The 81,306-nt window shown below is 72.3% G+C and carries 65 protein-coding genes and 1 riboswitch; of the genes, 42 read left to right on the top strand and 23 right to left on the bottom strand.

The features are described 5' to 3' along the window. Window positions 1-124 precede the first annotated feature (124 nt). Entirely contained in the window at window positions 125-691 is a 567-nt protein-coding gene (locus ABTX60_RS36700) for a hypothetical protein (protein ID WP_352101328.1), read from the bottom strand. 110 nt (window positions 692-801) lie between these two features. On the opposite strand from ABTX60_RS36700, the gene tsaB reads away from it, so the two are divergent. The 4 genes from tsaB to ABTX60_RS36680 are packed head-to-tail and all read left to right on the top strand — an operon-like array spanning window position 802 to window position 3,293. Beyond that, window positions 802-1,455 (top strand): tRNA (adenosine(37)-N6)-threonylcarbamoyltransferase complex dimerization subunit type 1 TsaB, encoded by a 654-nt coding sequence (gene tsaB, locus ABTX60_RS36695; RefSeq protein ID WP_352101327.1) that lies wholly within the window; start codon window positions 802-804, stop codon window positions 1,453-1,455. Beyond that, a complete protein-coding gene (gene rimI, locus ABTX60_RS36690) occupies window positions 1,452-1,958 on the top strand; it encodes a ribosomal protein S18-alanine N-acetyltransferase (RefSeq protein ID WP_352101326.1) in 507 nt (168 codons plus the stop codon). The genes tsaB and rimI overlap by 4 nt, the downstream gene beginning before the upstream one ends. Continuing rightward, complete coding sequence (gene tsaD / locus ABTX60_RS36685; RefSeq protein ID WP_352101325.1) at window positions 1,951-3,039, top strand: tRNA (adenosine(37)-N6)-threonylcarbamoyltransferase complex transferase subunit TsaD; 1,089 nt, start codon at window positions 1,951-1,953, stop codon at window positions 3,037-3,039. Before rimI ends, tsaD begins: the two co-directional genes overlap by 8 nt. Beyond that, entirely contained in the window at window positions 3,036-3,293 is a 258-nt protein-coding gene (locus tag ABTX60_RS36680; RefSeq protein WP_352101324.1) for a hypothetical protein, read from the top strand. The genes tsaD and ABTX60_RS36680 overlap by 4 nt, the downstream gene beginning before the upstream one ends. Window positions 3,294-3,302: 9 nt before the next feature. On the opposite strand, the gene ABTX60_RS36675 is transcribed toward ABTX60_RS36680, so the two are convergent. Further along, window positions 3,303-5,627: a beta-xylosidase/alpha-l-arabinosidase gene (locus ABTX60_RS36675; RefSeq protein ID WP_352101323.1), complete on the bottom strand. Its 2,325-nt coding sequence runs from the start codon at window positions 5,625-5,627 to the stop codon at window positions 3,303-3,305. 136 nt (window positions 5,628-5,763) lie between these two features. Between ABTX60_RS36675 and ABTX60_RS36670 the strand changes: the two genes are divergently transcribed. The 3 genes from ABTX60_RS36670 (at window position 5,764) to ABTX60_RS36660 (ending at window position 8,514) form a co-directional block, all read left to right on the top strand. Next, window positions 5,764-6,828, top strand: coding sequence for a LacI family DNA-binding transcriptional regulator (locus ABTX60_RS36670; protein WP_352101322.1), 1,065 nt, complete (start codon window positions 5,764-5,766; stop codon window positions 6,826-6,828). Window positions 6,829-6,979: 151 nt separating this feature from the next. Continuing rightward, window positions 6,980-8,029: an LCP family protein gene (locus tag ABTX60_RS36665; RefSeq protein WP_352101321.1), complete on the top strand. Its 1,050-nt coding sequence runs from the start codon at window positions 6,980-6,982 to the stop codon at window positions 8,027-8,029. A 128-nt stretch (window positions 8,030-8,157) separates the two neighbouring features. Then, a complete protein-coding gene (locus ABTX60_RS36660) occupies window positions 8,158-8,514 on the top strand; it encodes a YciI family protein (protein ID WP_033311567.1) in 357 nt (118 codons plus the stop codon). Here ABTX60_RS36660 and ABTX60_RS36655 read toward each other — a convergent pair. Beyond that, the gene (locus ABTX60_RS36655) at window positions 8,480-8,974 is read right to left on the bottom strand and encodes a hypothetical protein (protein WP_352101320.1); all 495 of its coding nucleotides are present in this window, start codon (window positions 8,972-8,974) and stop codon (window positions 8,480-8,482) included. The genes ABTX60_RS36660 and ABTX60_RS36655 overlap by 35 nt on opposite strands. On the opposite strand from ABTX60_RS36655, the gene ABTX60_RS36650 reads away from it, so the two are divergent. Then, entirely contained in the window at window positions 8,973-10,178 is a 1,206-nt protein-coding gene (locus ABTX60_RS36650; RefSeq protein ID WP_352101319.1) for an RNA polymerase sigma factor, read from the top strand. The genes ABTX60_RS36655 and ABTX60_RS36650 overlap by 2 nt on opposite strands. A gap of 134 nt (window positions 10,179-10,312) precedes the next feature. Here ABTX60_RS36650 and ABTX60_RS36645 read toward each other — a convergent pair whose 3' ends face one another. Then, window positions 10,313-11,482 carry a THUMP-like domain-containing protein gene (locus tag ABTX60_RS36645; RefSeq protein WP_352101318.1) on the bottom strand — a complete coding sequence of 390 codons (1,170 nt, stop codon included), beginning with the start codon at window positions 11,480-11,482 and terminating at the stop codon, window positions 10,313-10,315. Between the two features lie 235 nt (window positions 11,483-11,717). On the opposite strand from ABTX60_RS36645, the gene ABTX60_RS36640 reads away from it, so the two are divergent. From ABTX60_RS36640 to ABTX60_RS36620, 5 genes are all read left to right on the top strand, one after another. Then, a complete protein-coding gene (locus ABTX60_RS36640; RefSeq protein ID WP_352101317.1) occupies window positions 11,718-12,590 on the top strand; it encodes a polysaccharide deacetylase family protein in 873 nt (290 codons plus the stop codon). After that, entirely contained in the window at window positions 12,587-13,336 is a 750-nt protein-coding gene (locus ABTX60_RS36635; RefSeq protein WP_352101316.1) for a polysaccharide deacetylase family protein, read from the top strand. The genes ABTX60_RS36640 and ABTX60_RS36635 overlap by 4 nt, the downstream gene beginning before the upstream one ends. Window positions 13,337-13,505: 169 nt before the next feature. Next, entirely contained in the window at window positions 13,506-13,814 is a 309-nt protein-coding gene (groES, locus tag ABTX60_RS36630; protein ID WP_003974211.1) for a co-chaperone GroES, read from the top strand. Window positions 13,815-13,930: 116 nt separating this feature from the next. Continuing rightward, entirely contained in the window at window positions 13,931-15,556 is a 1,626-nt protein-coding gene (groL, locus tag ABTX60_RS36625; RefSeq protein WP_352101315.1) for a chaperonin GroEL, read from the top strand. Between the two features lie 187 nt (window positions 15,557-15,743). Then, window positions 15,744-16,796 (top strand): hypothetical protein, encoded by a 1,053-nt coding sequence (locus ABTX60_RS36620; protein WP_352101314.1) that lies wholly within the window; start codon window positions 15,744-15,746, stop codon window positions 16,794-16,796. Between the two features lie 86 nt (window positions 16,797-16,882). Here ABTX60_RS36620 and ABTX60_RS36615 read toward each other — a convergent pair whose 3' ends face one another. The 3 genes from ABTX60_RS36615 to ABTX60_RS36605 all read right to left on the bottom strand — a co-directional run bounded on the left by ABTX60_RS36615 (window position 16,883) and on the right by ABTX60_RS36605 (window position 19,212). After that, window positions 16,883-17,590: an ester cyclase gene (locus ABTX60_RS36615; protein WP_352101313.1), complete on the bottom strand. Its 708-nt coding sequence runs from the start codon at window positions 17,588-17,590 to the stop codon at window positions 16,883-16,885. An 85-nt stretch (window positions 17,591-17,675) separates the two neighbouring features. Beyond that, window positions 17,676-18,449, bottom strand: coding sequence for an SDR family NAD(P)-dependent oxidoreductase (locus tag ABTX60_RS36610; RefSeq protein ID WP_352101312.1), 774 nt, complete (start codon window positions 18,447-18,449; stop codon window positions 17,676-17,678). A 94-nt stretch (window positions 18,450-18,543) separates the two neighbouring features. Then, on the bottom strand, window positions 18,544-19,212 hold the full coding sequence (locus ABTX60_RS36605; RefSeq protein ID WP_352101311.1) for an MOSC domain-containing protein: 669 nt from the start codon (window positions 19,210-19,212) through the stop codon (window positions 18,544-18,546). Between the two features lie 80 nt (window positions 19,213-19,292). Between ABTX60_RS36605 and ABTX60_RS36600 the strand changes: the two genes are divergently transcribed. Beyond that, the gene (locus ABTX60_RS36600; protein WP_352101310.1) at window positions 19,293-20,192 is read left to right on the top strand and encodes a LysR family transcriptional regulator; all 900 of its coding nucleotides are present in this window, start codon (window positions 19,293-19,295) and stop codon (window positions 20,190-20,192) included. Window positions 20,193-20,253: 61 nt separating this feature from the next. On the opposite strand, the gene ABTX60_RS36595 is transcribed toward ABTX60_RS36600, so the two are convergent. Then, entirely contained in the window at window positions 20,254-20,583 is a 330-nt protein-coding gene (locus ABTX60_RS36595; protein ID WP_351626887.1) for a WhiB family transcriptional regulator, read from the bottom strand. A 380-nt stretch (window positions 20,584-20,963) separates the two neighbouring features. On the opposite strand from ABTX60_RS36595, the gene ABTX60_RS36590 reads away from it, so the two are divergent. From ABTX60_RS36590 to ABTX60_RS36575, 4 genes are all read left to right on the top strand, one after another. After that, on the top strand, window positions 20,964-21,575 hold the full coding sequence (locus ABTX60_RS36590) for a response regulator transcription factor (protein ID WP_003948568.1): 612 nt from the start codon (window positions 20,964-20,966) through the stop codon (window positions 21,573-21,575). A 469-nt stretch (window positions 21,576-22,044) separates the two neighbouring features. After that, complete coding sequence (locus ABTX60_RS36585; protein WP_352101309.1) at window positions 22,045-22,632, top strand: sigma-70 family RNA polymerase sigma factor; 588 nt, start codon at window positions 22,045-22,047, stop codon at window positions 22,630-22,632. 153 nt (window positions 22,633-22,785) lie between these two features. Beyond that, a complete protein-coding gene (gene guaB / locus ABTX60_RS36580; RefSeq protein WP_352101308.1) occupies window positions 22,786-24,291 on the top strand; it encodes an IMP dehydrogenase in 1,506 nt (501 codons plus the stop codon). A gap of 105 nt (window positions 24,292-24,396) precedes the next feature. Next, window positions 24,397-25,521: a GuaB3 family IMP dehydrogenase-related protein gene (locus ABTX60_RS36575; RefSeq protein WP_033311552.1), complete on the top strand. Its 1,125-nt coding sequence runs from the start codon at window positions 24,397-24,399 to the stop codon at window positions 25,519-25,521. 524 nt (window positions 25,522-26,045) lie between these two features. Here ABTX60_RS36575 and ABTX60_RS36570 read toward each other — a convergent pair. Continuing rightward, a complete protein-coding gene (locus ABTX60_RS36570; protein ID WP_352101307.1) occupies window positions 26,046-27,254 on the bottom strand; it encodes a nucleotide sugar dehydrogenase in 1,209 nt (402 codons plus the stop codon). Window positions 27,255-27,523: 269 nt separating this feature from the next. On the opposite strand from ABTX60_RS36570, the gene ABTX60_RS36565 reads away from it, so the two are divergent. After that, the gene (locus tag ABTX60_RS36565) at window positions 27,524-29,230 is read left to right on the top strand and encodes a glycerol-3-phosphate dehydrogenase/oxidase (RefSeq protein ID WP_352101306.1); all 1,707 of its coding nucleotides are present in this window, start codon (window positions 27,524-27,526) and stop codon (window positions 29,228-29,230) included. A gap of 190 nt (window positions 29,231-29,420) precedes the next feature. On the opposite strand, the gene ABTX60_RS36560 is transcribed toward ABTX60_RS36565, so the two are convergent. After that, a complete protein-coding gene (locus tag ABTX60_RS36560; protein WP_352101305.1) occupies window positions 29,421-30,464 on the bottom strand; it encodes a serine hydrolase domain-containing protein in 1,044 nt (347 codons plus the stop codon). A 171-nt stretch (window positions 30,465-30,635) separates the two neighbouring features. Here ABTX60_RS36560 and ABTX60_RS36555 point away from each other — a divergent pair, with 171 nt between their 5' ends. From ABTX60_RS36555 to ABTX60_RS36525, 7 genes are all read left to right on the top strand, one after another. After that, on the top strand, window positions 30,636-32,702 hold the full coding sequence (locus tag ABTX60_RS36555; RefSeq protein WP_352101304.1) for a serine/threonine-protein kinase: 2,067 nt from the start codon (window positions 30,636-30,638) through the stop codon (window positions 32,700-32,702). Window positions 32,703-32,855: 153 nt separating this feature from the next. Continuing rightward, window positions 32,856-35,330, top strand: coding sequence for a serine/threonine kinase C-terminal domain-containing protein (locus tag ABTX60_RS36550; protein WP_352101303.1), 2,475 nt, complete (start codon window positions 32,856-32,858; stop codon window positions 35,328-35,330). Between the two features lie 167 nt (window positions 35,331-35,497). Beyond that, window positions 35,498-37,222, top strand: coding sequence for a serine/threonine-protein kinase (locus ABTX60_RS36545; RefSeq protein WP_352101302.1), 1,725 nt, complete (start codon window positions 35,498-35,500; stop codon window positions 37,220-37,222). A gap of 69 nt (window positions 37,223-37,291) precedes the next feature. Next, the gene (locus ABTX60_RS36540; protein WP_352101301.1) at window positions 37,292-38,464 is read left to right on the top strand and encodes a serine/threonine-protein kinase; all 1,173 of its coding nucleotides are present in this window, start codon (window positions 37,292-37,294) and stop codon (window positions 38,462-38,464) included. 184 nt (window positions 38,465-38,648) lie between these two features. Continuing rightward, window positions 38,649-40,415, top strand: coding sequence for a serine/threonine-protein kinase (locus tag ABTX60_RS36535; RefSeq protein ID WP_352101300.1), 1,767 nt, complete (start codon window positions 38,649-38,651; stop codon window positions 40,413-40,415). Window positions 40,416-40,551: 136 nt separating this feature from the next. Then, complete coding sequence (locus ABTX60_RS36530) at window positions 40,552-42,189, top strand: succinic semialdehyde dehydrogenase (RefSeq protein WP_352101299.1); 1,638 nt, start codon at window positions 40,552-40,554, stop codon at window positions 42,187-42,189. Window positions 42,190-42,286: 97 nt separating this feature from the next. Beyond that, a complete protein-coding gene (locus ABTX60_RS36525; RefSeq protein WP_352101298.1) occupies window positions 42,287-44,086 on the top strand; it encodes a GMC family oxidoreductase N-terminal domain-containing protein in 1,800 nt (599 codons plus the stop codon). A gap of 172 nt (window positions 44,087-44,258) precedes the next feature. On the opposite strand, the gene ABTX60_RS36520 is transcribed toward ABTX60_RS36525, so the two are convergent. Further along, window positions 44,259-45,245 carry an LAETG motif-containing sortase-dependent surface protein gene (locus tag ABTX60_RS36520; protein ID WP_352101297.1) on the bottom strand — a complete coding sequence of 329 codons (987 nt, stop codon included), beginning with the start codon at window positions 45,243-45,245 and terminating at the stop codon, window positions 44,259-44,261. A 214-nt stretch (window positions 45,246-45,459) separates the two neighbouring features. Between ABTX60_RS36520 and ABTX60_RS36515 the strand changes: the two genes are divergently transcribed. After that, on the top strand, window positions 45,460-46,590 hold the full coding sequence (locus ABTX60_RS36515; protein ID WP_352101296.1) for a hypothetical protein: 1,131 nt from the start codon (window positions 45,460-45,462) through the stop codon (window positions 46,588-46,590). 545 nt (window positions 46,591-47,135) lie between these two features. Here the strand turns inward: ABTX60_RS36515 and ABTX60_RS36510 are convergent. Beyond that, entirely contained in the window at window positions 47,136-47,432 is a 297-nt protein-coding gene (locus tag ABTX60_RS36510; RefSeq protein ID WP_352101295.1) for a chorismate mutase, read from the bottom strand. A 328-nt stretch (window positions 47,433-47,760) separates the two neighbouring features. Here ABTX60_RS36510 and guaA point away from each other — a divergent pair, with 328 nt between their 5' ends. After that, entirely contained in the window at window positions 47,761-49,341 is a 1,581-nt protein-coding gene (guaA, locus tag ABTX60_RS36505) for a glutamine-hydrolyzing GMP synthase (protein ID WP_352101294.1), read from the top strand. A gap of 10 nt (window positions 49,342-49,351) precedes the next feature. Here guaA and ABTX60_RS36500 read toward each other — a convergent pair whose 3' ends face one another. Next, entirely contained in the window at window positions 49,352-49,825 is a 474-nt protein-coding gene (locus tag ABTX60_RS36500; RefSeq protein WP_352101293.1) for a pyridoxamine 5'-phosphate oxidase family protein, read from the bottom strand. A 189-nt stretch (window positions 49,826-50,014) separates the two neighbouring features. Here ABTX60_RS36500 and ABTX60_RS36495 point away from each other — a divergent pair, with 189 nt between their 5' ends. Next, on the top strand, window positions 50,015-50,809 hold the full coding sequence (locus ABTX60_RS36495) for a class II aldolase/adducin family protein (protein ID WP_352101292.1): 795 nt from the start codon (window positions 50,015-50,017) through the stop codon (window positions 50,807-50,809). A gap of 68 nt (window positions 50,810-50,877) precedes the next feature. Here ABTX60_RS36495 and ABTX60_RS36490 read toward each other — a convergent pair whose 3' ends face one another. After that, window positions 50,878-51,606, bottom strand: coding sequence for a hypothetical protein (locus tag ABTX60_RS36490; protein ID WP_352101291.1), 729 nt, complete (start codon window positions 51,604-51,606; stop codon window positions 50,878-50,880). Between the two features lie 294 nt (window positions 51,607-51,900). Between ABTX60_RS36490 and ABTX60_RS36485 the strand changes: the two genes are divergently transcribed. Both ABTX60_RS36485 and ABTX60_RS36480 read left to right on the top strand, forming a co-directional pair. After that, window positions 51,901-53,253 (top strand): hypothetical protein, encoded by a 1,353-nt coding sequence (locus ABTX60_RS36485; protein ID WP_352101290.1) that lies wholly within the window; start codon window positions 51,901-51,903, stop codon window positions 53,251-53,253. Window positions 53,254-53,390: 137 nt separating this feature from the next. Then, window positions 53,391-53,918 carry a DoxX family membrane protein gene (locus ABTX60_RS36480; protein ID WP_352101289.1) on the top strand — a complete coding sequence of 176 codons (528 nt, stop codon included), beginning with the start codon at window positions 53,391-53,393 and terminating at the stop codon, window positions 53,916-53,918. A 14-nt stretch (window positions 53,919-53,932) separates the two neighbouring features. Here ABTX60_RS36480 and ABTX60_RS36475 read toward each other — a convergent pair whose 3' ends face one another. Beyond that, window positions 53,933-54,157: a hypothetical protein gene (locus tag ABTX60_RS36475; RefSeq protein WP_352101288.1), complete on the bottom strand. Its 225-nt coding sequence runs from the start codon at window positions 54,155-54,157 to the stop codon at window positions 53,933-53,935. After that, complete coding sequence (locus ABTX60_RS36470; RefSeq protein ID WP_352101287.1) at window positions 54,144-55,574, bottom strand: PspC domain-containing protein; 1,431 nt, start codon at window positions 55,572-55,574, stop codon at window positions 54,144-54,146. Before ABTX60_RS36470 ends, ABTX60_RS36475 begins: the two co-directional genes overlap by 14 nt. 177 nt (window positions 55,575-55,751) lie before the next feature. On the opposite strand from ABTX60_RS36470, the gene ABTX60_RS36465 reads away from it, so the two are divergent. Together ABTX60_RS36465 and ABTX60_RS36460 are read left to right on the top strand one after the other, a co-directional pair. Next, the gene (locus tag ABTX60_RS36465) at window positions 55,752-57,044 is read left to right on the top strand and encodes an ATP-binding protein (protein WP_352101286.1); all 1,293 of its coding nucleotides are present in this window, start codon (window positions 55,752-55,754) and stop codon (window positions 57,042-57,044) included. Beyond that, the gene (locus ABTX60_RS36460) at window positions 57,041-57,781 is read left to right on the top strand and encodes a LuxR C-terminal-related transcriptional regulator (RefSeq protein ID WP_352101285.1); all 741 of its coding nucleotides are present in this window, start codon (window positions 57,041-57,043) and stop codon (window positions 57,779-57,781) included. Before ABTX60_RS36465 ends, ABTX60_RS36460 begins: the two co-directional genes overlap by 4 nt. Window positions 57,782-57,833: 52 nt before the next feature. Here ABTX60_RS36460 and ABTX60_RS36455 read toward each other — a convergent pair whose 3' ends face one another. Further along, entirely contained in the window at window positions 57,834-58,892 is a 1,059-nt protein-coding gene (locus tag ABTX60_RS36455) for a C40 family peptidase (RefSeq protein WP_352101284.1), read from the bottom strand. 421 nt (window positions 58,893-59,313) lie between these two features. Between ABTX60_RS36455 and ABTX60_RS36450 the strand changes: the two genes are divergently transcribed. After that, complete coding sequence (locus tag ABTX60_RS36450) at window positions 59,314-59,667, top strand: hypothetical protein (RefSeq protein ID WP_352101283.1); 354 nt, start codon at window positions 59,314-59,316, stop codon at window positions 59,665-59,667. Here the strand turns inward: ABTX60_RS36450 and ABTX60_RS36445 are convergent. Beyond that, on the bottom strand, window positions 59,645-60,586 hold the full coding sequence (locus ABTX60_RS36445; protein WP_352101282.1) for an SLAC1 family transporter: 942 nt from the start codon (window positions 60,584-60,586) through the stop codon (window positions 59,645-59,647). The two genes, ABTX60_RS36450 and ABTX60_RS36445, sit on opposite strands and share 23 nt — an antisense overlap. A gap of 121 nt (window positions 60,587-60,707) precedes the next feature. Continuing rightward, on the bottom strand, window positions 60,708-61,895 hold the full coding sequence (locus ABTX60_RS36440; RefSeq protein ID WP_352101281.1) for a C40 family peptidase: 1,188 nt from the start codon (window positions 61,893-61,895) through the stop codon (window positions 60,708-60,710). A gap of 8 nt (window positions 61,896-61,903) precedes the next feature. Further along, a riboswitch (cyclic di-AMP (ydaO/yuaA leader) is annotated at window positions 61,904-62,075 on the bottom strand. 314 nt (window positions 62,076-62,389) lie between these two features. On the opposite strand from ABTX60_RS36440, the gene pcrA reads away from it, so the two are divergent. After that, window positions 62,390-64,867 carry a DNA helicase PcrA gene (pcrA, locus tag ABTX60_RS36435; RefSeq protein WP_352101280.1) on the top strand — a complete coding sequence of 826 codons (2,478 nt, stop codon included), beginning with the start codon at window positions 62,390-62,392 and terminating at the stop codon, window positions 64,865-64,867. 75 nt (window positions 64,868-64,942) lie between these two features. On the opposite strand, the gene ABTX60_RS36430 is transcribed toward pcrA, so the two are convergent. Beyond that, window positions 64,943-66,595, bottom strand: a complete 1,653-nt coding sequence (locus ABTX60_RS36430; RefSeq protein ID WP_352101278.1) for a M23 family metallopeptidase — start codon at window positions 66,593-66,595, stop codon at window positions 64,943-64,945. Window positions 66,596-66,700: 105 nt separating this feature from the next. After that, window positions 66,701-67,564: an esterase/lipase family protein gene (locus ABTX60_RS36425; RefSeq protein WP_352101277.1), complete on the bottom strand. Its 864-nt coding sequence runs from the start codon at window positions 67,562-67,564 to the stop codon at window positions 66,701-66,703. 521 nt (window positions 67,565-68,085) lie between these two features. Between ABTX60_RS36425 and icmB the strand changes: the two genes are divergently transcribed. Continuing rightward, window positions 68,086-68,502, top strand: a complete 417-nt coding sequence (icmB, locus tag ABTX60_RS36420) for a coenzyme B12-dependent isobutyryl CoA mutase small subunit (protein WP_033311505.1) — start codon at window positions 68,086-68,088, stop codon at window positions 68,500-68,502. A 218-nt stretch (window positions 68,503-68,720) separates the two neighbouring features. Here icmB and ABTX60_RS36415 read toward each other — a convergent pair whose 3' ends face one another. Both ABTX60_RS36415 and ABTX60_RS36410 read right to left on the bottom strand, forming a co-directional pair. Next, window positions 68,721-70,436 (bottom strand): DUF5691 domain-containing protein, encoded by a 1,716-nt coding sequence (locus tag ABTX60_RS36415; RefSeq protein ID WP_352101276.1) that lies wholly within the window; start codon window positions 70,434-70,436, stop codon window positions 68,721-68,723. Window positions 70,437-70,589: 153 nt separating this feature from the next. Further along, window positions 70,590-71,945, bottom strand: coding sequence for an SWIM zinc finger family protein (locus ABTX60_RS36410; RefSeq protein WP_352101275.1), 1,356 nt, complete (start codon window positions 71,943-71,945; stop codon window positions 70,590-70,592). A gap of 145 nt (window positions 71,946-72,090) precedes the next feature. Between ABTX60_RS36410 and ABTX60_RS36405 the strand changes: the two genes are divergently transcribed. The 6 genes from ABTX60_RS36405 to sucD all read left to right on the top strand — a co-directional run bounded on the left by ABTX60_RS36405 (window position 72,091) and on the right by sucD (window position 81,141). Continuing rightward, window positions 72,091-73,221 (top strand): ATP-binding protein, encoded by a 1,131-nt coding sequence (locus tag ABTX60_RS36405; RefSeq protein WP_352101274.1) that lies wholly within the window; start codon window positions 72,091-72,093, stop codon window positions 73,219-73,221. Between the two features lie 160 nt (window positions 73,222-73,381). Then, window positions 73,382-75,802 carry a DUF5682 family protein gene (locus tag ABTX60_RS36400; protein ID WP_352101273.1) on the top strand — a complete coding sequence of 807 codons (2,421 nt, stop codon included), beginning with the start codon at window positions 73,382-73,384 and terminating at the stop codon, window positions 75,800-75,802. A 136-nt stretch (window positions 75,803-75,938) separates the two neighbouring features. After that, complete coding sequence (locus ABTX60_RS36395; protein ID WP_352101272.1) at window positions 75,939-77,105, top strand: VWA domain-containing protein; 1,167 nt, start codon at window positions 75,939-75,941, stop codon at window positions 77,103-77,105. Window positions 77,106-77,304: 199 nt separating this feature from the next. Continuing rightward, window positions 77,305-78,489 (top strand): hypothetical protein, encoded by a 1,185-nt coding sequence (locus ABTX60_RS36390; RefSeq protein ID WP_352101271.1) that lies wholly within the window; start codon window positions 77,305-77,307, stop codon window positions 78,487-78,489. Between the two features lie 567 nt (window positions 78,490-79,056). Continuing rightward, window positions 79,057-80,235: an ADP-forming succinate--CoA ligase subunit beta gene (gene sucC, locus ABTX60_RS36385; RefSeq protein WP_352101270.1), complete on the top strand. Its 1,179-nt coding sequence runs from the start codon at window positions 79,057-79,059 to the stop codon at window positions 80,233-80,235. A 21-nt stretch (window positions 80,236-80,256) separates the two neighbouring features. Further along, window positions 80,257-81,141 (top strand): succinate--CoA ligase subunit alpha, encoded by an 885-nt coding sequence (gene sucD / locus ABTX60_RS36380; protein ID WP_031132986.1) that lies wholly within the window; start codon window positions 80,257-80,259, stop codon window positions 81,139-81,141. Window positions 81,142-81,306 lie beyond the last annotated feature (165 nt).

Raw genomic sequence — 81,306 nt, 5'->3', positions numbered from 1 at the left:
TGCGGTGAAGTCCTAGACACCTCCACCACACCGGAGGTCTTCGCCATGATCAAGCCCGGCCGGCGTTAACAACGCTCGTGATCAATACACCTAGGAGCTCTGGACCCGGCCTTGCGGCAGGGCCCTAGCGGACGACTACGACCGTGCGGCCGATCGTCGCGAACGTCCACATCGCGTCGCCGTCCACGCGGGACTCGCGGATGCCGCCCGTGCGGACCTTCGGGCCGGGGGCGGGGGACGGGGTGGCCGACTCGTTCACGGCCGCGCTGAAGCCGATGACCACGCCGTCCACACTGGCGAAGCGCACCACGTGCTCGACGGGGACGCCGTCGGATCCGGTGACCGAGTTGGAGCGGGACGTCACCGAGTAGCTGCCCGGAGCCGGGTCCACCGCGCTCGGGTCGACCTTGAACGTACGGCTGATCGCCTCGTCCCCCGCGACCAGCCACACCCGGTCGCCCCGCAGCGAGTACACGACCCGGGCGCCCTTCCCGGAGTCGCCGGGCAGTGCGGTGGGGTCCTTCTTGACCTGGGGCGCCTTCGACGTACCGGCCGCCGGAGCGGCACCCGTCTTCGCCGCCCTGCCCAGACCGGGCGGGACCGTCTCGGCGGCCTGGTGGGCCAGGTAGCCGACCGTCGCGAGGGCCGCGGCGGTGAGCCCGGCCACGATTCCCGAGCTGCTAGCTGCCACCGTCCACCTCACGTCCTGCGTCCCTGTCGTGACGGTAGGTGACGGTAGCAGCAGGTGACGACCCGACAGGTGCGACCGTGCCGGGCCCCGGGGAGCCGTAGGCTGTTTGCGTGCTCTTGCTCGCTCTGGATACCGCCACGCCCGCTGTCACCGTCGCGCTGCACGACGGACGCGATGTCATCGCCTCGTCGAGTCAGGTGGACGCGCGGCGCCACGGGGAACTGCTGCTGCCGGCGATCGACCGGGTGTTCGCCGAGGCCGGTCTGCGGCTCGACGCCGTCACCGGCATCGTCGCCGGAAACGGTCCGGGACCGTACACCGGGCTGCGCGTCGGCCTGATGACCGCCGACACCTTCGGGCTCGCGCTCGGCGTCCCCGTGTACGGAGTGTGCACGCTGGACGGTCTCGCCTACGCCGCCGACCTGCCGGGCCCGTTCGTCGTCGCCACCGACGCCCGCCGCAAGGAGGTGTACTGGGCCCGTTACGCCGACTCCCGCACCCGGGTGACCGACCCGGCCGTGGACCGGCCCGCCGACATCGCCGAACAGGTCGCGGGGCTGCCCGCGGTCGGTGCCGGCGCGCTGCTGTACCCGGAGACCTTCCCCAAGGCGCACGAGCCGGAGCACGTCTCCGCCGCCGCCCTCGCCCGGCTGGCCGCCGAGAAGCTGGCGGCCGGAGAGGAACTCCCCGCGCCCCGGCCGCTGTACCTGCGCCGCCCCGACGCCCAGGTCCCCAAGAACTACAAGGTGGTCACCCCCAAGTGACCGAACCCGTGACGTGCACGCTGCGCGAGATGCGCTGGTGGGACATCGACCCCGTGCTGGAACTGGAACGGAACCTGTTCCCCGAGGACGCCTGGTCCCGGGGCATGTTCTGGTCCGAGCTCGCCCATGCGCGCGGACCCGAGGCCAACCGGCGGTACGTGGTCGCCGAGTCCGGCTCCGGGATCGTCGGGTACGCCGGTCTCGTCGCCACCGGCGAGCAGGCCGACGTCCAGACCATCGCCGTCTCCCGCGACCTGTGGGGCACCGGCCTCGGCGGACGGCTGCTGGCCGAACTGCTGCGGGCGGCCACCACCTTCGAGTGCGCCGAGGTGCTGCTGGAGTGCCGGGTCGACAACGTCCGCGCACAGAAGCTCTACGAGCGCTTCGGCTTCGAGCCCATCGGTTTCCGGCGCGGCTACTACCAGCCCGGGAACGTGGACGCCCTGGTGATGCGCCTGACCTCCCCCGAGAACTCCGTACAAGGAACCGAGATCAATGGCTGACGAACCCCTCGTACTGGGAATCGAGACCTCCTGCGACGAGACCGGCGTCGGCATCGTCCGGGGCACCACCCTGCTGGCCGACGCCGTCGCCTCCAGCGTCGACGAGCACGCCCGCTTCGGCGGTGTCGTCCCGGAGGTCGCGAGCCGCGCCCACCTGGAGGCCATGGTCCCCACCATCGACCGCGCCCTGAAGGAGGCGGGCGTCACCGCCCGCGACCTCGACGGCATCGCCGTCACCGCCGGTCCCGGTCTCGCCGGTGCCCTCCTGGTGGGCGTCTCCGCGGCGAAGGCCTACGCCTACGCGCTCGGCAAGCCCCTCTACGGCGTGAACCACCTCGCCTCGCACATCTGCGTGGACCAGCTGGAGCACGGCGCGCTGCCCGAGCCGACCATGGCCCTGCTGGTCTCCGGCGGCCACTCCTCGCTGCTGCTGTCCTCGGACATCACCTCCGACGTCCGCCCGATGGGCGCCACCATCGACGACGCGGCCGGCGAGGCCTTCGACAAGATCGCCCGCGTTCTGAACCTCGGCTTCCCGGGCGGCCCGGTCATCGACCGGTACGCGAAGGAGGGCGACCCGGCCGCGATCGCCTTCCCGCGCGGTCTGACCGGCCCGCGCGACCCGGTCTACGACTTCTCCTTCTCGGGGCTGAAGACCGCCGTGGCGCGCTGGATCGAGGCCAAGCGGGCGGCGGGGGAGGAGGTGCCGGTGCGGGACGTCGCGGCCTCCTTCCAGGAGGCGGTCGTGGACGTGCTGACCCGCAAGGCCGTCCGGGCCTGCAAGGACGAGGGCGTCGACCACCTGATGATCGGTGGCGGTGTGGCCGCCAACTCCCGGCTGCGCGTCCTCGCCCAGGAGCGCTGCGAGGCCGCCGGGATCCGGCTGCGCGTGCCGCGGCCCAAGCTGTGCACGGACAACGGCGCGATGGTCGCCGCCCTCGGCGCCGAGATGGTCGCCCGGGGCCGGTCGGCGTCGAGCTGGGACCTGTCGGCCGACTCCTCGCTGCCGGTGACGGAGCCTCATGTCCCGGGCGACCACGACCATGTGCACGAGGTCGGCAAGGAGAACCTGTACCCGTGACGGTCGCCTTGATGTGGGAGGCCCGCGCGTCCGAGGGGCGGGGCGAGGACCTGCTGGCCTGGGCGCGCGCCCAGGAGCTTCCACGTGCGCCCCTGCGCCGGGAGACCTTCCGGGCGCCCCAGGACCGGGTCCTCGTCCTCACCTGGTGGGACGAGCCTTTCGACGCCGAGCTGCCCGAACTGGCCGAGCCGGGCGATGAGCTGATCAGCCGGGCGGTGCATCGCTGGCGGTTCGAGTCGGTGGCGGTCGGCTGACCGGGCCGGTCAGCCGAGGGCCGGCAACACCTCCGTCTCGCAGCGCAGCCGCCGCTCCGTACCGAGCGCCCGCACCGGGCCCGTGAGGGTGAGGTGCGCGGTGTGCCGTACGTCCGCGCTGGAGGCGGCCAGCCGCAGTTCCAGGGCGCCCGGTTCGACGACCCGGCGGCCGGAGCGGTCCGTGAAGGACGACAGGTCCGCGTGGAAGCGGAACGTCACCCGGGCCGCCTCGCCCGGGGCCAGTTCCACCCGCCGGTAGCCGATCAGCCGTACGTCGGGGCGGGTCACCGAGGCCACCGGGTCGTGCAGGTACAGCTGTACGACCTCGGCGCCCGCGCGCTCGCCCGTGTTGCGGACGGTCACCGACACGTCGTACGCCCCGTCCGTGCCGAGCTCCGCCGGCTCCGCGCCGCCCGTGCAGTCCTCCCAGGCGAACGCCGTGTACGAGCGGCCGTGGCCGAAGGCGTACAGCGGGGTCGGGTCGAGGTTGCTGACCTCGCCCGCGAGACCCAGCGGCGGCTGGAGATAGGTCCAGGGCTGCCCGCCCGGGAGCCGCGGGACGCTGACGGGCAGGCGGCCCGAGGGGCTCACCCGGCCCGACAGGACGCCCGCGACCGCCGGGCCGCCCTCCTCCCCCGGGAAGAACGCCTGGACGACCGCCCCGAGGCGGCCGTGCCAGCGGCCCAGGGCGTAGGGGCGGCCGGTCAGCAGCACCAGCACCACGGGCACGCCGGTGGCGACCAGCGCGTCCAGCAGTTCGCCCTGGGTGCCCGGCAGGCCGAGGTCCGTGGCGTCGCAGCCCTCGCCGGAGGTGCCGCGGCCGAACAGGCCCGCCCGGTCACCGAGGACCGCCACGCACACGTCCGCCTCGGCGGTGCGGGCGATGGCCTCCTCGAAGCCCCCGGTGTCCGGGTCCGTCACGTCGCAGCCCTGCGCGAACGTCACCTTGGCGTCGGGGAGTTCGGAGCGCAGGGCGTCCAGGACGGTCGGGATGTCGATGCCGGCCGGCACCTCGGGGTGGTGGGTGAGGACGTGGGACGGGAAGGAGTAACAGCCCAGCATGGCCAGGGCGTCGGCCGCCCGGGGGCCGACGACCGCGATGCGGGTGCCGGGGGTCAGCGGGAGCAGGCCGTCGGGGTTGTCGAGCAGGACCACCGACTCCTCCGCCAGGCGGCGGGCGAGGATGCGGTTGCCCGTCGAGTCGAGGTTGATCGCGGTGGCGGGCTCCGGGGCCCAGTCCTCGTCCAGCAGGCCCAGTTCGCATTTCTGGAGCAGGACGCGACGGGCCGCCCGGTCCACGAGTTCCTCGGGGACCGCGCCCGACCGGACCGCCTCCAGCAGCGGCCGGCCGTAGCACTTGACGGTCGGCAGTTCGACGTCGATGCCCGCCGTGAGCGCCACGTGGGCCGCCCCGGCCGGGGTCGCGGCGACGCGGTGCAGGGTCTGGAGGAAGCCGATGCCGAAGTAGTCGGCGACGACCGTGCCGGTGAAGCCCCACTCCTCGCGCAGGAGATGGGTCAGCAGCCCGGGGTCCGCGGAGGCCGGGACTCCGTCCGTCTCGGTGTAGGCGGCCATCACCGAGCGGGCGCCGCCCTCGCGCAGGGCCATCTCGAAGGGCGGCAGGGTGACGTCGGCGAACTCGCGCACGCCCGCCCGTACCGGCGCGAGGTTGCGGGCACCGGCCGAGGAGGCGTACCCGGCGAAGTGCTTGAGTGTGGCGACGACCCCCGCCGCCTCCAGGCCCCGCACATAGGCCGCGCCGACCGTGCCGACCAGGTACGGGTCCTCGCCGATCGTCTCCTCCACACGGCCCCAGCGCGGATCGCGTACGACGTCCAGCACGGGCGCCAGGCCCTGGTGGACGCCGGCCGAGCGCAGGTCGTCGCCGATGCGCCGGGCCATCTCCTCGACCAGCGGCGGGTCCCAGGTCGCGCCCCAGGCCAGCGGGACCGGGTAGGCCGTGGCCTGCCAGGCGGTGAAGCCGGCCAGACACTCCTCGTGCGCGATCGCCGGGATGCCGAAGCGCCCCGCCTCGCTGATACGGCGCTGGGCGCGGGCCAGAGCCTGCGCGCCCAGCGCCGGGTCGACGGGGGCGGTGCCGAAGGAGCGTGTGAGCTGGCCCAGACCGTGGCTGATGAGCTCGTCCCACTCCTCGTCGGAGGACTCGACGGTCATGTCGTGCTGGTGCGGAGCGACCCCGTCGCCGTCCGTCGCGGCGCCCACCCACACGCCGTACAACTGGGCGGTCTTCTCCTCCAGGGTCATCCGGGGGAGCAGGTCGTCGACGCGGGCGGCGGCGGGCAGCGCGGGATCACGCCAGGGCGCGGTGGTCATGAAGCTCCTGTCGGGGGACGGACGGCCCTCTCACGAACGTTTTCACGAATGTTTCGTTATGAACTTCGAATGTTCCGGGAACCTATGGCGGTGCGAGGACTTCGTCAAGGGGGCCGACAGGGTTACGATCGCCGCCATGACATCCCCGGAGCCCGTTGAAAGCCGGACGCAGAACCGGACGCAGGGGCGAACCGCGCAGACCGCGACGCTCGCCGAGATCGCCCGTGAGGCCGGCGTGTCGGCGCCGACTGTTTCGAAGGTCCTGAACGGCCGCGCCGACGTTGCCCCGGCCACCCGGGCCCGCGTCGAGGACCTGCTGCGCGTCCACGGCTACCGGCGACGCCGTGCCGAGGCGACGCGTTCGCCCTTGATCGACCTGGTCTTCCACGAGCTGGAGAGCGCCTGGGCGATGGAGGTCATCCGGGGTGTGGAGAACGTGGCCCGGGACGCCGGCCTCAGTGTGGTGCTGTCCGAGAGCGCGGGACGGCTCACTCCCGGGCGGACCTGGGCCGACCAGGTCGCCGCACGCCGGCCGCACGGCGTGATCCTGGTCCTGTCCGGGCTCGACGAGTCGCAGCGGGCGCTGCTGACCAGCCGGTCGATCCCGTTCGTGGTGATGGACCCGGCCGGTGACCCCGGCGCCGACGTGCCGTCGATCGGCGCGACCAACTGGCAGGGCGGTCTCGCGGCCACCCGGCATCTGGTCGAGCTGGGGCACCGCAGGATCGGCGCGATCAGCGGACCCTCGCAGATGATGTGCAGCCGGGCCCGGATCGACGGCTACCGGGCCGCGCTGGAGACGGCCGGGCTGCCGGTGGATCCCGCCCTGATCGCGAGCGGCGACTTCCACCACGAGGCCGGCTACCGGCTCGGCCTGGAGCTGCTGCGCCGCCCGGACCGGCCGACCGCGGTCTTCGCCGGGAACGACCTGCAGGCGCTCGGGCTGTACGAGGCCGCGCGTGAGCTGGGGCTGCGCATCCCCGAGGACCTGAGTGTGGTCGGGTTCGACGATCTGCCCGTGGCGCCCTTGGTCGGGCCGCCGCTGACGACCGTACGGCAGCCCCTGACCGAGATGGCCGAGGCGGCGGCCAAGCTGCTCCTCGATCTCGGGCGCGACGAGGGGAGTCTGGCGGCGACTCGCGTCGAGCTGGCGACGAGCCTGGTGGTGCGCAGCAGTACCGCGGGGCCGGCGGAGCGGTAGGCGCTGTTCAGGGGGCGTGTTTCGGACACCTCCGCCGGAGCCGAAGTCAATCGGCTGCACCGTCGAAAGTTTCGGCGGGCTCACGTCCTGAAATCTGAGAATTTCCGAAGAAAGGCCGCCCTGAGCTCCCTGCCCGTAATAATTCGGACTTATGTTCCTGCTCGTGACGGGACATCAGGGGGACCAGGACACAGAAGCGGGCCGGCGGTCGAGAGCGTTGAGGATCGCCGGCCTCACCTTGGCGGGGACGCTGGTCCTGGGCGCCGGAGCGGCCGGATGGGCTTACTGGCATCTCAGCGACAACATCACCGGCGTCGACATCGACAGCGCGCTGGGCGACAACCGGCCGCCGAAGCCGGTGACCACACCGTCGCCCTCGGCCCCGGCCGCGCCGAGCGAGGCCCTCAACATCCTGGTCCTGGGCTCGGACTCGCGCAGCGGCAAGGAGAACCGCAGGCTCGGCGGCGGCGACAGCTCGGGCGCCCGTTCCGACACGGCGATGGTCGTCCACCTCGACGCCGGGCGGTCCAGCGCGACGGTGGTGAGCATCCCGCGCGACACCCTGGTCACCCGCCCGTCCTGCCCACGCCCCTCCGGGGGCTCGACGGGAGTCGCCCACCACTCCATGTTCAACAGCGCGTACGAGGTGGGCGGTCCGGTCTGTGCGGTGAAGACGGTCGAGGCGATGACGCACGTCCGCATGGACCACTACCTCGAGATCGACTTCTCCGGCTTCGCCCGGCTGGTCGACGCGCTCGGCGGCGTCACGGTCACCACGGACGAGGACATCGCCGACGAGGACAGCCATCTGCGGCTGAAGGCGGGCACCCATCACCTGGACGGCACCCAGGCCCTCGCGTTCGCCCGCACCCGGCACGGCATCGGCGACGGCAGCGACCTGGGCCGCATCGGCCTCCAGCAGAAGCTGGTGAAGGCCCTGCTGGAGCAGATCGCCTCCCAGGACCTGCTCACCGACCCGGCCAAGCTGTACCGCGTCGCCGACACGGTCACCGCCGGCCTCACCACCGACACCGGCCTGGACTCCCTCGCCGAACTGACCCGCCTCGGGCAGAGCCTGCAAGGCCTCTCGGCGAGCGGCGTACGGACGGTGATGATGCCCGTGGTGCAGGCGCCGTCGGATCCCAACCGGGTGGTGGCCGAGGAACCCGAGGCGGAGAAGCTGTGGGAGTCGCTGCGCTGACCTGCGGAAACGCGTCGCGGAAAAAATCTTCGAAGAATTCCGGCGAGCGTGTCGATCCGGCGGGCCCCCGATCGACGCAGGGGTGAGAGCGGGGAAGGGCCCCGTTCCGCAGACCCCGAGGAGTCACGATGCCGCGCTTTCTCACCCTGATCCGCATCGACGAGAAGAACGCCCCCGCGGAGGGCCCGAGCCCCGAGCTCATGGAGCGGATGGGCAAGCTGCTGGAGGAGATCACCAAGGCCGGGGTCATGCTCGACACGGCCGGACTCACGCCGACCTCGGACGGCAGCCGGGTGACCTGGGAGGGCGGACAGCTGTCCGTCACGGACGGGCCGTTCACCGAGTCCAAGGAGGTCATCGGCGGCTACTCGATCAGCCAGTGCAAGGACAAGGCCGAGGCGATCGAGTGGACCAAGCGGTTCCTGTCCCTGCACGAGGACTACTGGACGATCACCGCCGAGGTCCGGCAGATCGCCGAGGACTGACCGGCCCTCGCGCGGGTTCCGCTTGGCCGGGCGGCACCACGGGTGTCTGATGGTGGGCTGTGACCCCGCAGCCCACCCCGGCCCCGGAGCCGCCTCCGGCCTCGCAGTCCGCCCCGAATTCGGAGCCGCCTCCGGCCTCGCGGCCCGCCCCGGATTCGGAGCCGAGCCCGGCCTCGGGCTCCGCCCCGGCTCCGGCACGGGCCAGGGCCTCGCGGCCTGCCTCGGCTTCGGAGCCGAGCCCGGCCTCGGGCTCCGCCCTGGCCCCGGGCCCGGCCAGGGCCCCGCGGCCCGCCCCGGCCTCGGGCTCCGCCCTGGCCCCGGGCCCGGCCAGGGCCTCGCAGCCCACCCCGGATTCGGAGCCGACCCCGACCCCGACCCCGACCCCGGCCTCGGACGCGTCCCAGCCTCCCGCGCCCCGGCCCGACCGCATCGCCGAGGCCATCGAGACCGTCTTCCGCATGGAGTCGCCCCGGATCATCGCCGGCGTCACCCGGGTCGTCCGGGACGTCGGCATCGCCGAGGAACTGGCGCAGGACGCGCTGGTCGCGGCGTTGGAGCAGTGGCCGCGGGAGGGGGTGCCCGGCAACCCGGGCGCCTGGCTCATGACCACCGCCCGCCGCCGCGCCGTCGACCTGGTCCGGCGCCGGGAGAACTACGCCCGCAAGCTGGCGGAGATCGGCCGGGACCTGTCGGCCGTCCCGCCCCCGGAGGAACCCGCAGATCCCGACGACATCGACGACGACCTGCTGCGCCTGGTCTTCACCGCCTGCCACCCGGTCCTTTCCACCGAGGCCCGCACCGCCCTCACCCTGCGCCTGCTCGGCGGACTGACCACGGCCGAGATCGCCCGCGCCTTCCTGGTCCCGGAGCCGACGATCGCGCAGCGCGTCGTCCGCGCCAAACGCACCCTCGCGACGCGGAACATCGCCTTCGAGGTGCCCCACGGCGCCGACCGCGAGGCCCGCCTCGGCTCGGTCCTCGACGTCATCTACCTGATCTTCAACGAGGGATACGCCGCCACGGCCGGCGACGACTGGCTGCGCCCGTCCCTGTGCGAGGACGCCCTGCGCCTGGCCCGGGTGCTCTCGGCCCTGATGCCGAAGGAGCCCGAAGTGCACGGCCTCACCGCGCTCCTGGAGCTCCAGGCCTCCCGTACGGCGGCCCGCACGGGCCCCTCCGGCGAGCCGGTCCTCCTGAAGGACCAGAAGCGCTCCCGCTGGAACCGCATGCTCATCGCCCGCGGCATCGCCGCGCTGGGCCGGGCCGAGGCCACCTCATCCGGCGCCCCGGGCCCGTACACCCTGCAAGCGGCCATCGCCGCCTGCCACGCCCACGCGTACACCTACGAGGAGACGGACTGGTCCCGCATCGCCACCCTCTACCGCCTGCTGGCCGCCCGCTCCCCGTCCCCGGTCGTGGAGCTGAACCGCGCGGTGGCCGTCTCGATGTCCGAGGGGCCGGGCCCGGCCCTCGCCCTCGTCGACGCTCTGGCCGGCGACCCGGCCCTGCGGGGCTACCACCTGCTGCCCAGCGTCCGCGGCGACCTCCTCGCCCGCCTCGGCCGCACGCAGGAGGCCCGGGCGGAGTTCGAACGGGCGGCGTCCCTGACCCGGAACGAACGGGAGCGGGAGCTGCTGCTGAGGCGGGCGGCGGAGCAGCCCTGACGGCTGCGCCCGGCTGGGGAGGTCCCACGAGCGTCGGGCCGTCCACGGCTGTAGCCGGTGGGTCCCGCGAGCATCGAACGGTTCTACGACTCGCCCAGGTGGGTCCCGACGAGCGTGGGGGGCACCTCTGACCGCTATGCCCGCACCGGGTGCCCGATGAGCATCGCCGGTGCCCCCGCGACCCTGGTCAGGAACACCGTCGCCGCGTGCGGGCCCTGCGGCTTGACCTTCCTGCGTAGCTCCTCCGGCTCGACCGCCGAGCCCCGCTTCTTCACGGTCAGCGTGCCGACCTGCCGCTCCCGCAGGAGGGCCTTCAGCTTCTTGACGTTGAAGGGCAGGTGGTCGGTGATCTCGTAGGCCGTGGCGTACGGGGTCGGGCGATGGGCGTCGGCCGTGACGTACGCGATGGTCGCGTCGAGCAGGCCGCCGTCGACCTGGTCGGCCACCTCGGCGACCAGGTGGGCGCGGATGACGGCGCCGTCGGGCTCGTAGAGGTAGCGGCCGGGCGGGCGGACGTCCGGGTCGGGCAGGCCGCGCGAGAGCAGGGTGCGGGGGCCCGGCAGGAGGGTCGCCCGGACCGCCCCCGGCTCGGTGCCGAACCACAGCACCGCCTCCTTGACGTCCCCGCCGTCGGAGATCCACTCGGCCTCGGCGTCCTCGGGGACCGCCTCGTGCGGGATGCCGGGGGCGATCTTCAGAGCGGCGCCGCGCGGGGCCCGGCGGGCGGCGCCGACCGCCCAGGACAGGGGCGGTGAGTAGGCCTCGGGGTCGAAGATCCGGCCGCGTCCGCCGCGCCGGGCGGGGTCCACGAACACGGCGTCGAAACCGGCCGTGTCCACCTCCGTCACGTCCGCCTCGCGCACCTCGACGAGACCGGCCAGGTCCAGCGCGGCGGCGTTGGCCCGGGCCGCGGCGGCGGTCTGCGGATCCCGGTCCACGGCCAGGACCCGGATTCCGGCGCGGGCCAGCGCGATCGCGTCCCCGCCGATGCCGCAGCACAGGTCGGCGACCGAGGCGATGCCCGACTCGGCCATGCGCCGGGCCCGGTAGGCCGCCACGCTCGCCCGGGTCGACTGCTCGACGCCGTTCGGCGTGAAGAACATCCGGCCCGCGTCCTCGGCCCCGAACTTCGCCACCGCCCGCTGCCGCAGCCGCGCCTGGCCCAGCGCCGCCGACACCAGCTCGGCGGGGTGCTCGCGGCGCAGCCGCGTCGCGACGGCCAGCTCCTGGGCCGGATCGGTGTCCCGCACCTCGTCGAGGAGAGCGCGGCCTTCGGGGGTGAGGAGGAGGGCGAGGTCGTTCACCGGATCATTGTCGGCCACGGGGGCAGGGGCCGGACCGGCGGTGGCCGGTCCGGTGCGAGCGACGGCTGAGCCCGACCACGCGTGGCGTGCGGCCGGTGTGGGCCAGTCGGTGGATGACGGGACGCCGCCGAGGTGTCGGCCCCGGGGCGGCGGCAGGGGGCTGCGAGGATCCGGCATCATGCGAGCAGTCGTACAAAATGATAAAAGTCGGGCGCCGGGACGGGCGTCCGCCGGTGTGCGGATCGTCCTGGCCGTGCTCGTCCTCGCCGCCATCGCCTCCGGCTGCGCGCAGGACGGCGGCGACCAGGTCACCCCGGCCGGCGGCCAGCAGCCGCTCGACGCGCCCCCGGCCCGCGCGCTCGACGCCTACGCCGCCAAGCTGCGCGCCGCGCACGCCGCCCGGGTAGCCGCCGCGCACCGCTGGGGTCTGCGCAAGGCCCCGTCGGCCGCCCCGCCCGCCCCCGCGAAGAAGCCCGAAGTCAGGACCCGCAAGGGCTTCGAGGTGGACGGCCACCGGGACCTCCCGCCCGTCTTCACCAGGATCCCCACCCGGGACAAGGTCGTGTTCCTGACCATCGACGACGGCGCCGAGAAGGACCCGGCGTTCCTGCGGATGATGAGCGAACTGGACGTCCCGTACAGCGCCTTCCTCAGCGGCTACCTGGTCAGGAACGACACCCGCTACTTCCGGAAGATGCAGTCCCGGGGCGTGGTCCTGCACAACCACACCCTCAACCACCCCAACCTGCGGGGCATGTCCTACCGGAAGCAGAAGCGCGAGATCTGCGGCATGCAGCGCTACATGGAGAGGCGGTTCGGCAAACGCCCCACCCTCTTCCGCCCGCCCTACGGCAGCTACGACCGTGCGACCCTGCGGGCCGCCAGGACCTGCGGCATCACGTACGTGCCCCTGTGGAACGAGGAGGTCTTCGCCGACCACTGGGAGTACCGCGACGGGGGCCGGAAGCTCCATCCGGGCGACATCGTCCTCACGCACTTCCGGGGTCGTGACCAGTGGAAGGGCACCATGGCCGACATGATCCGCCGCTTCCTGAACAAGGTCACGGCTCAGGGGTACGCGGTCGGGCGGCTGGAGGACTATCTGTGAGGCGCCAGGCGGCCGTACTGCTGTGCGCGGTCCTGCTGGCCGGCTGTTCCGGGGCGGCGGTCGAGCGGCCGGGCATCGCCGACGGCCGGGCCCGGGGCCCGGCGCGCGGGGTGAACGACACGCGGCGGCCGCCGCCCGTCGTGGACCACGTCACCACCCGCGAACCCGTCGTCTTCCTCACCTACGACGACGGCGCCGAACGCGACCCCCGCTTCGTCGGCCTCGTCCGCGAACGGCGGCTCCCGGTCAGCATGTTCCTCACGGACAGCGTCGTGGGACCCGGCTACGGCCACTTCGCCCGGCTGCGCGCCGTCGGCGCGTCCATCCAGAACCACACCCTCGACCACCCCGCCCTGCGCGGTCTGCCCTACGCCGGCCAGCGCGCCGAGATCTGCGGCCAGCAGCACAAACTCCGCTCCCGCTTCGGCGTCGTCCCGCGCCTCTTCCGCCCGCCCTACGGCACCTACGACGCCACGACCCTGCGCGCCGCCGCCGACTGCGGCATCACCGCGGTCGTCCTGTGGCGCGCGTCCCTGAACGCCGACGGCGAACTGGCGTACACCCGCGGCGAGCCGGGCCTGCGGGCCGGCGACATCATCTCGGTGCCGTCGGACGGGACGGAGCCGAGGACCCTGGCCGAACGGACGGTGCGGCTGCTGCGCGAGATCGAGAAGAGGGGGCTGCGGGTGGGGCGGCTCGAGGACCACCTGGAGGGCGCATCCGCCCGACGCGCCGCACGCAATTAGCAGTCCGCTTGACCGAGTGCTAATCGCAGTCATAGTCTCGGCTCTGGCACTCCCCCTAGGAGAGTGCCAACACAGCGACGGGCAGGTCCGGCACCCGCGACGACGGATCCACCTGGTCGCCACCTCAGACAGTTAACCCCGTGAGATCTCCGAAGGGGGAGGTCGGATCGTGACGACCACCAGCTCCAAGGTTGCCATCAAGCCGCTCGAGGACCGCATCGTGGTCCAGCCGCTCGACGCCGAGCAGACCACCGCCTCTGGCCTGGTCATCCCGGACACCGCCAAGGAGAAGCCCCAGGAGGGCGTCGTCCTGGCCGTGGGCCCGGGCCGCTTCGAGGACGGCAACCGTCTTCCGCTCGACGTCTCCGTCGGCGACGTCGTGCTCTACAGCAAGTACGGCGGCACCGAGGTGAAGTACAACGGCGAGGAGTACCTCGTCCTCTCGGCCCGCGACGTGCTCGCGATCGTCGAGAAGTAATTCACCCCAAGCACATTGCTTTGAACTGCGCCCCTGGCCCCCGCGATCGCTAAGAAGCCGGGCGCCCGGGGCGCAGTGCCGTATATCCCAGATTCCGGAAGAGGGCTCACGCTCCCATGGCGAAGATCCTGAAGTTCGACGAGGACGCCCGTCGCGCCCTCGAGCGCGGCGTCAACAAGCTTGCCGACACGGTCAAGGTGACGATCGGCCCCAAGGGCCGCAACGTCGTCATCGACAAGAAGTTCGGCGCTCCCACCATCACCAACGACGGTGTGACCATCGCCCGTGAGGTCGAGGTCGAGGACCCGTACGAGAACCTCGGTGCCCAGCTGGTCAAGGAGGTGGCGACCAAGACCAACGACATCGCGGGTGACGGTACGACCACCGCGACCGTGCTCGCCCAGGCGCTCGTGCGCGAGGGCCTGAAGAACGTCGCCGCCGGTGCCTCCCCGGCCGCCCTGAAGAAGGGCATCGACGCCGCCGTCGCCGCCGTTTCCGAGGACCTGCTCGCCACGGCCCGCCCGATCGACGAGAAGTCCGACATCGCCGCCGTCGCCGCGCTGTCCGCCCAGGACCAGCAGGTCGGCGAGCTCATCGCCGAGGCGATGGACAAGGTCGGCAAGGACGGTGTCATCACCGTCGAGGAGTCCAACACCTTCGGCCTGGAGCTGGACTTCACCGAGGGCATGGCCTTCGACAAGGGCTACCTGTCGCCGTACTTCGTGACGGACCAGGAGCGCATGGAAGCCGTCCTGGACGACCCGTACATCCTCATCACGCAGGGCAAGATCTCCGCCATCGCGGACCTCCTGCCGCTGCTGGAGAAGGTCATCCAGTCCAACGCCTCCAAGCCGCTGCTGATCATCGCCGAGGACGTCGAGGGCGAGGCCCTCTCCACCCTCGTCGTGAACAAGATCCGCGGCACGTTCAACGCCGTCGCCGTGAAGGCCCCCGGCTTCGGCGACCGCCGCAAGGCGATGCTGCAGGACCTGGCCGTCCTCACCGGCGCCACGGTCGTCTCCGAGGAGGTCGGCCTCAAGCTCGACCAGGTCGGTCTCGACGTCCTCGGCTCCGCCCGCCGCATCACCGTCACCAAGGACGACACCACGGTCGTCGACGGCGCCGGCAACAAGGACGACGTGCAGGGCCGCGTCGCCCAGATCAAGGCCGAGATCGAGTCCACCGACTCCGACTGGGACCGCGAGAAGCTCCAGGAGCGCCTCGCGAAGCTGGCCGGCGGCGTGTGCGTCATCCGCGTGGGTGCCGCCACCGAGGTCGAGCTCAAGGAGCGCAAGCACCGTCTGGAGGACGCCATCTCCGCGACCCGCGCCGCGGTCGAGGAGGGCATCGTCTCCGGTGGCGGCTCCGCGCTCGTCCACGCCGTGAAGGTCCTGGAGGGCAACCTCGGCAAGACCGGCGACGAGGCCACGGGTGTCGCGGTCGTCCGCAAGGCCGCCGTCGAGCCGCTGCGCTGGATCGCCGAGAACGCCGGCCTCGAGGGCTACGTCATCACCTCCAAGGTCGCCGAGCTCGACAAGGGCCAGGGCTTCAACGCCGCCACCGGCGAGTACGGCGACCTGGTCAAGGCCGGCGTCATCGACCCGGTCAAGGTCACCCGCTCCGCCCTGGAGAACGCCGCCTCCATCGCTTCCCTCCTCCTCACGACTGAGACCCTGGTCGTCGAGAAGAAGGAAGAGGAGGAGCCGGCCGCCGCGGGCCACGGCCACGGCCACGCCCACTGAGGCATGACGGCTGAGGGCTGACGACGTCGGCCCGCCCGAGCCCGAGCGAAGGCCCGGCACCCCGGAAACGGGGCGCCGGGCCTTCGCCGTTCCGGTTCCGCTGTGCCTTCGCCGTTCCGGCCCGCCGGTGATGGAACCGGCGAGACCGGCGCCGGCCTCCTACACACCGGAGCCGAAGGGGGATGCGATGAGCCAGGCGCTCTACGAGGAACGGTCCCGGAATCCGCTGGCGCGCACGGCGGAACTCACCGGGGACCGGCTGCGCAGAGGTGGCCGGACCACACCGCTGGAGGAGCTGAACCTCGCCGCCATGGCCGAGGCGTATCTGCGGGGACGCTGGCTCGGCGGCGGCGGAACCGAACGCCCCCTGGAGTCGCTGGCGCAGGGCCCGGGCGTCGTCCCGGTCACCCGGGTGACCGGCACGACAGCGCCCCTGAAGGTGCGCCGCACCGCCGACTTCGCCCACGCGCTGGGGGGACTGGCCGTGCGCAGGTGCGGCGGGCCGGACCAGGTGGCCGCACTCGCCGAGCGGGCCCGGGCGGAGGGCGTGCCCCTGTGGATCGCCCGCCGGTACGCGCCCGGTCCCGCCGGGCCGGTCGCCGTCGCAGTGGACCGGCGCCTGGTCCGCGTGGACGTCTGGGGCCCGCATGCTCCCGCCGTACGGCTCCGGGCACCGTACGGCTATCGCCCCGACGCCGCCGACCGGGCGTGCGGCCTGGTCATGTCCGTCGGGGACGTCACCGCACGGCTCGAACTGCGCAAGAAGATGCGCAAGTCCAAGAGCAGCGTGGAGATCCGGCTGCCCGACCGGCACTGGACACTGCGCCGCGAGAACGCCGAGAGCTCGTGGCTGCTGCGTGACGACCGGCGCGTCGCGCAGCTGACCCGCCCCTCACGGTGGCCCGGCCCTCCGCCCGGCACGGTGCTGCTGCCGCTTGCCGACGTGCACCACGAGGGCCCCGACCCCCTGGACGCCGTCATGGCCCACGCGGTCGCCGTGTCCTTCGGCCTGGGCGACACGACGGGCCTGGCCCGGTTCCGTGCCGTGAGGTCCCGCCGCGAGACGGACGACGAACTCTGGGAGCGCCCCTGGTTCAGCAACCTCGGCAGGGACCGCGACGACAACGAACCCGGCGGTGGCGACGGCTGGGGCAGCGACGGTGGGGACGGCGGCGACGGGGGAGGGGGCGGCAGCGACGGCGGTGGCGGGGACGGAGGAGGCGGTGGCGGAGGCGACTAGCCGCGCCCGGCGGCTCCGGCAAGCCGCGCTCTTGACGGCGTTCCGGCCCGCTCGAGCGGGCCGGAACGCCGTGATGCGCCGGGAAGTCAGAGCTCCGCGGGATCCAGCACGCCGAGCTGCTGCATCAGCCCCAGCCGGTCGTACTGCCACCAGCCCTCGGCGATCTTCCCGTCCGGAGTGCAGCGGTGGACGGTCGTCCCCGTCATCGTGACCTCCTGACCGGTCGGTGGGATCCCGAGGAACTCCCCCGTGTGCCTCCCGTGGAAGGTCCACCGGGTGCACACCCGGTCGCCCTGCGCCATCTGGTCCTCGAGGGTGAACGAGAAGTCGAACCCGCCCCGCCACACCTCCACCTCGCGCCGGAGCGCGTCCAGCCCGATGACGTCCTGCACATTGGAAGGATCGTGGTCGTGGTAGTCCTCGATGAACACGTCGTTGAACGGCGGCGCGTCCCCCTGGCCCGGCGCGAGCTCGAAGAACCTGCGCGCGGTCGCCGCGTACAGCTGCTCGTCCCGCACCACGTCCAGGTCCGTGAAGGTCGGCGTCTCCTCGCACAGGGCCACCATGTCCTGGAAGATCCGGTCGGTCTCCGGCAGCCCGGAGTTGCGCATCGCCTCCTCGTACGACGGGAACTCCACGATCTCCACGATGTGCGAGGCATCGGCCCGATCCTTCGCCACCACACTGTGCGAAGCGGTCCGCTTCCCCTTGGTCTGCTCGACCCACCGGTCCATCAGCCGGTTCATCTCGTCGAGCCGGCTGGTCCTGCATTCGATGAGCTGTACGAAGGTCATGGCCTCGCCTCCGGCCCCCCTGGGTCCGGCTGAACAGCTTCATTGTCCCAACAGGAGCTGCCCGTCGCCTCTCGGCCCAAGCCTCCTACTGCGGCCCGTACTTCCGCCCCGTCCTGGAGGAGACGGCCCCCAGCATCCCCCGCGGCACCAGCTTCGCCGCGCCCATCAGCGCCTTGTAGCGCGGGTCCGGGATGGACAGCGTCCTGCCGCGCGCCAGATCGTGCAGCGCGGCCGCGACCAGCTTGTCCGCGTCGAGCCACATCCAGCCCGGGATGTTGTCGGTGCCCATCCCGGCCCGCTCGTGGAACTCGGTGCGCACGAACCCCGGGCACAGCGCCATCAGCCGTACGCCGCTGCCGGCCAGGTCGCGTGCCGCGCCCTGCGTGAACTGCACGACCCAGGCCTTGGAGGCGCCGTAGGTGCCCCGGGGGACGAAGGCGGCCACCGACGCGACGTTCACGACGCCGCCGCGGCCGCGCTCGCGCATCGCCGCGGTCGCCGCCGACGTCAGCCGGAGCACCGCCTCGCAGTGCACCTTCAGCATCCGCAGCTCGTCCTCCATGGAGACGTCCAGATAGCGGCCCTTGTTGCCGAAGCCGGCGTTGTTGATCAGCAGGTCGACGGGGTTCTTGCGGTCGCCGAGGCGCCCGGCCACCGCCTCGATGCCCTTGTCCTCGGCCAGGTCGGCCGTCAGCACCTCCGCCTCGATGCCGTGCCGGTCGTGCAGCTCGGTCGCCTGTTCCCGAAGCCGCTTGGTGTCGCGGGCCACCAGCACCAGGTTGTGCCCGTCCGCCGCCAGTCGCCGCGCGAACGCGGCCCCGATGCCTGCCGTCGATCCCGTAATCAGAGCCGTTGTCATGGCAGAAGGTTAGTGACCCGGACTGAGTGCATCCGCTTCCCCTGGGGGCCGTCCGTGGTGAAGGGTCGGTGGAGACGGGTGTGGTGAGCGGCCGTCAGGCCCCGTACTTCTCCTGATATTCACGGGCCGTCCGCAGCACCTCCGGGTGCAGGGCCTCGCCGGCGGCCACCAGTCGCGGCAGCAGCGTCCGCTCGGTCGTCACCGCCCGGAACTGCAGGGCCACGGTCACGTCGTGTCCCGGCCGGTGCACGATCTCGACGGCATCGCCCGCGCGGAGCTCCCCGGGCTCGATCACCCGCAGATACGCCCCCGGCGCCCCCCGCTGCGTGAACCGCTTCACCCAGCCCTTCTCATCCAGATGGCCCTGGAACGTACGGCACGGGATCCGCCCGGAGGTGACCTCCAGCACCACCTCGGAGCCGATGCGCCAGCGCTCGCCGATCAGGGCACCGGACACGTCCAGGCCGCGGGTGGTGAGGTTCTCGCCGAACGCGCCGTCGGGCAGCGTCCGGCCCAGCTCGCGCTCCCACGCGTCCATGTCCTCGCGGGCCATGGCGTACACCGCCTGGTCGTCACCGCCGTGGTGCTCCAGCTTGCACACCGCGTCCCCGGCCAGCCCGCTCCCGCCGACGCCCTTGGGCCCGGGCGCGGACACCCGCACCGGCCCGTCCACCGGCCGCTTGTCGATCCCGGTCACGCCCTCCGGGTTGTCCGTGTACGGCACGGCCTCGGCACGGCCCAGATTCACTGACAGAAGCTCCATGCCCGAACGGTAGGCGACCGTTACCCAAAGCGTCGACGCATTATCGGCCTCGGCGTCAAAGGGTGACTTATCCTCGAAGGGTGATCGAAGCACGTCATCTCCGCGTCCTGCGCGCCGTCGCGACCACCGGCTCCTTCTCCGCCGCGGGCCGCGAGCTGGGCTGCACCCAGCCCGCCGTCAGCCAGCAGATGAAGGCCCTGGAAACCTCCGTCGGCACACCGCTGCTGATCCGCACCGGACGGGAGATGCGCCTGACCCAGGCCGGTGAGGCCCTGGTGCGGCACGCCGCCGGGATCCTCTCCGGGCTCACGGCGGCGGAGGAGGAGGTCGCCGCCATCGCCGGGCTGCGCGCCGGACGGGTCCGGCTCGTCTCCTTCCCCAGTGGCAGCTCCACCCTCGTTCCCACGGCCCTCGCCGCACTGCGCGAGGCGCACCCCGGCACCCGCGTCTTCCTGGAGGAGGCCGAGCCGCCCGCGTCCGTCGGCCTGCTGCGCGAGGGTGACTGCGACGTGGCGCTCGCCTTCCGCTACGAAGGGGCCGCCGGCGCGGAGGAGTGGGACGACCTCGTCGTACGACCGTTGCTGTCGGACCGGCTCGTCGCGCTCGTGCCGGAGCGCCACCGGCTCGCGGGGGCGCAGTCCGTCGCGATCGGGGAGCTCGCCGAGGAGCCGTGGATCGCTGGCTGCCCGCGTTGCCGCGGACAGTTGGTGGAGGTGTGCGCGGCGGCCGGCTTCATCCCGCGCATCGACTTCGCGACCGACGACTACCCGGCGGTCGCCGGCCTCGTCGGGGCCGGCCTGGGCGTGGCCGTCCTTCCCCAGCTGGCCGTCGAGTCGGTCCGGCCCCGGGGGGTGCGCGCCGTGCGGCTGGAACCGGCGGTGCGGCGGGAGATCGTCGCGCTCACCCTGCCCGACCTCGCACAGGTTCCGGCCGTGGCGGCGACACTCGACCAGCTGGCCCGGGCCGCCCGCCGCCCGTAGCGGCCCACCTGCGTCAAAAACCAACGGCACGCATGCGCGTGCCCTGTGCAGAAACGTTCCTTCAGTTGTTCGAGGCGGTGTGCCCGCCCGGTGCCGACGCCGACACCAGCCGGTTGCGCGCCCGCCCCATCAGCTCTTCGCGCTCGTCCTCGGTCAGCCCGCCCCACACGCCGTACGGCTCACGCACCGCCAGGGCGTGAGCAGCGCACTCCGCGCGTACCGGGCACCTCATGCAGACCTCTTTGGCCGAGTTCTCACGAGCGCTCCTCGCCGCACCGCGCTCACCCTCCGGATGGAAGAAGAGCGAGCTGTCCACCCCGCGACAGGCAGCCAGCAGCTGCCAGTCCCACAGGTCCGCGTTCGGTCCGGGAAGGCGGGAGAAATCTGCCATTACGTGACCCCTTGTAGCCGTTCTGGGCGGATCCGGTGTCTATGACCGTACAACTGCGATCTAAGGAGATGAAAATATGACTCATTGCGAATCTAGCTCCAGACACTGGCAAAGCGGAAGAAATGGGTCTGAATGGGGCATGGCTTGTGATGAAAGTTCGAGGGTCTGCGGTGCATATCTGCACCGTGTCCGTCCCCTCACGTAGAGTGCCGAAGAGGGCGGCCGCCCCCGTAACTCTTTCGAGTGACCGTCGTTGAGAGTGCGAGGCGGTTGAAGGAACAAGTGCTCGGGCGTGCGTCCGAGACGGTCGACCGCACAGGTGACGATTTCGTACCAGCCTGGAGGCTCAAGGTGACGTGCATCAGCTGCGGAGGGCGGTCATGACTTCCGTCCTCGTCTGCGACGACTCCCCGCTTGCCCGAGAGGCGCTCCGTCGTGCGGTGGCGACCGTGCCCGGTGTAGAGCGCGTGACGACGGCGGCCAACGGTGAGGAGGTCCTCCGCCGCTGGGGGGCCGACCGCTCGGACCTGATTCTGATGGACGTACGCATGCCCGGACTGGGCGGCGTCGAGACGGTCCGACGGCTGCTGTCCGCCGACCCCGGTGCGCGCATCATCATGCTCACCGTCGCCGAGGACCTGGACGGCGTGGCCCTCGCGGTCGCCGCCGGTGCCCGCGGCTACCTGCACAAGGACGCCTCCCGCGCTGAACTGCGCGCGACGGTGACCCAGGCCCTGGCCGACCCGACCTGGCGGCTCGCCCCGCGACGGCTGCGCTCGGCCGAGATGGGCGCGGCGCCCACGCTCACCGCGCGTGAGATCCAGGTCCTCGAAGGCATGAGCCACGGCCGCTCGAACGCCGAGATCGGCCGCGAGCTCTTCCTCTCCGAGGACACCGTCAAGACGCACGCCCGGCGCCTGTTCAAGAAGCTCGGCGCCTCGGACCGGGCCCACGCCGTTGCGCTCGGCTTCCGGTGGGGTCTGGTGCGCTAGGGCCTGTCCTTCGGATCGGGCCGGCTTCGACGCCGCGCGGCCTCCGGCCGTGGCTGGGGAGCGGGGGCACGTGGATGCCCCCGCGCGAGCCGCACACGCGTGGACCGGACCCGGCGGCCGACGACAGCGCCGGCGGGGGCCTTCCCCTGCCCGGGCGAGGTCGAGAGCCCGGCAGGGCGCAGGCGAGGGTCCGCGTCCCCACAATGATCCGAACGGCAGGCCCCAGCGATCGTGGTGAGAGCACGGAACGCCAGGTGGGCGCGGGTGGGCCGGGTGCCCGCAGGGTGCCCGCTGCTCGTTTCGCCGCGGATGCCGCATCCTTGAGGGTGTGGAGTTCCTCGGGGACGAGTCGGTCGAGCGGAAGGGGAGGGCGCAGGGGATGAGTGCCGGCGCACCTGCTCATAACGCTTCGGTGCACAACAACGGGCGCGGTGCCGCGGACCCGGCGGCCGCAAGGCACCATGGACCGATGCGCGACGACGAGGCGGCCCCTGCCCAGGGCCCGATCGGGGCGCTCGTCCACCGCGCCGTCGACGGGGACGAGCAGGCGACGCACGACCTGCTCGCCCATGTCCACCCCCTGGCCCTGCGCTACTGCCGCACCCGTCTGTCCCGTCTCCCCGGCGACGCCCGGCACTTCGTGGAGGATCTCGCGCAGGAGGTCTGCGTGGCGGTGCTCCTCGCGCTGCCCCGCTACCGGGACACCGGCCGCCCCTTCGAGGCGTTCGTCTTCGCCATCGCCGCCCACAAGGTCGCCGACCTGCAGCGCGCGGCGATGCGCCACCCCGGCTCGACGGCCGTCCCCTCCGACGAGATGCCCGAGCGCCCGGACGACTCCCTGGGCCCGGAGGAGCGCGCCCTGCTCAGCAGCGACGCGGAATGGGCCAAGAAACTCCTGGCCAACCTCCCCGAGAACCAGCGGGAACTGCTGCTGCTGCGCATCGCGGTGGGGCTCACGGCCGAGGAGACCGGCCAGATGTTGGGAATGTCACCCGGCGCGGTCCGGGTCGCTCAGCACAGGGCGCTCAGCCGGCTGCGTGCGCTGGCCGAGCAGTAGTCCCGCAGGAACAGACCCTCAGTTGAACAGGCGGTGCGCCGCTTCCGTACGAACATACGAAGCCCGGAGCCGACCGGAACCGTGGAATGAGACAGCCGCGCTTCCCGTTAGCATGGACATCCGCACCGATCAAGGCCATTTGGGGAAGGTGTCATGACTGCCAACGTCGACGGAGTGCCCGGAAAATTCGCGACACTCGGGCTGACCTACGACGACGTGCTGCTGCTGCCGGGTGCATCCGAGGTGCTCCCCAACGCGGTCGACACCTCGTCCCGCATCTCCCGCAACGTCCGGGTGAACATCCCGCTGCTCTCCGCGGCGATGGACAAGGTGACCGAGTCGCGCATGGCGATCGCGATGGCCCGCCAGGGCGGCGTCGGCGTGCTGCACCGCAACCTCTCCGTCGAGGACCAGGTCAACCAGGTCGATCTGGTCAAGCGGTCCGAGTCCGGCATGGTCACCGACCCGATCACGGTCCACCCCGACGCCACGCTGGCCGAGGCCGACGCCCTGTGCGCCAAGTTCCGCATCAGCGGCGTCCCGGTCACCGACGGCAACAAGAAGCTGCTCGGCATCGTCACCAACCGCGACATGGCCTTCGAGTCGGACCGCACGCGCCAGGTGCGCGAGGTCATGACCCCGATGCCGCTGGTCACCGGGAAAGTCGGCATCTCCGGTGCGGACGCCATGGAGCTGCTGCGCCGCCACAAGATCGAGAAGCTGCCGCTGGTCGACGACGCGGGTGTCCTCAAGGGCCTGATCACGGTCAAGGACTTCGTCAAGGCCGAGCAGTACCCCAACGCGGCGAAGGACGCCGAGGGCCGGCTGCTCGTCGGTGCGGCCGTGGGTGCCAGCCCCGAGGCCCTGGAGCGTGCCCAGGCGCTCGCCGGTGCCGGTGTGGACTTCCTGGTCGTCGACACCTCGCACGGCCACAACAGCAACGCCCTCAGCTGGATGGCGAAGATCAAGTCGAGCGTCGGCGTCGACGTGATCGGCGGCAACGTCGCCACGCGTGACGGCGCGCAGGCGCTGATCGACGCCGGTGTCGACGGCATCAAGGTGGGCGTGGGCCCCGGCTCGATCTGCACCACCCGCGTGGTCGCCGGCATCGGCGTCCCGCAGGTCACCGCCATCTACGAGGCGTCCCTCGCGGCCCGTCCGGCCGGCATCCCGCTGATCGGTGACGGTGGTCTGCAGTACTCCGGCGACATCGGCAAGGCGCTGGCCGCGGGCGCCGACACGGTGATGCTGGGCAGCCTCCTCGCCGGTTGTGAGGAGTCCCCGGGCGAGCTGCAGTTCATCAACGGCAAGCAGTTCAAGTCGTACCGCGGCATGGGCTCGCTCGGCGCGATGCAGTCCCGCGGCCAGGCCAGGTCGTACTCCAAGGACCGCTACTTCCAGGCCGAGGTCGGCTCCGACGACAAGCTCGTGCCCGAGGGCATCGAGGGCCAGGTGCCCTACCGCGGCCCGCTGGCCAACGTGCTGCACCAGCTCGTCGGCGGTCTGCGCCAGACGATGGGCTACGTGGGCGCCGCCTCCATCGAGGAGATGGAGACCAAGGGCCGCTTCGTCCGGATCACCTCCGCGGGCCTCAAGGAGAGCCACCCGCACGACATCCAGATGACGGTCGAGGCACCGAACTACAGCCGCAGCAAGTAGCGGCCCGGCCTTCCGAGGGCGGCCCCGGGGCATCCGGGGCCGCCCTCGTCGTGCCCGTCGGCGATACTGGAAGACGCTGCAACGCATCAGGGAAAGGCCACAGACGTGACTGAGATCGAGATCGGGCGCGGCAAGCGCGGCCGCCGGGCGTACGCCTTCGACGACATCGCCGTCGTCCCCAGCCGCCGTACGCGGGACCCGAAGGAGGTCTCGATCGCCTGGCAGATCGACGCCTACCGGTTCGAGCTGCCCTTCCTGGCCGCCCCCATGGACTCGGTCGTCTCCCCGGCCACGGCGATCCGCATCGGCGAGCTCGGCGGCCTCGGCGTGCTGAACCTCGAAGGCCTGTGGACGCGCTACGAGGACCCGCAGCCGCTGCTCGACGAGATCACCGGTCTCGACGCGGAGACCGCGACGCGCCGTCTGCAGGAGATCTACGCGGCTCCCATCAAGGAGGAGCTGATCGGGCAGCGCATCAAGGAGGTGCGCGACTCCGGCGTCGTCACCGCCGCCGCGCTCTCCCCGCAGCGCACCGCCCAGTTCTCCAAGGCGGTCGTGGACGCGGGCGTGGACATCTTCGTCATCCGCGGCACGACGGTCTCGGCGGAGCACGTCTCCGGCGCTCACGAGCCGCTGAACCTGAAGCAGTTCATCTACGAGCTGGACGTCCCGGTGATCGTCGGCGGCTGCGCCACGTACACGGCGGCCCTGCACCTGATGCGCACCGGCGCGGCCGGTGTGCTGGTCGGCTTCGGCGGCGGCGCCGCGCACACCACGCGCAACGTGCTCGGCATCCAGGTCCCCATGGCGACGGCGGTCGCCGACGTGGCCGCGGCGCGCCGCGACTACATGGACGAGTCGGGCGGCCGGTACGTGCACGTGATCGCGGACGGCGGTGTCGGCTGGTCCGGCGACCTGCCCAAGGCGATCGCCTGCGGCGCGGACTCGGTGATGATGGGCTCCCCGCTGGCCCGTGCGACCGACGGCCCGGGCAAGGGCCACCACTGGGGCATGGAGGCCGTGAACGAGGAGTTGCCGCGCGGCAAGAAGGTCGCCCTCGGCACGGTCGGCACCCTGGAGGAGATCCTCACGGGCCCGTCCCACACCCCCGACGGCTCCATGAACCTCTTCGGCGCCCTGCGCCGCGCCATGTCCACGACCGGCTACAGCGAGCTCAAGGAGTTCCAGCGCGTCGAGGTGACGGTGGCGGACTCGCAGCACCGGCGGTAGTCCGTCCTGGCTGAAAAGGGCCTGGTCACTCGGGGGAGTGGCCGGGCCTTTTGCATGCCCAAGTGGCTGTGACGGGGCGCGTGTTGGCGGTGGGGGCGCATGTGCCTTCGGGCCGTTTCGACCCGTAGAGGGGGGTTTCGAGGGGCTAGTGTCCGTGATCGGCGCCCAGGTTCTTCTGGGTGCCCCCTTCCAAGGACACGGTCCGGACCCCGCCCTCGGGGCCCGGCTCGAATTCCGACGTGCCGCCTACCGGGTCAATGGGCGGCGTCGTGGAAGGGGGCGCCCATGGGACGTCACCGCAAGCCCACCCGCTGGGACCGACTCCGTCTTCGGACGGTGCAGTGCCGGATTTTCGGATGGTGAGCGGCCGCCCCCACGAAGACTAGGGGCGGACACTCCGTGATCCATCCAGGAGCCTGCCGCAGTGACCGCTGCGGTGGGCTCCGCCTGTGTCCGTAAGGTACCCGCGCCGCGTGCCTCATGCCACCAGTTGCCTGGGCTCACGCACCCCGCGCGCCCCCCCTTCACAACCGATGCGCCGCCCCCATCGGCGCCGCCCCCCGCGTGTCCAGCAGCAGCTGGGCCTTCACCGACAAGCCCTGGAGGTCGTACGTGCGGTGCTGCTGGAGGAGGATGGTCAGGTCCGCGTCGGCTGCTGCCTCGTAGAGGGAGTCCGCACGTGGGATCGGATGGTCGTGGACGCTCCAGGCCGGGACGTACGGGTCGTGGTAGCTGACCGTCGCGCCCAGTTCCCTCAGGCGCAGGACGATCTCCCGGGCCGGGGTGCCCTGGAGGTCGGCGAGGTCGGGCTTGTAGGTGACGCCGAGGAGGAGCACGCGCGCCCCCCGGGCCGACTTGCCGTGTTCGTTGAGGAGCGTGGCGGCGCGCTGGACGACGTACCCGGGCATGCGGTCGTTGACCTGCCGGGCCAGTTCCACCATGCGCAGTCCGCGGCCGCCGGGGGCGGTCAGGTCCTGGGGGACCGAGTGGCCGCCGACGCCGGGGCCCGGGCGGAACGCCTGGAAGCCGAACGGCTTGGTCTCCGCGCAGCGGACGACGTCCCAGAGGTCGACGCCCAGGTCGTTGCAGAGGACGGCCATCTCGTTCACGAGGGCGATGTTCACGTGCCGGTAGTTCGTCTCCAGCAGCTGCACCGTCTCCGCCTCGCGCAGTCCGCGCGCGCGTACGACCCTGTCCGTCAGCCGCCCGTAGAACGCCGCGGCCGACTCGGTGCAGGCCGGGGTGAGGCCGCCGATGACCTTGGGGGTGGTGGCCGGCGTGACGTCACGGTTGCCGGGGTCGACGCGGCTGGGGGAGTACGCGAGGTGGAAGTCGCGGCCCGCGCGCAGACCGGAGCCCTCTTCGAGGAGCGGACGCAGGATTTTCTCCGTCGTCCCGGGGTACACCGGTGACTCCAGGATCACCGTGGTGTGCGGGCGCAGGCGGCCGGCCAGGGTGCGGGCGGCCGCTTCCAGCTGGCTCAGGTCCATCCCGCCGTCCGCTCCGGGCGGGGTCGGCGCGCAGATGACCGCGGTGCGCACCCGGCCGAGCTCGACCGGGTCGGTGGTCGGCCGGAAGCCCCCCGAGAGCATCCGGCGCAGTTCGGCGGGGCTGAGTGAGCCCGCCTCGGGTCCGGTCCGGTAGCCGATGGTGGAAATGCCGGCGGCGACGGCGGCCTGGGCCAGGGGCAGGCCGTACGTGCCGAGTCCGATGACGGCGAGATCTGCGGGCATGGCGGCCGTCCTTCCCGATAGCCGAAGTGGGACAGGTGCGCAAGCCCTGTGGACAGGACGGGCGAGCGCAATGTCAGACTAGGAGTAAATATGACCGATATGCGGGATTGTCCGGCCGAGTTTCGGTGAGTGTTCCGTGAGCGTTGTCCACAGGCTCCGGGCCCGTGGTGGCTGAAGTCGGGCAACCCGGTCAGAATCTGGGCAGGGGGATACGGACGGGGCCGCATCCGACGGGTGCGGCCGGCGCGACCGATGAGCGGGAGGCAGCGGTGAGGACAGCGACACTCGGACCGGCGCAGCGAGCCGAGTCACTCGCATCTATGGCCGAGCGCGAGTTGGACGTGCTGGTCGTCGGTGCAGGCGTGGTGGGTGCGGGCACCGCACTCGACGCGGTGACCCGGGGCCTGTCCACAGGTCTGGTCGAGGCGCGTGACTGGGCTTCCGGCACCTCCAGCCGGTCCAGCAAGCTCATCCATGGCGGCCTGCGCTATCTGGAGATGCTCGACTTCGCGCTCGTCCGCGAGGCCCTGAAGGAACGCGGCCTGCTGCTGGAGCGGCTCGCTCCGCACCTGGTGAAGCCCGTGCCGTTCCTGTACCCCTTGCAGCACAAGGGCTGGGAGCGGCTCTACGCCGGTTCGGGCGTCGCCATGTACGACGCCATGTCCATGGCCCGGGGGCACGGCCGGGGCCTGCCGATGCACCGCCACCTGACGCGCTCTCACGCCCTGCGCGTGGCCCCCTGTTTGAAGAAGGACGCGCTGGTCGGTGCGCTGCAGTACTACGACGCCCAGATGGACGACGCCCGGTACGTGACGAACCTGGTGCGTACGGCCGTGGCCTACGGCGCGAAGGCCGCGAACCGCGCGCGGGTGACGAGCTTCCTGCGCGAGGGCGAGCGGGTCGTCGGCGCGAAGGTGCAGGACGTCGAAGGGGGCGGCGAGTACGAGATCCGGGCCAAGCAGGTCGTCAACGCCACCGGCGTGTGGACGGACGACACCCAGGCGATGGTCGGGGAGCGGGGCCAGTTCCACGTCCGGGCGTCCAAGGGCATCCACCTGGTCGTGCCGCGCGACCGGATCCACTCCACGACCGGGCTGATCCTGCGCACGGAGAAGTCCGTGCTGTTCGTGATCCCCTGGGGCCGGCACTGGATCGTCGGCACCACGGACACCGAATGGGACCTCGACAAGGCCCACCCGGCCGCGTCCAGCGCGGACATCGACTACCTGCTGGAGCATGTGAACTCGGTGCTGGCGGTGCCGCTCACCAGGGACGACGTCCAGGGCGTGTACGCGGGGCTGCGGCCGCTGCTCGCGGGTGAGTCGGACGCCACCAGCAAGCTGTCGCGCGAGCACACCGTGGCGCATCCGGTGCCGGGGCTGGTCGTCGTGGCGGGTGGCAAGTACACGACGTACCGGGTCATGGCGAAGGACGCGGTGGACGCGGCGGTGCACGGGCTCGACATGCGCGTTGCCGACTGCGTCACGGAGGACGTGCCGCTTCTGGGCGCCGAGGGTTACAGGGCGCTGTGGAACGCGCGGGCCCGGATCGCCGCCCGGACCGGACTGCACGTGGTGCGGGTCGAGCACCTGCTGAACCGCTACGGGACGATGACCGAGGAGCTCCTCCAGCTCATCGCCGAGGACCCGTCGCTGGGCGAGCCCCTGGCCGCGGCCGACGACTATCTGCGCGCCGAGATCGTGTACGCGGCCTCCCACGAGGGGGCGCGGCATCTGGACGACGTGCTGACCCGGCGGACGCGCATCTCGATCGAGACCTTCGACCGGGGCGCCCGCAGCGCACGTGACGCCGCCGAGCTGATGGCACCCGTGCTCGGCTGGGACAAGGGCCAGATCGAGCGCGAGGTCGAGCACTACCAGAAGCGGGTGGAGGCCGAGCGGGAGTCGCAGCGCCAGCCGGACGACCTCACGGCGGACGCGGCGCGGTTGGGGGCGCCGGACATCGTGCCGTTGTGATGCCGCGGGTGTCGCCGGGTTGTGCCGGGTGCGGCCCGGCCGGTCGGGGGGAGAGGTGGGCTTGTGCCGGGTGAGGCCCTGTCTGCCAAAACCCCGCTGGGCCGGCCGGGTCGGCCAGGTCCGCCAAGCCTGACGGACGTCACCCGAACGAGTGTCGGGAATCGGGATCTTCGTTCGGAACCCGGTCGTTCTACGAGGTGCGGGGGCAGAACTCGGCCGCGAGCACCGCGGGTTCGAGGCCGGGGTCGGCAATCGCGTCCGTGTTCACGCGGAAGGTGAGGACACGCCGGCCGTCGACGGTGGCCGCTGTGCGCACGTAGCTGCCGGATATGTGCCCGTTGTGTCCCCACACCGTCGTGCCGCACGGAAGCTTCTCGGGGAAGAGCCCCATGCCGTACGCGCCGTGTGCGGCACGGGTGTCGAGCATCTCGCGCATCCGGTCCGGGGGCAGCAGCCGGCCACCGAGCAGGGCTCCGTAGAAGCGGTCGAGGTCGGCGAGCGTGGTCACCAACTCGCCCGCGGCTCCGGCCGCCCGGGGGTCGAGTTCGGTGACGTCGGTTCCGTCCGCGGCGTAGGCGCGGCCGTGCGGTGAGGGCAGCGAAGAGCGGGATCCGGGGAAGGAGGTGCCCGTCAGACGCAGGGGAGTGAGGATGCGGCGCTCGGCCTCGGTGGCGTACGAGTGGCCGGTGACCTGCTGGATGACCAGGCCGAGCAGGACGTAGTTGGTGTTCGAGTAGGAGAAGCGGCCGCGTTCGGCCGGAGAGTGGGTGAGAGCCAGGTTCAGGGCCTGACGAGGTGTGACGGGCGCGGTCCCGTCGGTGTCCTTGGTGAAGTCACGCAGGCCGCTGGTGTGGGTGAGCAGGGAGCGCAGGGTCAGCGCGCGGCCGTCGTTGCCGGCTCCCCGCACCAGGCCGGGCAGGTGCTGCTCCACGGTGTCGGACAGTGACAACCGGTGCTCGGCCGCCAGTTGCAGCACGACCGTCGCGATGAACGTCTTCGTGACGCTTCCGGCGCGGAAGTGGTCCGACCGGGCGATTCCCGAACCGGCGGCGGCATAGCGGGCGGTGGTGCCCTCCTGGGCCAGCAGGGCCGCGGCCGGGGCCCTGCCCTGGGTCACCAGCAGGGGCAGCACCGCGTCCGTGGGCGGCATCGAGAGGGCCGACGAGTCGGCCGGGGGCAGACCGAACAGGGCGGCGGCCACCGGCAGGGCCAGCAATGTCCGAATGGGCGGCATACGGGCTCCTCCCTGGTCAGAGCCCATCATGCAAGGCGGCGGGGGGCCTGCCGCACCCGGGTTGCCGGGGGGTGGGGCCGCCGGTGTCCGCCAGGGGGCCCCTGGGCGCCGGGCACTTGTCGGGTGAGAGACAATGGAGGCTCTGTCAGGGCGGGTTGTATGAGGGGACGCATGTCGGAGGCGGAGCGGGCGGGCACATCTCGTCAGGACACTCGTCAGGACAACAAGGAGCGTCTCCTCGCGGGGCGCTACCGGCTGGGCAAGGTGCTCGGCCGCGGCGGCATGGGCACGGTGTGGCGTGCCGAGGACGAGACGCTCGGGCGGACGGTCGCCGTCAAGGAGCTGCGGTTCCCGTCGAACATCGACCAGGAGGAGAAGCGGCGGCTGATCACGCGGACGCTGCGCGAGGCCAAGGCGATCGCGCGGATCCGCAACAACAGCGCCGTGACGGTCTTCGACGTGGTCCAGGAGGACGACCGGCCCTGGATCGTCATGGAACTCGTCGAGGGCAAGTCGCTCGCCGAGGTCATCCGGGAGGACGGCCTCCTCGAGCCGAAGCGAGCCGCGGAGGTCGGACTGGCCGTCCTCGACGTGCTGCGGTCCGCCCACCGCGAGGGCATCCTGCACCGCGACGTGAAGCCGTCGAACGTGCTGATCGCGGAGGACGGCCGGGTCGTGCTCACCGACTTCGGCATCGCCCAGGTCGAGGGCGACCCCTCCATCACCTCGACCGGCATGCTGGTCGGCGCACCCTCCTACATCTCCCCGGAGCGGGCGCGCGGGCACAAGCCGGGCCCGGCGGCCGACCTGTGGTCGCTCGGCGGGCTGCTGTACGCGGCGGTGGAGGGCGCGCCGCCGTACGACAAGGGGTCGGCCATAGCGACTCTCACGGCCGTGATGACCGAGCCGCTGGAGGAGCCGAAGAACGCCGGTCCGCTGAAGGACGTCATCCACGGACTGCTCACCAAGGATCCCGCGCAGCGGCTCGACGACGCGGGCGCCCGGGCGATGCTGAACTCGGTGCTGCACGCGCCCGTGGCGGCCGAGCCGGAGCCGATGGACGCGACGAAGGTCGTGCCGCTGCCCGCGCAGCCGGACCGGTCCTCGCGCAAGGGGAGTTCGGCGGGGTCGGCGGGCAAGCGCGGCGAGGAGGCCGGGGAGCGGCTGCGCGGAGCACTGCGTTCCGTGCGCAAGGCCGCGGCGGGATCCGCAGCCGCGGGAGCAGCGGCGGCTTCCGCCAAGTCGGCTTCGGCCGAATCCGGTGCCGACGAGGCCGCTGCCGCGAAGGCGGCGGGTACGGCCTCCTCCGCGTCGGACAGCGGCGCGGGGCGGGCCGGGGCCGCGGGTGCGCCCGTGGCGCAGTCGGGCTCGGGCGCGGGCGCCGGTGAGCGGAGTGCGCCGGAGTCGAAGACGGCCTCCGGAGGGCGGAGTTCGGGATGGCCCGTGGTGCCGCCGCCGGACCTGCCGCCGAGGCCGGTGCCCCGGGCGCCGCTCACCGACGTGGTGCCGCGGCGGACCTTGTTGATCATCGCGGTGGTCGTGGTGCTTGCCGTGATCGGCACCGTGCTCACCATCGTGTTCAGCGGGGACGACGAGGGCTCGAAGGGGGCCTCCGGCAAGGGCGGCGGCAAGACCGTCGCCACGGCGGCGTCGAGCAGCGCGGACACCAAGGGCGACGAGAGCGACGGCACGGGCACGGACGGCACGGAGGCCGAGGAGGCGCCGTCCGGAGCCGCTTCGAACAGCAAGCCGGACGGCCAGGCGAGCGGCTCGTCGGACGAGCACGGCCCCGGCGGTAAGGGCACCGCAGCGGAGTCGACTCACCAGGGAGACCAGGGGTACTCGATCGGTCTGCCGAAGGGCTGGAAGTACCAGTCGACGGGCGCGGCGGGCGACCGCTTCACCGGGCCCGGCGGGCAGAAGCTGCTCATCGCCTGGACGTCCACGCCCAAGGGCGACCCGGTGGCGGACTGGAAGAACCAGGAACGCTACATGGTGCGCGCGCAGTACAAGAAGATCCGCATAGAGAAGGTGGACTACCGCGGCTGGAACACGGCCGACTGGGAGTTCACCTACACCGACGGAGGTACCAAGTACCGGACGATCGACCGGGGTTTCGTGGTCGACGACCGGCAGGGGTACGCGCTGATGTACACGGCGAAGGCGTCCGACTGGGACGGCGCGCTGCGCAAGGAGACGTGGCGGACCCTGACGAAGACCTTCGAACCCAAGTCCTGAGCATGAGGCTCCCGGGGTTTGGGGAGTGAGATCTGGCATCCCCGCATTGCGGGTTGCCTGCGGCACGTATCGTAAATATTTGCGGACCGTGCGCAGTCGGAGCGGACCGTGGGGCGAACGGATGTGACCGACCGGGCTGCCGGGGGAGGCAACGTGGACGACTACGCGGGTCGGGTGCTGGCCGACCGCTACCGCCTGCCGCTGCCGCCGTCCGATGAGTACGAACTCACCGAGACCCGGGCCTTCGACACCTACAGCGGACAGGAAGTCCTGGTCCGGCAGGTCCCGTTGCCCGAGGTGGTCGAGGCCGAGGTGCTCGACGCGGAGGGGCTGCCCGACGGTTTCACGGCCAGGGACGGCGGCGCGCGGCGGTCCGGGGCGCGCGGTGGCACCCGGCGGCCCGCGGACCCGGTGGTGCGGCGCGCGGTGGAGGCGGCGCAGGCCGCCGCGGCCATTCCCGACCATCCCCGGCTCGACCAGGTCTTCGACGTCTTCGCCGAAGGCGGCTCGCTCTGGATCGTCAGTGAACTGGTGGCCGCGCGCCCGCTGGCGGCGCTGCTCGCCGAGAAGCCGCTGACGCCCTACCGGGCGGCCGAGGTGGCCTCCGACGTGCTGATGGCCCTTCGGGTGCTGCATGCGCACGGCTGGGTGCACCGGAACATCACCGCGCGGACGGTGCTCGTCTGCGACGACGGCCGGGTGATGCTGACCGGGCTGGCGGTGGGCGCTGCCGAGGAGGCCCTGTGCGGGTACGACCCGGTTCCGGAACCGGCCTTCGAGGAGACCGGGCCGGGGCCGGGGCAGGAGGGCGGCGGTGCCGGACCGGTTCACGCAGTCGGTGGCACGAGTGATCCCGAGGCAGCGCGGCGCGCTGCCATAGAGGCCCGGGAGGCCAGAGGGCTGCCCTCGGCAGGGGGTGACGCCGCGGGCGGTGGCCGGGTGGTGCCCGCGCGCGGGCCGGTGGCGGGCAGCGGGGATCCGCGGGCGGCGCGTGCCGGGGCGATCGCGGCCTACCGGGCGGGTGCCCGGGCCGCCGCACGGGTGCAGGAGGTTCAGCAGGGCGGGCGGGCGGCGCTGCCCGGGGCCCGGACCGCCCCGGACGGCGACGCCGCGCCGCACGGCAACGGATCGTCACCGTCGCCGTACATCCCCGGCCAGGGCACGGCCCCCGGAGCCGTACCGCCGGGGCCGATCGCCGACCCCTACGGTGTGGGCGGCGGTCCGCGGACGACCGCATGGCACGGCGCGGCGCCCCGTGGCGCGCCGGAGCCGAGGAGCGGGGAGCAGGCGGCGCTCCCGCCGGCCCCCGACACCGCCGCCCAGGGCGAGTCCACCCGGTGGGACGACCTGGTCGCCGACACGCCCGCCGCCCGGCGCGGCCCGGCCACGGCGCTGGCGGCCGAACGGGCGCGGCAGGCGCGGATGGCCGTGGTCGGGCCGGTGACCGAGCGCTGGGCACCGGAGCAGGCCGGACCCGTCCACGAGAACTGGCAGTTGGCGGCGCCGATCGGCCCCGCGACCGACCTGTGGGCGCTCGGCGCGCTGCTCTTCCGGGCCGTACAAGGGCACGCGCCGTACCCGGAGGAGTCGACGGCCGAGCTGGTGCAGATGGTGTGCGCGGAGCCGCCCGCCTACGCCGAGGAGTGCGGGCCACTGCGGCCGGTCGTGGAGTCGCTGCTGCGCCAGGATCCCACCGAGCGCCTCGACTTCGAGGAGGTGCGGGGCTGGCTGCGCTCGCTGGTGCGCTCGGCGCCCGAGCCGGAGGCCGGGATGCACGTCGTCGCGGCGCCGCCCGTGGACGCCGGCCGGCTGCCCGTCGTACGGCGGCGTGGTGAGCTGGTGCGGCGGCGGAAGGCGGGGCTGCCCGCGCACCACGGGCGGCACAAGCGGGCCAGGAAGGAGTCGGGTTCGCCGCGTCGCCTCGGCCGCACCCTGCTCCTGCTGGTCCTGCTCGCCATGGCCGTGGCGATCGCCTACGCCATGCTCTTCATGCCCAAGTCGGACACCGGGGGCACGGACGGCACGGACCGTACCGGTGCCGCCGGTGAGGTGAGCCGGGCGCCCGAGCCGGACGCCAGCAGCGAGCCGCGGCCCGAGCAGACCTCGCCCGAGCCGGACAAGAGCCCCTCGTCGTCGGCCGGCACCACCGAGACGCAGACCACCGGGCCCGACGCCGGCGACGGATTCACCCTGCGCAAGGACCCGGCGGGCTTCCAGGTCGCCGTCGCCAAGGGCTGGGACCGCGCCGCGCGGGCCGGCAGCGGCCAGGTCGTCTACTCCAAGGGCGATTTCGACCTCATCGTCGTACCGGGCCGGGACAGCGCGTCGGAGCACGGCCGTGATCCGATGGCCTACCAGCGGGAGAGGGAGCCGGAGTTGCAGCCGTACCGCGACTCCAGCTGGGCCACCTCCACCGGGCTGAAGACGATCGAGGTGGGCGGACGGACCATGGCCGAGGGGCAGTTCACCTGGACCGGCGGCGACGGGGGCGAGCTGTACGTCCGCAACCTCGCGATGCTGGTCGAGGGGCGCTACCACGTCGTCCAGGTGCGCGGCCCGGAGTCGGACCGGGACGAGGTGACCCGGCTCTACGAGCAGGCGGCGGCGACGTACAAGGCGACGAAGTGAGCGGCCGGCGCGCCGCCTGTACGCCGCAGTTCACGCTCTGGTTGCCTCCTGTCCCGGCAGGCGACAACCGTCACAGTGCGGTCACCGTGGTACCCCGCTTGTTCCCTGGGTGAGGGCGGGTCCTTACGCTGACCCTGTCAAGACCATTGCGGGGCAACGTGAATCAGATGCAGGGCCTGCTCGTCGCGGGCCGCTACCGGCTGGCCGAATCCATCGGCAGTGGTGGCATGGGCCGGGTCTGGCGTGCTCATGACGAGGTGCTGCACCGGTCGGTCGCCATCAAGGAGTTGACCGCCGCCCTGTACGTCTCCGAGAGCGAGCAGGCGATCCTGCTGGCGCGCACCCGGGCGGAGGCCAGGGCAGCCGCGCGGATCAACCACTCCGCGGTCGTCACGGTGCACGACGTGCTGGAGCACGACGGCCGCCCCTGGATCGTGATGGAGCTGGTCGAGGGCCGCTCCCTGGCCGACGCGGTCAAGGAGGAGGGGCGCGTCGAGCCGCGCGAGGCGGCGCGCATCGGCCTGTGGGTGCTGCGCGCCCTGCGCGCCGCGCACACCGCGGGCGTCCTGCACCGCGACATCAAGCCGGGCAACGTCCTGCTCGGCAGCGACCGGCGCGTGCTGCTCACGGACTTCGGCATCGCCCAGATCGAGGGCGACACGACCATCACACGCACCGGAGAGGTCGTGGGCTCGGTCGACTACCTGGCGCCCGAGCGGGTGCGCGGCCAGGACCCCGGCCCCTCCTCCGACCTCTGGGCACTCGGCGCGACGCTCTACACGGCCGTGGAGGGCCGGTCGCCCTTCCGCCGCACCACACCGCTGACCACCATGCAGGCCGTGGTCGAGGAGGAGGCCGCCGAGCTCCGGCACGCCGGTCCGCTCGCCCCGGTCATCACCGCCCTGCTGCGCAAGGACCCGGCCAACCGGCCCGACGTGCCCGAGGCCGAGCACATGCTCGCCGAGGCGGCGGAGGGCCGGCGGCCGAACGGGGCGCAGGCGTACGTGCCGACGCAGTACGCGGGGACGACGCCGTACCGGGACCACCACAGCCGGACGGGCACGGGGACGGCCACCGGCGGCACGGCCACCGGTACGCCGGGCACCGGCCCGATCGGCACCGGCTCGGGATCGCACACCGGGACGCCGCTCCCGCCCCTGGCCGGCAACCCGTCCGCCGGGACGTCCACGGCCGGTACTGCGCCCTACGGCCCCACCGTGGTGGGCCCGACGGCGCCAGGGCCGCAGCCGGCCGGCTCGGGCAGGCGCCGCCGGCTGCGCACCCTCGCCCTGGTGGTCGCGCTCGCGGCCATCATCGGCGGAGGCACGGCCGTGGTGCTCCAGCAGTGGAACGGAGCGTCGCAGGACGGCGGAACCGGCTCGACGACGTCCACGAGCACGCAGGCGGCCGGCGGATCGGTTCCGGACAGCTGGACCCGCTACGAGGATCCCGTGGGGTTCAGCCTCTACCTGCCCAAGGGCTGGAAGCGAAAGCCCTTCGGCCCGCAGGGCGAGCTCAGGCAGATCGACTACTCGCCGGACGGCGGCCGGCACTTCGTCCGCATCGCCATCGACACGTCACCGGACTTCGCCGACGCCAGGTCCCACCAGGAGGACCTCGAACAGCAGGTCCGGAGGCTGGTCGACTACAAGCGCGTGACCATGGAGGACAACACCTACCGGGACCGCAAGGGCTCGCTGTGGGAGTACACCTGGACCGCGCTGGCCAAGGACCCGCCCTACGTCGCCGGGCCGCGCCACGCCATCGAGGAGACGTATTTCTCCCGGGACGGCGTCGAGTACGCGATCTACATGTCCTCGCCGGAAGAGGACTGGGCGAGGACGAGCAAGCAGTTCAAGTGGGTACTGCAGGGGTGGCAACAGCCCCGGTAGGCACACCGCCGTGCCGGGCGGCGACCGGATTTCGCGGGCCTCGTCGCCGTCTGCGGGATGATGGGGCGCATGGGGACCGAGGGAGCCGACTTCCGTGTGGTCGCGGGGCGCTATCGCCTGGAGGCAAGGCTCGGTCGTGGTGGCATGGCAGTGGTCTGGCGGGCGACCGACCAGCTCCTCGGCCGAAGCGTGGCCGTCAAGGAGCTCCCCTACGACGAGACGCTCTCCGCGGCGCAGGCGCGCCGGCAGCGTGACCGCTCGCTGCGCGAGGCCCGGGCCGTCGCCCAGCTGAGCCACCCGCACATCATCGTCGTCCATGATGTCGTCGAGGACGGTGAACGGCCCTACATCGTCATGGAGTTGATCGAGGGCGGTTCGCTCGCCGACCGGCTCGCCCACCAGGGCCCGCTCGACGCCGCCGAAGCGGCCCGCATCGGCATCGCCCTGCTCGGCGCGCTGGGCGCCGCGCACGCGGCCGGGGTGCTGCACCGCGACCTCAAGCCCGACAACGTCCTGCTGGAGACCGGCACCGACCGCGTCGTCCTCACCGACTTCGGCATCGCCCAGGTCGCGGGCACCCCCACGCTCACCGAGAACGGAGCCTTCGTCGGCTCGCCCGAGTACACCGCGCCCGAGCGGATGTCCGGGCTCAGGACCGGGCCCGAGTCCGACCTGTGGTCGCTGGGCGCGCTGCTGTGCGCGGCCCTCAGCGGGGAGTCGCCGTTCCACCGCGACTCGCTGGGCGGCATCCTGCACGCGGTCGTCGTGGGCGACATCCAGCCGCCCGCCCAGGCCGGACCGCTCCTGCCCGTCGTGCGCGGTCTGCTGGAGCGCGATCCGGACCGGCGGCTGGACGCGGCCCGGGCGGAGCGGATGCTCCGGGCCTTCCGTGACACGGGCCGTATGCCGCCGATGCCGCCGCCCGGGTACGCGCCGACGGTGGGGGCCGCACCGCGGAAGCGACCGCAGGATCCGGCCGTCCGGCGACCGCCCGGGCCGCCGGCGCATCCGCGAGGTCCGCACCGGCCGGAGGAACCCTTCCTCCGGCAGCCCGCGCGACGCGTCCTCATCGCGGCGCTGCTGGTCGCGGCGATGGCGGGAGCCGGGGTGTCCGCGGCGGCACTGCTCAGGGACGGGAGCGACGGGGACGTCGGCCCCACGCCGACGAGTACCGCACCGGCCACGCCGAAGACCCCGGCGACCCGGCAGGCCACCCCGAGCACATCCGCTCACACCCCCTGACCGCCGGAGCCCCTACCACCCCATAGGCGGAGAAGCACCCCACCCCGAGGCACCGGCCGGGGACGCGGGATGGCGAGCGCGGCGATCGCGGACCCGGCCACGGCCGGACCTGATCCCGCTGGTCCAACGCCCCCGGAAACGACCCGCGTCGACAAGAAAGCGTCCCGCGGGGTACTGATGGGGCATGAGCAACGACGGGGGCGGGACGGACGACGCCCGGGGCCGGACGGTCGGCGGGCGGTACCGGCTGATCGAGCGCATCGGCTCCGGTGGCACGGGCACCGTCTGGCGGGCCCTCGACGAACTCGCCGAGCGTGAAGTCGCCGTACGACAACCCCGGTTGCCGGGCCGCCCGGAGGACGAGAGCCACCGGCGGGCAGCCCACCGGCTCCACCGCGAGGCCCGGGCCGCCGCCCGTGTCGACCATCCCGCCGCCGTCACCATCCACGACGTGGTCGTCGAGCCGGAGCGGCGGGACGAACGCCCGGGCCCCGTCGGCCCCGACCAGCTCGACGCGGCCGAGGCGCTCGACGGACTGCCGTGGATCGTCATGGAGCTGGTCCGCGGCGAGTCCCTGCGTGAGAGGCTCCGACGCGGCCCGGTCGACGTGCCCGAAGCCGCCCGGATCGGCCTCGCCGTCCTCGGGGCCCTGCGCGCCGCGCACTCCGTCGGCATCGTGCACCGGGACGTGAAGCCCGCCAACGTGCTGCTCGGTTCGGACCGGCGGGTCGTCGTCACCGACTTCGGCATCGGCCACGGGCAGAGCGAGGATCCCCGTACGGGGAATGGGGAGTTCGCCGGCTCGCCGGAGTTCGTCGCGCCCGAGCGGATGTCGGACCGTATGGCGGGGCCGGCCTCCGACCTGTGGTCCCTGGGAGCCGTGCTGTACGCGGCCGTGGAGGGCTCGTCCCCGTTCCTGCGGAGCACGCCGGAGGAAACGCTCGCCGCGGTCCTCGCCGCCGAACCGCCCGAACCGACACGGTCCGGGCCGCTCGGGCCGCTGATCGCCCGGCTGCTGGTGCCGGATCCCGAACGGCGGCCGGACGCGGAAGAGGTCGCGAAGGAACTGGAGGCGGTGGCCGGACCGGCACGGACCGGGACTCCCCGGGCGGCCGAACCCACAGGCCACCCCGCCGACCGGACCGCACGACAGCCCGCCCCGGCGCTTGCCGCCCCACCGACCCCGGTGCCTATCGCAGGTTCCGGCGCCCTCACTCCGGCGCCCGTCGCGGATTCGGGCCCGGTGCCCGCAGGGGTGGGTGTGGGTGCGGACGAGGCCGCGGGCACCGGGCCGGACGCCGCGCGGCAGCACGACTCCATACCCCTCGCGCAGCGGCACCCCCACCCCCCGGCGCATCAAGACCCACTGCCCCCCAAGCGCCAGAGCCTCCTGCGCCCCGGCCCCCTCGCCCTGCTCTCCGCGTTGCTCGCCGGTGGCGCGGGAGCCGTCACCCAACTCGCCGACACCAGCAGCGCGGAGAGTGCCGGACAGGCCGCCGAGGTGACCGATGCCTGGACCCCGCATGCCGAGCCGGACATGGCGGCCGTCCTCCACCTCCCCGGCCACTACCGCCCCCTCGGCAGGACCGGCAGCACGGCCGACCAGCCCCGCACGGCTCTCTACGGCGACACGCGGACCGGCACGATCCAGGTCCGCCTGCTCGCCTGGGACAAGGCCCCGGCCACACCGATGGAGCAGGCCAGAACGCACGGCCCCGGGGGAGAAACCCGGTACGCCCGCACCAGCGTCCAGGGCCACGAAGCCGCCCTCGCCGACACCGCCTACCGTCGGGACGAGGCCTCCAGGCGGGTCATGCGGATGGTCGTCCGCACCGACGACGACCGCATGTACGAGCTGCGCGTCGACATGCCCAGGGGCACACCGGAGGAGAAGGAGGGCGCCTCGGTGTTCGAGGGGGCCCGCGAGCGGCTCGGGATCGTAAAAGGCTGAATAAACCCGTCGGTCACCGCACAACGTCCTGATCAGCGCGTTTGTTGCCAGCAGACGCTGGCATCGTGTGTGCACTCGGTGAAGCCGTATTACCGACGGGTACCCAAAGCCCCCGCCGCCGCATACCCTGCGCCTCATGACGGACGCGCAGGCCGCCGAGAAGACGGCAGAGACCGGCACGGCACAGACCGGTACGAACCCCCTCGCCCCCACCCCGGAGGGCGCCCGCACCGCCGCGGACGTGGTGACGCCCGAGCTGGTCGCCCAGCTCACCAAGGGGGTGATCGGCTCCGGCCGGACCGCCAACCACACGCCGCTCACCGGCGAGAAGCTGGCCGACCTGCCCGAGTCGACGCCCGAGGACGTGGCGACGGCCTTCGAGCTGGCCCGCGCCGCCCAGGCCGTGTGGGCGCAGACCCCCGTACGGCAGCGCGCCGCCGTCCTGCTCCGCTTCCACGACCTGGTGCTGGAGCGCCAGGCCGAGGTGCTCGACCTGATCCAGCTGGAGACCGGCAAGGCCCGCCTGCACGCCCACGAGGAGGTCCAGGCCGTCGCGGTCGCCGCCCGGCACTACGGCCGCAAGGCCCCCGCCTACCTCCACCCCAAGCGGCACGCCGGCGCCATGCCGACCCTCACCAAGGTCACCGAACTGCGCCACCCGCGCGGTGTCGTGGGCCAGATTGCCCCATGGAACTACCCGCTGGAACTGTCGGTGGGCGACGCGCTCCCGGCCTTCGCCGCGGGCAACGCGGTCGTCATGAAGCCGGACACGGAGACCTGCCTCACCGCGCTGTGGGCCCGCGACCTGCTCATCGAGGCCGGTCTGCCCGCCGACGTCTTCCAGGTCGTCCTGGGCGACGGCCCGGTCGTCGGCCCCGAGGTCGTCCGGCACGCCGACTACGTCTCCTTCACCGGCTCCACCCGCACCGGCCGCGAGGTCGCCCAGGGGGCCGCCGCCCGGCTGATCGGCGTCTCCCTCGAACTCGGCGGCAAGAACCCCATGCTGGTCCTGGAGGACGCCGACATCGAGAAGGCCGCGGCCGGTGCCGTTCGTGCCTGCTTCTCCTCCGCCGGCCAGCTCTGCATCTCCATCGAGCGGCTCTACGTCCACGAGTCGATCGCGGACACCTTCCTGGAGCGCTTCGCCGCCCGGACGAGGGCGATGCGCCTCGGCACGTCCCTGGCGTACGGCGCGGACATGGGCTCCCTGGTCGGCGAGCGCCAGCTCGAGACGGTCACGCGGCACGTGGAGGAGGCCGTGGCCAAGGGCGCGAAGGTCGTCGCCGGCGGTGTGGCCCGCCCCGACATCGGCCCGTACTTCTTCGAGCCCACGATCCTGGACGGGGTCGTCACGGACATGTCCGTCTGCGGCGAGGAGACGTTCGGCCCGGTCGTCTCGGTCTACCGCTTCGGCAGCGAGGACGAGGTGATCGAGCGCGCCAACGCGACCGCCTACGGTCTGAACGCCTCGGTCTGGACGAAGAACGGCCGCCGCGGCCACGAGGTCGCTGCCCGCCTGCGCACCGGCACGGTCAACATCAACGAGGGCTACGCCCCGGCCTACGGCAGTGCCCAGTCTCCGATGGGCGGCATGAAGGACTCGGGCCTGGGCCGCCGCCACGGCTCCGAGGGCATCCTCAAGTACACCGAGGCCCAGACGGTCGCCCACCAGCGCGTGCTCCCCATGGCCCCGTCCCTGGGCATGGACGACGAGAAGTACGCCCAGTTCATGAGCAGGAGCCTCCGCCTGATGAAGGCATTCCGCTTCCGGTGATGCCCTAGGGGCGCGGCGCTGTACCGATGTGCGGCACCCGCCTCGTGGACGCGACAAGCCACAACCGACCCGCACGGACACTCGACGAGGAGAGCACGTGCCTCAGGACGCTTACGACTACGACGTCATCGTCGTGGGTTCCGGCTTCGGCGGCTCGGTGACCGCCCTGCGCCTCACGGAGAAGGGCTACCGCGTAGGCGTCCTGGAGGCCGGCCGCCGCTTCACCCGCGAGAGCCTGCCCAGGAACTCCTGGGACCTCAAGAACTACCTCTGGGCCCCGAAACTCGGTATGTACGGCATCCAGCGCATCCATCTGCTGGGCAACGTCATGGTCCTGGCCGGCGCGGGTGTCGGCGGCGGCTCCCTCAACTACGCCAACACCCTGTACGTCCCGCCGAAGCCGTTCTTCGAGGACCCCCAGTGGCGTGACATCACCGACTGGCAGGACGAGCTGGCGCCGTACTACGACCAGGCCCGGCGCATGCTCGGCGTACGGCTCAACCCGACCATGACCCCGTCGGACGTCCATCTGAAGGCGGCGGCGGAGCGGATGGGGTGCGGCGACTCCTTCCACATGGCTCCGGTCGGTGTCTTCTTCGGTGACGGCGAGGACGCCGACGGCACGGTGAAGGCGAAACCGGGCCAGGAGGTGTCCGACCCGTACTTCGGCGGGGCGGGGCCGGCTCGAAGAGCCTGCGCCGAGTGCGGGGAGTGCATGACCGGCTGTCGGCACGGCGCGAAGAACACCCTCAACGAGAACTACCTGCACCTCGCCGAGAAGGCCGGCGCGGTCGTCCACCCCATGACGACGGTCGTCTCGGTCACCGACGACTCGCGCGGCGGCTACGCCGTCGCCACCCTGCCCACCGACGACCGCGGCAGGAAGAAGGGCCGCACCTTCACGGCCCGCCGGGTCGTCCTGGCCGCCGGCACCTACGGCACCCAGACCCTGCTGCACCGCATGAAGGCGGGCGGCCAACTGCCGTACCTGTCGGACCGGCTGGGCGAGCTGACCCGCACCAACTCCGAGGCCCTGGTCGGCGCCCAGACCGACGACCGGCGCTACCGCAAGGCGCACGGCGCGCCGAAGGCCGACTTCACGCGGGGCGTGGCCATCACGTCCTCCATCCACCCCGACGCCGACACCCACATCGAGCCGGTCCGCTACGGCAAGGGCTCCAACTCGATGGGCGGCCTGTCCATCCTGCAGGTCCCCTACGCCGGGACGGACCCGGGCCCGTCACGGGTCCTGGGCTTCCTCGCCCACGCGGCGAGACACCCCTTGCTGGTGCTGCGCTCCCTGTCCAACCGCCGCTGGTCGGAGCGGACCATCATCGGCCTGGTCATGCAGTCGCTGGACAACTCCCTGACGACGTACATGAAGCCGTCGGGCATCGGCCGCGGCCTGCTCACCGCCCGCCAGGGCCACGGCGCCCCCAACCCCAAGCAGATCAAGGCCGCGACGGAGGGCGCGTCGGCACTGGCCGCGGAGATCAACGGCTTCGCGGGCTCCAACGTCGGCGAACTGATGGGCACCCCGCTCACCGCCCACTTCCTGGGCGGCTGCCCCATCGGAGACTCCCGCGAGTCCGGCGTGATCGACCCGTACCACCGCCTCTACGGCCACCCCGGTATCTCGGTCGTCGACGGGGCGGCGGTCTCCGCCAACCTGGGCGTCAACCCGTCCCTCACCATCACCGCCCAGGCCGAGCGGGCGATGTCGTACTGGCCCAACAAGGGCGAGACCGACCCGCGCCCGAAGCAGGGCACGGCCTACGAGCGGCTCCAGCCGGTCGAGCCGAAGTCACCGACGGTTCCGGCGGAGGCGTTCGGCGCGCTGCGGCTGCCGTTCCTCGGCATGCCGGCGGTCCCGGCGAAAACCGAGCGGCAGAGCTGAGCGGCAGCTCTGAAACGGCCAAGTCGAGCGGCAGCGCCGAACGGCAAGGCTGAGCGGCGGCGCTGAGCGAAGCGGCGCTGAACGGCAGCCGGACGCAGAAGAGGGACCTGCGCCCCCCTCCGAGCGCAGGTCCCTCTTCCGCTTGGTGCTGCGGCCTGTCGGCCGCTGTGGCTTACGCCTGGGCGCCGGCCTTGCGGCGACGGACCACGAAGATCGCGCCGGCACCGGCGACGACCGCGGCACCGCCGACGAGGCTGATCATCGGCAGGGCGGAGCTGGAGCCGGTCTCGGCGAGGCTGCCGGTGACCTCCGGCGTGTTGCCGCTCGGCTTGGAGTCGGTGACGGGCGCCTTGCCGCCTTCCTGCGGCTTGGTGCCGTCGGTGTCCGTGCCGGAGGAGACGATCTGGAACTTGTACGACACGTCGCCGAAGCCGGTGCACTCGGCGTCGTTGTCGCCGTAGATCGTCGCGCCGAGCGAGAAGCCGGCGCCGACCGGGGCGGACTTGCTGACGTTGAGGCGCAGCGGGATGTCGACCTCGTAGTCGGGCTTCAGCTCATCGGTGTAGCCGACGTAACCGACCGCGTAGCCGCCCTCGTTGAGGTCGACCCAGGTCTTGTCCGCGGGGTCCCAGGCCTGCAGCTGGACCTGCTTGCTGGTGAACAGCTCCTCGCCGTTCTTGTCGGGGGAGGCCCCGGCGAAGAAGTCGAGGTCGTTCAGGGTGGAGTCGGAGTTGTTGAGCACGTTCAGCGAGAACTTGTGCCAGCCGCTGCCCGCCGCGATCTTGCCGGGCAGGCCGGAGATGCTGACGTCGACCTTGGTGTCCTCGCACACCGAGGGCTCGGGGTCCGGGGACTCCGACTCCTCCGGCTCGGAGGCGCTCGGCGCCGGGGAGGACTCGCTCGCGGACGCGCTCGGCGAGCTGGACGTCTCGGGAGCGGACTCGCTCGCGGACGTGCTCGGAGCCGGCGTGGTGGTCTCGGCGGGCGTGGACTCGGAAGCGGAAGGCGAGGCCGACGTCTCGGGAGCGGACTCGCTCACGGAGGCACTCGGCGTAGGCGTGGTTTCGTCGGTCGCGTACGCGGCCGGTGCCGCGAGCAGTGCCACCGGGGCTATGACCGCCGTAGCGGCCGCTGCTGCCATGGCGCGGCGAAGCTTCATGAAGACCTCGGAGAGTCCGGCGTACCGCGGGAGGCGGCACGAACGTTGGGGGAGGCCTCCGCGTGTGGGGCGCGGGAGTGGCCCTTGGTTCGGCAGGTTTGATCCGTGAAACCTGTGAATGGTTGTGCTGGCATTCACAGAATTTTTATGTGGGCTGAGTCACATCCAAGACCTGCTTGTGAAGGCGCTTGCCACCCGCTTAGATCTTGACTTCGTGTCAGAAAAACCGTCCGACGACCAGTCGTCGGCCTCCGGGCTCCCCGACGACGTCTGGGAGCAGTTCGCCCGCGACACCGAGCGGGACATCCGCTCCTCCGCTCCGAAGGAGCCGTCCGCGCGCGCCCGCATGGTGACCGAGCGGTTGCGCGAACAGGACGCCCGGGGTGAGTCGCCTCCCGGGTGGCGCACCGGCCCGACGAACGGCCGGGCATCCCCGCGCCGCAAGCTGTGGGCCGTGCTCGGTGTGGCCGTCGCGGCGGCCGTCGTGCTGGTGGCGCTGAAGCCTTCGCTGCTGCCCGGCGACCCCTTCGGCACCGGGGGGTCCCAGGCCGCCGACGCCTCGCCACTGCCCGCGGAGACGGCTGCGCCGACCGCCGCGCCCGGCGCGTCGGATCCGGAAAAACCCACCCTGGACCGGCCGTTCGCCGGCTCCCCGGCCCTGCGCTGGGCCGAGGGCGAGGCCGGCATCGTCCTGCCCGAGGCGAAAGCCGTCGGCCCGGTGTCCGAGGACCGGGTGCGGCAGGCGCTGAAGATGACGAAGAAACTGCTGGTGGCGGCCAACCTCGACCCGAAGACGGTGCGCGGGGCACGTCCCGCGGCCGCGCTCTCCCTGCTCGACCCCAAGCAGCCCGAGCTCTTCGACGAACTGAACACCGGGCTGCGCTCCCCGAGCAGGGAGCACGACCCGGTGACGCTGTTCAGCCGCTTCGACCCCGACGAGGTCCGGCCCGCCGGCGACGTGATCAAGGTCCGCGGGCGTATGACGTTCGAGAAGGGCTCGCAGGGAGGCGTGGCGGTGCGCGCCGACTACACCTTCGTCTACCCCGTCGTGCGGGCCGACGGCCCTCCCGAGGTCACCCGCACGATCGTGCGCAGAGTCCTCGACGTCGAACTCGCCGACCCGGCCCGCTACCGGGTCACGCCGGGCCGGCTGCTGCTCGTGAAGTACGACCAGGAGATAGGCAACTCCTCCTGCGACCTCTACGACGGTTACCTGCACCCGGGGTTCCCGTCGAGCCCGTCCGCGGGGCCTACCCCGAGCGGCCCGGCGACGGACCCCTACGACCGGAGCAGGGGCATCGACCACGGCGACGGCGGCCACTGCGGGACAGTGACCCGCACCTGACGGGACGGACCCGCGCCCGACGGGTGCCCGGGCAGAGCGAAGGGCCCCGCGGGGTGGAGCCGCGGGGCCCTTCTTCTCGTCAGCACCGACGTCAGGGCTGCGCCGGTGCCGGGAAGCGGCGCCGGGGGGTCGCGCCGCTGGTCCGTACCTCTGGCAGTGGGGCAATGCGGGTGTCCGCGGGGGGACTTGGACTATGTACGCATCGTGCTGGATGAACGCGGCGCCCGCAACCGTTTGACCCAGACTTGTGCATTTATGCAAGGTCCGCCGGTCGGCCCCGGGCGTCCCCGGAGCCGACCGTTCTCATGGGTGACCGGGCTGCTGTCCCCTGCCGTCCGGTCACTTCCCTGGAGCGAGGTCCCACGACACACGGCACGATCCGTGCGTCTCATCGCCCCAGTGAGCCACGCGTGGTTCTTTCGGGCCCGCCCCTGGCTGGCACGGACACCGGGACCAACGACGTGGTGCGGGGGCGGTCACGCGCCGTACGGGTGAGGGGGATGCGTACGTCTGTCCCGGGAACAGGGGCCCGGTCCTCAGGGGCCTCAGATCTTGCCGCGGCACAGCTCCAGCAGGGTCATCGCGAGCGCGGTGCCCGGCTTGCCCAGCGCCTCCCTGTAGTGGCCGAGGACGTCCATCTCGCGGGAGAGGTTCACACGCCGGCCGCCGGAGGCGATCCGTGCCTCCTGGATGACGGCGGAGACGGCCACCCGTTCCTGGATCAGGCCGATGATCCGGTCGTCGAGCGCGTCGATCCGCTCGCGGGCGCCGGTGATCACGTCGGCGGCCTCGGGGGTGCGGGCGCCGGTCACGTCGCCGGCGGTCGTGTCGATGGCGGTCATGGGGGGCTCCTCGTCGTCGGGGGGCTGCCCCGGGGCGGCACGGCCCGGACGACGACAGACGCCCCGGGCCTTGTCGGCCCGGGGCGCCTGGGAAGTCGCTTGTCAGTGGCTCAAGCAGCACGACCATGGCGTCCGGCGGGCCGGATGCCATAGGTAAAGACGAACGTCTGCTGCTTGAACATGGGGCCAGTATGCACCGCCGCAGAGGGCCGTCCAAGCCGGTTCGCATCCTGAGACGGGGTGGTCGTCCGGCACACGGAAGGAGCCCGGCGGCCCCCCGGTAGAATCGGTGGCACAAGACCCCCGCCCCACCGCCGGAAGGCACCCCGTGTCATCAGCGACTCCCGCTGCCAACGCCGCCGACACCGTCCTGGTCGTCGACTTCGGCGCGCAGTACGCCCAGCTCATCGCCCGTCGTGTCCGCGAGGCGCGGGTCTACAGCGAGATCGTGCCGAGCACCATGCCGGTCGCGGAGATGCTCGCGAAGAACCCCGCGGCGATCATTCTCTCCGGCGGCCCCTCGTCGGTCTACGCGGAGGGCGCGCCCAGCCTGGACCGCGAGATCTTCGAGGCCGGTGTCCCCGTCTTCGGCATGTGCTACGGCTTCCAGCTGATGGCGAGCGCCCTCGGCGGCACCGTCGACAACACCGGCGCCCGCGAGTACGGCCGCACCGACCTGCACGTCTCCAAGGTGTCCTCCACCCTCTTCGAGGGCACCCCCGCCGAGCAGCCCGTCTGGATGTCGCACGGCGACGCCTGCTCCGCCGCCCCCGAGGGCTTCTCCGTCACGGCCTCCACGGACGTCGTACCGGTCGCCGCCTTCGAGAACGACGAGAAGAAGCTCTACGGCGTCCAGTACCACCCCGAGGTGATGCACTCCACGCACGGACAGCAGGTGCTGGAGCACTTCCTGTACCGGGGCGCGGGGCTCACGCCGAACTGGACGACCGGCAACGTCATCGAGGAGCAGGTCGCCGCGATCCGCGAGCAGGTCGGTGACCGGCGCGCCATCTGCGGCCTGTCCGGCGGCGTGGACTCCGCGGTCGCCGCGGCCCTCGTCCAAAAGGCCATCGGCTCCCAGCTGACCTGCGTGTACGTCGACCACGGCCTGATGCGCAAGGGCGAGACCGAGCAGGTCGAGAAGGACTTCGTGGCCGTGACCGGCGTCCAGCTCAAGGTCGTGGACGCCGAGGAGCGGTTCCTCAAGGCGCTGGCCGGGGTCTCCGACCCCGAGGAGAAGCGGAAGATCATCGGCCGCGAGTTCATCCGGGTCTTCGAGCAGGCCCAGGCCGAGATCATCGCCGATGAGGGCCCGGCCGTGGAGTTCCTCGTGCAGGGCACGCTCTACCCGGACGTCGTCGAGTCCGGCGGCGGCACCGGCACGGCCAACATCAAGTCCCACCACAACGTGGGCGGCCTGCCCGAGGACCTCGAGTTCCAGCTGATCGAGCCGCTGCGCAAGCTGTTCAAGGACGAGGTCCGCATGGTCGGGCAGGAGCTCGGCCTGCCGGAGGAGATCGTCCAGCGCCAGCCGTTCCCCGGCCCCGGCCTCGGCATCCGCATCGTCGGCGAGGTCACCAAGGAGCGCCTGGACCTGCTGCGCGAGGCCGACGCCATCGCCCGCGAGGAGCTCACCGCGGCCGGCCTCGACCGTGACATCTGGCAGTGCCCGGTGGTCCTGCTCGCCGACGTCCGCTCCGTCGGCGTCCAGGGCGACGGCCGCACCTACGGTCACCCCATCGTGCTGCGCCCCGTCTCGTCCGAGGACGCCATGACGGCCGACTGGTCGCGTCTGCCGTACGAGGTCCTCGCCCGGATCTCCACGCGGATCACCAACGAGGTCAAGGACGTCAACCGGGTCGTCCTCGACGTGACCTCGAAGCCGCCGGGCACCATCGAGTGGGAGTGATCCCCGGCCCCTAGGTGCGCTTGATGGTGCGCAGGGGAGCGCCGGGCGTCCAGACCTGGACGACGAGGTACGTGTCGTCCTCGACGTAGGTCCGTACGACCTCCGTCAGCTCGGTACGGAAGAGGTGGAACGGCTCCGGCGGTTCCACCTCTTCGACGTATCCGGCCTTGGTCTCCACGTCGTCGACCTCGATCGCCCGGCCGCTGACCCTGACGTCGCCGCCGCCCATGCCCGTGCCCTCCCCGGGGTTCGCCTGGAGCGCGAAGCGCGGGTCGCGGCGCAGGTCGAGGGCCTTGATCGAGTCCGGCATCATGCCGAGCCACAGTTCGCCGTTCAGGAACCGCACCTCCAGGCCGCTGGTGCGGGGCGAACCATCCTTACGGAGGGAGGCGAGGACGTGGTGCGTATAGGCGCCGAAACGCTTCTCGACGGTGTCGGCCAGACCAGGTTCGGCCGCGGCGAAAGCCGCCCAGTTCGCTGTCATGGGAAGAGTGTCGCGCCGAATCCCGACATCCTCTGTCGGCTATTCGTGGGGTGCGGGAGCCAGGGGGCACACGTATGGGCACAGGGTGCTCACAGGGGCGCTCGTGGCATCTTCACGAACCGCTTCTGTTCTTCCCGGCCTCACGGACGGTAATTTCCGCCCGTACGCAGAACCACTGCTGGAGGACCTATGCACGGGCCCACGCCGCCCCTGCCCCTGCCCACCGACCGGTTGCGGTTCGCCATGCCGCCGATGCACGAGTCGGTCGAGGACGAGCGCAAGCACCGCAAGGAACGGCTCGCGGGCGCCCTGAGGATCTTCGGGCGGCTCGGCTTCGAGGACGGCGTCTCCGGGCACATCACCGCCCGTGACCCGGAGTTCACCGACTGCTTCTGGGTCAACCCGTTCGGGATGCCCTTCCGGCACGTCACCGTGAGCGACCTCGTGCTCGCCAACCAGGACGGCCAGGTCGTCGAGGGCGGCTACCACGTCAACCAGGCGGCCTTCACCGTGCACGCCCAGGTCCACGCCGCCCGGCCGGACGTCGTCGCCGTCGCCCACTGCCACTCGGTGCACGGCAGGGCGCTCGCGGCCCTCGGCGAACTGCTGGAGCCGATCACCCAGGAGAGCTGCGCCTTCTACGAGGATCACGCCCTCTACGACACCTACACCGGCGTCTCCGTGGACGCCGAGGAGGGGCGGCGCATCGCGGCCGTGCTCGGCTCCCGCAAGGCACTCGTCCTGCGCAACCACGGGCTGCTGACCGTCGGCGACTCGGTGGACGCGGCGGCCTGGTGGTTCGTGTCGATGGAGCGTTCCTGCCAGGTGCAGCTGACGGCGCAGGCGGCGGGGCGGCCGGTCCGCATCGATCACCGGATGGCCGTGGCGACGCGGGAGCAGCTGGGCGGCGACCTGGTGGCCTGGATCAACTACCAGCCGATGTGGGAGGACGTCAGCCGGAGCGAGCCGGGCCTGCTGGCCTGAAGGCCATTTCCCGTGGCGGGTCCGCGGTAGCGGATGAGGGTGCGGGCGGCGATGCCGGCCGCACCCGCTCAGCCGGCCGACGTGTCCTGTGTCGCCTCGCGTGCTTCGGTGAGCGCTCGCTGCCCGACGCCGCCGAACAACTGAATCGTGGTGGCGGCCAGGATGTCGTCCCTGCCGATGGTCCGCCTGTCCCCCCTGCGGACGGACAGGGCCAGGAGGGAATCCTCGAGGGGTGGGGGTGGGGTCGTTTCGCCCGGTATCTCCAGGATGACCGTCCCGAATCGTTTGATCCCGCCCTCGCGGACGACCATGGCCGCGTCCCGGGCGAGGTCCGTCAGGAACGCGCTCGCGATTCCGTCCAGGTCGCGGACCATCACCGGGACGGCCGCCGCCCCCTGGCTCCGCAGCAACTTCTTGACCCCGGCCTCGAACCTGTGGGCGCCGACCACGGCACTCGGTTTGCGTGACCTGCTGCGCTTGCCGTGGAACGTCGGGCTGTGGCGGTACCACTCGCTCCCCACCTCGAGCTCGACGTTCCGGCCGATCGCCGAGAGAAGGTCCCCGGGAACCAGCTTCTTCCGGGCCTCCTGCGCCGCCGCTCTCCTCGCGCCGTCGATGATCTCCGTCATCAGGGTCCGCGTCACCGACGCGGCGGCCCATGCGGCCGACCGGGAGACATGCATCGGGGTCACGTCCCTGAACACCGCTTTCACGAGCGAAGGCTTGAACGGCGAGACATCCATGACCGAGGTGGTCTCGGGACCGGTGCGCTCAAGGCGTGCGGGCTGTGCGGTCATCGGAAGAAACGCTCCCTGTCGGCGGAGTTGTCAGAGGCCCACACTTCACCACGCAGACCCGCTCTCTTGTGCCCGGCAGCAGGTGCCGTCGGGCTGGATGATCCCGGGCATAGGGGAACCCTCACGGCGGGGTCAACAGGGCGCGCCGAACTTCACCCGTGTTGAGCAGGCCGAGCCGACGCGAACCGGCTGTGTACGGCACAATTCGGCTTCGTCGCACAGGAGTTGCGCAGCGGTGTTTCCGGCATCCGGAAGGCCGGCGGTGGTTGGATCGCGGGAAGGCGGGCGTCGGGCGTGGCGGTGCGGGAGGCGAGGCAGGGCGGCGCGGACGCGGGCGCCTGCGCCGAGGAGTACTCGGGTGGCCACAGCAGGGGTTACCCGGCTGGTCACCCGGTCGGGTCCGGGGACGGGCACCAGGGTGGGTGTGCCTGCGGGGACTGCCCGCACGGGGCGCGAGAGGGACATCGGCGGGCCGTGGCCGCGTTCCTGCGCCGACGGGACGAGTTCGCCGCAGGGCACGGACTGCCGGCCGCGGTGGCCCACTCCGCCTCGGCCACCCGCCAGTGGATCTCGGAGGAACTGGCCCAGTCCGCCGAGCAGGTCGCGGAGCGGGGGCGGGCCGAGGGGCAGGCCTGGCTGACCGGCCTGTGGCGGCGCACGGCGGGTGCGGTGGGGGCCGCCGTGGTGCTGTTGCTGCTCGGGCAGGCCCTCACGGCGGTCGGTACGGGCTGGACGGCGGCGCGTACGGCCGGACTGGCCGCCGCACTGGTGACGGCCTCGTCGCTGACCGCCGCGTCCTGGTTCCACCGGGCGAAGGGCGGGGTACTGGCGCCCCTGATCGGTGAGGACAACCGGCTGTCCACGTCCCGTACGGTCGCCGCGGCCTGGGTGCTCTTCGTGGCCTACTCGGTGCTCGTCCTCGCGGGCCGGCTGGCCGCCGCCTCCCGGCACCGGGAGCGGGACACGCTGCTCTCCGGGCTGGAACTCGCCCGCGGCGCCGGGGTCGTGACCGTGCTCGCCGTGGTGTGCGGGATCGCCGTGCTCGTGCGGAGGGTGGTCGGGCTGCGGGTGCTGGGCGGGCGGCTGCAGAAGGTGCGTGCCGACCGGCCACGGGCCGCCGACCTGCTGACCGACGACGCGGGGCGCGGCACCTTCGCCGACATCCAGTACGTCGCGATCAACGCGGTCGCCCTGGTCTTCGCGGCGGTACGGCTGGCCAGGCACCCGGAGCAGTTGCCCGATCTGCCGTGGGGACCGGCGGTGGTGGTGCTGGTGTCGGGCGCGACCTACCTGGCGGGCAAGTACGCGGAAGGCGGCCGGCCGGTCATCCTCTCCGTGGTCCGGTCCCGGGAGGCCGGTGACCTGGACGGTCCGATCCGCACCGGGGACGACATCGAGATCCGCGGCGCGGGGTTCGTGCCGCCGGGTGCACAGGGGGCCGACCGGCTGGCCCGGATGGTCGTGCGCGTGGGTGCGGTGCACGTCCACGTGCCGTTGGTGCCCGTGCCCGGCGGGTTCCGCAACCCCTCGGACACGCTGCTGACCGTGCCGGTGCCGGCGGACGTGGAACCGGGACGGGTGGAGGTGCAAGTGGTCACCGCGGCGGGGGTGGAGACCAACAGGTACGCGGTCGATGTGACGGAGTGAGGGGCGCCTGCCCTGAGGCGCCCCTCACCACGGCAGGGCGATCCGACAGTTCGCGCATGATTGAGCGCGGTCCGTTCGCCGTACGTATCGTCTGTTGAGGGGGTCTCGGCACCGGCGGGCGAGAGGCGGCCAGCAGGATGACTCACGGTATGCGAACGGACACGCACACCCCCCACTTCGGCGACGGGGGAGGCTGGCGGGACAACGCCACCCGTTACGCCCTCCTGCCACTGCGCGTCTTCCTCGGCGTCACCTTCATCTACGCCGGCCTGGACAAGCTCACCGACAGTGCCTTCATGCGGGACTCCGGTGCCGGCTCGATCGGCGACATGATGCGTGCCGTACGCGACTCCTCCGCCATTCCCGCCCTGGTCGACCTCTCCCTCAAGAGCCCCGTCGGTTTCGGCTACGCCATCGCCTTCGGAGAACTCGCCGTCGGTATCGGCACCCTGCTCGGCCTGCTCGCCCGTCTGGCCGCACTCGGCGGTGCGCTGATCTCCCTCAGCCTGTGGCTGACCGTGAGCTGGGCCTCCGACCCGTACTACTACGGCAACGACCTCGCCTACCTCATGGCCTGGACCCCGCTGATCCTGGCGGGCGCGCCCCTGCTGTCCCTCGACGCCGCGCTGCGGTCGCGACGACGGCGCCGCGGCGGCTACCACTAGGGGGCCGCTCACCGTCAGGCCGGGTCCGCGCCCGTACGGCCTGCCCGGCGGTGCCGGCGCACGAGACCCGTCAGGAGCGCCACCGCACCCGCCAGGCACAGCCCGCCCGCGACGAGGGGGATCGCCACGAACCAGGGGGTCTGCCAGGCGCCCCCCGCGTCACCGGCGTAGAGCACGCCCGCCACCACGAGGACGGTGCCGGCGACCAGCTTCCCGGGCTGGAGTTCATGACGCAGCACGGGTCACCTCCGCCTGTCCCGCGCCGACCCGGAGTTCCAGGTCCACGGTGCCGGACTTCCCGGTGCCCCCGGCGGGGGAGAGGGTGATCTGCTTGTGCCGCCCAGGCCGCACGTCCACGTCCTTCGGGTCGTCGCCCGGCAACTGCAGGTCACCGACGCCCACCTCCACGTTCAGCCGCACGGTCACGTCGTCGGGCACCAGCACCCTGACCTTGCCCATGCCGACCTCCGCCCGCGTCGTGACCGTCTGCTTCCCGGACACGTCCAGCCGGCTGAGGTCCAGGGTGCCGACGCCGGTGCCCAGGTCGTAGCGCTCGCGTACGTCCGTCACCGTGGCGGGCTGCCAGGTGGTGCGCACCCAGTTCGTGTCGACGCTCTTGGGCAGGGCCGCCGCGCCGGCCAGCAGACCGGCCGTGATGATCGCCAGGAAGACCGACCCCGCGCCGGTCCGGCCCAGGAAGGCGCTGACGGCTATGCCCAAGCCCAGAACCGCGAGCGCACAGGACAGGCCCGTCTGCAGGCTGGTGCCGAGCGGATGCCCGTCCCAGGTGAGGCTCGTGCCCAGAGCTCCGGCGAGCAGGGCCAGCAGGAAGATCCAGCCGCCGATCCAGCGGGGGCCGCGTGGCCGGGAGCGCTCGGCGGGTACCTCACGGGCGCGCGGCCGGATGCCGAGGCCGATGTTGACGGCCGCGGCGGCATCCAGGTCGCGGGTGTCGCGCGGGCCCCACAGGTAGCCCGTGCCGCCGATGTGGGTGCCGTCCTTGACGATGGGGTCGCGCCACCAGGAGGGGCTGGTCAGGAACACCGGCGGTGCCTGAGGCTCCGGCGGGGCGTCGGCGACGGCCTGGGCGGCCAGAGGATCGGGGCTCGGGGCACCGCGCTGGCGCGACCAGTACCCGGCACCCGCGAGGACGAGGGAGAGGACGACGGAGAAGGTCAGGACCCCGCCGTTGTTCAGCATGGTCAGGAACACCCCGCAGCCGACCAGCGCGAACAGCACGGCTGCCAGGGCCTGGCCGTCGACGCGGCCGGTGAGCAGCTTGCGGACCTCGTTCTCCTCGTCGTCGTAGGGGACGAAGAGCCAGGCGAAGCCGTAGAAGATGAGACCGAGGCCGCCCGCGGCGGAGAGCACGGCGAGGGTGATGCGGAAGATCACCGGATCCATGTCGCACTGCCGTCCGAGCCCGGCGCAGACGCCGGCCAGGGCCCTGTGCCGGCGGTCGCGGCGGAACGCGTGGGGCGGCCCGGGCGGGGCGGCTTCCTCGTCGGGGGCGGCCGTACCGGGTGCTCCTTCCTGTCCTGCCGCGCCCGCGCGCCCGGGTGCGGAGCCCGCGGCATCCTGCGGCCCCGCGCCCGGGGCGGGGCGCGGGCCGGAGCCGGGTCCCGGACCCGTCGCGGCGTGCTCGTGATCGGTCATGGGTCCATGGTGACGGGCGCGGCGGCGCGGCGGGAGTCGGAACGACCCTGGCCGGACCCTGATATCGGCCCTGAGGGGCGGCTCGGGAAGCGTTCGAGGGGCGGCCCGTGGAGATCAGGGGAGCCTCAGGGGCCGACCCTGATGCTCCGGCCTCCCGCACGTGTGACGATCGATGGCATGTCGGAAGCCGCAGCAGCGCCACTCGCCGAACCGCGGCCGCCGCGCAAGCTCTACCGCAGCAGTGACGGACGCTGGCTCGGGGGTGTGGCGCGGGGCCTCGCCGGGCATCTCGGGCTGCCCGTGATCTGGGTACGGCTCGTCTTCGTCGGCCTGTTCATGGCCGACGGTCTCGGCGCGCTGCTGTACGCCGCGTTCTGGTTCTTCGTCCCGCTCGGCGTCGGCGGGGTCGAGGCGCAGAAGCCGCCGTCGGCGGTGGCCTCGGAGACCTCGCCCGACGGCCGCCGCAGACGGGTCGCGCGCAGGCCCGACAAAGGCCAGATCGTGGCTCTGCTCCTCATGGTCGTGGTGGCCATGGTCTTCGTGGGCAACGTCAACCTCAGCGGTGGGGCCCGGGCCTACCTCTGGCCGGCCGTGCTCGTCGGCGCGGGCGTCGCCCTGGTCTGGCGGCAGGCGGACAACGCCCGCCGGGCCCGCTGGGCCGAGGTCGGCCGCCGCCGGCGCACGGTCACGCTGCTGCGCTCGGTGGGCGGGGTCCTGCTGGTGACGGCCGGCGTCTCCGGCATCTTCGTCCTGCAGGGCTCCACGGCACACCTCGGTTCCGTCCTGCAGGCGGCCCTCGCCGTCCTCGTCGGGATAACGCTGCTCGCCGGGCCGTATCTGGTGCGCATGACCCAGGACCTCTCCGAGGAACGCCTGATGCGCATCCGTGCCCAGGAACGCGCGGAGGTCGCCGCCCATGTGCACGACTCGGTGCTGCACACCCTGACCCTGATACAGCGCAACGCGGAGAACGCGGGCGAGGTCCGCCGCCTGGCCCGCGCCCAGGAACGCGACCTGCGCACCTGGCTCTACAAGCCCGAAGGCACCGGCAAGGACGAGGCCGACGAACCCACCACGCTCGCCGACGCCGTCCGGCGCAACGCGGCCGAGGTGGAGGACAAGCACGGCGTCCCCATCGAGGTCGTGGTCGTGGGTGACTGCCCCCTCGACGAGGGGATCGCCGCACAGATGCAGGCCGCGCGGGAAGCAATGGTGAACGCCGCCAAGTACGGTGGCGAGGGCGGCGCCGTGCAGGTCTTCGCCGAGGTCGAGGGGAAGACGGTCTTCGTGTCCGTCCGGGACCGGGGCCCCGGCTTCGACCTCGACTCGATACCCGCCGACCGGATGGGTGTCAGAGAATCGATCATCGGCCGCATGGAGCGCAACGGCGGGACGGCGCGGCTGCGCGCGGTGCCGGACGGCGGCACGGAGGTCGAGCTGGAGATGGAGAGGGCGGAGAAGACGTCATGAGCGACCCGACCGAGGCGAACGGTACGGCGGGATCGGCGGAGGCGGCGGGTCCCGCGCAGGAGGGCGGCGGCCCGGGGCGTCATGTGCGCGTGGTCCTCGTGGACGACCACCGCATGTTCCGTACGGGGGTCCAGGCGGAGATCGGACAGACCGCGCAGACCGGTGTCGAGGTCGTGGGTGAGGCCGCGGACGTCGACCAGGCCGTCACGGTCATCACCGCGACCCGCCCCGAGGTGGTCCTCCTCGACGTGCACCTGCCGGGCGGGGGCGGTGTCGAAGTGCTGCGCCGCTGCGCCCCGTTGATGGGCGACGCCGAGCAGCCGGTCCGCTTCCTCGCGCTGTCCGTGTCGGACGCGGCGGAGGACGTGATCGGCGTGATCCGCGGCGGGGCGCGCGGCTACGTCACCAAGACGATCACCGGCACGGACCTCGTGGACTCCATCTTCCGCGTCCAGGAGGGCGACGCCGTTTTCTCGCCCCGGCTGGCCGGGTTCGTCCTGGACGCCTTCGCCTCCACGGACGCGCCGCCGGTCGACGAGGACCTGGACCGCCTGACCCAGCGCGAGCGAGAGGTACTGCGGCTCATCGCGCGGGGCTACGCCTACAAGGAGATCGCCAAGCAGCTGTACATCTCCGTCAAGACGGTCGAGTCGCACGTCTCGGCGGTGCTGCGGAAGCTTCAGCTGTCGAACCGGCACGAGCTGACCCGCTGGGCGACGGCGCGGCGGCTGGTGTGACACAGGGCCGGGTCCCGCACCCGGCCCCCTGCTCACTCACCGACGCGCCCGCTCACACCACCCGTGTCGCCCCCGCGAACGGCATCTCGTCCAGGGGGGCGACGCGGACCGGCACGGACGGGTTGGGGGCGTGGATCATCCGGCCGTTGCCCACGTAGATGCCGACATGGCTGATGCCGGCGTAGAAGAAGACCAGGTCGCCGGGGAGGAGTTCGGAGCGGGAGACGCGGCGGCCGGCGGCGATCTGGGAGTACGTCGTGCGGGGCAGGGAGACACCGGCCGCGCGGTAGGCGGCCTGGACGAGGCCCGAGCAGTCGAAGGCGTTCGGGCCGGTGGCGCCCCAGACGTAGGGGCTGCCGAGCTTCTGGTGGGCGTAGGAGACGGCGGCGGCCGCACGGGGGTTGGGCGCCTGGGACGAGGCGGAGCCGGGGGCCGCGAGCGTGTCGCGGACGCCCGCCGCGCGCGAGGCGCGGTCCTGCGATACGCCTAGCCGGGAACGTTCCTGCGCGTCGAGCCGGGACAGCAGCCGCCGTGCCGATCCCAGCTTGCCGGTGATCGTCTTCTTGTGCCGCTTCAGCTCCGTCTGACGTGATTTCAGGGAGGTCAGCTCGATGTGGGCGGCTCCGCGCAGCTGCTCGATCTCCCGGAGCTGCCTGCGCACGCCCGCGACGGCGGCGTTCTGCCGGTTGCCGGCCCGCTCGACGAACTCGGCGTTCTCGAGGTACCGGTCGGGATCGTCGGACAGGGCGAGCTGCACCGCCGGGTCGAGACCGCCGGCACGGTACTGCGCGGCGGCGACCGAACCCAGGTCGTCACGGGCGGAGTTGAGCCGCTCCTCCTTGCGGGCCGCCTGGTCCTGGAGGTCCTTCAGCCGCCGCCCGGCCGCGTCGGCCTTCTCCTTCGCGCCGTTGTACTTCTCGGTGGCGACCTCCGCCTGCTGGTACAGCCGGTCCACCTTGGCCTTGATCTGGCCGGGGGTGAGCTGGGGTTCGGCGTGTCCGGTCCCGTCGAAGCCCGTCGCCGTCGCCGCGCCCGCGAGGGCGATCGTGGCGGCCGTACGGGCCTTGCCACCACCCATAGCGCGCTGTCGGGGCTTGCGGTGCGCTGCCACCTGGAGGCCACGTCCTTTCCTCGACCGCCGAGGGGTGCGTGCGGCCGCCGGGGGGAGCGGACGGGCGGCCTGCGCGTCCGGCGACGGCCCGCACAGGGGGAGCGGACCGCCGCCGGACCTTTTCGGCGGTGGTGTCCGACTGCCGCCCCTGGCCCGGGCGGCGGTGGGGAGCCGGGCACCTGGGGGAGGACGCTAAACGTCGCCGTGGCGGGCCGGGGGCGGGTGTGCGGAAGTGTCGGGAGAGGACCGGCGGTGACCGTATGCGACCATGGTCCCGCCCCGGCGCCGTCTACTTCACTCAGCGTGATGACCGATGCGTCGAATCGTGAGTGAGTGACCGTGATCGGGTGCTATGAGGGGCATTTGCGTATCCCTGGGCCGGTGTCGGGTGGCCTCGGAGCCCCTGATTAGGCTCCGGCCCATGGACGTACTCATCCACCTCTTCGTCGGCCTCCACATCATCGGCATTGCCTTGCTCCTGGGCGGCTTCCTCACCCAGATGAAGGCGATGGGCGAGGGTACCGCCCGCTTCACCCCCGCCATGCTGCACGGCGCGCTCACGATGCTGGTCACCGGTGTGATCCTGGTCGGCCTCAACCAGGCCGACGACCAGACCGTGAACAACATCAAGATCGGCGTGAAGCTGGCCCTGCTGATCGTGATCCTCGGTCTGGTCTATGTGAAGCGGGACGACGAGAAGGTGGACAAGGGCCTCTTCGGCCTGGTCGGTCTGCTGACCACGGCGAACATCTTCATCGCCGTCCTCTGGACCTGACCCGGGAGTGCCGCGCGGCGGCCCGGGCGGAGGCGAGAGCCCAGGCGGTGCACCCGAGCCAGGCGGCCACCGCGATCCACAGCAGCACCTCTCCGGCGACGTCGAGCCAGGGGACGTCGAGGGCGGCGGCGACCGCGAGGGTGGCCGTCGCCGTCACGACCGCGGCGAACACGGTCGCCCAGCGCCGCACGTCGTAGTGGTGCCGGGGCCAGAAGAGCTCGGCCAGCAGCAGGGCGACGCAGGCGATCAGCGCGAGCACCAGCAGCGTGACCGTGGTCGTGCGCAGGGTGTCGGCGTTCTCCTCGTTCCACAGGTACAGGCGCGAGCTGTCGGCGCCGAGGACTCTCGCCCCGGCCAGCGCGGAGACGGCGAGGGCGCCGGCCGCGAGCCAGTGGTCCCCGCGCCCCTCCTCCACTTGCCGGGGCTGGAAGCGGAACAGGGCGAAGCAGTAGAGCGCGAGCCCCAGCCAGAACAGCACCAGAGCCGCGTGGGCGAGCCAGGCCACCGCGTCGGCCGCGGCGAGCGTGGCGCCGAGCACGGCGATCCCCTCGGTGGCCACGCAGCGCAGGAACACCGTTCCGCGCCGCCCCTGGGCCTCCGCGGTGAGCAGCACCGCCCAGAGCACCATGGCGAGCGCCAGCAGCGCCTCGGCCAGGGGCTGCTGCCCGGCCGCGGAGAAGCCGGTACCCAGAACCGCGGCCGCCGCCACGGTGGTGAGCGCGGCCGGGGTCTCCACCCGCCACTCGTCGTGCGTCCGCTGGACGAGGCCGGCGGCCGCCGCCAGCCAGGCCGCGCAGGCCAGGGCCAGGGCGATGCGGGAGAGGACGGCGTACCCCGCCGAGTCGAGACCGGCCGACACGATGCCGGTCGCCAGCGCATACGTCGCCCACCAGGCGGCAAACGGGGAGGGACCGGACATGACGCCGATGCTAGAGAGCGGCGCGCGCGTTGGGAGAGGGGCACGCGCGCGTGCCCCTCAAAAAACGTGACGCGACCTCTCGGCCCTCTCGGTTCTCAGCCTCTCGGCCCTCAGGCTTCACTCAGGCCGGGCGCACCACGCTGTGGATCGCCGACTCGCCGTCGTAGTAGATCGATTCCTCGCGCACGTACGTGCCGGGCTTCGGCGCGTGGATCATCATGCCGTTGCCGATGTAGATCCCGACGTGGGTGACATCGTCGTAGAAGAAGACCAGGTCACCGGGTTGCGCCTGGGAGAGCGGGACCGTGGTGCCGGCGTCGACCTGGTCGTAGGTCGTGCGCGGCAGGGTGACGCCCGCGGCCTTCCAGGCGGCCTGGGTGAGGCCGGAGCAGTCGTAGGAGCCGGGTCCGACGGCGCCCCACACGTACGGCTTGCCGATCTGGGCGCGGGCGAAGGCGAGCGCCTTGTCGGCCTTGGTGGCGTACGAGGAGTCGGCCGGGGCCGTCGAGGTGGACGAGCCGGAGCCCGACGGCCCCGTCGATCCGGACGTGGAGGACCCGCCGTCCTGCTGCCGGGCGGCCTCCTCTTGCGCCTTCTGCTGCGCTGCCTGCTGCCGGGCCAGCTCATCGGCCTTGCGGGCCGCCTCCTCCTGCTTCTCCTTCTCGATCGCCGCGAGCCGGGCCTTCTCCTCGGCGGTCAGCTTCGACATCAGCTCGCGCGCGTCGGCGAGCTTGCGCTGGACGGTCGCCTTGGCGGTCTTCAGATCGCCCTGCGACTCGGTGAGCGCCTCCAGGCTCTCGGTGGCCTCCTGGCGCTTCTCCATCGTCTCGGACTGCTGCGCGATGTAATCGTCGACCGCGACCTTCTGACGGCCCGTCATCCGGTCCATCAGCTGGGTCTGGTCGAAGTAGTCCTGCGGGGTGTCCGCGAGCAGGAACGTCGCCGTGTCCGGGGCGGCGGCACCGGTGCGGTACTGGGCGGAGGCGAAGGAACCCAGCTCCTCGCGCGCCTCGTTGAGCTTCTGGGTGCGCTTCGCGACGTCGTCGATGAGGGCGTCGGCGCGTTTGCGCTGCTTCGCCGTCTTCTCCTTGGCCGCGTTGTACTTCTCGGTCGCCGACCCCGCCTGGCGGTAGAGGTCGTCGACCTTCTTCTCGACTTCTTCCAGGCTGGGCTTGTCGTCGGCCTCGGGGGCGGCGTTGGCCGACTGGGACAGCAGGGCCACGGAGGTGAGGGCCGCCGTTGCGAGGGCGGGGGTCCGTATGCCTGCCACGCGCGTACCCGTAGGACGCGACTTGCGGTGCGACGCCAAGGGAGGCGACTCCTTCCACGTTCCGCCTACCGGGTTAGCTGTCGGGTTCGGGCGGGTGGTTCGGAAGGTTTGCCCTACGGCCTCTCCGCACAGGGAGTCGGGCCGATTCACCCCAGGTTCACGGTTGGGTCCCCGGCTCCGGCTGCCGCTGCGGCACACCGGACTCGGCGGAGGCCGCGCGGCCCGGCGACGTTCGCCGGTGGGGGTCATGCGGCCTGGTCGCACCGTAGCCAACTCGTGTGGTCCCTGTGAAGGTTGATGGGTGATATGCCCGATACATTTTCGTGACCTTATTCCTGAGCGTTGCCGAGAGTGAACGATCAAGGGGGATTGGGCAGGGAAAGTCCATACTTGTCGGGCATGTAGCAGGGCGTGATCGCGCCGTCATGGAGGGCGACAATGCGCCGCCGGGCGGTCGGCGGGGCCCCGGGCGCGCGGCGATGTTCTCAGGGCGGCGGCGGGCTGTCAGTGGGGCGCCCTAGACTCGGAGAGCGATGAGCAGCCTCTTTGACGACAGCTTCCTGGCCAACCTCCAGGCCCAGCGGGGCCCCGCGGACGAGCCCCCGCCGCCACCCGAGGACGATCACGTTCCGGAGCCGATCCCGGACGATCTGTTCGGCGGGAAGTTCGACGTGCCCCCGGACCGGGACGCCTACTACCGGGACGGAGCCCCCCGCCCGGTGGTGGACACCGCCGCCCTCCTGGAGGGGCTGAACGACAACCAGCGCGCCGCCGTCGTCCACTCCGGCTCCCCGCTGCTCATCGTGGCCGGCGCCGGCTCCGGCAAGACCCGTGTGCTCACGCACCGCATCGCCCACCTGCTCGCCGAGCGGGACGTGCACCCGGGCCAGATCCTCGCGATCACCTTCACCAACAAGGCCGCCGGCGAGATGAAGGAGCGTGTCGAGCAGCTCGTCGGCCCGCGCGCGAACGCCATGTGGGTCATGACCTTCCACAGCGCGTGCGTGCGCATCCTCCGCCGGGAGAGCAAGAAGCTCGGCTTCACATCGTCCTTCTCGATCTACGACGCCGCCGACTCCAAGCGCCTGATGGCCCTGGTCTGCCGCGACCTGGATCTCGACCCCAAGCGCTTCCCGCCGAAGTCCTTCAGCGCCAAGATCAGCAACCTGAAGAACGAGCTGATCGACGAGGAGGACTTCGCCGCCCAGGCCACCGACGGCTTCGAGAAGACGCTCGCCCAGGCCTACGCCATGTACCAGTCGCGGCTGCGCGAGGCGAACGCCCTCGACTTCGACGACCTGATCATGACGACGGTCAATCTCCTGCGCGCCTTCCCGGACGTCGCCGAGCACTACCGCCGCCGTTTCCGGCACGTCCTGGTGGACGAGTACCAGGACACCAACCACGCGCAGTACGCCCTGGTCCGCGAGCTGGTCGGCACCTCCGAGCACCCCGTCGACGTGCCGCCCGAGGCCGAGATCCCGCCCGCCGAGCTGTGCGTGGTGGGTGACGCCGACCAGTCGATCTACGCCTTCCGCGGCGCGACGATCCGCAACATCCTCCAGTTCGAGGAGGACTACCCGGACGCCACGACGATCCTGCTGGAGCAGAACTACCGCTCCACCCAGACGATCCTCAGCGCCGCCAACGCCGTCATCGAGCGCAACGAGTCCCGCCGCCCCAAGAACCTGTGGACCAACGCGGGCACCGGCGCCCGGATCACCGGCTACGTCGCCGACACCGAGCACGACGAGGCACAGTTCGTCGCCGAAGAGATAGACCGCCTCACGGACGCCGGCGAGGCCAAGGCCGGCGACGTCGCCGTCTTCTACCGCACCAACGCCCAGTCCCGTGTCTTCGAAGAGATCTTCATCCGCGTCGGCCTGCCCTACAAGGTCGTCGGCGGCGTCCGCTTCTACGAGCGCAAGGAGGTCCGGGACGTCCTGGCCTACCTGCGCGTCCTGGCCAACCCCGAGGACTCGGTGCCGCTGCGCCGGATCCTCAACGTCCCCAAGCGGGGCATCGGCGACCGCGCCGAGGCGATGATCGACGCCCTCTCGCAGCGGGAGAAGATCAGCTTCCCGCAGGCTCTGAAGCGCGTCGACGAGGCGTACGGCATGGCCGCGCGCTCCACCAACGCCGTCAAGCGGTTCAACACGCTGATGGAGGACCTGCGCACCATCGTCGAGTCCGGCGCAGGACCGGCCACGGTGCTGGAGGCCGTCCTGGAGCGCACCGGCTACCTCGCCGAGCTCCAGGCCTCCACCGACCCGCAGGACGAGACCCGGATCGAGAACCTCCAGGAACTCGCCGCCGTCGCCATGGAGTTCGAACAGGAGCGCGGCGAGGACGAGCAGGCCTCCCTGTCCGACTTCCTCGAACAGGTTGCCCTGGTCGCCGACTCCGACCAGATCCCCGACGAGGAGGACGGCGACGGCGTCATCACACTGATGACCCTGCACACCGCCAAGGGCCTGGAGTTCCCGGTCGTCTTCCTGACCGGCATGGAGGACGGCGTCTTCCCGCACATGCGCGCCCTCGGCCAGACCAAGGAGCTGGAGGAGGAGCGGCGCCTGGCCTACGTCGGCATCACGCGCGCGCGGGAGCGGCTGTACCTGACGCGGTCCACGCTGCGCAGCGCCTGGGGCCAGCCGTCGTACAACCCGCCCTCCCGCTTCCTGGAGGAGATCCCGCCGACCCACGTGGAGTGGAAGCGGACGGGGGCCACCGCGCCCGCGTCCTCCGGGCCGGTCTCGGCGGTGGCGGCCTCGCTGTCGTCGTCCCGCTCGCGCTCGTCGGCGTCGGGCGCCTCCGGTTTCGCCACGCGCCGCACCTCCGAGAAGCCGGTGGTGTCCCTGGCGGTCGGGGACCGCGTCACGCACGACCAGTTCGGGCTCGGGACCGTCGTCGCGGTCAAGGGCACGGGCGGCAACGCCGAGGCGACGATCGACTTCGGCGAGACCAAGCCGAAGCGGCTGCTGCTGCGGTACGCGCCGGTGGAGAAGCTGTAGCGCCGTGAGGTGAACCGGCGGGCCCCGCACGCTCGACGCGGGCGGGGGCTGCCGGGACGTTACGTCGGGTCGAGGCTACGTCGGGTCGATGCCGTGGCTGCGCAGCCACGGGAGCGGGTCGATCGCCGAGCCGCCGCCCGGGCGCACCTCGAAGTGCAGGTGCGGACCGGTCGAGTTGCCCGAGTTGCCGGAACGCGCGATCTGATCGCCGGCCTTCACGGCCGTACCCGAGGGCACCGTGTAGGTGGAGAGGTGGCAGTACCACGTCTCCGTGCCGTCCTTCGCGGTCAGGATCAGCATGTTGCCGTACGCGCTGTTCCACTGGGTGCGCACGGTGCCGTCGGTCGCGGCCATCACCGTCGTGCCGTACGAGACGGGGAAGTCGATGCCGGTGTGCAGGGACATCCAGTTGATGCCGGACTGGCCGTAGTAGGCGCTGAGTCCGTGCCGTGCGACCGGCAGGGCGAACTTGGGGCGCAGCCGCTCCTTGCGGGCCGCCTCCTCCGCCGCACGCTTCTTCTCGGCGACCTGCTGGGCCTTGAGGTCGATGCGCTCCTGCGTGCGGCTGGCCCGGTCGGCGAAGTCGTCGGCGCCGGCGGAGAGGCTCTGCAGCTGCGTGTCCAGCTTGTTGTTGGCCGCGGCCGGCTTGACCGGCTGTGCGTCCGCCGCGGTCGTCTGCGCCTCGGCGGCACTGTCGTCGGAGAAGGTGGCGACGGAGGCGGCTGCGATCCCGGCGACACCCATCACGCACGCGGAGGGCACCGCGATGGTCATCAGCGCCGAGCGCTTGGGAGGTGTGCGGCGGCGGGAACGGGAGCCGGCGCGCGAGGCCGCCCGCGAGGACGGAGCCGGGGTGACGTCCTCCTGGCCGTCCAGGAGCGGGGTGACGACGGGCAGTTCACCGGTGGTGGCCGGCTCGCCGCCGTCCGCGTCGGGGGCGTGATAGCCGCCTTCGGCGGATTCGTCGTACGTGACCTGGTCGAAGGCCGCGGTCTCGTGCTGGTCGAAGGTTTCGGCAGGGTGCTCGTAGGCGTCGGGAGCCGGTGCGGCGGTGCCGTCGGAGTTCCACTGCGTCGCGTCGTAGGCGCCCGTGTCGAAGGTCTGCGTGCCCCACTCCCACTGCTGGGTGTGATCGGCCGGGTTGCCGGACTGGTCGGGCTGCAGCCAGGCGCCGGTTTCCCACTGCCCGGTGGCGTCGGGGGACGGGGCCTGGGACGGGATGACCGGCATCGGCTGCTGCTCGGTCGTCCAGGAGGTCGTGTCGTAGACGCCGGTGTCGTAGGCGGCGTGGTGCTGGGCCGCGTAGGCGTCGTAGTGCACGTTCTCGTGCGTGCCGGTGGGCCAGTGGCCGGTGTCGTACGCGCCCGAGTCGTGGCCGCTGCCCGGCATGTCGCCGAAGAGGGGGTCGGTCGCGAAGCTCGCGGTGGCGTGCCCGGTGGCGTCACAACCGGCCCCGTGGGTACCGGTGGCGTCGAATCCGGTGGCGGTGTAGTCGCCGTACGTGGTGAAGTCGCCGTACTGGGCTTCCTGGGTGTTGTACGACGCGTAGTGCGCGGAGGCGGCGTCGGAAGCCGGAGCCGGGGTCATGGTCCCCGACGGGTGACGGTCGTTCACCAACTTCTCTTTCGCCTCGACAACAGGGGCTGCCAGAGCAGTGCGGCGACTGTACCCGGCGGTACGCGGGCGCGACAATCTTCGGCAGGTTTCGCGCGCGCAGGAAACGGGCATTCGGCCGTGTTTTGGCGGACGACGGGCACGGGTTTGGCCCTGTGTTCGAAGTTTGTTCGAGGTTGATCAATGCTGTGGTGTCGAGTGACCGCTGTATGACGAGTCTCAGGCGACTGTCAGATCGTCGGTGTGTTCGGCGGACGGTTCACCCGGGAGGGCCGTGTCGAGGACCTGCCGCACGCCGTTGGCGACGGCGGGGTGCACAGGCAGTGCGAGATGGCCGATGCCGGTCACGCGCACGTTCTGCGCCATCAGATCGGGATGGTCGATACAGGCCGTCTCCGGCGGGTCCATCACATGGTCCAGGTCGCTCCAGAAGCTGACGAAGTGCGTACGGCAGTCAGGGGCGGGCGCGGTGAGCTCCTCGAGCACCGGTGAGCCGGGGCGCATCTGGCGCACGATGGGGTGCGCGTCGGCGAAGGGCATCACTCGGGTTCCCGAGTGCGGCGTGCCGAGCGTGACAAGGGTCCGCACATGCCTGTCGCCGCCGAGGCGCTGCACGTAGTAACGCGCTATCAGGCCGCCCAGGCTGTGCCCGACGATGTCGATCTGCCGGGCGCCTGTGCGCTCGCAGAGCTCCTCGACGCGCCGGCCGAGCAGTTCGGCGGCGGCGCGTATGTCGCAGGTCAGCGGCGAGTAGTTGAGGGACTCGATCTGCTGCCTGCCGTGCTGGGCGAGGCTGCGGCGCAACAGGACGAAGACCGAGCGGTTGTCGATGAAGCCGTGCAGCAGGAGCACCGGCGGCTTTGCCCGCGTGGGCAGTTGGGCGGCGCCGTTCGTCGGCAGCGCCGGGACGGGGGTACGCCGCTCCTGGGTGATGCCGGACGGATAGAGGAGGAGATGCCCGGCCAGGATGGCGATCTCCAGGGCGGTGGCCTTGAGGAGAGCCACGGAAAGCCCCGCCAGCCGGCCCGGCAGCAGGCGCTCGCAGAGCGGAAGAAAGGGCAGAGCAGCCCTGGTGACCTTCATGGCCGACCTCCTGTCGGCACGCGGCAGGACGGCTCCGCCCCCCGTGTGCCCTCGTGGAAAGCAGCTGCGAAGACGGCCGGCCATGACCGCGAGAGCGGCGTGAGCCGCGTGAGCTGCGGGGGCAGAGCGCGGCGTGTGGCTTGTGTGACGCCGGTGGTGCGACGGGGGTCCCCGATCGGTGGGGTGACGAGGCTCCCCGCCGGTGCGCCGTGTCTGCCTTGCGTGCTGTGTGTGCGGTGCTTGCCCTGCGTGCCCTCGCCGAGGCGTCCTGCCGCCGCGCTGCGTGGATGACGCGGCGGGACGGCTACCTCGATGCGGCTCCCCTTGCGCTTGTCCCATCGTGTGATTTCCCCCTCGGTATCCACCGCGAAACTGCCGGTTGCGGGATCCTGGAGATAACGTTCGTTCACTTGCCCGGACGGTTCGCGGCAGGGTGTCCGTGCGGTGCGGCGTGTACGGCTTGCCCGATGTGTGCGGTACTTGTCGGTACGGATGGATGTAGTCGCTTCATGGAGGCAGTGATGGGTGTGGCAGCCGGTCCGATCCGCGTGGTGGTGGCCAAGCCGGGGCTCGACGGCCACGATCGCGGGGCCAAGGTGATCGCGCGGGCCCTGCGCGACGCCGGTATGGAGGTCATCTACACCGGCCTTCACCAGACTCCCGAGCAGATCGTCGACACGGCGATCCAGGAGGACGCCGACGCGATCGGGCTGTCCATCCTCTCCGGGGCGCACAACACGCTCTTCGCGGCGGTGATCGACCTGCTCAGGGAGCGGGACGCGGAGGACATCCTGGTCTTCGGCGGCGGGATCATCCCGGAGGCGGACATCCCTCTGCTCAAGGAAAAGGGCGTCGCGGAGATCTTCACGCCCGGCGCGACGACGGCGTCGATCGTGGACTGGGTCCGGACGAACGCGCGCCAGCCTGCGGAGGCGTAGGCCTCCGGCGGTCCTGTCCGGCGGGCGTCTCCGTCCGGCCGGAGGCGCCCCGGGCGGCGGGTTCGGCGGGAGCCCGGCAGCGGCTGCCCCCGGCGACCGTCCCGGCCGTCGGCATGCCCGGCGGCGACTTGCCGCGGAAGGGCGCCCCTCGCCGGGTGCCGCGGGGTGCCCGTCGGTCGGTGTGGTGTCGGGCCCGTCGCCGCATACGGGAAATGGGGTCAGGCCGCTCCCAGCTCCTCGGCCATCGCCGCGCGCATACGCAGGGTCGTGACCAGACGCTGGAAGGCTTCCGCCCAGTAGCCGCCGGCACCCGGAGAGGCGTTCTCCGGCTCGTCGGGTACGGCCAGCAGGGCGTCGAGCCGGGAGGCCTCGGACGGGTCCAGGCAGCGCTCGGCCAGGCCCATCACTCCGCTGAAACTCCATGGATAACTCCCCGCGTCCCGAGCGATGTTGAGCGCGTCCACCACGGCCCGGCCGAGCGGCGCCCCCCAGGGCACCGCGCACACCCCGAGCAGCTGGAAGGCCTCGGACAGGCCGTGCGTGCCGATGAAACCGGCGACCCATTCGGCCCGTTCGGCGGCGTCCAGCGTGCCGAGCAGCTTGGCGCGTTCGGCCAGGGAAACGGCCCCCGGACCGCCCGCTTCCGGCGCCGAGGGATCGCCGAGCAGCGCGCGTGACCACTCGGCATCCCGCTGGCGTACCGCCGCCCGGCACCAGGCCGCGTGCAGTTCTCCCTGCCAGTCGTCCGCCACCGGCAGCGCCACGATCTCCCGGGGCGTGCGGCCGCCGAGCCGCCGCGACCATGTCCCGAGCGGTGCCGCCTCCACCAACTGACCGAGCCACCAGGACCGTTCACCCCGTCCCGCGGGGGCCTTCGCCACAACGCCGTCGCGTTCCATGCCCGGATCGCACTCGTGCGGCGCCTCGACGGCGATCGTCGGGGCGGCCTGCGTGGCTCCCACGGTTCCGGTGACTCCGGTGGCCGGCGCCGTCCCCCCGGGCCCCTCGTCACCGGTGCCGGTCCGCAGGGGCCGCGGCGTCTGCGTGTGGTCGATGGCCACACATGCCACCGCCCTGACCGCCATCCGGGCGGCGAGCGCCGAACCCGGCAGAGCCGACAGCAGTTCCGCCGCCGTCGCCCGGACGTTGCGGCTGCGGTCGGCCAAGGCCTGTTCCAGGAACGGCTCGTCGTCCGGGCCCAGGCCCGCGCGCAGCGAATCGAGGAACATCAGCCGGTCCTCGGCCCGTTCCGTCGCCCATGTCGTCGCGAGCAGGTCGCGGGCGGCGGCCGGTTCGCGGGAGCGCAGGGCGGACAGCAGGGCGACGCGTTCGGCGAACAGGCCCTCCTGCCAGAGTCGCTGCACGCTGTCGCCGTCCTCGGGGTGCGGCAGGGCCGTGCCGCCGCCCGGGGTCGCGCGCAGGGCGAACCGCCAGTCCGGGTTCAGCCGTGCCAGCCACAGGGCCCGGGGTCCCGCGAACTCCAGTGCCGCCGGACGCAGGTCGGTACGGCCCCGGGCCGCGTCCAGCAACGCCGGAAGCAGCTGCGGAGGCGGTGCGAAACCACGGGCGTTCGCCGCCGTGAGCCACTGGGGCAGCAGTTCCGTCAGGTCGGGCGCGGCGCCCCGCCGGCCGCCGCCGGACGGGCCGGGGCGGTCGGCCAGCAGCATCGCGAGCCTGCGGACGGCTGCCGGCGGCAGCGCCGGACGGGTGTCCGGCGGAGCCGGTTGTGGCCGCCCGGCCGCCCGGGCCGGGCGCAGACCGGCCCGTCGTCGTACGGTCTCCGCGGCCGCCGCGTCCAGCAGGGCCGTGGGTGCGGCGGGGCCCGGGGCGGTGCCCCGCGGGGTGCGCCGGTCGGTGCCGAGCAGCGCGGTGGTGACGAGCCCCTCCCAGGCGTGCGCGCCGGGCGCGTCCACAGGAGCGGAGGTCCTGGTCATGAGCTTCCTTTCCGCGGGGCACCCGGTAGTTGAAGGCTCGCCCTTACCGGTTGTCCCGTGATGCCTGAAAGATGCGTGAGTCGTGGGGTGGGTGAGTCCGTGTGAGGGGTGAGGCGGGTCGAAGTGCCGCGGGCCGAGCCGCTGCGACGTGGCTCAGCAGAGCGCGACCGCCTCACCCGGGCCCTCCGGCCAAGCCGTCAGCGGCGTGAAGCCCTGGTGGCCGCATTCGCCGAAGACCCTGACCGGGGCCCCGCCCGACAGGGCGACCAGCCGCCACAGGCCCGGCCGGGAACGCGCCGCCGGTGTGAGCGGCAACGCCGCGTCCTCATCGGCGTCCGCCAGCTGCCAGGAGTCGCCGTCCGGGGCCGGAACGACCCGGTCCAGCGTCACCGGGACGGACTCCAGCCACGGGTCGTCACGCAGAGCGTCGCCGTATCGCGCCACCGCCCGGGACGTGGTCATCCCCGGCGGACGTATCGCCGAGGGCGCGGCCGGGGCGAACTGCTCGCCCAGGGCCACCCGCGGCTGCCCGGCGCCCGGGTACGCGGACACCTCGGCGTCCAGGGCCAGTCCCACCGGCAGCGCCTGCTCCGGGGCGCGACCCGCGGCGCCGTAAGAGAGGAGCAGGACGGTGCGGAGCGAATCGGTGCCGTGCAGCCAGATCCGGCGGGTCGTCAGGCGCGGGTCCGCCGTGTCGTACTGGGCGAGGACCAGCCAGCGGTCGCGCAGCGGCGGGCCGTCGGCGGCGGCCGGCAGGCCCACGCGGGAGCGGACCGTGGCGGCGAGGCCGTCCGGGAGCCGCTCGCGGCGCAGCCAGCCCTGACCGAGGAGATGCAGCAGCGCGCACTCCTCCAGCAGCCGCACCGGCCAGCCCGGACCCGTGGCCGGGATCGCCCCCAACTCCCGCACCCGGCCCGCCAGACCCTGGGCCTGGGCGTCGACCATGCGGGCCGCCGTCTCCTCCCACAGGCCGTACCCCGACTGCTCCGCGGTGGCCAGGCCGCCGCGCAGCAGGTCGGCCAGACGCTGCTCCAGCTCCACCGCGCCCGCCGTGATCCGCTCGGCCCGACGCTCCGCCCGGCGCCGCGCCGCCTCCGGATCAGCGGACCCGGACGGCGCTCCGGAGTCGTCCGCGGCCTTCTTCTCCTCCGCGCGCCCGCGCCGCCCCGCCGTCCACTGCCCGGCCCACTCCGGCGCCTGCCCCGGCGGTACCACCGCGTCGTCGGCGGCCCAGAGCAACAGCAGCCCGAGCGCGTGCTTGCACGGGAACTTGCGGCTCGGACACGTGCACTTGTACGCGGGCGCCGCGGCGTCCGCGATGTCGACGATCGTCTGGTACGGCTTGCTTCCGCTGCCCTTGCACAGCCCCCACACCGTTCCCTCGTCGGAACACCCCGCCTCGGACCACGGCCCCGCCGCGCCGAGTTTGCTTCCCGCTTTGCGTGATGCCGCGTCAGGCGCCAGTGCCAGCACCTGGTCCGCGGTCCAGCGCACCCCCTGCTGAGTCATGCCGACGACGTTAGATCCCGCCACTGACAATCGGGTCCGCGAGCGTCTCCGGCGGGGCGTTTTCGCAGGTCGGGACGCATTGTCAGTGGTGTGGTGCAACGTTGGTGCCAGATCCGAACCGGCCGAGCTGGAGGGGGACTTTGCCATGACTGTGTCCGTGGAGCCGACGTCCGTCGAAGCGGGGGAGACGGAATCGAACCGGGCGTTGCGACCGCACGCCGAGGACGCCTTCGCCGCGGAACTCGCCGCGCTGGCCGCCCAGGACGACCGTCCGCGCCCGGCCCGCTGGAAGCTGTCGCCGTGGGCCGTCGCCACGTACCTGCTCGGCGGGACGCTGCCGGACGGCACGGTGATCAGCCCCAAGTACGTCGGCCCGCGCCGGATCGTCGAAGTCGCCGTCACCACGCTCGCCACCGACCGCGCCCTGCTCCTGCTCGGCGTGCCGGGCACCGCGAAGACCTGGGTCTCCGAGCACCTGGCCGCGGCGGTCAGCGGCGACTCCACGCTGCTGGTGCAGGGCACCGCCGGCACCCCGGAAGAGGCCATCCGCTACGGCTGGAACTACGCGCAACTGCTCGCCCACGGCCCGAGCCGGAACGCCCTCGTGCCCAGTCCCGTCATGCGGGCCATGGCGGAGGGCATGACGGCCCGTGTCGAGGAGCTGACGCGTATCCCGGCCGACGTGCAGGACACGCTCATCACGATCCTGTCGGAGAAGACGCTGCCGATACCGGAACTGGGCCAGGAGGTGCAGGCGGTCCGCGGCTTCAACCTGATCGCCACGGCCAACGACCGCGACCGCGGGGTCAACGACCTGTCCAGCGCCCTGCGCCGCCGCTTCAACACGGTGGTGCTGCCGCTGCCGGAGAGCCCCGAGGCCGAGGTCGACATCGTCTCGCGGCGCGTCGACCAGATCGGCCGCTCCCTCGACCTGCCGGCCGCGCCCGACGGGCTCGCCGAGATCCGCCGGGTCGTCACGGTCTTCCGCGAGCTGCGCGACGGGGTCACGGCCGACGGCCGGACGAAGCTGAAGTCGCCCAGCGGCACGCTGTCCACGGCCGAGGCGATCTCCGTCGTCACCAACGGCCTGGCCCTCGCCGCCCACTTCGGGGACGGCGTGCTGCGGCCGGGCGACGTCGCCGCGGGCATCCTCGGCGCGGTGGTCCGCGACCCGGCGGCGGACCGCGTCATCTGGCACGAGTACCTGGAGACGGTGGTCCGCGAGCGCGACGGCTGGAAGGACTTCTACCGGGCCTGCCGCGAGGTGAGCGTGTGAGCGACACGGGGCGGAGCAGGCCGGTGGAGACTCCGGCCGCCCGGCCCGCGGGGGCGGCCTCGACCGCCGGGGCCGGGGCGCCGGTGGGTGAGACGGCGGCCGACGACCGGTGCGGAACAGCACGGGCGAGACGGGACAAGCGGGACGGGAGGGGGATGAGGTGACCGGTGTGGAAAGGGCCGCGGGCCAGGGGGCCGAGGTGGGCCCGGTGCTGCTCGGGGTGCGGCACCACGGGCCGGGGTCCGCGCGGGCGGTGCGGGCGGCTCTGGAGCAGATCCGGCCGCGGATCGTGCTGATCGAGGGACCGCCGGAGGCCGACACGCTGATCCCGCTCGCCGCCGACGAGGAGATGCGGCCGCCGGTCGCTCTGCTCGCCCACGCCGTGGACGAGCCCGGCCGCTCGGCGTTCTGGCCGCTGGCCGGGTTCTCCCCGGAGTGGGTCGCCATCCGCTGGGCCCTGGAGCACGACGTCCCGGCACGCTTCATCGACCTGCCGGCCACGCACACCCTGGCCTGGGGGAGGCAGGAGGACCAGGCGGGGACGGAGCACTCACCGGATGCCCAGGCGGCTGCGGAGCACTCTCCGGATGCCGAGGCGGCTGAGGACGGGGACACCGGTCCCGGCCCGGCCGACCCGCGGATCGACCCGATCGGAGTGCTCGCCGAAACCGCCGGCTACGACGACCCGGAGCGGTGGTGGGAGGACGTCGTGGAACACCGCGGTGCGGGGGAGGGCGACGCCCTCGCGCCGTTCACCGCGCTCGAGGAGGCCATGAGCGCGCTGCGGGACACCTACGGCAGCGGGGGATATGACCGTGACCCGGTGCGGGAGGCGTACATGCGGCTCCAGGTGCGCGCCGCGCAGCGGGAGTTCGAGGGCTCCGTCGCCGTGGTCTGCGGGGCCTGGCACGTGCCCGCGCTGCGGCAGAAGACCACCGTCGCCGCCGACAAGGCACTGCTGAAGGGGCTGCCCAAGGTCAAGGCGGACATGACCTGGGTGCCGTGGACCCACCGCCGGCTGTCCCGGGCGAGTGGGTACGGGGCCGGCATCGACTCCCCGGGCTGGTACGAGCACTTGTTCAGCGCCCCGGACCGGCCGGTGGAGCGGTGGCTGACCAAGGTGGCGGGGCTGCTGCGCGCCGAGGACCGGATCGTCTCCTCCGCGCACGTCATCGAGGCGGTGCGGCTGGCCGAGACGCTCGCCGCGATGCGGGGCCGTCCGCTGCCCGGCCTGAGCGAGACGACCGACGCGGTCCGGGCGGTGATGTGCGAGGGCTCGGACGTGCCGCTGGAGCTGGTGCGGGACCGGCTGGTCGTGGGGGACGTGCTGGGCGAGGTGCCCTCGTCGGCGCCGGCGGTGCCGTTGCAGCGGGACCTCACCCGGCTGCAACGCCGGCTGCGGCTGAAGCCGGAGGCGCTGGAGCGGGAGATGGAGCTCGACCTGCGCAAGGAGAACGACGCCGCGCGCAGCAGACTGCTGCACCGGCTGCGGCTGCTCGGCATCGCGTGGGGCGAACCGGCCGTCTCACGCGGCAGCACCGGCACGTTCCGGGAGACATGGCGGCTGCGCTGGGAACCCGAGCTGTCCGTGCGGATCGCCGAGGCCGGGGTATGGGGGACGACCGTCCTGTCCGCCGCGACCGCCAAGGCCGAAGCGGACGCCGTCACCGCCCAGGGCCTGGCCGACGTCACCGCGCTCGCCGAGCACTGCCTCCTAGCCGAACTGCCCGCCGCGCTGCCGACGGTGATGCGGGTCCTCGCCGACCGGGCGGCCCTCGACACCGACGTCGGTCACCTCGCCCAGGCGCTCCCGGCCCTGGTCCGCTCCCTGCGCTACGGCGACGTGCGCGGCACCGACACCGCTGCTCTGGCGGAAGTCGCCGCGGGTCTGGCCGAGCGGGTCTTCGTCGGCCTCCCCCCGGCCTGCGCCGCGCTCGACGCGGACGCCGCCGAGGAGATGCGGCGTCATGTGGACGCGGTGCACGCAGCCGTGGGCCTCCTGGGCGACGCCCCCGCCGCGGAACCCGGCAGCCTGAGGAACCGCTGGCGGTCGGTGCTGCGCGTGCTGTCCGGGCGGGACACCGTGCCCGGGGGCATCCGGGGGCGGGCCGTGCGGCTCCTGCTCGACGACGGGGAGCTGGACCAGGACGAGGCGGCACTGCTGATGGGACTCGCCCTGTCACCGGGCACACCGCCGCCGGACGCGGCCGCGTGGATCGAGGGCTTCGTCGGCGGGGGCTCGGGGGGCGGGATGCTCCTGGTCCATGACGAGCGGCTGCTCGGCCTCGTGGACGCGTGGCTGACCGGGGTGCCGGCCGATTCCTTCACGGACGTACTGCCCCTGCTGCGGCGGACGTTCTCGGTGTACGAGCCCGGAGTGCGCCGGACCCTCGGGGAACTGGTCCGACGCGGACCGGGAGCAGGAGGCGGCGCGACATCCGCCGGCTGCGGCACACCCGGGTTCGCGGCCGACCTCGACCCAGCGCGTGCCGACGCCGTACTGCCGGTCGTGCGGCTGCTGCTCGGGCTGGACGAAGCAGAAGAGAACACCGACAACCACCTGGCGGGGGTGACGGGATGACGACCGAGGCACTGCAGGAGCGGACGACTCCGCAGGCGAGCAGCACCGGGACGGGCGGTCTCCGGGCGGACGGGCGGCCCACGACGACCGTGCCGGTGATCCCGCTGTGGGAACGGCCTCACATGGGAGGACGGGGATGACATCCGGATCGACGGACCCGGCGCAGGAGCGGCTGCGGCGCTGGCGGCTCGTCCTCGGGGGCGACGCGGCGGACGGTACGGGCTGCGCGCTGTCGGGGCAGGACGCCGCGATGGACGGGGCGCTCAGCGCGCTCTACGGCAGGAAGGACGGCAGGTCACAGGGGGGCCGGGACCGTTCGGCGGGGCTCGGGGCGTCGGCGCCGTCCGTGGCGCGCTGGCTCGGGGACATCCGGACCTACTTCCCCTCCTCCGTCGTGCAGGTCATGCAGCGCGACGCCATCGACCGGCTCGGTCTCGCCACGTTGCTGCTGGAGCCGGAGATGCTGGAGGCGGTGGAGGCCGATGTGCACCTCGTCGGCACGCTGCTGTCCCTCAACAAGGCGATGCCGGAGACGACGAAGGAGACGGCCCGGGCCGTCGTGCGCAAGGTCGTCGAGGACCTGGAGAAGCGGCTCGCCACCCGAACCCGGGCCACCCTCACCGGCGCCCTGGACCGCAGCGCACGGATCAACCGGCCCCGCCACCACGACATCGACTGGAGCCGCACCATCGCGGCCAACCTCAAGCACTACCTGCCCGAGCACCGGACGATCGTGCCGGAGCGGCTCATCGGATTCGGCCGGGCGAGCCGGTCCACGAAGAAGGAGGTCATCCTCTGTATCGACCAGTCGGGATCCATGGCGGCATCCGTTGTGTACGCCTCGGTGTTCGGGGCGGTGCTCGCCTCGATGCGGACGATCTCCACGCGACTCGTCGTCTTCGACACGGCGGTCGTCGACCTCACGGACCAGCTGGACGACCCGGTCGACGTGCTGTTCGGCACGCAGCTCGGCGGTGGCACGGACATCAACCGGGCGCTCGCGTACTGCCAGTCGCAGATCACGCGGCCGGCGGAGACGGTGGTCGTCCTGATCAGTGACCTCTACGAAGGCGGCATCCGCAACGAGATGCTCAAGCGGGTCTCGGCGATGAAGGCGTCGGGCGTGCAGTTCGTGACGCTGCTGGCGCTCTCGGACGAGGGGGCGCCCGCGTACGACCGGGAGCACGCGGCCGCGCTCGCGGCGCTGGGGGCACCGGCGTTCGCGTGCACGCCCGACGTGTTTCCGGAGGTCATGGCGGCGGCGATCGAGAAAAGGCCGCTCCCGATACCGGATGCGGCCTGAAGGGCCGGGCCCGAAGGGGCAGATGACGACTTATCGATTCGTCGGCGTCCGACGTGCGGCAGCAAAACGGACATGACGGTCCATCGGCAGTAAGGGCTTGCGTGACGTGCGCACTCCCGTGCGAGGATCGGCGCCTGCCTGACGGCGCGTGTGCCGGCGGGCGGTACCGCTTCCGTCGCACGGGAGGAAGCCTCCCCTCTTGGTCTGGTCAGCAGCCCTGCCCGATGCCGCGTCGCGCATGCCGCGCACTGCGGCCGGGTGGCGTGCGCTGCAACTGGCGCTGATGGTGGGCGGGTTGCTGGTACTCGGGGTGCTGTGGGGAGAGCGGGCGCATGCGGAGAACGGCGTAGGGGCGTTGCCGGAGGGCCGGGCCGGGCAGGTCGTCAGCGGCGTTCCCCTCCCCGGGGCTGCGGGGGACCGGCTCGTTCGGTCTGTCGGTGATGCGGCGGAGCGGGCGAGCAGCGGCCCGGCTCGCACCCGGGCGAAGGTGCCGCCGTCGTCGTCCCCACAGGCGCGGTCACGGCCACAGTCGCCCGAGCGGCCGTCACACCTGGAGCAGCAGGGACGGCTGAAGTCGGCGGAATCACCGGAGCTACCGGAGCCTCCCGATCAGCTGCCGCACGTGAAGCCGCCCGCACTGCCGGCTCTGCCCGCGCTGCCGGCTCTGCCCGCGCTGCCGGTCCTGCCCGCGCTGTCGGCTCTGCCCGCGCTGCAGGATCTGCGGGACCTGCCCAAGCTGCCCGACCTGCCAGGTATGTCCACCGCTCCCGGTGACGTCGCACTCCATGGAACGCCCGATCTCCCTGTTCTCCCCGTTCTCCCTCTGCCCGAGCTCCCCGGCAATCCGGCACCCCCCGGTCACCCCCTCCCGGCACCGGTCACGGCCGACCCGCGGCCGGGCGGGACGACGATGCCGGTGCCCAACACCCCGGTCGACGGCACCGAGCTCCACACCGCGCCCGCAAGCGCGCTGCCGCCTTTCACTCACGCGCACCACGGCAGACACGTGGACCACACGGGCCACGGCGGCCACATGGGCCACCTCGGGCGCACGGACCGGCATACCGGCCACCTCGGCCCGGATCGCCACGCCGACCGCCTCGGCCACCGCACCACCCACCCCGCCCACCCCGCCCACCCCGGTCATCCGAGACCGTCCTCGCACGCCGGACCGGCCCGGGTCGACCACTCGCCCGGCGGCCGACCCGGTGGGGTGCTCGGCAACCGGTCCGTGGCCGACAGTGGCTCGTCCCGTCATGGCGACGCGCAGGCCGTCACCCCGAGCCCCTGGGCGGCCCCCAGGCTCCTGCCAGGAGCTGCGGCCCGTACGGACGCGGCGGGCGCCCGGCGCACCCACCGGGACATCCCCCTCTGCCCCGGTTAGCGCGGCTGTTCCCGAGCCGGTACGGGCAGAGCGCCGAGGCGCCGCTGCCGTGGCTCGGCCGCAGGGGAGAGGCCGTGCCGACCCGCCCGGGTGCCCCCCGGCGACCTCCTCCTCCCTGTCCCTTCCTCATGCTTCACGAGGCGTCACGCCCGGACGGCCGAAAGCCGTCGGCGGTCCGAGGCCGAAACCCTCGTGGATGGGTCGGGTGGTTCCCATAGGGGTGGGGACCACGTGACCCGCGGCCCCGGAGAGCAGGCCCCGAACAGGGCCTTCGTGCTCCTCCGGGGGCGTAAGGCGGGCCTCACCGGGCCAACCCCAGCTCGGTGAGGCCCCTCACCCCCGGCACGCCGTGCCAGAGAGCGCGGCATCATGTGACAGGTATCACCGCTCAGGTGTGACCCTCGATTTAGAGGCCTCCCGCAAGCAGCGATAACCTGCGAGACGGACATGCCGCGCGCTCGGACACCGTGTGCGCCTCCCTTGTGACAGACAGCGGACGTCACGTTGCCCTCGCGGCACGCCCACGCAGACAACGAACCGCGAGATCACTGATAGGGACGGAAGCGCGTGGACCTGTTCGAGTACCAGGCGAGGGACCTCTTCGCCAAGCACGATGTACCGGTGCTGGCCGGTGAAGTCATCGACACGCCTGAGGCGGCCCGCGCAGCCACCGAGCGCCTCGGTGGCAAGTCCGTCGTCAAGGCCCAGGTGAAGGTCGGCGGCCGTGGCAAGGCCGGCGGCGTGAAGCTCGCGGCGACCACCGACGAGGCGGTCGAGCACGCGACCAACATCCTCGGCATGGACATCAAGGGCCACACGGTCCACAAGGTGATGATCGCCGAGACGGCCCCGGAGATCGTGGAGGAGTACTACGTCTCCTTCCTCCTGGACCGTGCCAACCGCACCTTCCTCTCCATCGCCTCCGTCGAGGGCGGCATGGAGATCGAGGAGGTGGCGGAGACCCGCCCCGAGGCCGTCGCCAAGACGCCGATCGACGCCAACGTGGGTGTGACCCCCGAGGTCGCGCGCCAGATCGTCGAGGCCGCGAACTTCCCGGCCGAGGTCGCCGACAAGGTCGCGAACATCCTGGTCACCCTGTGGAAGACCTTCGTCGAGGAGGACGCCCTCCTGGTCGAGGTCAACCCGCTGGCCAAGGTCGCCTCCGGTGACGTCATCGCCCTGGACGGCAAGGTCTCCCTGGACGAGAACGCCGAGTTCCGTCAGCCGGAGCACGAGGCCCTCCAGGACAAGGACGCGGCCAACCCGCTCGAGGCCGCCGCCAAGGAGAAGAACCTCAACTACGTCAAGCTCGACGGTGAGGTCGGCATCATCGGCAACGGCGCGGGTCTCGTCATGAGCACCCTGGACGTCGTCGCGTACGCCGGTGAGGCGCACGGCGGCGTGAAGCCGGCCAACTTCCTCGACATCGGTGGTGGCGCCTCCGCCGCCGTCATGGCGAACGGCCTGGAGATCATCCTCGGCGACCCGGACGTCAAGTCCGTCTTCGTCAACGTCTTCGGTGGCATCACCGCCTGTGACGAGGTCGCCAACGGCATCGTCCAGGCGCTGCAGCTGCTCAAGGACAAGGGCGAGGAAGTCACCAAGCCCCTGGTCGTCCGTCTGGACGGCAACAACGCGGAGCTCGGGCGCAAGATCCTCTCCGACGCCAACCACCCGCTGGTGCAGCGCGTGGACACCATGGACGGAGCGGCCGACAAGGCCGCCGAGCTCGCGGCTGCGAAGTAAGGGACGAGGGACTAAACAGCCATGGCTATCTTCCTCAACAAGGACAGCAAGGTCATCGTCCAGGGCATGACCGGTGCCACGGGCATGAAGCACACCAAGCTCATGCTGGCCGACGGCACGAACATCGTCGGTGGCGTGAACCCCCGCAAGGCGGGCACGTCCGTCGACATCGACGGCAACGACATCCCGGTCTTCGGCACGGTCGCCGAGGCGATCGAGAAGACGGGCGCCAACGTGTCCGTCCTCTTCGTCCCGCCGGCCTTCGCCAAGGCCGCCGTCGTCGAGGCCATCGACGCCGAGATCCCGCTCGCGGTCGTCATCACCGAGGGCATCGCCGTCCACGACTCGGCCGCGTTCTACGCGTACGCCGTGTCCAAGGGCAACAAGACCCGGATCATCGGCCCGAACTGCCCCGGTCTCATCACGCCGGGCCAGTCCAACGCCGGCATCATCCCGGGCGACATCACCAAGCCGGGCCGTATCGGCCTGGTCTCGAAGTCCGGCACGCTGACGTACCAGATGATGTACGAGCTGCGCGACATCGGCTTCTCCTCCGCGGTCGGCATCGGTGGCGACCCGGTCATCGGCACCACGCACATCGACGCGCTGGCCGCGTTCGAGGCCGACCCCGACACCGACCTGATCGTCATGATCGGTGAGATCGGCGGCGACGCCGAGGAGCGGGCCGCGGCCTTCATCAAGGAGAACGTGAAGAAGCCGGTCGTCGGCTACGTCGCGGGCTTCACCGCGCCCGAGGGCAAGACCATGGGCCACGCCGGCGCCATCGTCTCCGGCTCCTCCGGCACGGCCGCCGCGAAGAAGGAGGCCCTCGAGGCCGCCGGCGTCAAGGTCGGCAAGACCCCGACCGAGACGGCCAAGCTGGCGCGCGCCATTCTCGGCAGCTGAGGACCGCCCTGCGGGCTGAACGACGCCGTAGCGCGCTGGTGGGCCCGCTCCCTACGGGGAGCGGGCCCACCGCCGTTTTTTTTTGGCGCCCCCCGCCGTGTGCGAGGGCCCACCCGCGGTTTCGGGCCGCCCGCGCCCGATACCCGCCCCCCGGCGCGGTTGCCC

It is taken from the genome of Streptomyces sp. NPDC126510 (genome assembly GCF_040302345.1).
In the GTDB taxonomy this organism is placed as follows: Bacteria; Actinomycetota; Actinomycetes; order Streptomycetales; family Streptomycetaceae; genus Streptomyces.
This window is presented reverse-complemented; position numbering and strand designations above follow the sequence as displayed.

Coding starts and splice junctions, on each gene's coding strand:
- tsaD (WP_352101325.1), top strand. CDS start 1,951: ATGGCTGACGAACCCCTCGTACTGGGAATCGAGACCTCCTGCGACGAG.
- ABTX60_RS36675 (WP_352101323.1), bottom strand. CDS start 5,627: ATGACCACCGCGCCCTGGCGTGATCCCGCGCTGCCCGCCGCCGCCCGC.
- ABTX60_RS36670 (WP_352101322.1), top strand. CDS start 5,764: ATGACATCCCCGGAGCCCGTTGAAAGCCGGACGCAGAACCGGACGCAG.
- ABTX60_RS36665 (WP_352101321.1), top strand. CDS start 6,980: ATGTTCCTGCTCGTGACGGGACATCAGGGGGACCAGGACACAGAAGCG.
- ABTX60_RS36660 (WP_033311567.1), top strand. CDS start 8,158: ATGCCGCGCTTTCTCACCCTGATCCGCATCGACGAGAAGAACGCCCCC.
- ABTX60_RS36650 (WP_352101319.1), top strand. CDS start 8,973: ATGGAGTCGCCCCGGATCATCGCCGGCGTCACCCGGGTCGTCCGGGAC.
- ABTX60_RS36655 (WP_352101320.1), bottom strand. CDS start 8,974: ATGCGGAAGACGGTCTCGATGGCCTCGGCGATGCGGTCGGGCCGGGGC.
- groL (WP_352101315.1), top strand. CDS start 13,931: ATGGCGAAGATCCTGAAGTTCGACGAGGACGCCCGTCGCGCCCTCGAG.
- ABTX60_RS36620 (WP_352101314.1), top strand. CDS start 15,744: ATGAGCCAGGCGCTCTACGAGGAACGGTCCCGGAATCCGCTGGCGCGC.
- ABTX60_RS36615 (WP_352101313.1), bottom strand. CDS start 17,590: ATGACCTTCGTACAGCTCATCGAATGCAGGACCAGCCGGCTCGACGAG.
- ABTX60_RS36610 (WP_352101312.1), bottom strand. CDS start 18,449: ATGACAACGGCTCTGATTACGGGATCGACGGCAGGCATCGGGGCCGCG.
- ABTX60_RS36605 (WP_352101311.1), bottom strand. CDS start 19,212: ATGGAGCTTCTGTCAGTGAATCTGGGCCGTGCCGAGGCCGTGCCGTAC.
- ABTX60_RS36595 (WP_351626887.1), bottom strand. CDS start 20,583: ATGGCAGATTTCTCCCGCCTTCCCGGACCGAACGCGGACCTGTGGGAC.
- ABTX60_RS36590 (WP_003948568.1), top strand. CDS start 20,964: ATGACTTCCGTCCTCGTCTGCGACGACTCCCCGCTTGCCCGAGAGGCG.
- ABTX60_RS36585 (WP_352101309.1), top strand. CDS start 22,045: ATGCGCGACGACGAGGCGGCCCCTGCCCAGGGCCCGATCGGGGCGCTC.
- guaB (WP_352101308.1), top strand. CDS start 22,786: ATGACTGCCAACGTCGACGGAGTGCCCGGAAAATTCGCGACACTCGGG.
- ABTX60_RS36570 (WP_352101307.1), bottom strand. CDS start 27,254: ATGCCCGCAGATCTCGCCGTCATCGGACTCGGCACGTACGGCCTGCCC.
- ABTX60_RS36560 (WP_352101305.1), bottom strand. CDS start 30,464: ATGCCGCCCATTCGGACATTGCTGGCCCTGCCGGTGGCCGCCGCCCTG.
- ABTX60_RS36555 (WP_352101304.1), top strand. CDS start 30,636: ATGTCGGAGGCGGAGCGGGCGGGCACATCTCGTCAGGACACTCGTCAG.
- ABTX60_RS36545 (WP_352101302.1), top strand. CDS start 35,498: ATGCAGGGCCTGCTCGTCGCGGGCCGCTACCGGCTGGCCGAATCCATC.
- ABTX60_RS36540 (WP_352101301.1), top strand. CDS start 37,292: ATGGGGACCGAGGGAGCCGACTTCCGTGTGGTCGCGGGGCGCTATCGC.
- ABTX60_RS36535 (WP_352101300.1), top strand. CDS start 38,649: ATGAGCAACGACGGGGGCGGGACGGACGACGCCCGGGGCCGGACGGTC.
- ABTX60_RS36530 (WP_352101299.1), top strand. CDS start 40,552: ATGACGGACGCGCAGGCCGCCGAGAAGACGGCAGAGACCGGCACGGCA.
- ABTX60_RS36520 (WP_352101297.1), bottom strand. CDS start 45,245: ATGAAGCTTCGCCGCGCCATGGCAGCAGCGGCCGCTACGGCGGTCATA.
- ABTX60_RS36510 (WP_352101295.1), bottom strand. CDS start 47,432: ATGACCGCCATCGACACGACCGCCGGCGACGTGACCGGCGCCCGCACC.
- ABTX60_RS36500 (WP_352101293.1), bottom strand. CDS start 49,825: ATGACAGCGAACTGGGCGGCTTTCGCCGCGGCCGAACCTGGTCTGGCC.
- ABTX60_RS36495 (WP_352101292.1), top strand. CDS start 50,015: ATGCACGGGCCCACGCCGCCCCTGCCCCTGCCCACCGACCGGTTGCGG.
- ABTX60_RS36490 (WP_352101291.1), bottom strand. CDS start 51,606: ATGACCGCACAGCCCGCACGCCTTGAGCGCACCGGTCCCGAGACCACC.
- ABTX60_RS36480 (WP_352101289.1), top strand. CDS start 53,391: ATGACTCACGGTATGCGAACGGACACGCACACCCCCCACTTCGGCGAC.
- ABTX60_RS36470 (WP_352101287.1), bottom strand. CDS start 55,574: ATGACCGATCACGAGCACGCCGCGACGGGTCCGGGACCCGGCTCCGGC.
- ABTX60_RS36465 (WP_352101286.1), top strand. CDS start 55,752: ATGTCGGAAGCCGCAGCAGCGCCACTCGCCGAACCGCGGCCGCCGCGC.
- ABTX60_RS36460 (WP_352101285.1), top strand. CDS start 57,041: ATGAGCGACCCGACCGAGGCGAACGGTACGGCGGGATCGGCGGAGGCG.
- ABTX60_RS36450 (WP_352101283.1), top strand. CDS start 59,314: ATGGACGTACTCATCCACCTCTTCGTCGGCCTCCACATCATCGGCATT.
- ABTX60_RS36445 (WP_352101282.1), bottom strand. CDS start 60,586: ATGTCCGGTCCCTCCCCGTTTGCCGCCTGGTGGGCGACGTATGCGCTG.
- pcrA (WP_352101280.1), top strand. CDS start 62,390: ATGAGCAGCCTCTTTGACGACAGCTTCCTGGCCAACCTCCAGGCCCAG.
- ABTX60_RS36430 (WP_352101278.1), bottom strand. CDS start 66,595: ATGCCCGTTTCCTGCGCGCGCGAAACCTGCCGAAGATTGTCGCGCCCG.
- ABTX60_RS36425 (WP_352101277.1), bottom strand. CDS start 67,564: ATGAAGGTCACCAGGGCTGCTCTGCCCTTTCTTCCGCTCTGCGAGCGC.
- icmB (WP_033311505.1), top strand. CDS start 68,086: ATGGGTGTGGCAGCCGGTCCGATCCGCGTGGTGGTGGCCAAGCCGGGG.
- ABTX60_RS36415 (WP_352101276.1), bottom strand. CDS start 70,436: ATGACCAGGACCTCCGCTCCTGTGGACGCGCCCGGCGCGCACGCCTGG.
- ABTX60_RS36410 (WP_352101275.1), bottom strand. CDS start 71,945: ATGACTCAGCAGGGGGTGCGCTGGACCGCGGACCAGGTGCTGGCACTG.
- ABTX60_RS36405 (WP_352101274.1), top strand. CDS start 72,091: ATGACTGTGTCCGTGGAGCCGACGTCCGTCGAAGCGGGGGAGACGGAA.
- ABTX60_RS36395 (WP_352101272.1), top strand. CDS start 75,939: ATGACATCCGGATCGACGGACCCGGCGCAGGAGCGGCTGCGGCGCTGG.
- sucD (WP_031132986.1), top strand. CDS start 80,257: ATGGCTATCTTCCTCAACAAGGACAGCAAGGTCATCGTCCAGGGCATG.